Origin of the sequence: Parabacteroides chongii (assembly GCF_029581355.1) — a bacterium.
Classification (GTDB): domain Bacteria; phylum Bacteroidota; class Bacteroidia; order Bacteroidales; family Tannerellaceae; genus Parabacteroides; species Parabacteroides chongii.
The window spans coordinates 5,681,623-5,796,965 of record NZ_CP120849.1 but is presented as its reverse complement, the minus strand read 5'-3'; the positions used below and the strand labels follow the sequence as shown (position 1 = coordinate 5,796,965).

Sequence of the window (115,343 nt, the reverse complement as noted above, 5' to 3'; positions counted from 1 at the left end):
CCAAAACGGCGAAAAGGGATAGAAAGATTGACCTGATGTTCATATTCTTATTGTTTTAGCGATTAATAAGTGCATATTTCTATTTGTCGATAAAGAACAAGCCGGACGTAAGGAATGTTTTCCGTAAAACCGAACACACTGTCCGATATTGAACACCCGTTCATCCTTCCTTTTTGCACATAATCAGCTGTTTAGCTTTTTGGCACGGAGTTTGCCCCTAGGAGGACAGAAAATAAAAACAATACTAAATATGGACAGAGAGATATCGAAAGAGGTTCGGAGAAAAGAACAACGCAAACAGATCATCAAGATCGGGGCAGGGGTAGGGAGCATTGTTCTCGTCGTTGCCGTTGTCATCTCTTTTCTGCAAACCAGCCTGAATCGTAAAGACATTACTATTTCGAAAGTGGATAAAGGGGTGATCGAAGTATCGGTCAGCGCATCCGGGAAAGTGATTCCCGCCTTTGAAGAAATAATCAACTCACCGATCAATTCCCGCATCGTCGAGATCTATAAAAAAGGCGGTGATTCCGTGGATGTCGGTACCCCCATTCTGAAACTGGACCTGCAAAGCGCAGAAACCGAATACAACAAACTGCTGGACGAAGAACAGATGAAACGCCTGGAACTGGAAAAGCTGAAAGTCACCAACCAAAGCAAGCTGTCTGAAATGGAAATGAAACTGAAAGTGTCCCGCATGGAACTCGACCGGAAAGCCGTGGAACTCCGTAACGAGCGCTATCTCGACAGCCTCGGTGCCGGAACGACCGACAAAGTGCGCCAGGTAGAACTCGACTTCAACGTCAGCCAGCTCAAACTGAAGGAAGACGAACAGAAATACATCAACGAACAAGCTCTTTCCGAGGCTGATCTGAAGGTAAAAGAACTCGAACTCAACATCTTCCGCAAAGGCCTGGCCGAGACCAAGCGTACGCTCGACGATGCCCAGATCCGTTCGCCGCGTAAGGCTATCCTGACGTATGTGAACAACGAGATCGGTGCCCAGGTGCCACAGGGAACGAAAGTCGCCATCGTCTCCGACCTGTCCCACTTCAAGATCGAAGGAGAGATAGCCGACACGTATGGCGACCGTATCGCCGCAGGCAGTAAGGCGGTCGTTAAGATCGGCAGTGACAAGCTGGAAGGTACCGTCAGCGACGTCACCCCGCTTTCAAAGAACGGCGTGATCTCCTTTACCGTGCAGTTGGAGGAAGACAACCACCGCCGTCTCCGCTCCGGCCTGAAGACGGACGTCTACGTCATGAACGCCGTAAAAGACGACGTCATGCGCATTGCCAACGCTTCCTATTATGTAGGTAAAGGTGAATACGAACTGTTTGTCATCAACGGCGACCAACTGCTGAAGCGCAAAGTCCAGCTCGGTGACAGCAATTACGAATACGTGGAAGTGGTCAGCGGCCTGCAGCCCGGCGACGAAGTCATCGTCTCCGACATGAGCAGCTACAAGGATAAGAACAAACTCAAAATCAATTAATATCAAACATCATGATCAAGTTAACAAACCTCGAAAAGATCTACCGCACGAAGGAGATTGAAACAGTTGCCCTGGAAAATGTAAATTTGGATATCCAAAAAGGTGAATTCCTGAGCATCATGGGACCGTCCGGTTGTGGAAAATCGACCTTATTGAACATTATCGGCCTGCTGGACGCTCCGACAGGCGGTATGGTGGAAATTGCCGGTACGAATACCAGCAATATGAACGACAAGCAGCTGGCTGCTTTCCGTAATAAGACGCTGGGCTTTGTCTTCCAGTCGTTCCATCTGATCAATTCACTGAATGTCCTGGATAATGTGGAGTTACCGTTACTCTACCGCAACGTCTCTTCCTCCGAACGCCGCAAGGCAGCCGAAGCCGTTCTCGAAAAGGTCGGTCTGAGTCACCGTATGCGTCACTTCCCGACCCAGTTGTCCGGTGGTCAGTGCCAGCGTGTAGCCATTGCCCGTGCGATTGTCGGTAACCCCGAGATCATCCTGGCGGATGAGCCGACCGGTAACTTGGACTCGAAGATGGGTATCGAGGTCATGGAGATACTTCATAAACTGAACAAGGAAGACGGACGCACCATCGTGATGGTAACCCACAACGAAGCGCAGGCACAGCAGACCAGCCGTACGGTGAGGTTCTTCGACGGACGACAGGTACAGTAAGGATGAGCCCTCATGCATTGTCCGTATCGGGAAGGGCGGGCAGATGGCTTTTACTGACGCGTAGCAATACTCGGGCCGGTGTGATGCCTGATAATTGCGATTTGGGTAGTTCCTTATCCATGACTAGTGTGATTTTAAAGTTTGAATAACAAAGATAGACATTATGTATAAACAATACCTCAAACAGGCCTGGCAATTGATGAAGCAGAACCGCTTCTTCAGTTTCGTTTACATCCTGGGGACGGGGCTTGCCATCTCGATGGTGATGATCATGGCCACGGTCTATTACATCCGCACGGCAGACATTGCTCCGGAGGATTGCCGGAGCAGGCTGTTGCAGCTTAACCGTGTATCGGTGAAGTCGAAGGATGAGAATGGCGGAACGCACAACTGGTCGCTTTCGCTGCATGCTGCCCGGCAGATATTGGGTGAATTGTCGGAGGTGGAGAAAGTTGCCTTCGCGATCAATCCGCAAGCGGTGGATATATTGATGGGAACCGTCTATTCGCAGTTGCCCGGAAGTCCCGACCGCTATAAGACGATGGTTGAGGCTGTCGACGGTGCGTTCTGGCAGATTTTCCGGTTTCGTTTCCTCAGCGGTAAACCCTTTACCGGTGAAGAATTTGAAAGTGGCGTGAAGCGTGCCGTGTTGAGTGAATCGTATGCCCGCCGCCTGTTCGGAACGATAGAGGCGGAAGGCAAAGCCGTTCTACTCAACGGGCTGGAATACCGCGTCAGTGGGGTGGTGAGGGATGTTTCATCGGTTATGTCGATGACTTGTGCCGATATCTGGATACCGATCACCTCGGTTCCTGTCCTGGCGGAAACGGCCAATGCCGAGAGGTCTGCCGGCCCTGTTGTCGCCTACCTGCTTGTCTCCGGTCCCGCCCGTTTCGAAGCCGTCCGCGATGAGGTGAACCGCCGCCGGCTCCAATACAACGCTACTTTGCAGGAGAGGTATGTGGATACATTGTGGCTATCCACCCCGAAGCAGACGGAGCTTCAGAAACTCGACTACGGTTCTTCGCTGCCGGACATCATCCGCCGTTACTTGCTTATCGCGTTGGTCTTCATGCTGGTTCCCGCCATCAACCTGACGGGGCTTATCTCTTCGCGGATGCAGGAACGCACCGAAGAGATGGGGCTGAGGAAAGCTTTTGGGGCCGGTGCGCGTACGTTGGTGTCGCAGGTACTGACCGAAAACCTGATGTTGACCTGTATCGGCGGGCTGGCCGGTTTGCTGGTGTCGTGGGTACTGGTTGTCGTGTTGCGTAACTTCCTGCTCGGCAGCGTCGGATACATGGCTGCGACGGGTGATGTACAACTCACATTCGGCATGTTGTTCAACTTCCCGCTTTTCTTTTCGGCTTTCGGGCTTTGCGTGTTCCTTAATCTGCTCTCGTCGCTGCTGCCCGTATGGAAAGCCGTGCGCCGGCCGATAGCAGACTCGATCAACGATAAATAATGATATATTATGATAAGACATCTATTTAAATTAATATGGACACAACGCCGTTTCAACTTGTGGATCGTGCTCGAATTGTTTGTCGTCTCCGCCCTGATGTGGTATATCGTCGATTTCCTGTCCGTCCTGACCATTACCGCCTCTACCCCGACAGGCTTTCATATAGATAACACCTATAAGCTGACCCTTGCCGTCCGTCAGAAGAACGAAAACGGGTATATTACTTACGAAGAAGATAGTCCCGAGCCCTGGCTGAATATGCAACGTATTGCCGAACGTCTTCGCCAGCACCCGGATATAGAAGGTGTGAGTGTCGGTTCCTGGCATTTCCCTTATTGCCGCAGCAATATGAGTAACCAGTTTTGGCACGATACGTTGAGGGTGAATGCCGATATTCTGACCGTTACGCCCGACTACTTCCGTGTGTTCCGTGTTGCCGGCTCCGATGGCAATCCCGAAACGTTGGCGCAGGCTATGACTGAGGGCTATGTGATTTCTTCCGCCGTGGAAGAACGGCTCTTTCCCGGTTCTTCGGCTATCGGGCAGACCATCCTCGATAAAGGCGATAGCCTGGAGATGCGTGTGACGGGCGTTACCGGGCTGATGAAACGGACGGAGTTCGACCGTCCGGCATGTTTCCTTTTTGTCCCGTTGAACGAGTCTTTGTTGTCCGTTGAGAGTGAGAACGATCTCTGGAGCTCTGTCGACATTTGTTTCCGTGTGAAAAAAGGGGTGGCGAAGAACGACTTTGCCGAACGTTTCGGGCGGGAGATGCGACAACAGTTGCAAGCCGGCAATTTCTATCTGTCGGAGGTCACGCCTCTGAGTAATTACCGCGACGTGCAGCTCCAAAAGGCTTATAATATCTTGAATTACCGGATTGGCTTTGCCGTCTTTTTCCTGCTTAACATATTCCTGGGAGTGATCGGAACATTCTGGTTGCGTATCAATAAACGTAATTCGGAGATAGGCTTACGTATGGCGGTCGGCTCTTCCCGGCATACCATCCTGTGGCAGATGGTGGGAGAAGGGATGATTCTGTTGTTTATCGCTTTCCTTCCGGCACTGGTCGTCTGCCTGAATCTGATACATCTCGACCTGCTTCCGAAGCAGTATATGGACGTAACGCCTTTACGTTGCGGATTGACTACGGTGATCACGCTGGTTTTGCTGGTGTTCGTGGTCGTGCTCGGTACCTGGTATCCGGCCCGCCGCTCTTCCCGTATCGAACCGGCGGAAGCATTACATTATGAATAAAAGACAGCGAGGGATATGTTCAAACAGTTAAACCAACTAAACCTGCAGTGTTCGATACCGTGACCACTGTTCGTTATTGAACACTACGGTATTTGCTCTTGGGGCTTACTATCAGTTAGTTATGTTTGTGGCACGGCATTTGCCTTTGCAGAATCAAAACAAATAATATTGCACCATGTATAAACAATACTTCAAACAAGCCTGGAACCTGATGAAGCAAAACCGCTTCTACAGCGCGGTCTATATCATCGGTACCGGATTGGCTATCTCGATGGTGATGGTCATGGCGATCGTGTACCATATCCGTACCGCCGACATTGCCCCCGAAGTGCATCGCGGCAAATACCTGTACATCGACCAGATGAAATATGAGCGGGGCAAAAGCAACACTACTTTCTTCTGGGGCATCCGTTCTGCTAAAGAATGCCTGATGCCGTTGAAGTCGGCGAAGGAGGTGGCACTGATGACCAACACGGCCATTACAAGCATGCTTCATGGCGATACTTATGTACAGATTCCAGGGGGAGACGACCCGCAGAAGGTACAGGTGATGGGGACGAACAATAGCTTTTGGCGCCTCTTTTCTTTTTCATTTATCGAAGGGAAGCCGTTTAGTGAGGAGGAGTTCCAGTCGGGTTTCCCCCGTGTGGTCGTTTCCGAATCGCTGGCACGCCGTATTTTTTCGACGACGACCGGTGTGACGGGAAAAAGCATTCTGCTCGATGATACCGAATATTCTGTCAGTGGTGTGGTAAAGGATATCTCTGCCGTTACACCGTCCGTTTATGCCGATATGTGGATGCCTTATACTTCCATACCGCTGATTATGGGGGCCTCCAATGAACGCGATGTGTCGGTCGGCTTGCTGACGGTCTGTATTCTGCCTGTCGACGGGATGGGAGCCGATGAGGTGAGCCTTGAACTGGAAGAAATGATCGACCGTTATAATACGACCCTGGCCGACGGAAAGCTCAGTATGATGAACGGGGTGGAGACGCATCTGACGCATGTGGTCCGCCAGTTTGTGATGGGCGGCTCCGTGACAGCGGTTTATCTGATACTCCTGTTCCTGATCTTGCTTTTCATGCTGATCCCGGCTCTGAACCTGTCCGGTCTGAACGCTTCACGGATGCAGGACCGTATTTCCGAACTGGGTGTGCGGAAGGCTTTCGGGGCACGTAAGAACCGGCTGTTGACACAGGTACTGATAGAAAACTTGTTGTTGATGCTGCCGGGCGGATTGGTTGGACTACTGGTCTCTTATGGGATGGTTGCGCTTTTCCAGCAGTTGCTGCTTACTCCGGGTATCATCGCTATGGTACAGGGCAGTGTGCAGACGGAACTGACATTCGGAATGCTGTTGAGTCCGGCCGTGTTCGGCTATGCCTTCCTGGTTTGCTTCGTATTGAACCTGATGTCGTCGATGATCCCTGCTTGGCGTGCGATCCGTGTGAATATAACTGAGTCATTAAATCACAATTAAAGAGATAGATATGCTGTTACATATACTGAAACTGATCAAAACACAACGCCGCAGCAATACCTGGGTGTTTGTCGAACTACTTGTCGTCTTCGTACTGCTTTGGTACGCCGTCGACCGGATGATGATGAACCGGATAACACAGGTGCAACCGATGGAATATTCGTTTGAAAATGTCTATAAGGTGACGCTGGCAGTACGTCCTTCAAGCAGCGCTTCCTATATTGCCTACGAAAAGGGAAGCCAGGAGGCGGGAGAGGATTTCATGCGTATCATCCGCCAGTTGGAGGCACATCCCGACGTGCAGGTGGTAGGTATGGCGAACGGGGCTTCGATGCCTTATACATATATGTCCAATTCGGAGACTTACTTTCAGGAGAAAGATTCTCTTTTCCGGAATGCCTTTGACTTCAACGTTACGCCCGGTTATTTTCGTGTGTTCGATATACATACAGCCGATGGCGATTCGTCGGACGAGCTGGCTGCAGCTATTCAGGAGGGTATCCTTATCAGTGAGCCGATGGCAATGGAATGTTTCGGTTCGACGAAGGTGGACGGCGAGGAGTTGCTTATCCTTCAGGATGATACCTTTCGTTTCCGTGTAAAGGGAGTAACGAGGGCCGTGAAACGCGAAGAGTTCAGTCAACCGCCTTCGATTGTCTTTAAAGAGATGAAGGAACGGAGTATCCTCAGGATGGGTGAACAGGAGCTGGGGAAGATGCAGATCTGTTTCCGGGTTCGTCCGAATGTCGCGGTGGAAAGTGCTTCCGAATATGCCGTCCGTTTTAAGAAAGAGATGAAACACCGGCTAGCGGCGGGAAACTTCTGGCTGGCGAATGTTCAATATTATCCCGATGTACGTACGAACTATCTGGCGACCTCGATGAATACGGGTGGGCAGAAGCTGGATGTTGCCATTAACCTCTTCCTGCTGATCAATGTCTTTTTGGCTGTGATCGGGACATTTTGGTTCCGTGTGAACCGTCGCCGTAACGAGCTGGGGATTCGCATGGCGGTCGGTTCTACCCGTCTCCGCCTGCAGCAGTTGCTGATCGGCGAGGGATTGATGATACTGACTATTACTGCCGTACCTGCCTTGCTGATCTGTGTGAATGTAGCCTTCGCCGGCCTGCTTAGTACGGAAGTGATGGAGGTTACTTTCGGCCGTCTGCTGACCGTCAGCCTCCTTACCTGGGGAATCCTGGCCGGTATCATCACCCTTGCCGTCTGGTACCCGTCGCATAAAGCGGCACACCTGGAGCCGGCAGAAGCCTTGCACTATGAATGACTCCCGTAAGGGCGGTTCGCGAACCGCCCCTACACAACACAAAAAACTATGTATAAACAATATTTCAAACAAACCTTTCACATGTTGAAGGAGAGCCCCTGGCTCAGCTTCATCTCGATCTTCGGTACGGCATTGGCCATATCGCTTATCATGACGATTATCATCGCTCACCAGGCGATGTACAAGAACATGCCTCCCGAGACGGCCCGCGAACGGACGCTTTATGTCAAGTGGGTCGGTGTGCAAGATAAACTGACCGAAAGCACCCAGGCCAACGGTTACCTGTCGCTAAAGACGATCCGCGAATGTTTTCAGTCGTTGGAGATACCGGAGGCGGTTTGTATCACCTCCCCGGCACAGTCGCACCTGGCAACCATACCCGGTGATCCGGGCGAACGCTGCTTCGTTCTCTTCACCGATGATGTGTTCTGGAAGATATGCTCCTTCAATGTATTGAGGGGAAACCTATACACCAAAGCCGAGTTCGACGCCGGTATCCGGAAAGTGGTGATCAGCGAAAAGCTGGCACGCCGCATGTTCGGCTCGATCGACGAGGCGGTGGGGAAGAGCATGCAGCTCAGCTTCGTCCCCTATACGGTCTGCGCTGTGGTGGCCGATGTCACTCCCCGTACTACATTCTCCTATGCCCATGCTTGGGTACCTTTCACTTCGGCCAATATCCCCGAGATAAAAGGAGCGGAAAATATTATGGGACATTACAAATGTATGATCGTGGCCCGCTCTTCGTCCGATTTCGACGAGATACGCGAGGAGATCGACCGACGGACGGAACAATATAATAAGACGCTGGTCGATCATAAGGTCTATTACTATCGACAGCCGGATACCAAATATGTGGAAGAGATGCGTTTCGGTCCCGGTATGCCGGATATGCGAATGGTCTATCTCAATGCTATTATCCCGATCTTGATCGCTTTATTGGTGCCTGCCATCAACCTCTCGGGCCTGACTTTATCGCGGATGAAAGAACGGGTGAGCGAACTGGGAGTGCGTAAGGCGTTCGGATGTACCCGGGCCGGGTTGCTCGGACAGATCGTTTACGAGAATATCGTGTTGTCGGTAGTCAGCGGGTTACTGGGGTTGCTGTTCTCCTATTGGTTCCTTTACCTGTTGAAGGATTGGGTGTTCACCTCTTCCACCTACTTCGGTATGGATGTGACGGCGGAGGTGCCGTTATCGATCCTGTTCCGTCCGGAGGTGTTCCTGATCGCTTTCCTGTTCTGTTCGCTGCTGAACTTATTGAGTGCCTGTGTCCCGGCGTGGCGTGTATCGTCGATACCTATTGTTGAATCATTAAAAGGGGAATAAGGAGGAACGTATGATGATAAAGCACCTGTTTAAAATAATATGGAACCAGCGTAAGAGTAACGTCTGGATACTGACGGAATTGATGTTGGTCTCTGTCTGCCTGTGGTACATTATCGATTATATGAGCGTACTGTCTACGATCGTCCGTACTCCGTTGGGATTCGACATAACCGATACTTATCGTGTCGATATCAACGAACGTACTCCCGATAGCGACAACTACCTCGACCCCGCTACCAAAGAAACGACTACCGGCCAGGATCTGTTGACCATCATGGAGCGTATCCGGCAATACCCGGCTGTGGAGGAAGTATCGTTGTCGATAGGCTCTCAGCCGTATGCCGCAACACATTATACCAACCAGATCTATTATAACCGCCTGTTCTATAAAGATACGGTAGGGGTGACTATGCAACGCTACAAAGTAACGCCTTCCTTCTTCCGTGTCTTCCGTATAGAACGCGAAGGAGGGAACGGGCCGACCCTGGCCGATGCGCTCGATGTACGTTCGATCGTTTTGTCGGCCAATGGCGCCGCGGAACTGCTGCCGGGCGAGAATGCGGTAGGTAAAAGTCTACAGATCGGTAAAGACGGCTACTTTAAGGAGGTAAAAGCCCTTTGTACCCCTATCCGCTGGACGGAGTATGAAAAGAGCAGGCCTTGTTTTTATACCTTGCTGCCGGAAGGTGAAATAGCCGGTGAAATGAGTTCGAACGACCTGGCGAATATGGAGCTCTGCGTCCGTATCCGTCCGGATGCCGCTCTCCGTTTCAGTGACGAGTTTCGCCGGGATATGGCGACGCAGTTGTCGGTAGGTAATCTATATATGATAGATGTCCGTCCCTCTTCATTGATAAAGAGGGCAGTCGTAAGCCCGGTACTGAGCGATATAAGGATGCGCCTGTTCCTTCTGTTTTTTCTGGTTGTGAATATCTTCCTGGGTATCTCCGGAACGTTCTGGTTTCGTACGCAGCACCGCCGGGGGGAGATGGGACTGCGTGTCGCCCTGGGCTCTACTTCACAAGGTTTGCGGACTTTGTTGATAAGCGAAGGATTGGTGATGCTGTTCCTGGCCATGCTGCCTGCCGTCATCATCTGCTTTAACCTGGGAGTAGCCGAACTGGTCAACATCTATTGGGCGGACTTTACCCTCCCTCGTTTCCTGATAGGAACAGTGTTGACTTGCCTGCTTATGTCGCTGATGATCATATCCGGCATTTTATATCCGGCCTGGCGTGCCATGAAGATGGAACCGGCAGAAGCCCTGCATTACGAATAACAGATCCCGTACGGGCGGTTCGCGAACCGCCCCTGCATAAACAACAATAACGATTATGTATAAACTCTATTTCAAACAAGCCCTGGCCATGCTGAAGGAGAATAAACTCCTCAGCCTGATCTCTATTCTGGGAACAGCTTTGGCCATCTGCATGATCATGGTGATGGTGATCACTTACGAGGTAAGGGTAAATAACTATTCACCGGAGGATAACCGCGACCGGACGATGTATGTTCGGTGGGGCGGCCGTGACTTTAAAGGTTCAAACTATGGCAACGGTTACCTCTCCCTGAAAACGATCCGGGAGTGTATCCAAACGATGGAAACACCCGAAGCAGTCGCTATCGTTTCCCCCTGGCGCAGCCAGTTGGCATCCATTCCGGGAGGACAGGAAAAGAAAGATTGCCTGATGCTGTTTACCGACGATGTGTTCTGGAAGATATTCAATTTCGACTTTGTGTCCGGTAGCCCGTATACGAAAGAAGAGGTGCAGTCGGGTATCAAAAAGGTCGTTATTGCGGAGTCGCTTGCCCGCCGGCTCTACGGAACTTCCGATGCGGCAGGCAAGACGATCATGATCAGCTATAAACCCTATACCGTCAGCGGCGTAGTAAAAGATGTGTCTACGATTGCCAAAGCATCGTATTCCGAAGTATGGGTGTCTTATTCGGCGCAGCCTTTCCCCGACGATACCTGGGCGGAGAGTATAACCGGCTGGTATCAGGCCATTATCCTGGCACATTCCCCTGCCGATTTCGATGCTATCCGGCAGGAGATGGACAGGCAACTGGTTCGTTACAACAGTTCGCTGACCGATTATAAACTCACGTTGTACGACCAACCCGATACCCATCTGGATTGGGAGATCAAAGGCCTGGGGGCAATGGGGCCTGACAAGACAAAGACCATCCTGCAATATCTGCTGGTGATCGTTATCTTGCTGCTCGTTCCGGCTATCAACCTGTCGGGTATGACCTTGTCGCAGATGCGGAAACGTATGTCGGAAATAGGTATCCGTAAGGCTTTCGGGGCAACCCGGGGAACATTGTTGGTGCAGATCCTTTCGGAGAGTATGGTCTTAACCCTGCTGGGGGGCGTTATCGGGTTGTTTATCTCTTATATCGCGATCTGGCTGATGCGTACCTGGTTATTGAGCAACAGTTTTGCTTCTATCTCCTCTGTCTTTGGAGGCACGCCGGCGTTGTCGGTGACGGAACTGCTTAACCCGGTGATATTCCTCTATGCCTTTGTGTTCTGCCTGATACTGAACCTGCTGTCGGCGGGAATACCGGCTTACCGGATGGCCCGGAAGAATGTAATGGAAGCGTTGAACGAATACTAAACCCATACGAAGATGATCAATCATATATTAAAACAAATATGGAACCAGCGGAAGAGTAACGGCTGGTTGTTCGGTGAACTGTTGCTTGTTGCCGTTTGCCTGTGGTACATAGTCGACTTTTTGCTGGTGACGCTGTATGCTTTCAATGCTCCTATGGGGTTTGATATCGACCATACCTATAAGTTCCAGTTCAGCGCACGCGAAGAAGGTGCTGAGGGATATCTGTCGTCCGAAGAACATCCGGCAGCCGTAGGTGAGGACTTGTGGGATGCGATGAACAGGCTCAGGCTGCATGCGGGGGTGGAAGCGGTTACTTTGTCGAGATTCGGTGTACCGTACAACGATATAATCAATTATATGCCCTTGGGACGTGATACGGTGGTGGAGAAGACGGCTTGTCGCATCTATTACGTAACACCGGAATATTTCGATGTCTACCGTATCCCTGCGGCACCGGGAAGTAACCGGCAGCCGGGAGAGGGTGTGACTGCCAATAGTATTGTCCTGACAAAAGATGCAGCCGATAAGATATTCGAAGGGCAGGATGCTCTCGGAAAGATGGTCTATTCCGGCGATAATACCTGGACAACCAAAGTAGGGGCCATTTGTGGAGTAGTTCGTAGTTCTGAGTTTAAGCGTCCCGGACCGAATGTGTATCTCTGTATGGGAGAAGGGGATATTAAGACGATAGATGCCGGTTTTCTTCCCTGGGCCGAAGTCTCGGTAAGGGTAAAACCGGAAGCGGACAGGGATTTTGCCGAAACCTTTATGAAAGAGAACAGTAATCAGGTAGAGATAGGGAACCTTTACTTGCAAAGCATCACTCCTGTATCTACTATACGGGAGGACGGCATACGTGAAGGCAAAGGGGAGATGAATACCCGTTTGTCGATCCTGCTCTTCCTGTTGATCAATATCTTCCTGGGAATAGTCGGTACATTCTGGTTCCGTACCCGCCAGCGGCAGGGGGAGATGGGGCTTCGCATGGCATTGGGTGCTACCCGTAACCAACTGCGGAGTACTGTCCTGGGGGAAGGTGTCTTGCTGTTGACTCTTGCTTTTGTTCCGGCAGTAGTGATCTGTGGCAATATCATGTTTGCAGATCTGACAAATACAGTACTGATGGATAACACTGTCTTGCGTTTTGTCGTAGGTATGCTGATCACTTACCTGTTGATCGTAGGTATGATCATTGCCGGAATCTGGTATCCGGCCAACGAAGCAGCACGCCTGAAACCGGCAGAGGCTTTACATTATGAGTGATTTATACATGGCACGCAGATGACGCAGATTGAACAGATTTGCACAGATCTTTTTTCTTTTAAATATATAATCTGTGGTTATCTGCTCGATCTGTGTCATCTGTGTGCCATCTAGAGACGTATAGACAAACATATTGTCAGAAGTTCATCGAGGCATAAATACCGAAATGCTTGTCACCGGCAAGCGGACTGAGTGTCAGGTTATGCTTTTGGGCGAACGGACGGGTAAAGATATAGGCACTGCCGATACCCATAGCGGCTCCGGCTGCCACGTCCCACCAGTCATGTTTCTTGGCATACGTACGGCTCCAACCTACATAGGTAGCTACGGCATATGCCGGGATACCCCATTTCCAACCATATCTGCGTTGGATAAAGGCTGCTCCGGTAAAAGATACCGAGGTGTGCATGGAAGGGAAGGAGTGATTGTCGCTGCCGTCCGGACGTTCTTTCTTGATCAGATACTTCAGGGCATACGTCATTCCGACGGTACTTACACCAGCCAGTGCTCCTTGCTTCAATCCTTGCCAGTCCTGTAAGATCAATACCGTCGCCAGGCTGGCTGCCGGAGTCAGGCAGGCAAGTACGTCGCCCGAGGTGCGGACGGCTTTCCGGCTGCCGCTTAACTTGACTTCTTGTGCATGTCCGTTGAAACAGGCGATAAAGGCCAGGAGGAAGATAAAGAGATAGGTTGTACGTTTCATATATTTATTGTTAGTGCAAATATAGAAACGGAAGTTACCAAAACTTATTGTTTTCAGCACTGTATTCAAAGCCGGCAATAGCCAGTTTATGTACAAGCATATCCTTGTCTACATCCATCTTACTGCATAATTCATCGAGTGATGCATATCGGTCGCGTAGCTTCATGTTGATTACGCTAAAGAGCATCGTCGGGTCTTCGGGAAGTTTCATTGTTTTCATCATTTAAATTAAATAACTGTGATATATACTATTTTGTTCAAAACGGGCGGTTTTAATATAAAGCGATCAGTTTAGGGAAAAAGATGATTCCGCCTACGATTGCGGCGGCAATAGCTATGATCAATACGGCTCCCGCCGCCAGGTCTTTGGTTCGTTTAATGGCTTCACTGTATTCCGGTGAAACGAAGTCCGCTATCGCTTCCAGTGCCGAGTTGACTGCCTCGGCAGCCAGTACCGCACCGATTACGATCACAACAGCGATCCACTCCATCTCTGACAGTCCCAGCAAAATACCAGCGACAACCACACAAACAGCAGCAAAACAATGTATCCAGGCATTATGTTCCCGGGTAATCAATAAACGTATCCCATTGAAAGCATACCGGAAACTCCGTAACCGTTTGCGGAAAGTAAAACCGTCGTTTTTCATCTGTTTATCCTGTTCTCTTTTTCTTTATCAATAATGGCTTCAATCTGAGGAATAAGAACCGGTATAATATTTTTAGCAACATCCCAAACAATGAGATAATTAACGCCCATATAATCATGAATTAACTTATCTCTCATACCTGCCATTTGTTTCCATGAAATGTCATTCCATTCATATTTTACATCAGCCGGAATTTTCTTAGTCGCTTCACCTATGATTTCCAGGCTACGGGTAACAGCTCTTTTTAATGTTTCATCCGATAAGAACTGGTACATAGGCAAACTATCCGTTACAACAGATGTGACGTAGCAACATTCTTGAAGTATATGCTGTAAATAAACGATATGTGATTTAGACATATTCTACTTCATTGAGGATTTGTTTGCCAATGAAAGGGCTGAGACCTTTTAATGTGACTATATCCAGTTTATGTTTATGAAAGAAATTTTCCAGGATATCACATACTGAAATATAGTTTTGATAGGTTTCTTTTCCTTCCTGGAAATCTATCAAAATATCAATATCGCTATTCTTTTTGTTCTCACCGCGTATAGTGGAACCAAAAAGGCCGATCTTGCTTACCCCGTATTGGGACGAGAGCGTCTCTTTTAAGAATGCGAGCTTTTTTAGTACTATATCCCTTTTCATACGAACATGTTTACTGATACAAAGGAAATAATAATTCTTTATCTCTGCAAATTAGTATGATCTAAAATTAAGCCTCTATATTATCCTCATCCTCCGTCAACGGTCCCAATTCAGGAATGATCGCACGAGCTTCGCGGTCGCTCAGTGTATCGACATCTTTCAGCTTTCGCTGGATAGCGCGGGTACGGGTACCGAGTACTTCTTCTATCTGGCCGCTGGCCGTTTGCAGGTTCTTTTGTGCTTTTTCCAGCATGCCGCCCACCTTTTCGAACTCCTTTTTTACGGCACCGAGAATGGTCCATACTTCTCCCGAATGTTTTTGGATAGCCAGTGTGCGGAAACCCATTTGCAAACTGTTCAGGATGGCGGCAAGCGTAGTAGGCCCCGTTACAACCACTTTGTAAGTACGCTGTAACTCTTCCATTAAAGCAGAACGGCGTACCACTTCGGCATAAATACCTTCGAACGGCAGGAACATGATACCGAAATCAGTCGTCGCAGGCGGAGCCAGGTATTTGTCGGAAATATCTTTAGCCATCTTCTTGATCGTCGTTTCCAGTAACTTCCCGGCAGCCTCGATCGCTTGCGGATCGGCATTGTCGTAGGCATCCAGCAACTGTTCGTAGATATCTTTCGGGAATTTGGCATCTATCGGAAGATAAACGTATTCGCGTATATCATCCCGTCCCGGCAGCTTGACGGCAAATTCGACGACAGTATCCGAACCTTTACGGGTATGAACATTGGCCTCATATTGTTCCGGAGCCAGTATCTGTTCCAGCAACATACTCAGTTGTATCTCTCCGATATTCCCCCGTGTCTTGACATTGCTCAATACCCGTTTCAGGCCGCCTACATCCTGTGCCAGTGTCTGCATTTCCCCGAGTCCTTTCTGTACACTCTCCAGTTGTTCGGTGACCAGGCGGAACGACTGACCGATCCGGTCGTTTAATGTTTTTTGTAATTTCTCGTCTACCGTAACACGGATCTCCTCCAAACGTTTTTCGGTGTTCGTAACCAACATGCGCTGCTGTTCGTCCAGGTTGGCGAACTTTTCCCGTTGCAGGTTGTTAAAGGAAGCGATCCCCCGGTCGAAAGCTTCCCGAAATTCGTTCATGGAACGGGTCAGCTCTTCCCGGTTATCGCGGGCAACGATGCGGCCTTCTTCGCGGTTCAGGCGGAAGTCCTCCCGGAAGTTTTTTTCAATGCGTTCGAAAGAACGCTGCATTTCATCCAGCAGGCGTTTCAATTCGTTTTGTGTATCGGTATTGTCCTTTTTAGGACGGAATAAGATCTGTAAAACAATGATGATAAGTAATGTACAAATAATCAACCAATCCATGTCATTCAATTTTGCGTCAAAGATAGAAAAACTGTTCTCTGAACAAGTGATTAAAAAGAGTTAAAATGAAAAACATTATTCTTTAACTTTTGTTTTAGTCATACAAAGCCGCTTATATTTGTGAGCCGCTTTTAACGTAAAACATAAAATACTACAAAGATGGCAAAAATAACATTTAAAGGTAACTTGGAAGTAAATACCAACGGTACATTACCGGCAGTTGGAGCAGAGGCTCCGGATTTCAAAGGAGTAAAAAGTGATCTATCGGAATTATCCCTCAAAGAATTGAAAGGTAAGAATGTTGTAATTAACGTATTTCCCAGTTTGGACACTGCTGTGTGCGCCGCTTCGGTGAGACGTTTCAACAAAGAAGCCGCTTCTTTACCCAACACTGTGGTACTTGCCGTATCAAAAGATTTACCTTTTGCACATGGACGCTTCTGTACGACGGAAGGCATCGATAAAGTGATCACACTTTCTGCATTCCGGTGTTCATGTTTTGAAGATAAGTACGGGATGCTGATGGTTGACGGTCCGCTGAAAGGTCTATTGGCCCGTGGCGTGATAGTTGTCAACGAAGCAGGTAAAGTGGTTTATGAGGAACTCGTTTCCGAAATTACCAACGAACCGAATTACGAAGCCGCAATCGCTTCGCTAAAAAACTAATTAAGTAGATTATTGTTTTTCATTGGTTAAAGTTAAGGGTTAGTGTAGAAGGCTGTCGGATGTGAATCCCGCAGCCTTCGTTTTTTAAAGAGTTTGATAATTCGGATTTTATTCGTATACTTGCAGCAAATTAATCATCTTTTATGTGTTCAATAACTTCTAAATTTGGTTTCGTTTACTTTGTGTAACGGCAGATAAGAGCCTTCTTATCTTTTGAACCTTCATTTTTTACTTCCGGAGAGGCTTCGGGAAGTACATTTCTATACATATTTTATTTTAATTAAAAGAAGTTATGAATAACTGGAAAAAAGTATTCGCTATTATATGGACCGGGCAGTTCTTCTCTATCCTGACCAGTTCGATCGTCAATTTTGCAATCATCTTATGGCTTAGTTTCGAAACTAAATCGGCTGAAGTACTCGCTTTTGCAGCCATTGCCGCCATGCTTCCGCAGTCGGTACTCGGATTGTTTACCGGTATATTTATCGACCGCTGGAAGAGGAAGCGGGTCATGATCATGGCGGATAGCTTCATTGCTTTCTGTACGCTGATCCTTGCCTTCCTGTTCTATCTGGATGTGGCGAAGCTCGGACATGTGTATATCCTACTGGCTTTGCGTTCGGTTGGATCGGCATTTCATATGCCGGCGATGCAGGCTTCCGTACCTTTACTGGCTCCTAAATCGGAACTGATCCGTATAGCCGGGATCAATCAGATCATTCAGTCGGCCTGTAATATTGCCGGACCTGCTCTGGCAGCACTTTTTATTTCCTTTATGGAGATGACGAATATATTGCTGTTGGATGTGATCGGGGCGGCATTGGCTTGTACTTCGCTTCTGTTTGTAAAGATTCCCGATCCGGAGAATGAAGTGAGAAGTCAAAAGGTACAATTATTGAAGGAAGCCAAAGAAGCCTATACGGAGGTGCGTGCGCAAAATGGATTGTCGTGGTTGTTTGTCCTGTCTATCCTGGCTACTTTCTTTATTATGCCGGTCGGTGTGTTGTTCCCTTTGATGACACTGAATCACTATTCGGGGAATGCTTATCAGATCAGTCTGGTAGAAGCGGCCTGGGGAATCGGCGCCTTGTTAGGCGGTGCTTTTCTGGGGATCAAGAAGTTTAGGTTGAATGAGATATCACTGATCAACTGGATGTATATTTTGTTAGGGATCACATTCCTGTTATCCGGAGTATTACCTGTTTCGGGTTATCCTTTGTTTGTCGGGTTGACGGCGGTCGGTGGGATATCCGGTTCTCTTTATATGGCATCTTTCACTACAGTGATGCAGACACGCATCAATCCGGTAGTAATGGGGCGGGTGTTCTCATTTTATATGAGTGTCAGTTTGCTTCCTTCAATGATAGGATTGCTGAGTACCGGTTTCCTGGCGGATAATATCGGGATCGGGAATACATTTATAATAGGGGGAGTGTTGGTTGGAATGATTGGACTGGTTTCATTCTTTGTACCATCGATAAGAGAGTTGCGTGAGAGCTTTTGTAAATAAACTTCCCACAAACTATTGTGTATCTCCTTATATTTTATACCTTTAGTCCTTACTTAGTAATATCATCCTGTACACCCTGGCTGACTATCCTGTACACCTTGCCAAGCCACCCTGTACACCCTATTCAATTATCCTGTACAGGGTAGTATTACTAACTAGTGACTAAAGAGATAAAAGGTAGTAACCTTTGATATAACTAGTAGTAATATTAAATCTAAAAGAAAGGGAACCGCATGGCTGTAAGGTACAAACTCACGAAAATCAATGACAATATCACCGACAAAGAGCAGGTGAAGTACTCAGTAACCACCGTAAGTTACGGTAATGTAAATCTCGATGCCCTGGCCAATCAGATGGCCGATATGAGCACCTTCAACTACGGGGAGGTGAAAGGGATGATCGAAAACCTGACCCGTATGATCGCATTTCATCTGAAAGATGGCTACACCGTTACAATAGACGGTTTGGGCACGTTCAGTATCACCGCCCAACCGAACCGGGAGGTGGAAGTTCCTTCCAAGGTACGTGCCGAGTCCATCAAATTGAAAAGTATCAGCTTTAAACCCAGTCCGAAACTAAAAGAAAAGCTGAGCGATATAGAGTTTACGAAGCTGAAATAATCGTTTATACATAAAGTTTTGGGAATTTATCTGTCATCTGCCACTATCGGTGGTAGATGGTTGAAGGATAATTTGTTAGGTGTGGCAGATGATGAGGTGTTATCTGCAACGACATCTGTCATCTGTCACACGCCACAAATATAATAAATGGTATTTATGAAAGTAACACAGATGAAAGGTGATGGTAAGTCGCTGAAAAATATAGAGTTGGATGCAGTAATGGCAACGATGGCCAATGAAGAGTACAACAGAGAAATAGTATTGTTGAGAGAGTCGCTGAAAAGTATAATGCCTGGGTGCAAAAATGTGCATGCCGATAAGATTCCTGTCCTACTGTTTGCTGCTAAATTTAGAAAAAAAGATAATGAGCTGTATTTCAGTTTGTATAATGGTGTCGTGTTGGTGCAGGTCAATAACCTGGCAGATCGTAGGGAAGTGGAAAAAATAAAGAATTTAGCTTCGGAAGCTCCGCAGACACTGGCGGCTTTTGCCGGATCGAGTGGCAAAAGTGTGAAAATACTGGTTCCGTTTACCCTGCCGGATGGTTCTTTGCCACAAACGAAAGAGTTGGCAGAATTGTTTCATGCGGCAGCCTGCCGGCGTGCGGTGAATTATTACCGTGGCCAGTTGCAATGTGATATCCTGTTTGAAAATCCGTCTTTGGAGCAAGGGTGCAGGTTCTCGTATGATCCGGAACTTTATTATAATCCTTCGGCTATCCCATTGACATTGGAGCAACCGATGCAATTGTCTTCTGAAATTACTTACAGGGAGTCGGTTGAGAAAAATGAAGACCCGTTACTGCGATTGATGCCCGGTTATGAGCGTAGCCATATTATTTCCCGTTTGTATAATGCCTGTGTACAGGATGCGTTGGACAAGACCGGAGGGCTGGACGAAGGGAGGGAGGTAAGGCCTTTTCTGATCCGGTTGGCTGAAAACTGTTTCCATTCGGGTATTCCGGAAGAAGATGCTGTCCGCTGGACGATGATATACCAGGATCTGAAGTTTTTTGAGGAGGAAATAAGGGAAACGATACATACGGCTTATCAATTATCCAGGAATTTCGGGAAGAAGTTTACTGTACCCCAGGAGCAATTGATGGCTGTTAAAACGGATGAGTTTATGAAGCGGCGTTATGAATTCCGGCGTAATATGCTGACCGGGGAGGTCGAGTTTCGTGCCCGCGGATCTTATTATATTCAGTTTGCTCCGATAACAGATACCGTATTGAATAGTATCGGGCTGAATGCACAGGCCGAAGGGTTGGCATTGTGGGACAGGGATGTGAAACGATATGTTTATTCGGATCGCGCACCGGTCTTTCACCCATTGGATGACTTTCTGGATCATTTGCCTGTCTGGGACGGAAAGGATCATATTCGTGCTTTGGCAGATACATTGCCGACTGCTAATCCGGATTGGCGCGATCTGTTTTATATTTGGTTTCTGAGTATGGTTATGCATTGGCGCAGGCGCGAGCATCTGCATGCGAACAGTTCGTTGCCATTGCTGGTAGGACCGCAGGGATGCGGCAAGTCTACTTGGTGCCGGAATTTGTTGCCTCCTTCCCTGCGTCTATATTATACCGATAGTATTGATTTCGGGAACAAGCGAAATGCGGAGTTGATGTTAAGTCGTTTTGCCCTGATTAATATCGACGAGTTCGACTCGGTCAGTTCCGCTTATCAAAGTTTTTTGAAGCATGTCCTTCAAAAGCCGGTAGTCAATGCCCGTCAGCCTTATAAGCGGAGTGTCGATGCGCTGCATCGCTATGCTTCTTTCATTGCGACCTGCAATAATTACGATTTATTGTCCGACCCGACCGGAAGCCGCCGTTTTATTTGTATTGAAATAACAGGTACGATCGATCATTCGTTTACGGTAAATTACGAGCAATTGTATGCACAGGCATCAGCCGCTTTGGCTTCCGGCGAGCGTTACTGGTTTACTTCCGAAGAAGAGTTTTCGACGACAAAGAATAATGAGGCTTTTCAGCAAATGCCTGTTGAAGAACAATTGCTTTTGCAATATTTCCGTCCCGCTTTGCCGGATGAAGATTATGAATGTTTATCTCCGATTGAAATAGTCCTTTATCTGCAAAAGATGAGCGGTGTGAAGTTGGGAAATAAACGGTTGTCTTATTTCGGTCGCTTGTTGCAGAAAAACAAGTATCCTTCCCGGCGTACCCGACGCGGTACTTGCTATTCTGTCGTAAAAATAAAGTAAAGGGGTGACAGGTGGCAGATGCGGTTGCAGATAAATCGTTGAGTCTGCAACCGTAAATTCGCTGTTCAATAGTGTGTTATGTGTATTTGTTGCAGATGGCAGATGAAATAAGTGAAACATTTGTATGAAAGCTGTTCGGCATTGTTGTTGCAGATGATACAAATCTGATAAAATGCAAACAAATCTGTATCTTTGCATGTCGATATAAGGATGTAATATGAATAAAAAGATACTTCAACTGGCAATTCCCTCTATTGTCTCAAATATAACCGTTCCTCTATTGGGACTGATCGATGTCGCCATTGTGGGACACTTGGGATCGGCTTCCTATATCGGAGCGATCGCAGTGGGAGGGATGCTGTTTAATATAATCTATTGGTTGTTTGGTTTCCTACGGATGGGGACGAGTGGGATGACTTCGCAGGCTTTTGGTAAACGTGATCTGAACGAGGTGACCCGTGTTTTGTTGAGGGCGGTGGGAGTAGGGCTTTTTATAGCTTTATGCCTGTTACTGCTTCAGTATCCGATTCGGAAAGTCGCTTTTCTTTTGATAGATGCTACTGCTGAGGTTCGCGAGTTGGCTACGGTTTATTTTAGTATCTGTGTATGGGGAGCACCCGCTGTACTAGGGTTGTATGGTTTTGCCGGGTGGTTTATCGGCATGCAGAATTCCCGTTTCCCGATGTTTATAGCGATTACACAAAATATAGTGAATATCGTGGCGAGTCTGGCTTTTGTCTATCTGTTGGATATGAAGATCGAGGGCGTGGCATTGGGTACGCTGATTGCCCAATATGCCGGACTATTTATGGCTTTACTGCTTTGGCTACGTTATTACGGAAGATTGAAAATTCCTTTTCACTGGCGGGAGATCCTGGGTTGGACAGCTATGCATCGTTTCTTTCAGGTAAATAGCGATATCTTTTTCCGTACGTTGTGCCTGGTGGCTGTCACAACCTTTTTCACATCGACAGGGGCGCGGCAGGGGGATGTCGTATTGGCTGTCAATACCTTATTAATGCAGTTATTCACCTTGTTTTCTTATATCATGGATGGCTTTGCCTATGCCGGAGAAGCGATGACAGGGCGTTATGTCGGTGCACAGAACCGGAATGGATTACAAAGGATGATCCGGCTATTATTCCGTTGGGGCTGGGGGTTATCATTATCCTTTACAATTCTGTATATGATAGGCGGTCAAGGCTTTCTGGGCTTATTGACCAACGACACGACAGTCATAGAGGCTGCCGGAACTTATTATTACTGGGTGCTGGCTATCCCATTGGCTGGTTTTGCCGCTTTCCTTTGGGATGGCATCCTGATCGGGGCTACGGCTACCCGCCTGATGCTTTATTCGATGCTGGTCGCTTCAGGTACATTCTTCGTTGTCTATTATCTGTTTTACGGAATAATGGGAAACCATGCATTATGGATGGCATTTCTGATTTATTTATCGTTACGAGGAATTATGCAATGGATATTGTGGCATCGCCGCTCTTTTGCCTCTATCTGAATATGCTATAAGGCAGGCCTATTTGAATAAGGCAGGCTTATTTGAATAGGGCAGGCCCTGTACGGGCGGTTCGCGAACCGCCCCTACCGTCGCCCCATCCCCCCTTTCATCTCCTATATTTATCCCTATCCCACCTCTCCGGATTCTCCAATATATAATTATATATATTCTGATATGAGTAATCATTGCGGATAATATGTTCATAATAATTGCGATGCCATAATCGTTGGCCTGGTGTGTTATTGATAAGATTAATGTTTTTGGTTGTGATTGTTTTGAATGCGCCGATGATGCGGCCGAGGGGTTTGGTGGGGCGGGAAAGGGCGGTTCGCGAACCGCCCGTACAGGGGGAGGTGATTTTGATGATGGCGTGGAAGTGGTTGGGCATGATGCAATAGATGTTGAAGCGGATGTAGGGGGATTGTTGTTCGATTTGTTGGCAGGCGGATTCGATGATTTGGCCAAATTGGTTTAATATCATTTGGCCGTTGGTGATGTTGCCAAATAGGCATTGCATATTATGCGTGCATACCGTTACGAAATACAGGCCTTCTTGGGAGTAATCGTATCCTTGTAGCCGGATACTATGACGGTGGTGTAATAAAGGATTGTAATTGTTCATAGCTAATACTGTTTGGTTGTTGGGACAAATGTAGAAATAAAAAATCCGGATATCAAACGATACCCGGATTTTCTTTTTTATGGAGATGGTTGTATTACGCTTGTCTGTAATACGCCAGATCTTCGCGGTTGAAGTTGTTGATGAAAGATTCGATCTTGTCAACTTCTGCCTGGCCGTAGTTGATATATACTTCGGCTGAACGGCGGTAACTGTCGTCTTTGTTGGCATCCTGAAGTAACAGGTAACCGAAGACACAATGAGCGGCAGCTTCTACCATACGGCGTGCCTGGAAGTCGATGTATTCGTTGTCTTTGGTTTCTGTAACCGCGGCAACTACTTTTTCGTACTTGTCAGTCATTGCTTTCAGCTTGTTCTTCAGACCTTCCAGTTCCGGTTTGTATTCGATGGCTTCGTATTCACGGATCTGAGCCAGGTAAGTACCTGTGGTGACGTGGCGGATCGCTGCAACCACCTGCAACTGGGTAGTACCTTCGTAGATGTTTGTGATACGGGCATCACGGTAGATACGTTCGCAGGCATAGTCTTTCATGAAACCTGAACCGCCATGGATCTGGATTGCGTCATACGCATTCTGGTTGGCATATTCGGTGGTCATACCTTTACCCATCGGTGTATATGCATCAGCCAGTTTGCTGTATTTCTTCATTTCCTGACGTTCTTCCGGAGTCAGCTTACGTTCTTTGGAGATATCGTCCAACGCCTTGTAAACGTCTACGAAACGAGCTGTTTCGTAAAGCATGGAACGGGAAGCATCCGCTTTGGCACGCATCAGGGCTACCATTTCATATACAGCCGGGAATTCGATGATCGCTTTGCCGAACTGTTTACGTTCCGTTGCATAGGTGTAACCTTCGCGGTAAGCCGCTTCGCTCAAACCTACTGCCTGTGCCATGATACCCAGGCGGGCACCGTTCATCAATGCCATTACATATTTGATCAAACCAAGTTTGCGGTCACCGCAAAGTTCGGCTTTAGCATTCTTGAATACCAATTCGCAAGTAGGAGATCCTTTGATACCCATCTTGTTCTCGATACGGCGAACATTCACACCACCGTTACGTTTGTCGTAGATGAACATGGATAAACCACGACCGTCGCGTGTGCCTTCTTCGGAACGTGCCAGTACCAGGTGAATATCGGCATCACCGTTGGTAATGAAACGTTTTACGCCGTTCAGATACCAGCAATCGTCCTTTTCGCAGTAAGTAGCTTTCAGCATAACAGACTGGAGGTCGGAACCGGCATCCGGTTCGGTCAAGTCCATCGACATCGTTTCTCCGGCACAAACACGCGGGATATAACGCTGACGCTGGTCGTCGTTACCGAATTCATATAGTGTTTCCGCACAGTCCTGCAATCCCCAAAGGTTTTCAAAACCTGCATCGGCACGCGATACCATATCGGCAGCCATGATGTAAGGAACGATCGGGAAGTTCAGGCCGTCGTAACGGCGGGGCATTGCGATACCCATCAGGCCGGCTTTGCGTACGGCATCCAGGTTTTCCTGCGTACCTTTGGCATACGTCACACGTCCGTTGGCAACAGACGGGCCTTCATGGTCTACGCCCTCTGCATTGGGAGCGATGATCTCACCACAGATTTCACCTACAATTTCCAGCACCTTTTCGTAGCTGTCCATTGCATCTTCGAAATCCTGAGGAGCATAGTCAAATTTATCCTTGTCGGCATAGCCGCGTTCTTTCAGCTCGACGATCCGCTGCATCAACGGGTGATGCAGGTGATGTTTCATGCTGGGATTATCTAAATAAAAGTTAGCCATATCTTATTTACTGTTCTGTTTGTAATACTTGATCATCTTCGGGATCACTTCTTCAACCGAACCGTTGATCACATAGTCAGCGATGGTGTTGATCGGAGCGTTCTCGTCGTTGTTGATAGAGATGATAATACCTGCGTCCTGCATACCGGCAATATGCTGGATCTGTCCGGAAATACCGCAGGCGATATAGAGTTTCGGGCGAACGGTCAGACCGGTCTGTCCGATCTGGCGGTCGTGGTCACAGAAACCGGCGTCAACAGCAGCACGGCTGGCACCTACTTCTGCATGAAGTTCTTTAGCTAATTCGAACAGCAGGTTGAAGTTTTCTTTCGACCCTACGCCATAACCTCCGGCAACTACGATAGGAGCACCTTTCAGGTTGTGTTTCGCTTTTTCTACGTGACGGTCGATTACTTTTACTACATAATCAGCATCGGATACATATTTTGCTACGTCGTGTTTTACCACTTCGCCTTTATAATTGGCATCCAGGATCTCTTTCTTCATCACACCTTCGCGAACGGTAGCCATCTGAGGACGGTGTTCCGGGTTGATGATGGTTGCCACGATGTTACCACCGAAAGCTGGACGGATCTGATACAACAAGTTTTCATACGTGATACCTGCCCGTTTATCTTCGTGAGGACCGATCTCCAATGAAGTACAGTCTGCAGTCAGGCCGCTGGTCAGTGCAGAAGATACACGAGGACCCAGGTCACGACCGATAACGGTAGCACCCATCAGGCAGATCTGAGGTTTTTCTTCCTTGAACAGGTTGATCAGGACAGAAGAGTGGGGCAGTGAAGTGTAAGGGAACAGGCCTGGAGCATCGAACACGTGTACTTTGTCGACACCGTAAGGCAGTACCTGGCTTTCTACACCTTCGAGGCCGCTACCGGCAACAACTGCTTCCAGCTGGCAACCTAACTGATTCGCTAACTTACGACCTTTGGTCAGAAGTTCGAGACTTACATCGGCAATGGTTGTGCCTTCAATCTCACAATATACAAATACGTTATTCATAATCTTATCCGATGGTATGGTTAGCTAACAGTTCAACAATCATCTCTTCTATATCCTTATCCGCGCTGGTCAGCGTTTTGCTTTCCTTTGCCTGGAACACGATATTCTGTATAGTCTTTACCTTTGTAGGTGAACCGGACAGACCGCACTGTGTCAGATCTCCGTTTACGTCGTTCACGCTCCATTCCTGGATATTCAGGTACGGACGTTTCTCGTAAAGGTCTGCATACGGCAGTTCGCTCGGAACATCAGGATGGCAGGCAGTCGGTTGAGCTGCTTTTTCCTGTGCACCCATGGCACGTTTGTATTTCTGTACCAGTCGGGCGTTGCGCGGACGGCAGGGAGCTGCCGAGCCGTTTACTGTGATGACGATAGGCAGCGGACCTTCTACGGTTTCCACACCTCCGTCGATATGACGTTTAACGGTGATACGGCGTGCTGCTTCATCCACATTCAGGATTTCTTCAGCGTAAGTGATCTGTGTCAATCCCAGCTTTTCTGCTACCTGGGGACCAACCTGTGCTGTATCTCCGTCGATAGCCTGACGGCCACCGATGATGATGTCATAATCATTAATTTTTTTGATAGCCGTAGCCAAAGCGTATGAAGTAGCCAATGTATCGGCTCCGGCAAAGGCGCGGTCGGTTAACAAAAAGCCGCCGTCTGCTCCGCGGTATAAACCTTCACGGATAATTTCGGCGGCACGTCCCGGGCCCATAGTCAGCAATGTAACAGTTGATCCGGGGTAGGCATCTTTCAGGCGTAGGGCCTGTTCCAATGCGTTCAGGTCTTCCGGGTTAAAGATGGCGGGAAGTGCGGCACGGTTTACCGTTCCGTCTTCTTTCATCGCATCCTTTCCCACGTTGCGTGTGTCCGGAACCTGCTTCGCTAAAACAATAATTCTTAAACTCATATTAAATAGGAATATTAGATTTCTATTGTCTGAAAATTATTCGGTAATTAGTAAAAAATACCGAACTGCAAAAGTAGTCAAACATTCTTTATATCAAACAACTTTAACCTGAAATGTGCACACTTTAGGGTTTTTTGAGCACTCTGACAGGTGCTTTTCCCCATGTTTAATTGCCTTTTGCTGCATCCAGTCGTTTTACCACCTGACCATAAATAATCAGGGCAAATGCCGATACTAAAGCGATTGCTCCAAAGTAGTACCAGATATAATGGGCATTGGCACTGGCTGCCACCCATTCTTCATGCGTAGCGAACAGGTTCGGCTCCGGACAATATTTGCTTAGTAAGAAACCGGATAATCCGAATCCGAGAATGGACGACAGGAATGAGTGGAGATGACTGAAGCCTAGGTATAACCCTTCTTCTCCTTTGGGGGCCTGCAATGAGAAATATTCGAGGAAACGGGGAGATATAAATGTCTCAGCCAATCCCTGGAAAACGATACCGACTACCATCATAAAGGCAACCGGATGCATACCCAGAATCGTTGTATTTCCATCGAGCATATTTCCCGAAGCCATACAAAGTGCGGATATCGGCATAATGAACATGCCGAATGTCATAGAGGTCAGCGCTGTTTTTTTACGCATTAACTGGGTGACCAGATTAACGGTCAGCACAACCACCAACGGGTTTACGTTGGCATACCAGGAGGGAGAAGCCCCTTCTCCTGCCAAACGTAAAACATACTTAGGCATGGTTGCATACAACTGGTGCTGAACCATCCAGAATCCGGAGATGATAAAGATCAGTATAATCAGGCGACCGTTCGTACATACTTTGATCAATGCTTTCCATATCTGTCCGAATGTCTTTCCTTCTCCTGAATGCTGGCTGCTTTTATAGAAGAACCAGATCGCGAGTAAGGCGAGAAAAGTCATCGAAGCGGAGAAATAGTTGAGGGTGATCAATCCTTCGTTCCCTAATGCTTCGCGCAATGGTTTTACAATCGTTTTGCCGGAGAAAGCTCCGATATTTACCATTGCATAGAATATGGAGAAACCTTTGGCACGGGTTTCGGGAGTCGTTTCTTTGGCTACCGTTCCGGAGATCACACTCTTGATGAATGAGCCGCCGATAACGATCAGTATCATGATCGGGATAATCCCATAACGAAGATTACTTTCAAGCAATCCGGTAAATGTAGTCGTAGTCCCGTATTCGACCAGTCCGGCAGACTGAAGCCAGGTAGGATAAAGTCCTAGACCGGCATAACCGATAGTCAGTAAAGAAAAAGCCAGCAGCATGGAATTGCGGAATCCGATTTTATCGGCCAATGCACCGGCAAAAGTTGGAAGGAAATAGAGAAATGCAGAGAATGTTCCGGCGATAGTTGCCGCCTGTATGTCGTTGAACCCGAGGATGCGGCTGAGATAAAGGGTTATTACGATAAATACGCCGTAGTAAGCAGCACGCTCAAATAGTTCGACGGTATTGGCTACCCAAAACGCTTTACTGAATTTGATTTTCTCTTTCTTTGTCGTTGTGTTCATGTGATAGTTATTTGTTTTTAGAATATAGAATATAAAACGTAAAACGCAGGTATAGGCAGATGAGAAAATTAGAGCTGCGTATACCTGCGTGTATTTACATTTCGTGTAAGTCTTTTTTTATTTCTTTACAGTGTAAGTTTGATGAATAGCCTTGTCGAAAGCTTTCCAGTGTTCGTCAGTCATGTTACCTGGTGTGAACAGAGCCACACCGGCTGCACCGGCTTCCATTGATCCGCGAACGGCTTCTTCAATCTCCGACGGGATCAATCCGTGTCCTTCCGGATCTTTGATGTTGGCTTTGTTTTGCCAGTCGCGACAGATGAACAGACCGCTGTAAACAGGTTTTTCTCCCTTGACAGAGTTCACTTCTTCTTTGGTCACTTTGCCTACCCAGGCAGCATCTTCCAGGTAGAAATCGTTGTAGTTCATTGGGAAGAATGCATCGATATTCCATTTGTTCCATTCCTGGCGAACCATCCATTTGGCATGAGAGTCAGGACCGGGGAATACGGCAGCACTTACCTTCTTACCTTTTGCGTGAACAGTATCGGCAATGCGGTCGACCAGCTTTGTGATCAGGTCGCAGCGGAATTGTGCCCATTCTTTGCATTTGGAAGGATCTTCAACCGATTTGATGTCGATGCCGGTAGTAGCTTTGAAGTCGGCTACACATTTATCGCAATAGCAATAGTCGGCAGTCGGATATTCTTCATCCATCACTAAGCCGTATTTTTCCCAAAGACCTTTTGCCAGGATCACGTCTACATAGCGGATGTAGTCCAGGTGGACATAATCCACTTCCGGGATATCAGCCACTTTGCCATACAGGTCAGTAAGGAATTCTGCCGTACCTTCATGGTTCGGACAAAGACATTTGTAATAAGGAACATATGCCTGTACTTCGTAAGCAGGTTCACCTTTACGGTTTACGGCATAAAGGGTTGAATCCATACCTCCTTGCAGCATGGCAGGGATCCAGGCATGATATTCCATACCGTTTGCATGAGCGACTTTCGCTGCACGCTGAATTTTCTGTAAGTCGTGTCCGGCATTATAGCACATACCGTCCAGGCCATGAGACTTCCATTTACTAAAATCGGCTTGTAAGGTCTCTTCGGTCGTGTTACCTCCTTCGCCTTGCCAGCCGTACACTTTGATTTTTGATTCCGGTGCTTTCGTGCAAGCCGTTGCCAGAAGGGCAACGGCTGCTAAAGCGATAAATACTTTTTTCATTCAGATTTGTTTGTTATTAAATTTCACAAGCACAGAGAGTCGGAATCAGGTTACGGTCACCGTATGCATTGTCTACGCGTGCCACATTGATCCAGAATTTACTGTCATGCAACCATTCCAGTGGGAAGGCTGCTTTACTACGAGGGTATTCATGCTTCCATTCATCGGCTGTTACTTCGTATTCAGGATGCGGAGCATTTTTGAGCACATTATCTTCTTTGGATGCCTTACCTTCTTCTACTTCTTTGATCTCTTTCCAGATGCAGTCCATTACTTCGGCGAAGCGGTCGAGTTCGGCTTTGCTTTCGCTTTCGGTCGGTTCGACCATCAGGGTACCGTGTACCGGGAATGAGAGCGTAGGAGCATGGTAACCGAAGTCCATCAGACGTTTGGCGATATCGCCTTCGTCGATACCGGATGCTTCTTTTACACCGCGGCATTCGAGGATCAACTCATGGCCGACACGTCCTGTGGCACCTGTATAAACGATACCGTACGTATCTTTGAATTTAGAAGCCAGATAGTTCGCATTCAGGATGGCTGTTTTTGTAACGGTTTCCAATCCTTCTGTGCCCAGCATGCGGATATAAGCGTATGTGATCGGCAGGATACCGGCACTTCCGTAAGGAGCGGCAGAAACCGTATTCAGATCGCTGCCCCAGGCTACCGGATGAGAAGGTAGGAACGGAACCAGATGTTCGGCTACGCAGATCGGACCGACACCCGGGCCGCCACCACCGTGAGGTGATGCAAATGTCTTGTGCAGGTTCAGGTGGCAAACGTCTGCGCCGATGGTTCCCGGATTTGTCAATCCTACCTGGGCGTTCATGTTGGCACCGTCCATATATAACTGACCGCCGCAAGCGTGAACGATGTCGCACATTTCTTTAATGTCGGCTTCAAAAATACCGTGTGTAGACGGATAAGTGATCATGCTGGCAGCCAGGTTCTCCTTGTTGGCTTCCGCTTTGGCACGGAAATCTTCCAGGTCGATATTGCCGTTCTCGTCACATTTAACGGTAACAGTCGTATAACCGCACTGGATGGCACTCGCCGGGTTTGTACCGTGAGCCGAAGCAGGCAGCAATACGATATTGCGATGTCCCTGTCCGATGCTTTCCAGGTAAGCGCGGATAACGCGGAGACCTGTATATTCGCCGGCAGCACCTGAGTTCGGTTGTAAGGTAACACCTTTGAATCCGGTGATCTCAGCCAGGTAGCAGCATAGGTTCTCGATCAGCTCTTTGTAACCTTCTACCTGTTCTTCCGGGGCATACGGGTGAATATTCATAAACTCAGCCCGGCTTAACGGAAGCATTTCAGAAGCAGCATTCAGCTTCATCGTACATGATCCCAAAGAGATCATTGACTGAGCCAGCGATACGTCTTTGCGTCCCAGGCGGGTGATGTAACGCATCAACTCGGTTTCCGTACGATATTTCTTGAATACATCTTCTTGCAGGAAGTCCAAAGTACGGGCGAATTTCGGATCGAAATAAGTCTTTTCCGGGATCGCTTCTTCCAGCATATAATCTTTTCCGGCAGCACCGGCGAAGATATACAACAATACGCCTATATCCGTAGGCTGTGTTGTTTCGTCGATACTGATGCCTACTTGACCGCCTTCGAAGTAGCGAAGGTTCACCTTGCATTCCAATGCGATCTCGCGGAGCGCGTTGACGGATACGTTGGCAGGTAGTTCGATCTTCAAGGTATCGAAATAATCTTTATTCAGCTGTTTGTAGCCTAACTTTTCCAATTCGGCAGCCAGGAATCCGGCAGAAGCATGGATACGTCCGGCGATGTTGCGCAACCCATCTGCTCCGTGATATACAGCGTAGAATCCGGCCATTGTTGCCAGTAAAGCCTGTGCGGTACAGATGTTGGAGGTCGCCTTTTCGCGTTTGATATGCTGTTCGCGTGTTTGTAAAGCCAGACGGTAAGCCGGGTGTCCGTAAGCATCTTTCGAGATACCGATGATACGTCCCGGGATAGCACGTTTGTATTCATCTTTCGTAGCGAAGAATGCAGCAGAAGGACCGCCGTAGAACATCGGTATACCGAAACGCTGGCTGCTACCGAATACGACATCGGCACCCCATTCTCCCGGAGGAGTCAGCAATACCAGGCTCATCAGGTCGGCAGCTACGGCAACACGGGTTTCGTTCGCATTGGCTTTCGCGATGAATTCTTTGTAATCTTCAACCGAACCGTCTGCATTCGGGAACTGTACGATCGCACCGAATACTTCAGGGGTGAATGTAAATGTCTTGTAATTGCCGACCACAACATTGATTCCCTGCGGAACCATACGTGTTCGGATCACGGCCAATGTAGATTCAAAAACATTTTCATCTACAAATAAAGTGTTAGCTCCTGCCTTTGCCTGTGCGCGGCTGCGAGTTCCGTAAAACATCGTGGCAGCCTCTGCTGCTGCGGTAGCTTCGTCCAGCAGAGAACAGTTGGTCAGGGGCAGAGCTGTCAGTTCGCTGATGACAGTCTGGAAGTTCAGCAACGCTTCGAGGCGTCCCTGAGAAACTTCTGCCTGATACGGGGTATATGAAGTGTACCATACCGGATTTTCAAAAACATTACGCTGGATAGGAGCAGGACAAACTGTGTCATACCATCCCATTCCGATGTAAGAAGTGAAGACTTCGTTTTTGGAGGCAAGTTCTGCGATATGTTCTGCAAACTCCCTTTCAGTCATTGGCTCCGGAAGGTTCAGAGGTTCTTTCAGACGAATATTGGCCGGGATTGTCTGGTCAATCAGTTCGTCAACCGATTTAACACCGATAGCTTCAAGCATAGCCGGAATATCTTCCTTTGCAATGCCGACGTGGCGGTTTACAAATTTATTTGTGTCCATAGTATTTAATGTGTTTATAAATAAGGATTGTTTAATTTTTCGTCGATAACTCTCGTTTCCGGGCCATGTCCGGGGTAAATGACCGTTTCGTCCGGCAGTGACAACAACTTATCGTTGATGGCAGCGATCAATACATCCTGATTGCCGCCCCACAAGTCCGTACGTCCGATGCTTCCGGCAAATAAGGCATCTCCCACGATGGCGAAACCGTTCTTCTTATTATAGAAGGCAACGCTTCCGGGAGAATGACCGGGAACAGTCAGTACCTGCAACTCCGAATGGCCGAACTTGACCACTTCATTGCCGACCAACAATTTCTGAACCGGAATATGCTGATAATGTCCCGGCAATCCGAATGCCTGCGCCTGCTTGTCTGGTGGCGGAAGCTGTTCCACATCGAGCCTGTGCGCTTGCGGTGACAGCCCGTATGTTTTGAATACGAACGGATTACCAAAGATATGATCTAGATGCAAGTGAGTACATAACAGATGCTTTACCGTCAGTTTGTTCTCTGCAATGAAATCACTTAATTCTTTTTCTTCCGATGGACGAAGGCATCCGCAATCGATAATAACCGCCTCTTTGGTATCATCATACAACACGAATGTGTTTTCCTGGAAGTAATTGAACTCAAACGCTTTTATTGTGATCATAATGGTACGTAAACTACTTTTTTAGTACTAAAAAATTCTTCTTTGAAATGGTCGCCTAACTCGACAACAATCGCTTGTTTCCGAAAAGCCTGTATTTCGTGTTCCAACTCACCGCCTTTCAGGCATATTAAACCATTCGGCAGTGCGTTCTGTTGTTCCTTCCGTATGTTTTTACGGGAAATCTTAACCAGGTCGCCCAGCGGCATAACAGCCCGGCTGACAACAAAGTCGAACAGTTGCTTTTCTTCTTCAGCGCGGCAATGACGGAAAGTGACATTCTTCAAACCGATCGCTTCGGCAACGGCTTGCCCGACCTTGATCTTTTTCCCGATACTGTCTACCAGATGGAATTGTACTTCAGGAAAGAAGATAGCCAGCGGAATACCCGGAAATCCGCCTCCCGTACCGATATCCATTACAGTAGAACCATTTTTGAATTTCATCATCTTGGTTAACCCCAGCGAATGGAGCACATGATGCGGATAAAGATTCTCGATATCCTTGCGCGATATGACGTTAATCTTTGCATTCCAGTCTGTATATAAGTCGTACAGAGCTTCGTATTGTGCAAGTTGCGTTTCGTTTAGCTCCGGAAAATAAGTTTTTATCAGTTCCATAGATTGTATTTAAAATGCCAGATGTGCGATCGGACTCTCTTTTTTGAGCAGGTATTGTATCTCTTCATAGGGGAGATGTACACTCGTTGCTCCGACCACATAGGCTGCTATCTCATATTCATTAAATGTATAGGTAATCCCATTTTCGTCGATCAGGAAGTTGTTGTTCGGGAAAATCTCGTCGATGCTGAAGAAACCGATGTTTTCCAGATCCTTGGCATTCTCCACGCTGTTCTGTTTGGCGATCCGGTCTACAAGGATCTGCGCCAGGTCGTCCTGGAAATCTTCGATGAAAATATCGGATTCCGTGATTGGGGCACCGGTTTTCATGTTGATGACATGGTTGGCGGTCGCATGCGAGCCATGCGCCCCTCCGGTATAGTTTTCTACGTAGATTGAGTAACTGAGGATATCGTTCTGGTTATAGACAATATCGTTGGTAGACATTTCGTAATAAGAGAACCAAGCTCCGACCGGCGTTTCATCGGCTTTTGCCACTTCTTCCTTATATTCGCCCTCCAGGTCCTTATAATTATTCAGATAATCCTCCGTGTACTTGGCTACCGCTTCTTCCGGAGATAACTTTTCGTAACTGTCCCCGAAGTATGCAGACACAAATTGCTGCTGTATCTTTTTCAGGATCTCTTTGTCGTCATATTTAGCTGGATAAGTGAAATTTATCTGAAGGTTACAATTCGGATTCTCCGGGTTTTCCAGAAGATGATAGGTCTTGTCCACATTGATTGAATCGAATGTAATATCATTATCCGCCGTTTTTTTTGTCCCGGTGTTACAACCGCTGACAATTATACTTATGAGAAAAAGAGCTACAAGCTTTTGGCATAATTGCGTCTTCATTGTGATACAGATTTAATTGAATACTTTAAAATGCAAATGTACATGTTTATCTCCGAATTACCGAATAGATAAACGAAATTAGTTCGTGCTAAATTAGTTTTCAGTATCCTTAAAAACAGAAATGAATCAAACAGTCGGTGTTTATATAAAAGCTCACCTGAAAAGTGTTTCACCCTAGTGGAACAGTTGTTTCTACTAGGTGAAACACTTGTTTCATCCTAATGAAACACTTTAAGCAATGTAGTTTAATGATTTTAGTTGACTACTATCTGTCTAATATATAAGATCGGTTGACTCGGCTTATACCTAAGTTATAAAAAAAGTTGTCCTTTTTGTAGAGTCTGGGAATTGGAGGAAGGAATAGAAGATATGTATATATTTTTTAGCGAAAAATTGATTATTTGAATCTTCTGTGTATCTTTGTTCCGCACATGAAATGCAAGGTGTTGCAACATGGGCAATTTGTTAGTTAGACATAAGCGTTTTTAAATATTATTTGACATTGAAATCTCGACAATTTCATCCCAACAAATAATAGTACTGTAAATGCAAATGTTCTTTTCTATTTATACACACCGAGAGAATTGTAGAAATTGATTCGTGTATATGGATAAGAGCGTGGTACTGTTATATATATTGTTGGGGGGCCTGTCGAGAGCCTCAATGTCTATATATCAACAGTTTCCACGCTTCTTTTGTTTAGCAGGCAACCGATAGGTTTCCTGAATATGATTGGTTATCATCTTTCGTCAGGTACGATCTTCTTCATGTAATTTCATTCAAAAATAAGATAATTCTTTATTTCTTGAAACTAAGCCTATCGGATGCCTCCATTTGTATGAACTTTCTGATATAAATGAACATATTCAAGGCTTACTTGTTATATAGACGAAAGGGTAAAATTTGGTCTACCATTAAGGTATTAAAATTAGCAGATAAATTTACGATTAAAAAGTCATTTCGGATTCACTGCGTGCGTCCGGAAGAGGAATTTTGCTTGTCCGGCCAGTCTGAGCCGGAGCACGCCCCCTTGTTTCATAAACCTAAGTAATAATCAATATATGGCAAAAATAGAAATAAAAAACTTATCCATCCTTTTCGGTCCCGAAAAGAGCCGGGCGAAAAAGATGATCCTGAAAGGGAAAAGCAAACAGGAAATACTAAAAGAAACAGGCTGTACCGTTGCCGTGCGTAACGCGAACCTGGAAATAGAAGAAGGCGAGATGTTTGTCATTATGGGGCTTTCCGGCAGCGGTAAATCGACCTTATTACGCTGTATCAACCGGCTGAACGAGCCGACAATGGGAGAGATTCGGGTGAACGGGATAGATATAACCCGTTCGTCGGACAAGGAACTGTTGCAGATACGGCGAAAAGAGTTGGCGATGGTTTTCCAGCACTTCGGCCTGCTACCTCACCGCACCGTCCTGAATAACGTATCCTTCGGCCTCGAATTGCAAGGCGTCCCTAAGCAGGAACGCGAAAAGAAAGCCCTGGAGAGCATCCTTCAGGTCGGTCTGAAAGGGTACGAAAACCAGCGGGTCGATGAACTGTCAGGCGGAATGCAGCAGCGCGTCGGACTGGCACGTGCCCTGGCAAACAATCCCGAGGTCCTTTTGATGGATGAAGCCTTCTCTGCACTCGACCCGCTGATCCGTGAACAGATGCAGGACGAGTTGCTGCTCTTGCAGGAGAAGATGAAAAGGACGATCGTCTTTATCACCCACGACCTGGACGAGGCGATCAAGCTGGGCGACCGTATCGCCATTATGAAAGACGGTGTCATCGTGCAGGTGGGAACACCGGAAGAGATACTGACCGACCCTGCCAACGATTACGTCACCCGTTTTACGGAAAGCGTGGACCGCGGCCGAATCGTAACAGCCTCGTCAATCATGCTCAGGCAACCCATTGTTGTCAGGATCAAAAGGGACGGTCCGGAAACCATCCTCCGGAAGATGCGCGAAAGACGCCTCTACGCACTGCCCGTCATCGGCAATGATGACCAATTCATCGGAGAGATACACTATAAAGATGTACTGAACCTGCGGAAAGAAGGCGGGAAGGATATCGGCTCCATTATCAAAAAAGAAGTCCCGTCCGTTCTCGAAAATACCATTGTGGAAGATATGCTCCCTCTGCTGTCCAAAGTACGGCAGGCATTGCCGGTAGTCGATGAGAACAACCGTTTGCTGGGCGTTATCCCTCCGTCCGCCATCATCATTGAAATGACAGGAAAAGACGAAAAAGAAATAGAAGAAATAATTCAAAACGCAATAGATTTATGATCAATATCGGAAAATATATAGAAATCGTCATCAACTGGATGACGGAACACTGGGCGCATTTTTTTGATGTCGTCAATAACCTGATCGGAGGCTTTATCGATGCCTTCCAGAACGGCCTGCTATGGATACCTTTTTTTATAATGATTGCAGCCCTGACCGTATTGGCTTGGTATAAAGCCGGAAAAGGGACTGCCGCTTTGACACTACTGGGGTTGCTTCTGATCTACGGAATGGGCTTTTGGGAACAGACTATGCAGACCGTCGCATTAGTTCTGTCCTCTACCGTGATTGCCCTGGTCCTCGGTGTACCGCTGGGAATATGGACGGCGCGTAACCGGGTTGCTGCCAAGATAATCCGCCCCGTCATGGACCTGATGCAGACCATGCCCGCCTTCGTTTACCTGATCCCCGCGGTTTTGTTCTTCGGATTGGGACCCGTACCAGGTGCATTCGCGACCGTTATTTTCGCCATGCCGCCCGTAGTTCGTCTGACGGACCTCGGTATCCGGCAGGTTCCGGAAGATATCGTCGAGGCGACCCGTTCTTTTGGTGCCACCTCCGGACAGTTGCTATTCAAAGTACAGCTTCCTTTGGCATTGCCGACGATTATGACCGGCGTCAATCAGACAATCATGATGGCGCTCTCGATGGTGGTCATCGCCGCAATGATCTCGGCAGGCGGTTTGGGTGAGATAGTCCTCAAAGGAATCACCCAGATGAAGATCGGCCTCGGTTTTGAAGGCGGCATTGCCGTCGTGATCCTCGCGATCATCCTCGACCGTATTACCCAGGGATTTGTCCGCAAGAAATAAGCGGCCCTTAGTTATTCACTCCATAAAAGAATTTATATGAAAAGATTATTTATACTTATCAACCTGATCCTGCTGCTGGCTGTCCTGATGTTCCTGGTCAGCTGCAACCGTGCCAAAGACCCGAAAGAAATTTCCATCGGCTACGTGAACTGGTCGGAAGGCATCGCCATGAGTTATCTTGCCAAGGCGATGCTGGAGGAGCAGGGCTACAAGGTGATATTGAAGAATGCCGACATCGCCCCGATCTTCACCTCGGTAGCAGCCGGAAAAGTCGACCTCTTTCTGGATGCCTGGCTTCCGAATACCCATGTCGACTACATGAAGAAATACGGCGACCGCCTGGAAACGATCGGCATCCCTTTTGAGAACGCCCGTTTAGGTCTGGCCGTCCCGTCCTACGTGACGATCAATACGATCGAAGAACTGAATGCCAATAAGGAACGCTTCAAAGGCGAAATTATCGGTATCGATATTGGTGCCAGCCTGATGAACCTGACGGAAGACGCCGTAAACGATTACGGCCTGCAACTCAAATTAATGCCTTCCAGCGGCCCGACCATGACCGCCTTCCTCCAGAAGTCCGTGGAGCATAACGACTGGATCGTCGTCACAGGCTGGACCCCCCACTGGATGTTCGCCCGTTATGACCTCAAGTTCCTCGACGACGACAAAGGTGTTTATGGCGATACCGAGCATATTGCAGCCGTTGCCACCAAAGGCTTCTCCGAGACGCACCCATTTGTGGCGGCCTTCTTCAAAAACTTTAGATTCACCAACGAGCAGTTGAGCGAACTGATGAACATCATGGAAGACTATCCGTTACGCGAACTGGAAGGCGCAAAAGTTTGGTTGAAAAAGCACCCCGAAATAGTTGATTTATTTTTATCTTCGCAGACAAATAATCTAACTCAACTGAACAGATATGAAACAGATCGCGAAAATAGCCTGCCTGCTGCTGGGACTGGCAATCAGTAACCCTTTTATGAAGGCGGAAAATAAAAAGAGTATGAATATCATATTTATAGGAAACAGCATTACTGCCGGAGCTTTGATCGCAGACCCTGCGCACGATGCCCCTCCGGTGAAAGCAGCCTTGTACCTGACCAAACAACACTCCGTCACATCGGTCAAATACTCCAATCAGGGAGTAAGCGGCTGCACGACCACGGATTATCTTCCGGCTACGGAAACCTTGTTCCCGAAAGCGAGAGCCGCCGCCGACAAGTTTGCCGATGAAACCTGGGCGACCCTGATCTTCTCCATTATGCTGGGGACGAATGACAGCGCTATCACCGGTCCGAACGGTGCACCCGCTTCGCCGGAGAAATACGAGGAAAACATGAAAGCCATCATCAACCAGTTGCTCGCCTTGTACCCGACTTGCAAGATCGTCCTGAACCGTCCGGTATGGTACAGTCCGAACACGTACAACGGGGCAATGTATCTGAAGGAGGGGCTGAACCGTTTGCAAAGTTACTATCCGGTACTGCAATCGCTCGTGGAAGAATATGCCAAACGTTTCCCCGGACAAGTGTTCATGGGCGACACGGAGGCATTCGATTATTTCAAGGAAAACTACCTGACAGACCTTTTCCCTGAAGACGGGAATGCCGGAACCTTCTATCTCCATCCCAACGAGAAAGGCGCGGCGGTGCTGGGTGAGTTTTGGGGGAAAGCCATTTTGAAGGCTGTCGAATAAACCGGATGCCGCTTAATGGCAGAAAAGCCGCATCCGGTGCTTTCATATAAAAGTCTATAGTAAGTAATAGGATGTTGTGTCTCTATCTTTTGGCGAGATGATGATCCATGATCGCCACATGATGTTCGCCGTACAGCTTCAGCTTTTCGACGATGTTCTTGGCTGTAGCTTCTTCTTCCACCTGCTCACGAACGAATCCCCAAAGGAAATCCTGCGTAGCCTTGTCATTTTCAGCGTGGGCGATGTCTACCAGCTTGTCGATCAGCTCCGATACATGTACTTCGTGCGAATAAACATGCTCGAATACTTCCAGCGGTGTACCGAAAGCGGTCGGAACCACATTGACCTGATCCAGTTTCACCTGTCCGCCACGCTGAATGGAGTAATCGATCATTTTATACGCATGTTCCAGTTCTTCCTGTGATTGCTTTTTCATCCAATGTGCACAGCCGTCCAGACCGATCTGGCTAAAATGGATATACATGGATAAATAAAGATTGGAAGACCACATCTCTGCCAATATCTGCTCATTGAGAGCATCGGATAATTTTCTACTTAAAATCATAGTTGTATGTTTTATATTATGTTTATTGATTTTATAATAAAACAAACAGCTATCGGATTTGTTCCAAAAATAAGAAGTTCTTATCTTCGTTTTATATCTATAAACATCAGATCGTATGAAAAAGAAAATAGAAGCCATCATGATCCGCCTGCGTTCGGCAGTCAGACAACATCCGGTAGAAGTCTTCATGTCAGTCGTTTTCAGCCTGGCAGGATGTGTTCATTTCGAGAGCGGGTATGAATACGACTTCCTCGTGGGACCGCTGTCCTATTTTCCGATCCTGTTTTTGGCGACCTATACGCTGAACGGCCTGACAAAGCCGGGTAGTCCGGCTGCAGCTATCCGGTTGCGTCCCATATATTATCTTTCCGCGTTCTTCTTTATACCGTTCCTTTGGATGACGGATACAGCCATTTGGACACCGACCTATCTGGTCTCGCTGGTCGTGATACAGCTCGTCTACCTCATAAGCGGCTGGAAACGCGACAATGACGATTTTGTCCGTATTGCCCTGCGCTATCTCAAAGCGATGCTGTCAGCCGGACTGCTTGCCGGAGTCGCCTATCTGCTGGCGATATCCATCAATGCTTCCATACGATATATCTTTGAAATATGGGAAGACAGTTACAGATGGTTCTACACCGAGGCTGCGTATCTGATATTTATGTGCGGGATGCCTTTGCTGTTTTTAATGTTCAACCAGGAGAAAGAGGAGAGGGACGAGAGCCGCAACCGGCTGTTTGAAGTCTTGCTGAACTATGTCCTTTCACCCGTGCTGCTGATCTATGCGGTGATATTGTACCTCTATTTTATTAAGGTAGCCGTGCTATGGTCATTGCCGAAAGGAGCGGTAGCTTATATCGTAGTCAGTTTTATTTCGGCTACATTTATATTGAAAGGATGTCAGGTGTTCCTTTCCAAAAGGTATTACGACTGGTTTTATAAATACGCCAGCTGGGTGGTATTGCCCGCGCTGGTGATGTACTGGATCGGGACTTATTACCGTATCAACCAGTACGGCTTTACGGAACCCCGTGTTTATTTGGTCGCAGTGGGAGGGATACTGACCGGACTGGTCGTGCTGTTCCTGACGAAACGGTGGGGCAGGTATTTGTATGCCGCATGTCTGTCGGTCGTCCTGCTGTCGGCGGTTACTTATATTCCGGGCATCACGGCAAAGGATATCGAAAGGATTTCGCAAGAGGGAAGGGAGAACGAGCCGGGGAATGAGAGACGTTACGACCGGTATTCCTATATGGAGATAGACAACAAGTATCCGATCGATCTTTCCGGTTACCAGTTGCTGATCCCTGTGACAGGCTATCAGAACGATAATTGCATGTACACCATCAACAACAACGATACATTACGTTTATTTAACAAAGACAAGGCTGTTGTGTACAGCGAAGCCCTGTCTTCTTTTTGGGAGGGACAACTAAAGAAAGCCGGAGTAAATCCGACGGATACGATACCGGAAGCCGCTTTCCCCAATCTGCTTGTTTTAGATATGGATTCGGCAAAGCTGATTTTTCAGAGTATTCATTTGTATCGTCCTTCCGTCGATTCGGCGTATACAATATCTTATATGACACCTTCGTTTTATCTGAAGAAGAAAGACTGAAAACGGCATGCACATACAGTCATGCTGTTTTTCAACATCTTCGTTTATTCAATGAAAACCGTATCTTTGCAGTCCTTAAAAATGAAGTTATGAAAAGATATTGTCAAAAATAATCAGATGGAAAAGAAAAACAAACAAAGCTTATTCGCCGCCCCGAACGGCAAATCCTACCTTATCCCGTTTATCCTGATCACGAGCCTGTTCCTTTTGTGGGGATTTGCACACGGATTGCTGGACGTTCTGAATAAACATTTCCAGGGAGCTTTCACCATGACGAAAGCCGAAAGCGGCCTGGTGCAATTCTCTACCTACATCGCTTATTTCCTGATGGCGCTGCCTGCGGGTATGTTTATGAAACGTTACGGTTATAAGCAAGGCATTATCCTCGGGTTGCTGCTTTTTGCTGCGGGTGCTTTTGCTTTTATACCTGCCGCTTTCCTGCATTCGGCAACCCCTTTTTTGGTGGCGTTGTTTGTTATCGCCTGCGGATTATGTATTTTGGAGACGGCTGCAAATCCGTATTCAACCATACTCGGTCCGGCAGAATCGGGTGCACAACGATTGAATCTCTCGCAGTCGTTCAACGGATTGGGATGGATATTAGGCCCGCTGGTTGGCGGAGCATTGATCTTCGGTGGGGCGCAGGATGATCCTTTCACGTTGACAAAGCCCTATATATTGGTAGGCTGCGTCGTGTTGCTGGTAGCTGTCCTGTTCTTCTTCACACGTCTGCCGGAAGTGAAGACGGAGGAACTGGAGGAGGCTGCCGACGATGCGGAACTTCCGGCTACTTCCATGTGGCGGCACGGACAGTTTGTGCGGGCGGTATTGGCACAGTTCTGTTATTGTGCGGCACAGACAGGTATTTTCAGCTTCTTTATTAATTATGTAACGGAGGCGAACCCGGAAATGACGAATGTCGAGGCTTCACGGATACTTGCATTCGGTGGGATGGCATTGTTTATGATCGGCCGTCTGTCCGGCAGTTTCACGATGAAATGGATGTCGCCCGGAAAGCTGCTGACCTGGTTTGCGCTGGCGGATGCGGTTTGCATGGCATTGGTGATTGTTTCTGCAGGAACGATTTCATTGTATGCATTATATATTTCTTTCTTCTTTATGTCGATCATGTTTCCGACGATCTTCGCACTAGGACTGGAGGGGATGGGTACTTACACCAAAAAGGCTTCTTCTTATATTGTGATGGGCGTTGCCGGAGGTGCTTTCAGCCCGATGCTGATGGGATACATCGGCGAAAACAATATGGCGATCGGATTTTTCGTCCCACTGGTCGCATTCCTATACATATTATATTTCGCAATCAAATGCCGGAAATAAAAAGATTTCATTCTACAGCTGTCATGTATTTCATAAGATAAGGTGTCTAGTTCTTTGCGGTAATTGTATTTTGTGATCACGAACTTGTAGATATTATTCATAATCAGTAGTTTTAAGTATAAATATATTAAGATCACGCCTTAATTATTAATGTATGCCAATGAAGTGAGATCGTATCATAAAGTTTCTTATATTTGTATTGTATTTGTTACTGATTTATAGCAACAAATAATTTTTACAAACATAAAATTGAATAAGTATGAATGCCTTCCATTTCCAACAAAAACTAGTGAGCTTACAAGAAAACATGATGAATTTCGCTCTCATGCTCACTGCCGACCGCAATGATGCCGAGGATTTGTTGCAAGACACGACACTGAAGGTGTTAAGCAACCAGGAAAAGTTTGTTGACAATGTCAACTTCAAAGGATGGGTTTTGACAGTGATGCGTAATATTTTCATAAATAACTATCATAAAGTAGTACGTACACAGACGGTTATCGATTCGGGTGCCGATCTGTATAACTTGGATGTCACGAACGACTCCGGGTTTGAATCTCCTGATAAGGCCTATCAGATGCAGGAAATATCAAAAGCCATCGAACAATTGAACGATGACTTGAGAGTACCTTTCTCCATGTATCTGAGCGGTTATAAATATCATGAAATTGCAGAGAAGCTGGATCTTCCGTTGGGAACTATCAAAAGTCGTATCTTTTTTGCCCGTCAGGAATTACAGAAAGCTTTGAAAGATTTTCGTTATGCATAAACCGGTATTTTCCCGATACAAAAAATGGAGCATCTGTAAAGATGCTCCATTTTTTATGGCGGATGAAATACCTATCTTTGCAGGCAATCAATTAAACTTAGTATAGAATGGATAAGCAAGCGACTTTTCCCAGAAGGCAGATCATTGATATCGAATCGTGGGAACGGAAAGATAACTTTAATTTCTTCAGAAACTTCCTGAATCCCTGTATCACCATCACTTCCGAAGTAGAATGCAGTGTCGCGCGCGAAAAGGCGAAAGCGAACGGAGAGTCCTTCTTCCTGCATTACTTATATGCAATCCTGCGGGCAGCAAACGAGATCAAAGAGCTTCGGTTCCGCGTGGATAACAAGGGACAGATCCTCTATTTCGAGACAGTCGATGTGTTGTGCCCTGTCCGGATGCATGCGAATGGGAAGTTTTATACGGTCAGGATTCCCTGGAAAGAGGATTTCGGGGACTTCCACCGCGAAGCACGGCATATCATCGACTCCATTCCGGAAGACGGTGATCCGTACGCAACCGAAAACGGCTCTTCGGAGGACCAGCGATACAGCGTCATTCTGGTAAGTGCTACGCCCGACCTTTATTTTACTTCAATGACTCATACGCAGGAGCGGCCGAGCGGTAGCAGTTATCCGTTACTGAATGTCGGCAAGGCGGTTGTAAGGGATAGCAGGCTGGTGATGCCTGTCGCCATCAACGTGCATCATGGTTTTGTCGACGGTGCGCACCTGGCAACCTTTTTTCAGAAGGTAGAAGCATATTTACAATAACCGGACGCCCCTCATAACTCTTTCCCCATCTAGCGACAGGAGTATCTTCCTGCCCTTTGGAGAGGGGGCAGGGGGTGTGTCAAATCCGATCACAACCCATATTCCTCAATCTTCCTGTAAAGCGTTGTCAACCCGATCCCCAATAGCCGCGAAGTCTCCGTCTTGTTCCCTTTCGTATATTTCAGCACCTTCTGAATATGCATCTTCTCAACGCCGCTCAGATCGAATCCGGCATAAGCCTCTGTCTCTACCGCATCTGCCCGTTGTATATTCAACGGCAGCGAATCCGTATCCAGCGTATCGCCGTCGGCAATGATCAGACTGCGCTCCACCACATTGCGAAGCTCACGCACATTCCCTTTCCATTGATTTTTTTTCAGCAGATCAATGTAATCCGGCGAGATTGTCTTGATCTCTTTTCCCATCCTGGCAGACAAGGCGGAGACGAAAGCCTTCACATGCAGCGGAATATCCTCCGCACGTTCCCGTAACGCCGGCAGATGGATCTGGAAAACCGACAGGCGGTAAAATAAATCCTCCCGGAAATGTCCCTCGGCAATCTCTTTCGACAAGTCACGGTTGGTTGCCGCTATGACGCGCACATTGACCTTGACAGGACGTGTATCGCCGATCTTGATGAACTCGCCGGTTTCAAGGATACGGAGCAGCTTGGCTTGCAGGTCGAAAGCCATTTCCCCGATCTCGTCGAGGAAGATCGTGCCGTTGTCCGCCTCTTCGAAAAGACCTTTTGTCTCTTTCAATGCACCTGTAAAGGCTCCGGCCTTGTGTCCGAACATCTCACTCTCCAACAGGTCACGGCTGAAAGAAGAGCAGTTGATGGCAACGAAGGCTTTTCCGCTCCGGGTACTGTGCTGGTGGATGGATTGGGCGAAGACTTCCTTTCCCGTCCCGGTCTCACCTGTCAGGAGAACAGGCACATCGGTCTGGGCAACCTTGCGGGCGAGGGCAATCGCTTCCTGGATGGCTGGCGATTTGCCAATGATGGTGTCGAACGAGTATTGCTTGCCGACCGGCGAGGCGGACAGCTTGCTTTGCTGATAAGCGGCGGAGGCTTTTTTCATCGCCTTGGCGATCAAGGGGAGTATTTTGTTATTATCATCGCCTTTGGTGATATAATCGAAAGCACCGTTCTTGATGGCTTGTACGCCGTCGGGGATATTACCGTGCGCCGTCAGTAAAATGACTTCGGAGAGGGGGCGCAGCTTCTTTAGTTCGCTGACAAGTTCGACGCCGCTGCCGTCGGGCAGGCAGACATCGCACAGGATTACTTCGGGCGTATGCTGCTCCAGTTGTTTCAGACCCGCCTTGCAGGTGGCCGCCTGGAGAACATCGTATCCTTCCAGTCCGATGATCCGTGATAATAAACCTAAAATCTGCTTTTCGTCGTCAATAATCAATACTTTTCCCATCTTGTCCGCTTTCTGATAACCATCGCAAATGTACGATGATTATTTTTTTCCGCAAGGGGATGCAAAAGAATAATATGAAAGGCTACAGCAGGTTTATCAGGGCTTGCTTGTTTAGGATCTTCACCTTTCCTCTGCCCAGGCTGATGAATCCGCTCTCTACGAGCTTGCCGATTTCCTTGGAAAGGGCAGGGCGGGTGACTCCGAAGTATTCGGCGAGCTGCACCTGGTTGTGTTCCATCTCAACGATATCTTCACCTTCCTTCAGATGGTCGAGCAAATAATAGATATAACGGCTGCGGATACCACGGAAAGATAAAACACGCAGGCGGGTCATTGTGCATTTGTTGCAACTCGTACTGACACAAAGGAAGTTATGGAGTAAAAGAGGCGTGGTATGCATGACCTTAAAGAAAGATTCTTTGGGTATCTTCATCAGAACGACATCTTCCTCGACAGAGAAGGTGGCAGGGAACTGATTCTTCTCAGCGAACACATGCGGAGTGGCAAAAGTTCTGGGTGCCTTAATGACCTCAACCCGTACTTCACCTCCTGAAACATCGACTACATCTACGTTCAGCTTACCTTTCAGCAATACATGTATGGCATGACAGGGAGAGCCCTGGTGGATAATGGTTTTTCCTTTCGAATGCTCTTCAATAGTATATTCAATATTTTCCAGAAACTCGTCCTGCATCTTCTGCGTAAAATTCCGGAACAGTGGTATTTTAAAGATATCGGTTATATTCATTCGGCATTGATTTAGTATTGGAAATGTTCCATACAAAGATAAGAACATTTCCGATACTGCAAACTACCATTTGGCAGTAAATATTCTTGGATTAATGTTGATCGACAACCATCCCCAGTCCTGCCAGCTGTCTTTGCTGCCACCTTTGACGGCTTCCATCGTCGATGTTCCGAACATGGTGGAGTAACCGGCGGAGAGCTTCACGTCTTTCATGATCTGCCAGTCGACCTGCAGGTCGAGTTCGGAACCCAGACCGCGATCGAGCTCCTTGCTGTTTATGGTAAGATCACTGGTGGTCGAGAAGTAATGATACGTCAGGGCAAGGTTTACCTTTGAGGAAGCGTTGTAAGCTACTTTTACCAGGTTATCCCACAAGCCCGGATTTAAGTTCTCCTTAAACGGTGTGGCATAATAATAATCCATAGCACCGTAGAACTTATGATGCGTTCCGTATAACGGATCGAAAGCCTTGTATTTGGCATCGGGACCGTCCGCAGTGCCTGCACCGCTCAGGTAATCGCTGCCGATACCCAGGCTCCACTGTGAATTGAATTTATAAGCGGCATTCAACGCCCAGAGGAAAGCGGAAACGTCGCGTTTGCCGGCATTCTTTCCGGACTGATAATAGAACGTACCGCCGAAAGTCCAGGCTCCCGGCTGGTAATAGAGGTTGGTACCCATCGTTTGCATAAACTGGGTATCGGATTTCTTTGTTTCAGTGTCGCCGCCTTCCAGACCCAGATTCATGAACAGGAAAGAGGCTTTGAATTCTTTGCTGGCAATATGCTGGTACCATAACGTCTGCATGTTCTTATAAGGCTGTGCACCCGGAGCATAATACGTACCATCGATTTCCGTTTCTTTATTTTGATTAAAGGCGAGGATCAGGTGGAGTTTATTCTTTTTGTTTTCGTAACCGAGTTTGAGAGCGTCGTGATAACGACCGGCAATATTCCAGTCCAGTCCGCCGAGGATACGTTCGTCGTCGTAGATCAGAGACTGGCGGCCGAGCTTGGCAAACAGGCCGTAGCCGAAATCCAGTTGGGCCCACGCCTCGTTCAGGATGAAGCGACCGTTCTTATCTATCTGCGGGTCCTGTCCCCAGACACCGACATGCTGTGCGGAAAGGCCCAGCGAGAGGTTCTGTCGCTCGTAATTCATAGAAAGACGGGCACGGTTGTTGATAAAGCCTGCCGGTCCCTGTCCTTCGCTACGGGGATTTAATACTCCGTTGCGGTATTCCGCCCTGGGGCGTATCTGCGCACTCATCGAGAAGGTATTCTCTTTCTCTTTGGATGTTTCATTTTCATCTGCTTTCATCCACACCGAGCCTAGTAACAGAAGCCCGGAAAAAACAATCACCCGTTTCTTCATATCGTTTCTATTTAAAGTTGATATTTTTATTTGCTTGTTATTCCATGTTATATACGTGCACGCTGTTTCCCTGCGCCGAAGGGAGATAGTTCACACCGAACCAGCAAACCTGCAGCAGGACAAAAGCGAACACCAATAATCCGAGAGCAATCTTATATTGTTTGTACCTGTGAAGCCTGAAATGAATATACAGCAGATTGCCCAGCCAGGTCGCTGCCGCCCAGGTCTCTTTCGGGTCCCAGCTCCAGTAATGCCCCCAGGCTTCTTTCGCCCAAAGTGCACCGAACAACATGCCGATCGTCAGAAAGGCGGTCCCTACATAGACCAGGTTGTCGCAGAGGCTCATCACCTTCCGGTCTATCGTTCTTTTTCGTGAGCGGACCAACAGATAGACCGCCACGATTGCCGCCGCTCCCAGCATCGCATAGGCAAACATATACACGATCACATGCGGTGCAAACCACGGACTCTGCAGGGCAGGCATCAGCGTCTTATTATGTATCTCCGGCTTGAACAGATTGATGCAGATAAAGACGAACGACAGCACCGTACTGAACGACAATATCCATTTATACCGCCAGCGGATATAAGTAATGATCCCTGCAACTGGCAGGAAGAACGAGTACCACAAGCGCGTCTCGCCCATCGTCCGGAGTGGCGGACGTTCCAACGACATCCACATGCCCACAATGAAAGCCATGAATATCGCCAGTCCGGCAACCGTCCACCCGATGACCCGTCCCGGCTTGTCCGTCCGGTACGCCATTGCCGCACCTATCGCCCAGCAGATGACGGACGGCAAAGCGAAATATATAAAATGACTCCAATCCATATTATTCATTTATTGTATCGTTAACCGCCTCTTCCTTTTCCTTGTTTCCCGGAGCCTGTATGAACAGGCAGACAGAGCCGAGCAACAGCATCAGAATGCCGGCGTATACTACCGGAAGCCACGGATCGCGAACCAGTTCAAAGACGCTGACAGTGCTCCACTTCCCTTTCGTCTCGTCATAGCTCAGCTGGTAAATCTTCCATCCGGCTATGCTGAAAGGCTTGTTGACTTCGATAAGCGCATCTGCCTGCTCCTTGTCCTGCGTATAGACGGAAACTTCAGACGCAAAGCGTTTCGGCTCCCGCCCCGGCATCACCAGGCTGATCTCGTCGTTCAGCTGTAAGGAGACGTACGGGAACATGAAACTGCCGCAACTCACCCAACCGCTCTTCTCCGCACCATCCTTCTTATTACGAACCTTGACAAAGACGGCGGAAGTCGCCCCTTCAGAATGGAACTCGACAAAGTTTACCGTATCTTTCCCATGAACACAGGCTGCCATCGGAAGCGACCGGATCACTTCCACCTCCCAATCCAGTAAGGAACCCGATAAAGGAGTCTCTTCCACCAATAAGTTTTCAGGATTATTTTCCGGCAACGCATTTCCGGTCGTGTTGTCGATAGCCAGCAACTTCGGAGGGTATTCATCGATCGTAAACGATTTCAGCTCGATCGCCAAAGGTAATTCCTGCATTTCACCGGTTTCATCCGTCGCCCGCCATTCGGGTTGCTCCAGAGGAACCGTCATACGCATGCGCTGCAAATCGCCGTTTCCCAGGATAGCCGCCAGCAGCGTGATGAACAATCCCGCATGATTCAGGATAAAAGGAATGTCTTTCTTTCTGAAATGAGCTATTTTACGAATAGTCACCAACCCCAATACCGAAAGAAAGTAAAGAAACAGCAACATAAAAGGCCACGAGAGCGTCATCTGCATGAAACCCAACCCAGACAGTAGTCCTCCGTGAGTAACCGTTACGGAGGGAGCCGCCTGCCGGGTCAGTCCCATGATGATAACCAAAACCATCCATGCCGTTAAAGACGTAATACTCGCCGTGAGGCTGTAAAACCACTGCAAAGCAGCAGCTTTACGGCTCGCGACATATACCATTATCAAGAAAAACAGGAACAAACCTCCCGTTATAGCGTTCAGGGGATACCGGAAAAGCGTCGGATCAACCTTTCCGGCCGTCAGTTGCAGAACTGCTCCGGTAATGAACAGGCCGATACAGATCGCCCATCCTTCCTTATATCCCCAGGGTTGTCTCCACATATCATTAAATCTTATCAGCCAGACGTTTGTTTGCTTTCGCCTCTTTGATCCATTCCGGAACGACCGTGTTCATGAACTTTTCCTTAGCCTGACGTTCGGCAGCCATATCCAGACCGATATATTGTTGTGCTTTGTCCTTTGTAGAGATGTCCGGCATCGGCACATCATCCGTATAGCCTAACTTCGACAACACTTTCGATACCGCCAGACGAGCCTGCATGGTCTTATCCAAGCCGTTGCCCAAAATACGCTGTATCTCCTGGGGAGCATGGAACGCACCGCCATGAGAAGCAACCCCGAAGTCCCAACGCCATTGTGCCTGGCGGAGCAGTTTCAATACCGGAGCCATCTGATCTTCCGTAGCGCCCTTATCCCAGGCAAATTTAGCTTCGATATGGGCCTTTGCCAGTTCCGTTTCGAGGCGGTTACGCATTTCGTTCGCCTTGTTCTGGCGTTCGTAAACGTTGTTGCGGAGTGTCTCTTCGCTTTCGCGGTGGCAAACCTGACAGGTACGGTCGATCATGGCAAGCGGACTCATAATATGGTGGTCGCTATACTTCACGCCGCCTTCACTCTTATAAGGCATATGGCAGTCGGCACACGAAACGCCGCGCTGTGCATGGATACCCATCATGGATAATTCGTAGTCCGGATGCTGCGCTTTCAATATCGGCGTACGGCTCAATTTATGCGTATAATCTGCAAAACCTTCCTCATCGTAGTAAGCTTCCATATCTTCAACCGTAAAACCTTTGTCCCAGGGGAAAGTCAGATATTTTCCGTCTCCTTTGAAATAGTATTCCACATGGCACTGCGCGCATACCAGCGAGCGCATTTCCTGTTGGGTCGCTTTATTGATGTCGCGTCCCTGACGTTGGAAGGCTTCGATCAAAGCCGGGCGGCTGATATGAAGATTCATGTTCTCCGGCTCATGGCAATCGGCACAACCGATCGGATTCACGATCTCCGTACCCATCGAAGCCCATTTTCCTTTATAAAAATTATCGACGCCGATAGCCTGCATCATACGCGGAACGTCCGGACTTTTACAAGTCCAGCAGGTTGCCGGCTGCGGACCTTCGTCCGGTGTCATCGGAGAACCGACGCGCAAGGTATGGCGCATATCCTCGATCGCATGCATATGACCGCGCGGAGTGGAGTAGTCCTTCGAGAAAGCATATCCCGCCCAGAGGATCACCATTTCGGGACGCGCTTCCAGCACATCGACCATCTGGTTGCCGTTAAACTGGCTCCGGAAACTGGTATCGGCAGTCTGCGTCCATGTTTCATATTCGCGCGGATAGTTCGGAGCGAACTTTTCGTTCACCGCTTCGATCCCTTTGATCTCCACCTTCTTGTTATTCATAACGCTGGCAATTTCAGCCCGTCTCTCGTTGATAGAAGCGGCGAGTACACCCAGTACAAAAACGACGATCATTGTTCCCCCGAACAATAACCAGCCTTGCCATGATTTAAGTTTCTTTTCCATATTCGTTGATTTTTATTTTATTCGTTCTATTTAAGCATCTCTTTCAGCCAGTCCGGCGTGTTGGATTTCGGATAAGGGACGATTGCCGACGGAGTCGACGAAAGACTGTTCGATCCTCCGTGCGGGACCTCCCGGTGACAGTCCCAGCAGGCTTTTCCATCGCCTGCCATTGCCATTTCATGGTCGATGCGACCGGTATTGACAAACTCCGTATTCAGTTGCGTGTGGCAACGGATACAGTTGTTCATAATGACTTCTGCGCTCTCGTCGATGGCCTGAATCACCTGCGGTTCACCGCGCATCATGAATACAGCGGCATGACGCATACCGTCCATTCCTTTGAAGAACCATTTCTTTGCGGCGTTTTCGTGTGGCACATGGCAGTCGTTACAGGTGGCGTTCCGGCTGTGTGAGCTATGGTTCCAGGTGGCATAATAAGGCCCCATGATATGGCAGTTCACACAGGTCGACGGCTCATCGGACAAGTAACTCCAGGCCCTCGATACATAAAATGTATAAAAGCCTAAACCACAGATCGCCCCACTGGCTACAAGCGCAAATAATTTACTCCGCCGGGTAGGAAGAATCCTGTTTATGATCTCTTTTATCTTCATACAGCCTTAATTAAAGTTTAATTGATTACAAATATCTTAATTCGGATACAGGTAAAATGTAATAAATATTACATTGCACGAAAATTATAGGTGAAATGAGGAAAGTTTTATTCATAGCAGTCTCCGCACTGCTGCTTTGCACTTCATGTGTAACGAAAAAGAAATACCTGGAAGCGGAAAACGGTCGTCTCGAAGCCATCGGACGTGCCAACGCATTACAGGAACAACTGGTCGATTGCCGCGATACCGGCGACAAACTGAACGAGCGCCTTGCCGCCCTCCAGCGCGACACGGCACGCCTGGGCAGCAACATCCGTAATTACCAGACCATGCTCAGCTCGAACATGACGCAACAGGAGAAACTGAACAGCCTCCTCAGCCAGAAGATGGAAGAGCTGAACGAACGTGAACGGACGATCAACGAACTGCAGGACATGATCAACGCCCAGAACGAGAAAGTCCGCAACCTGCTGAACAGTGTGAAGGATGCCCTGCTGGGCTTCAGCAGCGACGAACTGACGGTAACCGAAAAAGACGGCAAGGTATATGTCGCCATGTCCGACAAGCTGTTGTTCGAATCGGGCAGCGCGCGCGTGGATAAACGGGGGAAAGAAGCATTGGCGAAGCTGGCGGAAGTCCTCAACAAGCAATCGGATATAGACGTATATATCGAAGGGCATACCGACAGCAAGCCGATCAATACGGCACAGTTCAAGGATAACTGGGATTTGAGCGTGATACGTGCGACATCGGTAGTCCGCATCCTGACCAAAGACTATGGCGTGAACCCGTTGCAGATCCAGCCCAGCGGACGCGGCGAATATATGCCGGTTGCCGACAACGAGTCTGCCGAGGGTCGCAGCAAGAACCGCCGTACGGAGATCATCATGGCTCCGAAGCTGGATAAGTTGTATCAGATGCTCCAGTAATATATAATGTAAGAGGATATCTTACCGGACACAGACGGCGCAGAATACGCAAAGGGACGCAGACTTTTTAATAATCAATATAGTCTGCGTCCCTCTGCATTATCAGTACCGTTTGCATCCGATACTTGTTCTTTTATTTATCGATCGAAAAGAAAGTCCATTCCAGCTTGAAAGGAGAGTGGGGATACCAGATATCCGCCTCTTTTCCGTTCTCATCTTTAAAGATATGGACGAGATAGGTATATAATTTCACGTATTTGTGTCCGTCCTTCGTATCTGATATTTGCATGAATCCCTTGCCTTCAAAATCTATGGTTGAATATCCCACGTCGACCTTTTCCTTGGGAAAAACTAATTTATCCATATCATCTTCCATTTCTACCGTAGCCTCATAAGTGCAATAGTAGTAAGATTTATCATATCCCGATTCCTTCGCTACATTTTCCGGCAATTTCCCTTTGACGACTTCTAACGCTTCACATCGGTCGAACCCTTTTACAGCGATGCTATCCTGATCATCCAATGTAAACCGCGTCACCTCCGGCGTAGACAAATAGATTTTTTTCTCATAAGTGAACTTTGTCTTTGAACAGGAGAGCAAAGCGAATACAACCAACAGACTATAAATAAATGATAGATTCTTCATAATTCCTTCTTATTATATTGAATATATTAATACCAGCCTTTCTTATTTTATACCTTTGAAGGCAATGCAATGCCATTCCAAATCAGCAGGGGAGCACGGATACCAGACATCCATCTTTTTGCCATTCTTTTCCTGCGAAATATAGATCAGATAGGTATTCATAATCAAATAATCACCCGCGTTGCTGCCATCTCCTATGATGCTTGAAACTCCGTGCTGATCCAGCTCTTGAGTCGTATATCCGAGTTTAGTATCCGGATCTGCGGAACTGGTTATAAAATCATCCTCTTTCATTTCCACCTTAGCGGTGACTGCACATATATAATATACGTAAGATTTATCATATCCCGAATCTTTCACGACATTATCGGGCAGCATGCCTTTATGTTCATCCCTCATAGCCCAGTTATTAAACCCTTTTACAACGATGCTATCTCTTTTTTCCAGTGAATATCGGGTTATTTCCGGTTCCGACTGATACAAATAAACCTGCCCCTTAAACCCAACTTCCATCTTCGTACACGATGCGAAAGCCAACATCAGCAACAGGCAACACACAAACATTTGATTTTTCATATAATTCTCTCTATTTAAGTATTCTGCCTATAAAAACGACAGCCCATGTTTGTTATTGCCTGAATGAATATATATAAATTATTGTGTAAGTCGATAATAAAAAATCGGTAAGCCTGTATTTTGAATGAATCCGGTTATTTTACATGACTTTTTTAATGTGTTTTTTCTTATTGTAAAAAATGATATATTGGGATAATATATTTTATGAAATAAAACCGTGTTAAATAAGCTCTTTTTAAGTAGTTTCTAGGCTATGATAAACAATTGATAAAAGTGTTAAATATTAATGACTAATTTAATCGATCCTTTTTTTTTGTCATTTGCAAAGGTATGACTTTTAGTGAATAAAAAAAATAATTTCAAACAATAAATCAATAAAAGCCTTGAATTACATATGTTTTATTTGTTGTTTTCTTTATAAATACAATATCTAAATAAACTTTAAATTATGACTAGCTAAAAGGATCGTTTTTTCTAGTCATATAATTGTTCTTGAATATAGTTAAAAAATTAACAGACTCTCTATTTGGGTCAAAACTAATATATAATATACATGAAACAACAGCTATCAGATCATCCTCCGAATGTCTATATACAACGGGATAATCAAGAAAGATAAAAATCTTAATTTAAAAATATTCCATCAGTTAGATTAAGTCTGTTTATTTGACTAAACCTGTTTATCGAAAGACAAAACAGGTAAAAAGTTCCCCCGATAAACGTATCGAAGGTCCTTGACAACATAAAAAAACGTTCGATATTAATATCGGGGGATTTTTACAGCTGAATAAATGTTTCGATAATTGTATCGAATTTATTTTATGACAGACAAAGTCATTCGATAAGCATATCGGAGTATAAAACAGAATATGGGATTAAAAAAAATACATAACTCAATTTTAAATTGCAAATTCAATTCATAAACACTTGAACCTATGGTAAAAATACAAACGTTTGGAACGAAAACCAGATTAAAAAACAACGAAAGCCTTACTTTTGGTAGGGAGATAGAAACAGCTATTGAAACTATTGGTGCCAAGAGTATCGGAATTGAAGATATATTTCCTGAATATAAGGAGAAGTTGCAGATATTCGATGACAGTATAGTCAATATCAGTAAAAGTCCCTATACCGATCAGATGAATGAAGCGAACAAACTGCGTGGAGACTACCATGTTGCCATTATCGTAGAGATGAAGAATGCTATGAGGCATTACGATAAAGATAAATTAGCAGCTGCTAAACGGATAAAGACACTTTCTGATACATTCATAGGGGCACAAAGACGCTCTTTTGATGACCAGACAAGTTTTATTAATAATTTTCTGCAGGCATTGGCTTCCGATCAATACAAGGAGGATGCCACTTTATTAGGACTCGATCCCTGGATCACTGAACTTAAAAAGGTGAACGAACTTTGTTCGAATCTAACATTGAAACGGACAAAAGAACGTTCAGAGAAATCCGTCAAAGGAAATACCGAAATGACACGTCCTGTCTTTGAGAAAGCATATGCTGCTATAGTAGAAAAACTCAATGCACTGGCAATGATAAACGGCGATGAAAAATATGCTGAACTCTTTGCATGGTGGAACTCACGTATTGATCATTATCGTGTAGTGATCTCTAATAGCTTAGGTGCAGGTATGGGAGGTAAAACGAGTATTGGAATAACATACCCGTCGAAACCGACTAAAGAGGATCCGGAAGACCGGCCTGTAATAGAATAAGAATAAAGATAAAATTAGACGGGATATCTGATATATAAGTTATGAAACATAATACTAGTAATAACCTCACTCATAAAGATTTTGTGATTTATATGCTGCTTATGCTTACTATGCTGTTATGTAATTCCGGTAAGCTGCATGCAGGAAATCTATTTCCTACAGATATCCCGTTTTTTATGGAAGGAGACTTGAATCTCCTTAAATATACGATGTCATTCATCATCTGCGGGAATATTCTGCATTATCATTGGTTTTGGATGTTGCTCTGCGCTATTCTGCTTTTCATCATATTGATTTTATCGATATTAGTGTACATACGGCGTATCAAGTCAAAGATGAAAGCACGCGAATTCAAGCTGCTTTTAAAATATCGCAATTTATTTAATAATATGCCTGTTCCTTATGTGCGAAACAAGATATTAGATAATAACGGTTCGGAAGATATAGAAGTGTTGGATGTAAATAAGGCTTTCAGTGAAAAAATAATTCCAGATGAACAGATTTTACATAAAAAACGAAAAGACATTGAAGCAACGGAAATCGGTTCGCTTGACAGATATATAGAAATATCTAGGCAGGTACTTGATACAAGGGAACCTTATGAGTATGAATATCAAATTGGCAATTATTTTTTTACTATTGTAATCATGCCCTCGGAAGAACCGGATGTTACTGATGTGTTCTTTGTCGATATTACGAAAATAAAGAAGTTTCAAAAAAATCTGGAGATATTTAATCATAAACTGTCCATTGCTATTGATGCTGCCAATATGATTTATTGGCATTATAACATTCAGAATGATATTTTTATATCAGAATCAGTCAATATGAATAATGATTCCTCTTTGGGAATGACTCATTTGGATTGGATAAAGAATAAGGTTCTTTCATTGGAGGACGGTTTACTGGCTGTGCATTCGGATTTTCGTGAATCGGTACGGGAGTTGTTTTTCCGTCTGATATCTGGTGAAGTATCTAAAGGTCATATCGAATATCAGTTAAGTAGTTTACGGCTTTCAGATGAAGAAGAGGAAGCGTGGGAAGAATTGCTTGCCGAAGCGGAGCATGGTCCGGATGGGAGAGTGATTGCGTTGGTAGGTGTTTTCTTGCCAATCACGGAACGAAAAAAGTTAGAGAAGGAGTTGCGCAGAACACGGGATAAGGCGGAAGAAGCGAATAAGTTGAAAACAGCGTTCCTTGCGAATATAAGCCATGAGATACGAACACCGCTGAATGCCATCATAGGCTTTTCTGGTTTGCTTCCTATGGCTGAATCACAGGAGGAGATGGATGAGTATGTTGGAATTATTGAAAGCAACAATTCCCTTTTATTACAACTAGTCAATGATATTCTTGACTTGGCGAATATAGAGTCGGGGACGTTTGACTTTTCAGAATCTGACTTTTCGGTCAACTCTATGCTCGATGAAATCGTACATGCGGCATATTTCAGAAATAAAAAAGAAGAGATACAGATTGTTTGTAATAAAGGCTTGCCGGAATGTATGATCCGGACTGCTAAGAACCGTCTGATGCAAGTAATAATAAACCTAATGAATAATGCGCTGAAATTTACGGAGAAAGGAACGGTTTCAGTCGGATATGAATATCTCAAAGAAGAGAAGCAATTAAGGTTTTTTGTAAAGGATACGGGGATCGGAATACCAATAGACCAGTTAGATAAGGTCTTTGAACGTTTTGTGAAATTAAATACCTTTATTCAAGGTAGCGGACTAGGGTTAAGTATTTGTGAAATAATTGTTCATATGTTAGGTGGTGAGATATGGGTAGAATCGGAGATCGGTAAAGGAACAATTTTTTTATTTACCTTACCCATACAATACCAAATAAGATAAATTTTTTAGATTTAGATAAGAGACCGTGAGGTTTCACGCACTCCCCTGTCGCGAGATACGGGAATCTTTTATTTCATAGGTGTACCAAAAGATTGTAAATCCGGAATTAATGCTTTGATTTTAAATATAACGTATTTTTAATTGATAGTTTCGGACGAGGATCTTTTTGGTACACCTTTTTTCTTTTTATCAAATATTTCTGCTTCTCTGGAGGGATTTTCATCTTTCCGTTTTAATATGTTTTTCCGTTTTGGTAGGCTGACCCTTTCAAAATGGTAGGGTTATATTTCTATCTCCTAACCCTCGTTTTTAAGATAAGTATCTCTGTATTAAATATTCACGTGATAATCTTCCTTTTTTGGCACGCCTTTGGCATATAGTAGGGCGAAACGATTAGTATTAACGATTAAATAACAAAGGTATGTTAGAAAATGAGATTGTATCATTGATTTTTGTATGCGGAGTAGGGAGTCTCTGCTATTGGTTCTTTTTCAAGTGTGTAGATTGGTTCGAAAAGATTTAAAGAAAGGAGAGAAGATATGTTTATCGCATTGTTTATACTCTGTCTCGTGATCTTCGGGTATCTGATGTATGTATTGGTGAAACCCGAAAAGTTTTAAACAAATAATGAGAATGAAAAGATGAATACGGAATTAGTAGGTAGCATCACGCAAATAGTATTGATGATCGTCCTGGCGTATCCGCTGGGAATGTACATCGCAAAAGTATATAAAGGAGAGAAGACCTGGCTGGACTTCATGGCTCCGGTGGAACGTTTTATTTTCAGACTGTGCGGCATCGACCCGAATGTGGAGATGAGTTGGAAAAGTTTCCTGAAAGCACTTCTGACAATCAATCTCTTTTGGTTTTTTTGGGGAGTCCTGCTCTTATATTTCCAGCAGTATCTGCCGCTGAACCCCGACGGTAACGCAGGACAGTCGTCGCATCTGTCGTTCAACACCTGCATCAGCTTTATGGTGAACTGTAACTTGCAGCATTACAGCGGCGAGAGCGGGTTGACCTATTTTACACAATTGTTCGTGATCATGCTGTTCCAGTTTATTACAGCGGCAACCGGTATGGCGGCGCTGGCGGGTGTCTTCAAGGCAATGGCATCGAAAACGACACAGACGATCGGTAACTTCTGGAATCTGTTGATGAAAAGCTGTACCCGTATCCTGTTACCGCTTGCCCTGATCGTTGGCTGTATCCTGATCGTGGAAGGTACGCCGATGGGATTTGACGGAAAGATGAAGTTGACGACACTGGAAGGTACCGAACAAATGGTTTCGCAGGGTCCGGCTGCCGCTATCATACCGATCAAACAGTTGGGGACGAACGGAGGCGGTTACTTCGGAGTCAATTCATCGCATCCGCTGGAAAATCCGACATACCTGACCAATATGGTCGAATGCTGGGCAATCCTTGTCTTGCCGATGGCGATGGTCTTTGCATTGGGATTCTACCTGAAACGGAAGAAACTGGCTTATTCGATCTTCGGAGTGATGCTGTTTGCCTATTTGGCGAGCGTCGCGATCAATACGCACTATGAGATGAAGGGAAACCCGATGATCTCGGAGATGGGAATCGACCAGCATGCGGGAGCGATGGAAGGAAAAGAGACGCGGCTCGGAGCGGCAGCCACTGCACTGTGGAGTTGTACGACGACGGTGACCTCCAACGGGTCGGTGAACGGTATGCACGACAGCACGATGCCTTTGTCGGGAATGATGGAGATGCTGAACATGCAGATCAATACCTGGTTTGGCGGCGTGGGTGTAGGATTCATGAATTATTACGCATTCCTGATCATTGCCGTCTTCATCAGCGGTTTGATGGTAGGGCGTACGCCGGAGTTCCTGGGTAAAAAAGTGGAGGCGCGCGAGATGAAGATAGCAACGATCGTGGCGTTGGCGCATCCGTTCGTGATATTAATCGGTACGGCGGTGGCTTGCTACTATTGGGTATATAACCCGGATTTTGTGGAGGCGGAAGGCGGTTGGCTGAACAATCCGGGGTTCCACGGTTTCAGTGAGATGCTTTACGAATATACATCGTCTTCAGCGAATAACGGTTCCGGTTTTGAAGGACTGGGCGATAATACTTACTTCTGGAACTTTACGACCGGTCTGGCTCTGATCATCAGCCGTTATCTTCCGATCGTGGGGCAGGTTGCCATTGCAGGACTGCTGGCTCAGAAGAAATATATACCGGAAAGTGCAGGGACATTAAAGACGGATACGGCGACATTTGCCGTGATGACATTCAGTGTGATCTTTATCGTAGCCGCTTTGTCTTTCTTCCCTGCACTGACGCTGGGACCGATTGCGGAGTATTTCTCGATTTACAGATAACAATTGATAGGTGTAATATTCATATCGATATACGAAAAGAATAAATAATATGAAAGATAAAAAAGCTGCTTCCTTATTTCCTAAGGAGCTTGTTATAGAAAGTTTTAAACAATCGTTCGTGAAGCTCGACCCGCGTACGATGTTCCGGAATCCGATCATGTTCATCGTAGAGATCGTGACGTTCGTAATGCTTCTTGTTACCCTTTGGGCCGCCGTGACAGGCGATCATACACAAGGTTCGTTCGGATATAACATATTGGTATTCATTGTGTTGTTTGTCACCTTGCTCTTTGCCAACTTCGCCGAAGCCATCGCCGAAGCCCGTGGCAAAGCGCAGGCAGACAGTTTACGGAAAACCCGTGAGGAAACACCTGCCAAGCTGGTCGGAGCCAATGAAAGCATTACGACGGTAAGCAGTTCGCAGCTGAAGAAAGGCGATATCTTTATCTGCGAGGCAGGCGATACGATCCCGTCCGACGGCGAGATCATCGAAGGGCTGGCATCTATCGACGAGAGTGCCATTACAGGTGAGTCCGCTCCGGTGATCCGGGAAGCGGGCGGCGATAAAAGTTCGGTGACGGGGGGTACGAAAGTTTTGTCCGACCAGATACGGGTGAGAGTGACGACGCAGCCGGGAGAGAGCTTCCTGGATAAGATGATTGCCCTTGTCGAGGGTGCGTCCCGCAAGAAAACACCGAATGAGATTGCGTTGACGATCTTATTGGCAGGTTTTACACTGGTGTTTGTGGTAGTTTGCGGTACCTTGAAACCGATGGCGGATTATTCGAATACGCAGATCACGATCGCAGCCTTCATCTCTTTATTCGTTTGTCTGATACCGACTACGATCGGGGGACTGCTTTCAGCGATCGGTATCGCTGGTATGGACCGGGCGTTGCGTGCAAATGTAATCACCAAGTCGGGTAAGGCTGTGGAGACGGCAGGCGATATCGATACCCTGCTGCTCGACAAGACGGGAACGATCACGATTGGTAACCGGAAGGCTACGCAGTTTTATCCGGTGACATGGATCGACGAACATTCATTTGTGCAGGCTTGCCTGCTGGCGTCCTTGTCCGACGAAACTCCGGAAGGTAAATCGATTGTAGAGTTGGGACGCGAAAAGGGTGTCCGCATCCGCGACCTGAGTACTTCGGGTTCACGCATGATCAAATTTACAGCGGAGACAAAATGTTCGGGTGTCGACCTGAAAGACGGTACGCGTATCCGTAAAGGTGCTTTCGATGCCATCCGTAAGATGAGCGAGGCGGCAGGAAACAAGTATCCGCAGGAAGTAGCCGAACTGGTGGAGAAAATATCGGGTAACGGAGGTACGCCGCTGGTCGTTTCGCAGGATGATTTCATTATCGGTGTGATCGAATTGCAGGATATCATCAAGCCGGGTATCCAGGAACGTTTTGAACGCCTACGCAAGATGGGGGTAAAAACGGTTATGGTAACGGGAGATAACCCTTTGACAGCTAAATATATTGCAGAAAAGGCAGGCGTGGACGATTATATTGCCGAAGCAAAGCCGGAAGATAAGATGAACTACATCAAGAAGGAGCAGGAAGCCGGAAAATTGGTCGCCATGATGGGTGACGGTACGAATGACGCTCCCGCACTGGCACAGGCGAATGTCGGCGTTGCGATGAACAGTGGTACGCAGGCAGCGAAGGAGGCTGGCAACATGGTGGATCTTGATAATGACCCGACAAAGCTGATCGAGATCGTGGAAATCGGTAAGCAGTTGCTGATGACACGCGGTACGTTGACTACATTCAGTATCGCAAACGATGTCGCCAAGTATTTTGCGATCGTACCGGCTTTGTTCATGGTGGCAATCCCGCAGTTGGCTGCACTGAACATTATGCATCTGCATAGTCCGGAGAGTGCCATCCTGAGCGCGGTTATTTTCAACGCGATCATCATCCCTATCCTGATACCGCTGGCTTTACGCGGGGTCGCTTACAAGCCGATCGGTGCTTCTGCTTTGCTTCGTCGCAACCTGTTGATATATGGGGTGGGTGGTGTAGTCGCTCCCTTTGTCGGCATCAAGCTGATCGATATAGTAGTTAGTCTTTTTATGTAACGCAGTAATAATTTTAAAATAACGAATAATATGATATCGACTCTTTTTAAATCATTTAAACTGACCGTAGCATTCTGTATTTTATTCAGTGTGTGCTACATCTTCATCCTGTGGATTTTTGCACAGGTCGCTGGACCGAACAAAGGAAATGCAGATGTTGTCGAATTGAACGGCAAGATCGTGGGTGCCGCAAACATCGGCCAGACCTTCACGCAGGACATTTACTTTTGGGGGCGTCCCTCCTGTGCGGGCGACGGCTATGATGCTTCCTCTTCCGGCGGCAGTAACAAAGGCCCTTCCAACGAAGAATACCTTGCCGAAGTAGAATCCCGCATCGACACCTTCCTGGTGCACCATCCTTATCTGAAACGTGGGGAAGTCCCTGCCGAGATGGTCACCGCCAGCGGTTCCGGACTCGATCCCGATATTTCTCCGAAAGCCGCATACGTGCAGGTACAACGGGTAGCGGCAGCACGCGGCCTTTCTCCTGAAAAAGTGATGGCTTTGGTGAATGCCAATACGGAAGGACCCCTGTTAGGTTTATTCGGTCCTGAAAAGGTCAATGTCCTGAAACTGAATGTCGCTTTGGAGAAAGCGGCAATGAATAAATAACCGGAATAAAACAGATGACAATAACAACTTGAATATATAAGAATATGAAATCTATCGTTAAAAATATCACATTAGCCTCTCTGATCTTCTCTTTATCTTCCTTTACTGCCTTGAAAGCGGAGGAAAACGAAAGCCCCGTAAACTTCACTGTCCAGGGTGACCTCGTGAGTTCTTATATTTGGAGAGGCTTCTACCAAACGGGAGCAAGTTTTCAACCGACACTGGCATTCAGTGCCGGAGGCTTCTCCCTGACAGCATGGGGATCGACCGATTTCGACGGTTACAAATCCTCGGAAGGTGCCGCCAACAAAGAGATCGACCTCACCGCCGCCTATACCTTTGGAAACTCCGGTCTGACCCTCTCCATCGCCGACCTTTGGTGGGCAGGTCAAGGTGCGAACAAGTACTTCAACTTCAAAAGCCATGAAACGGCACATCATTTTGAAGCGGGCGTAGCCTATACGCTTCCGGTTGAGAAACTTCCTCTCTCGATCGCCTGGTACACTATGTTCGCCGGACAGGATAAGGATGCCGACGGCAATCAAAATTATTCATCTTATGTCGAATTGAACTATCCTTTCTCTGTAAAAATGGTCGATTTGAATCTGACCTGCGGTTTCCTTCCCTATACCTCTTACGGCGTATATACCGGCACGAAGACCAACGATGGATTTGCTGTTACCAACGTCGCGCTCAAAGGAAGTACGGCAATAAAGTTCAGCGATTCATTCTCTTTGCCTATATTTGCGCAGGCTATTTGGAATCCTCGTATGGAAGACGCTCATTTAGTGTTTGGAATATCGTTAAGACCGTGGTAATCTGAAACAGGAACTCATGGACAGAGAACAAAGCGTACAACACTTTTTAGATTTGCTGAAAAAGTCCCGTCGCGGCAATTTCAAGATCTACATCGGTATGATCGCCGGTGTAGGCAAGACATACCGCATGCTGCAGGAGGCGCACGAATTGCTTCGTAGCGGAATAGACGTGCAGGTCGGCTATGTGGAAACCCACGGCAGGACTGAAACGGAGGCGTTGGTAGAAGGTTTACCTTTGATACCGCGCCGCCGGTCGTTTTACAAGGGGAAGGAAGTGGAGGAGATGGATTTGCAGGCAATCCTGAATATCCATCCGGAGGTCGTGATCGTGGACGAACTGGCACATACCAATATCGATGGAAGCAAGAACGAAAAGCGTTGGCAGGATGTGACGGATATTTTAGAAGCAGGTATCAGCGTGATTACGGCAGTAAATATCCAGCATCTGGAAGGTCTGAACGAAGATGTGCAGGATATCACCGGCATCGAGATCAAAGAACGCATCCCCGATAGTGTCCTGGAGCAGGCGGATGAGGTCGTGAATATCGACCTGACAGCCGATGAACTGGTGAAACGCTTGAAAGCGGGCAAGATATACAAGCCGGAAAAGATTTCGACGGCACTGAACAACTTCTTTAAATCCGAAAACATCCTCCAGTTACGCGAACTGGCCTTGAAGGAGGTTGCCCTCCGTGTCGAGAAGAAGGTGGAGAGCGCTGTCCCGGTCAATACCGGTGTCCGCCACGAGAAGTTCCTGGCCTGCATCAGCAGTAATGAAAAGACGCCGAGGAAAGTGATTCGCAAGGCGGCGCGGCTGGCTACCCGCTACAACACGAAGTTCTTTGTCCTTTACGTGCAAACGCCGCGCGAAAGTATCGAGCGCATTCCGCTGGCAAACCAGCGTTATCTGTCCAACCATTTCAAACTGGCGGCAGAGTTGGGAGGCGAGGTGATGCAGGTCCAGTCGAAAAGTATCCCCGACAGCATTATCGAGGTATGCCGCGAAAAGCAGATCACGACCGTCTGTATCGGAAAGCCTGTTTTTACGCTCACTTCCGTCCTTCGCGCTTGTTTCCAGTACCGGAAATTGCTGAATAGCTTGTCACAAATGAATATTGACCTGATAATATTGGCATAACATGTTACAGTCTATTAGTTTAAAGATTAAAACGAAGCTCACCTACGGAATAGGTCTGCTGTTTGCAATGATCGTCCTGTTGGGCGGTCTGTCGGTAAAGAATATCTACCGTATGTCGGCAGATACGCAGAATATCCTTGCGGATAATTACAACACATTGCTGTATTCCCGCCGTATGTTGGATGCACTCGAACGCATCAAGACCGACCCGGTGGCACGGAATGAATTTGAAAAGAACCTGGGCCTGCAAAAGGAGAACATAACAGAGGTGGACGAGAATACAGCGACCACTCATCTGGTCACGCAATATGAATCGATGAAAAAAGACATGAACGATGCTTCCATCCAACGTGTCCGCATCGCCCTGAACGAGGTGATGAGCCTGAACATGGCTTCTATCTACCGAAAAAGTCAGGTGGCGGAACATACCGCGCATGAAGCGTTGTTATGGATCTGCATCATCGGTATCACCTGTATTCTGATTGCCTTCGCTTTCCTGATACGTCTCCCGCGATCCATCAATACTCCGATTCGTAAGCTGACAGACGGTATCATGGAAATTGCCAACCATAATTATGAGAAGCGTCTCGACCTGGGAAAATACGAGGAATTTACCGAAGTTGCCCAATCGTTCAACCGGATGGCGGAGCGTCTGACCGAATACCGTAAAAGTACGCTTTCCGATATTATTCAGGGTAAGAAATACATCGAAGCCATCGTAAACAGCATTACCGAACCGATCATCGGCCTGGATGGTAACCGTATCATTCTTTTTGCCAACGACGTGGCGTTAACTATCCTCAATCTGAAACGTGAAAATGTGATTGGCAAATCCGCCGCCGAACTCGCTTTAAAGAACGATCTGTTGCGCCGCCTCGTCCGTGAATTGGTTCAGCCGAACGAAAAGGAAGAACCGCTCAAGATTTATGCCGATAATAAAGAAAGTTATTTCAAAGTCCAGTATATCCCTATTCATGTAACGGACGACCAGAAAAACGGCAGCCAGTATGTCGGCGACGTAATTCTTTTGAAGAATATCACAGAGTTTAAAGAGCTCGATTCAGCAAAGACAACCTTCATCTCGACCATCTCCCATGAGCTGAAAACACCTATCTCTGCCATTATGATGAGCCTCAAGCTCCTGGGAGATAACCGTGTCGGCAATATGAACGACGAGCAAAAGGCGTTGGCTGAAAGTATCAAGGAAAGCAGCGACCGCCTTCTGGAAATAACCGGCGAACTGCTTAAAATGACGCAGGTGGAAACCGGTAAACTACAGTTGAACCCGAAGATCACCAAGCCGATCGAACTGATCGACTACGCGATTAAGGCAAACCGTGTGCAGGCGGAGCGGTTCGGCTGCCACATCGAAGTCGAGTATCCGGAGAAGATCTCCAAGCTGTTTGTCGATAGCGAAAAGATTGCCTGGGTATTGACCAACCTCTTGTCGAACGCCATCCATTACACACCGGAGAACGGTCGTATCATCATTGGAGCCCGTCAGGAGGGCAAATCCCTGGAGATATTCGTCCGCGATTTCGGTAAAGGCATCGATCCCCGTTACCATCAAAGCATCTTCGACCGTTACTTCCGTGTCCCCGGAACCAAAGTGCAGGGTAGCGGCCTCGGACTGGCGATCAGCAAAGACTTTGTCGAAGCGCATGGCGGTACGATCCGTGTGGAAAGCGAAGTCGGTAAAGGGAGTACGTTCATTATAAAATTTGAAGTCTGATAGTAATTTAGATAACACAGTAAACAATCATGAAAGTATTGAAATTTGGCGGTACATCTGTTGGCTCAGCCCAACGGATGAAGAACGTCGTATCTATAATCCGTAATGGAGAACCTAAAATTGTCGTCTTATCAGCTATGTCCGGAACGACCAATTCGCTGGTCGATATCACCCGCTGTTTCTACCATAAGGAGGCTGATGAAGCAAATAAGATCATCACCCGTCTGGAACAGACCTATGCCGGACATATCGAGGATTTATATTCTTCTGTCACCTATAAGGAAAAGGCGCTGGAACTGGTCATGGAGCGCTTCAACGTAATCTGGGCGTTCGCCGATACACCTTTTACCATATTTGATGAGAAAGTGGTCCTGGCACAGGGTGAATTGATCTCGACCGGAATGATGCACTTATACTTGCAGGAGCAGGGAATAAAATCCGCTTTGCTTCCGGCTCTCGATTTTATGCGGATCAATGCTGATGGAGAACCGGATATGGCATATATCTCAGAGCATCTCAATAACCAGCTTTCCCGCTTCCCCGGTACCGGAATCTTCATCACACAGGGTTTCATTTGCCGGAATGCATACGGAGAGACGGACAATCTGCAACGTGGCGGAAGTGACTATTCCGCTTCCCTGATCGGAGCTGCCATCCATGCTGAAGAAATACAGATATGGACGGATATTGACGGTATGCATAACAACGATCCCCGCGTAGTGGATCACACGGCACCTGTCCGCCAATTGAATTTTGAAGAGGCAGCGAAGCTCGCATATTTCGGCGCGAAAATACTCCACCCTTTCTGTATCCGCCCGGCAAAGGATAACAATATCCCCGTCCGCCTGCTAAGCTCTTTGCAGCCGGAGGTTCCCGGAACACTGATCTCCAATACGGCAGAGAAGGGAAGGATCAAGGCGGTAGCAGCGAAAGATAATATCGTGTTCATCAAGATGAAGTCGTTGAATATTTTACCACCTCATAAGTTCCTGAATGTGGTTTTTGAAACGTTTGCTCTTTATAAAACGGCTGTCGACATGGTGACGACATCGGATATCGGTGTCTCTGTGACCATAGATAATCCTGAACATTTGCAGGAAATAGTTACAAACCTGGAAAAGTATGCAACGATCTATGTGGAAAGGGATATGGTGATCGTATGTGTTGTCGGAGATCTTGAATGGCAGAATGTCGGCTTTGAAGCCCGTATCATAGATGCGTTAAAAGATATCCCTGTGCGGATGATCTCTTACGGAGGAAGTAGCAGTAACGTCTCGCTGGTTATGAAGTCTGCCGATAAAGCCCGGGCGCTGCAAGCATTAAGCTCTCGCCTGTTCCCGAAACCGGATGTACCGGAACCTGTCGGTGCATAGAAAATAAAAGCGTGTCAAAAGAGGCAGACCTCTGTTTTGACACGCTTCCCTATCTTTGTGGAAACCTTATTCGTAAGGCTTTTGCTTATTTCTTTTCTTTCAGTAAGTCACGTATTTCAGTCAGCAACTGAACATCAGCCGGTGGAGCGGGAGGGGCGGCCGGAACTTCCTCTGCCTTCTTCTTGTTGAGGGCATTCATCCCTTTTATCATCAGAAAGATTGCAAACGCAATGATGATAAAGTCCAATGTCACTTGTAAAAAGTTCCCGTAGTTGATGGATACGGCAGGAGTGATTACTTTGTCACCTTCCATTACCGCGTGCTTCAATACGATTTTCAAATCCGTAAAGTTCACACCACCCACCAGTAACCCTACTGCTGGCATAATAATATCTCCAACGACAGAAGATACGATTTTTCCGAAGGCACCACCGATGATGATACCGACAGCCATGTCAACGACGTTGCCGCGCATGGCGAACTGCTTAAATTCTTGTAAAAACTTCCCCATATATATTCGCCTTTTTTATGATATAACCATTCTTATCCGGATTTGGTTGCGAATATACAAAGTTTCGTTAAAATATCAGGCAAGAATCAGTTTTTCAATATCCTCGTCTACAGTGCTGATCGTCCCGATACCGAAGTTCTCAACCAGTACCTTTGCCACGTTGGGAGAAAGGAAAGCCGGAAGCGTCGGACCCAGGTGAATATTTTTGACTCCAAGACTCAGCAGGGCGAGCAGGACGATCACCGCCTTTTGTTCGTACCAGGCGATATTATAGACGATCGGCAGTTGGTTGATATCTTCCAGTCCGAAAGCCTCCTGCAGCTTCATGGCTATAACGGCAAGTGAATAACTGTCGTTACATTGTCCGGCATCCAATACGCGGGGAATACCGCCTATATCTCCCAATGGTAATTTGTTGTAACGGTATTTGGCACAACCGGCAGTCAGGATCACGCAGTCGGAGGGTAATTCGCTGGCGAATTCCGTATAATAGTTACGGCTCTTCATACGTCCGTCGCATCCGGCCATCACCACGAACTTACGGATTGCACCGCTTTTAACGGCATCGATCACTTTATCAGCCAAAGCCATTACCTGGTTATGGGCAAAACCTCCGGTGATCTGTCCATGTTCGATCTCTTTCGGTGCTGCACAACGTTTGGCATGTGCTATGATCTCTGAAAAGTCTTTTGTTTTACCATCTTCTCTGGAAGGTATATGTTTCCATCCCGGGAAACCGGTCGAGTTGGTTGTATAGACACGGTCTTTGTAGGAAGCTCCTTCCAGCGGCGGTACGATACAGTTTGTTGTGAACAGGATCGGTCCGTTAAAGCTCTCGAACTCTTCCCGTTGCTGCCACCAGGCATTTCCGTAGTTGCCGACAAAATGTTTGTACTTCTTGAAAGCCGGATAATAATTGGCCGGTAACATTTCACTATGTGTATAAACATCGACTCCGGTTCCTTCTGTCTGTGCAAGCAGTTCTTCCATATCCTTCAGATCATGACCGCTGATAAGGATTGCCGGATTATTGCGGACACCGATGTTCACCTGTGTGATTTCCGGGTTACCGTAACTGCTGGTGTTTGCCTTGTCTAATAAAGCCATGGCCTTCACACCATAACTTCCGGTTTCCAGAACCAATGCTGTTAATTGCTCTGCGGAAAGGTCTTTTCTTAAAGTTTCCGCCAGGGCATATTGGATAAATCGGTGCAGGTCTTTATCCTCGAATCCCAGGTTTCCGGCATGTTCCACATAAGCTGCCATGCCTTTCAATCCGTAGATGGTTAGTTCTTTCAACGAACGGATGTCCGGGTTAGCTTCGCGTAAAACACCGACGGTCAGTGCTTTCCCTTCAAAACTGCTTTCATCGCCTATCCATACAAGTTCGTCGATGATCGGAAGTTCGATTGCCTGTTTGCGGGCTTCTTCCTTTAACCGGTCTCTTAAAGTGATACCTTCGACAATTCGTTTAGTAATACTTTCTATGTCAAAGTTCGCATTCGTGATTGTAGAGAAAAGGGCATCGACAACGAAGTGGTCGATATGTGAGGGAATTTCAACTCCGGCGTTCCGTAATAGAGTAGCTACAACGGAAACACCTTTAGTGACAAATAAAAGCAGGTCCATCCGGTTGGCTGTTTCATCATCTTTTCCACAGACACCTTTGATTGTACAACCTGTACCTTTTGCGGCTTCCTGACACTGAAAACAAAACATTTTTGCATCCATACTATTCTATAATTTATTGGTTTATATTATTCTGGAAACAAAAGTAAGGTGGTAAGGTTTCTTATATTGTACCAAATGTTACAAACGTGGATATTTTTAATTTCCTCCATATCTTTTGTTATATTTGCCTGCATATACAATTGAATATGATAGCTATTCTTTCTAAATCCATCCTATTTCGGGATATCCCGGAATCTGAGATTTCCGCTTTGCTGGAAACGACGGCTTATCGGGTTGTTGCTTACCGGTCAAAAGATGTCGTTGCTCTACAAGGAACGCCCTGTAATCATCTGATGATCGTTTTGAATGGACTTTTACAAGGGCAAATGGTGAATGATGCAGGTAAACTCGTTGTTATTGAAGAGTTGGAAGCCGCTCAATTATTAGCCCCTGCATTTTTATATGCTCCGAAAAATAATCTGCCGGTAAACATTATTGCTATGGAATCGTCGGAGATCTTATTTATTCATCGGGATGATTTTACCGTTTGGATGCAACAGAACAGGCAACTTCTTCAGAACTTCCTGATGTTGATATCCGGAAGAAGCCATTTCCTGAGCGATAAGATCATGTTCTTGTCCCTGAAGAACATAAAGAATAAGATTGCGGATTATTTGTTGCGTAAGTTACCGGATACATTGTCGACTGTGATTCATTTAACAGAAACACAGCAGGAGATAGCCGATTCGTTCGGTGTTACCCGGCCGTCATTGGCACGGGCGCTGGCAGAGATGGAGCAGGAGGGAATCATCTCTATAGACAGGAAAGTGGTAAAAGTATGTAATATGCCTGCATTGAAGCAGATGGCACAATAAAAAATAAACCCACAGCTTTCTATTGAAAGGAGCGGGTTTATTTTTCAGTAATTTATACCGGACCAGCTATTACTTTAAGAAAGAACTTTTCATTCTGGCAATGTCTGTCAAGTAGTCTTGCAAATCCTGTTCATGATCTTCTTCCATACCCAGGATATGTTTGGCTATTTCGCAGGTTGTAAAGTCCTTACCGTCTGTGAATTCGGCGATTTGCTGATATCTGACGATAGCGCAACGTTCAGAAGCGATGTTTTGGTTCAGCAGGCTGACAACGTCAAAATCATTTGGTACGTCATATTTACATCTCGCCAGTTCAAACCATTGTTTCGGATCGAGAACAGGAACGCCTTCCAGTTCGATGATACGGTCAGCCAACAGTTTTGCGTGACCAAATTCTGAGATGGCGTGTTTTTCAAATTCAGCCTGTACGTTTGCACGCATAGCACCTTCTGCAACCAAAGCGCCTACCCAATATTGATAGTATGCTAACCATTCTTCTGATAATGCAGCGTTAAGCTGTGATAATAAACTTTCTACATCTAGTTTCTGCTGTAGAATCTTAACACTTTCTTTTGCCATAACTGTAAAATTTAGTTTAGTATAATGCTCGTTTGTCTTGTTCAAACAATGCTGCCGTGTGTTTGTTCATATTAAACTAAATTGAAGCGGTAATTTATTATTTTTTCTATTCTGTTAGATGTAAGTTGTATAGTATAACACTGGAATATCTAACAGGAATAGTCGGCCTAGTCATCCAGTTTACCGAACTTACCGGCTCCCAGGTCGATGTAAGCTTGTTTCAATTCTGCCACATTGTTCATGACGAATGGGCCATAAGCAGCGATAGGTTCTTTGATTGGTTCTCCACTCAATACAAGGATAGTCGCTTTGTTTACGGCCTGAATACTGATACTTTCTCCTTTATTTTCGAACAAAGCGAAATAATCGGTTGGAACCAGTTCATTATTATTGATCTTTACGGAGCCTTCAATGACCAGAATGGCAGTGTTATAATTTGCCGGAAATGAAAAATCAGCACTCCCTCCTTTATTTAGCTTGACATTTAGTAAATGCATGGGCGTGAAAGTGGAAGCTATTCCGTTTGTATCCTGATAATGTCCGGCAATGACTTCAACCAGTCCGGCATTATCGGGTAGTTCAACCTTGGGTATCTGGCTGTTGATAATAGATTGATATTTCGGATCTGTCTTTTTATCTTTGGCAGGAAGATTGATCCACAGCTGTACGACATGGAATTCTCCTCCTTTCTGGCTGAATTGTTCTTCATGATATTCTTTGTGAAGAACACCGGAGGCAGCTGTCATCCATTGGATATCACCCGGACCGATCACGCCGCTGTTTCCCCTGCTATCGTGGTGAGCGACCTTCCCTTTATATACAATTGTTACGGTTTCAAACCCGCGGTGCGGATGAACTCCGACTCCTCTTGGCTCTTTTCGTGGTGCGAACTCCATTTTTGCATTATAGTCAAGCAAGATAAAAGGATTCATGCGCTCTCTGCTTAATTCTTCCAGATGAGGTATGAAGTTGTGTACTCTGAATCCATCTCCAACCATATGTGGTGCAGGAGGTGCTATGATGTTTTCTACTTTTTTTATTGTCATAAATAATCTCCTTGTTTTTTAGTAAAACAAACAAGAAGATGGCTTTGTTGTACCTGATGATTTTTCCCATATTATAATGTATAGGAAAACCGGTCTTTGGAAGAGCGAATAGGGCATAAGTGATGATTTTTAACGATAGTTGTGTGTAGGGAGTGCGATGATTTTTTTTACTTTGTAATCGTCAATGACTCAATGTTATAGTTGAATAGTAGCGATTTTATGTAAAAAATAAAGCGTGAAAAGTTTGGAGTGTATGTTGTAAAGCACTACTTTTGCATCCGCATTCGAGAGAGAACGGCACTGCAAAACATGATGAAAAAAACTTTTAGAAAAAACTTCCTAAAACATTTGGAAGTATAAAATAAAAGTCCTTATCTTTGCATCCACGTTCGCTAAAAAACTAGCGAGTGTAACAAAATAGTTCTTTGAAAGATTTACATATCAACAAGTAGTACAAGTATTAAAAATTAATACCGTCAAAACTTGAAATAATAACGGATTCTGAGCAAGACAAAACAATTTATACAACGAAGAGTTTGATCCTGGCTCAGGATGAACGCTAGCGACAGGCTTAACACATGCAAGTCGAGGGGTAACATGAGGTAGCAATACTGAGATGACGACCGGCGCACGGGTGAGTAACGCGTATGCAACCTACCTATCAGAGGGGAATAACCCGGCGAAAGTCGGACTAATACCGCATAAAACAGGGGTCCCGCATGGGAATATTTGTTAAAGATTAATTGCTGATAGATGGGCATGCGTTCCATTAGATAGTTGGTGAGGTAACGGCTCACCAAGTCTGCGATGGATAGGGGTTCTGAGAGGAAGGTCCCCCACACTGGTACTGAGACACGGACCAGACTCCTACGGGAGGCAGCAGTGAGGAATATTGGTCAATGGGCGAGAGCCTGAACCAGCCAAGTCGCGTGAAGGATGAAGGATCTATGGTTCGTAAACTTCTTTTATATGGGAATAAAGTGCGGGACGTGTCCCGTTTTGTATGTACCGTATGAATAAGGATCGGCTAACTCCGTGCCAGCAGCCGCGGTAATACGGAGGATCCGAGCGTTATCCGGATTTATTGGGTTTAAAGGGTGCGTAGGTGGTTTTTTAAGTCAGCGGTGAAAGTTTGTGGCTCAACCATAAAATTGCCGTTGAAACTGGAGGACTTGAGTATGTTTGAGGTAGGCGGAATGCGTGGTGTAGCGGTGAAATGCATAGATATCACGCAGAACTCCGATTGCGAAGGCAGCTTACTAAACCATAACTGACACTGAAGCACGAAAGCGTGGGGATCAAACAGGATTAGATACCCTGGTAGTCCACGCAGTAAACGATGATTACTAGGAGTTTGCGATACACAGTAAGCTCTACAGCGAAAGCGTTAAGTAATCCACCTGGGGAGTACGCCGGCAACGGTGAAACTCAAAGGAATTGACGGGGGCCCGCACAAGCGGAGGAACATGTGGTTTAATTCGATGATACGCGAGGAACCTTACCCGGGTTTGAACGTAGTTTGACAGTTTGGGAAACCAAATCTCTAGCAATAGCAAATTACGAGGTGCTGCATGGTTGTCGTCAGCTCGTGCCGTGAGGTGTCGGCTTAAGTGCCATAACGAGCGCAACCCTTATCTTTAGTTACTAACAGGTGGTGCTGAGGACTCTAAAGAGACTGCCAGCGTAAGCTGTGAGGAAGGTGGGGATGACGTCAAATCAGCACGGCCCTTACATCCGGGGCGACACACGTGTTACAATGGCATGGACAAAGGGCAGCTACCTGGCGACAGGATGCTAATCTCCAAACCATGTCTCAGTTCGGATCGAAGTCTGCAACCCGACTTCGTGAAGCTGGATTCGCTAGTAATCGCGCATCAGCCATGGCGCGGTGAATACGTTCCCGGGCCTTGTACACACCGCCCGTCAAGCCATGGGAGTTGGGGGTACCTAAAGTCCGTAACCGCAAGGATCGGCCTAGGGTAAAACCGATGACTGGGGCTAAGTCGTAACAAGGTAGCCGTACCGGAAGGTGCGGCTGGAACACCTCCTTTCTGGAGCGAAGAGTTCGTTATCAAGTTAACAAGGTATTAGTTAACTTGTACTACGGTTGAATATGTATAAAATATAGATCTGCCTACGATTAAAGTAGGCAAGAGAGAAAAATGATGCTGAGGGCAACCAAGGCAAAGTTGACAGTCCTATAGCTCAGTTGGTTAGAGCGCTACACTGATAATGTAGAGGTCGGCAGTTCAACTCTGCCTGGGACTACAGAATCTCTTAAAAGGGAAAAACTGGGGGATTAGCTCAGCTGGCTAGAGCATCTGCCTTGCACGCAGAGGGTCAACGGTTCGAATCCGTTATTCTCCACACAAAGATTATTGACACATAAGAACCGTAAGTAATCTAAAAAGATCTTTGACATGATGGACAACGTAAAATAAAGTAACGAATAAGAGCAAGCTGAAGATATATCAATCCGATTCACTGTAAAGTGACCGGACAAAAGAAAGTAAGCAAGGGCAGACGGTGGATGCCTTGGCTCTCGGAGGCGATGAAGGACGTGATAAGCTGCGATAAGCCGGGGGGAGATGCAAATAATCCTTGATCCTCGGATTTCCGAATGGGGCAACCCGGCAGGTTGAAGGCCTGTCACCTCGTAAGAGGAGCGAACGTGGGGAACTGAAACATCTAAGTACCCATAGGAGGAGAAAATAAAAATGATTCCGCAAGTAGTGGCGAGCGAACGCGGAAGAGCCCAAACCGGTATTGTTTAGGCAATACCGGGGTTGTAGGACCACGTTGTGGCAAGAAATCAGGAAAGTGGAACGCTTTGGAAAAAGCGATCAAAGAGGGTGAAAATCCCGTACACGACTTTCTGACGAAGCCTAGTGGTATCCTGAGTAGCGCGGAGCACGAGGAATTCTGTGTGAATTAGCGGGGCCCATCCCGTAAGGCTAAATACTCCCGAGAGACCGATAGCGAACCAGTACCGTGAGGGAAAGGTGAAAAGAACCTCGAACAGAGGAGTGAAATAGACCCTGAACCCGTCTGCCTACAAGCGGTCGGAGCAGCCTTAAGGTTGTGACGGCGTGCCTTTTGCATAATGAACCTACGAGTTACTTTCTCCGGCAAGGTTAAGTGATTCAGTCACGGAGCCGAAGCGAAAGCGAGTCTGAACAGGGCGGTATAGTCGGAGGGAGTAGACGCGAAACCAAGTGATCTACCCATGGTCAGGTTGAAGGTTAGGTAACACTAACTGGAGGACCGAACCGGTAAGCGTTGAAAAGCTTTCGGATGAACTGTGGGTAGGGGTGAAAGGCTAATCAAACTTGGAGATAGCTCGTACTCCCCGAAATGCATTTAGGTGCAGCCTAGGGTTAGTATAATATGAGGTAGAGCGACTGATTGGATGCGAGGGCTTCACCGCCTATCAAGTCCAGATAAACTCCGAATGCGTATTATATATTGCCCTGGAGTGAGGGCGCGGGTGCTAAGGTCCGCGTCCGAGAGGAGAAGAATCCAGACCATCAGCTAAGGTCCCCAAATAACAGTTAAGTTGAACTAACGAAGTCAGACTGCAGAGACAGCTAGGATGTTGGCTTGGAAGCAGCCATTCATTTAAAGAGTGCGTAACAGCTCACTAGTCGAGGAGTTTGGCGTGGATAATACTCGGGCATAAACTGTTTACCGAAGCTATGGATGTCGTAAGACATGGTAGGGGAGCATTCCAGCGGCGTAGAAGGTAAGGGATAACCCTTGCTGGAGCTTTTGGAAAAGCAAATGTAGGTATAAGTAACGATAAAGGAAGTGAGAAACTTCCTCGCCGAAAGACTAAGGTTTCCTGATCAACGTTAATCGGATCAGGGTAAGTCGGGACCTAAGGATAAGCCGAACGGCGATTCCGATGGAAGAATGGTTTAATATTCCCATACTACTTTATGGAGCGATGTGGAGACGGAGAAGTGACAGTCCTGCCATCTGACGGAATAGATGGTTAAAGGGTGTAGACGTCGATCGTGGTAGGCAAATCCGCCATGAGAGTCGAACCTGACAGTATGCCGCGTACTTGTACAAGGCAATATGGACGTAAACAGGCTCCCTAGAAAATCCGCTAAGCATATTCATAAAGTACCCGTACCGTAAACGGACACACGTAGTTGGGTTGAGAATACTGAGGCGCTCGAGTGATTCACGGTTAAGGAACTAGGCAAATTGACCCTGTAACTTCGGGATAAAGGGTCCCTACTGGAAGGTAGGGCGCAGAGAATAGGTCCAGGCAACTGTTTAACAAAACACATGGCTGCTGTGCGAAATAGAAATATGAAGTATACAGCCTGACACCTGCCCGGTGCTGGAAGGTTAAGAGGAGAAGTCATCGCAAGAGAAGCTTTGAATTGAAGCCCCAGTAAACGGCGGCCGTAACTATAACGGTCCTAAGGTAGCGAAATTCCTTGTCAGGTAAGTTCCGACCTGCACGAATGGTGTAATGATCTGGACACTGTCTCAACCGTGAGCTCGGTGAAATTGTAGTATCGGTGAAGATGCCGATTACCCGCGATGGGACGAAAAGACCCCGTGAACCTTTACTATAGCTTTACATTGAATTTGGGCAACTAATGTGTAGGATAGGCCGGAGGCTTTGAAGCAGGTACGCCAGTATTTGTGGAGCCGTCGTTGAAATACGGCCCTTTGGTTGTTTGAGTTCTAACTCGCGAGAAGCGAGGACACTGTATGGTGGGTAGTTTGACTGGGGTGGTCGCCTCCAAAAGAGTAACGGAGGCTTCTAAAGGTACCCTCAGACCGATTGGTAACCGGTCGTAGAGTGTAATGGCATAAGGGTGCTTGACTGGGAGAGATACAACTCGATCAGGTAGGAAACTAGAGCATAGTGATCCGGTGGTTCCGCATGGAAGGGCCATCGCTCAAAGGATAAAAGGTACTCCGGGGATAACAGGCTGATCGCTCCCAAGAGCTCATATCGACGGAGCGGTTTGGCACCTCGATGTCGGCTCGTCACATCCTGGGGCTGGAGAAGGTCCCAAGGGTTGGGCTGTTCGCCCATTAAAGTGGCACGCGAGCTGGGTTCAGAACGTCGTGAGACAGTTCGGTCTCTATCTATCGTGGGCGTAGGATATTTGAGAGGCTCTGACACTAGTACGAGAGGACCGTGTTGGACAGACCCTGGTTTACCGGTTGTACCGCCAGGTGCACCGCCGGGTAGCTAAGTCTGGATTGGATAAGTGCTGAAAGCATCTAAGTACGAAGCCAGCCTCAAGATGAGATATCCCTCAAGGGTCGTCGTAGACTACGACGTTGATAGGCTACAGGTGTAAGGGCAGTAATGTCGAAGCCGAGTAGTACTAATAGCCCGAGACTTTCTTTTTCCGGAGAAAGGGTTGATATATCTGAAGAATTGAAAATTGACAATTGAGAATTGACAATTATTGATTCGCTCTATGGTTACGTTAAAGTAACGTTGTCCAAAGTCAAACATCTTAAAAAGAAATTAAGGTGGTTATAGCGTTGGGGATCCACCTCTTCCCATTCCGAACAGAGAAGTTAAGCCCAACCACGTCGATGGTACTGCGTAAAAGTGGGAGAGTAGATAGCCGCCGTTTTATTCAGGCGAGAGCTGAAAGACAGAAGGAGTTCATTCGAAAGAGTGAACTCCTTTTTTTGTTTTATGACTATCCATAAATACATTATTTGTTTTTGATTTATATTAATTTTGTGGACTAAGTAACATTCGTTTGTGGAATAATTCCACGAAAGTAGATTTTACTAGAAAACTCGCTCTATCTGGTAATAGTTTTATATGGTTAATATTTAAGAGTATAGCGTTTTTTAACAGATTGTATTGAACAATGGTACGATTATTTCATTCTTACAATAGAGAGATAGAACAATAGAATATTTAAGTGTCATTTATAGATATTAGTAATGGTAGGAGAAAGATTAGTAAAAGGAAGTATCGTATTAGTCGCCCTTTTAATGCTGGCAACAGGTTGTCGTAAAAAAGAAGAACCGTTGCGTCCCCTTGTCATTGTAGACAAGCCTCAGAAAGAAGATGTGCAAATATTTGGTGAATACGTAGGACGTATCCGTGCTGCGAGTTATGTAGAGATACATGCCCGTGTAGAAGGTTACCTCGAAAAGATGCTGTTTGTAGAAGGTAAACAGGTGAAACAGAACGAACCTCTGTTTATTATCAATTCAGCTCTTTATAAAGCCCGTGTAGAAAAAGCAAGAGCACAGTTGAAGAAGAATGAAGCGCAGGCGGCAAAAGCCAAAAGAGATGTGGAACGTTTGCAACCCTTGTATGAACAACATGCAGCGAGCCAGTTGGATCTTGATAACGCATTGGCTTCCCTGGATGATTCGGAGGCTAATATAGCTATGAGTAAAGCAGACCTCGATCAGGCACAGCTGGAACTTGGCTATACAACTGTCACTTCCCCGATTGCCGGATATATCAGTGAACGTTTTGTCGATGTTGGAGCTTTGGTTGGTCCCGGAGTTAATTCAAAACTGGCCGCTGTTGTAAAAAGCGATACGGTATTGGTGGATTTTAAAATGACGGCACTGGATTATCTGCGCGCTGAACGTCGCAATATCAAGTTTGGTGAACAGGACACAACCCGATCCTGGCAACCGACCGTAACTGTAACCCTTGCCGATAATTCAGAATATCCGGTAAAAGGAATTGTTGATTTTGCTGATCCGATCGTAGATCCACAAACTGGAACTTTCGGTGTGCGTGCAGAATTAGCGAATCCGAATCAGAAACTACTTCCCGGACAGTTTACCCGCGTGAAATTATTATTAGATGTACGTGAACGATCTATTGTTGTTCCGCGAAAGGCTATATCTATTGAACAAGGCGGTGTCTTCATTTATATTATCCGTCGTGATAATGTTGCAGAGAAACGTTTTGTACAGACAGGACCGGAAATAGGAAACAATATTGTTATCGAGCGTGGTCTTGGTGAGAATGAATCTGTGGTAGTAGAAGGTTATCATAAGTTAGTTCCCGGTATGTTGGTTCGTCCGGTTCAGGCTGGTGACGATAAAGCTGTCGCAGCATATAGAGAGGAGGCAGGAGAATGAAGCCGGGATTCTTTATAGACCGTCCCGTATTCTCGACTGTACTTTCTTTATTAATTGTTATTGTCGGGATTATCGGATTGATGTTGTTGCCGGTGGATCAGTATCCGCAGATCACGCCGCCAGTTGTGAAGATTAGTGCCTCTTATCCGGGTGCCAGTGCGTTGACGGTGTCGCAGGCTGTAGCTACACCGATCGAACAGGAGTTGAACGGAACTCCGGGGATGATCTATATGCAGAGTAGTAGTAGCAATTCAGGAGGTTTGACCATTACGGTCACTTTCGATGTTTCGGCAGATCCTGATTTGGCTGCTGTAGAAATTCAGAATCGTGTGAAGCTGGCAGAGTCGCGTCTTCCGTCTGATGTCGTACAGAACGGTATCACGGTAGAGAAACAATCCGCCAGCCAGTTGATGACATTAAGTTTGAGCTCGGATGATCCGCGCTTTGATGAAATTTACCTGAGTAACTTTGCAACGATCAATGTGCTCGATGTCCTTCGCCGTATTCCGGGGGTAGGACGTGTATCGAACATCGGTAGCCGTTATTATGGTATGCAGATATGGGTCTATCCTGACCGTCTTGCTAATATGGGATTGACGGTGAAAGATATCCAAAATGCCCTGAAAGAGCAGAACAGCGAATCTGCAGCCGGTGAGTTGGGAAAACAACCTGTTATCGATGTGGATGTTACTATACCAATTACTGCTCGTGGCCGTCTTTCGACTGTAAAGGAATTTGAAGATATAGTTGTTCGTGCTAACCAGGACGGTTCTATCGTCCGTTTGCGTGATGTCGCTCGTATTTCACTGGAAGCCTCTTCCTATTCTACTGAAAGTGGAATAAATGGAGAGAATGCTGCTATCCTCGGTATTTATATGTTGCCGGGAGCTAATGCGCTGGAAGTCGCTACGGATGTGAAGGAGGCGATGAAAGAGATCAGCCAGAACTTTCCGGAAGGACTGGAATACGGATTTCCGTTTGATATGACGGAATATATCTCTCAATCTATCCATGAAGTGTATAAGACCTTGTTTGAGGCCTTGTTCCTGGTCGTTTTGGTGGTGTACTTGTCTTTGCAGAACTGGCGCGCAGCCTTGATTCCGACTATTGCCGTACCTATTTCTTTGGTCGGAACATTCGGATTCATGTTGATCATGGGATTTTCACTGAATATGCTGACCTTGTTGGGATTGATCCTGGCTATCGGTATTGTAGTGGATGATGCCATTGTGGTTGTGGAAAATGTAGAACGTATTATGCATGAGGAAAAGCTCACACCCCGGGAAGCCACTCATAAAGCTATGCATGAATTATCCGGCGCGTTGATCGCGACTTCGATGGTATTGGCTGCCGTATTCGTTCCGGTAAGTTTCCTGAGTGGAATTACAGGTGCGCTATATCGTCAGTTCTCTATAACGATCGTTGTTTCAGTCTTACTTTCAACGGTAGTGGCATTGACTCTGAGTCCTGCTATGTGTGCCTTGATCTTACGTCCGACAACCGGAAAGAAGAACTTCGTGTTCCGCAAAATCAATATCTGGTTACATAAAGGAAATAATAAATATATTCATTTACTGTCAAAGGCTATAGGAAATCCTAAACGTATTTTGGCTGGTTTTGGTATGGTACTTGTTTTCATTTTTGTACTGAACCGTTTTATTCCGACCAGTTTTATACCCGAGGAAGACCAGGGTTTTTTTACTGTTGAGTTGGTAATGCCTGAAGGAGCAACCCTTGAACGTACCCGTAAGGTAACCGACCGTGCCATCGAGTTTTTGGAGAAACAACCGGCTGTGGCCTATGTGCAAAACGTAACCGGTAGCAGTACTCGTGTGGGAACATCGCAAAGCCGTTCTACCCTTACCGTTATCCTGAAACCCTGGGAGGAACGTAAATCTTCCGGCATGGGAGTTGAAGATGTTATGGAAGTTGCCCGTAAGGAGTTTGAATATTATCCGGAAATATTAGCCTATCTGAACCGTCCGCCTGTTATTCCTGGACTGGGAGAAAGCGGAGGCTTGGAAATGCAGCTGGAAGCTCGTGGAGAAGCCAGTTGGGAAAATCTGGTAAGTGCAACCGATACTTTTATGCTGTATGCATCGAAGGCACCGGAACTGACCGGTGTGTCTTCTGCTCTGCAACCGCAGATCCCCCAATTATATTTTGATGTGGATCGTGACCGAGCTAAATTCCTGGGTATTCCGCTGACCGATATCTTCTCGACGATGAAGGCTTATCTAGGATCAGTCTATGTGAATGACTTCAATATGTTCAACCGTATATATAAGGTATACATTCAAGCAGAAGCCCCTTATCGTGCCACTCCGGAAAGCCTGGGATTGTTCTTCGTGAAAGCACAGAATGGCTCGATGGTACCTTTGACTGCATTAGGAACGACAAGTTATACGACCGGACCGGGTACGATCAAGAAGTTCAATATGTTCTCTACGGCTGCTATAAGTGCGGTTGCCGCTCCCGGATACAGTTCCGGCGAAGCGATGGCGGCTATGCAACAGATCGCCCGGGAACATCTGCCGGATAACATCGGTGTGGAATGGAGCGGATTGTCTTATCAGGAAAAGAAAGCTGGAGGACAGACCGGTATGGTGCTGGCACTTGTATTCCTGTTTGTATTCCTTTTCCTGGCAGCTCAGTATGAGAGTTGGATTGTTCCGATCGCTGTACTGTTGTCGTTGCCGGTTGCTGCTTTAGGTGCTTATCTAGGAATTTGGGCTACCGGATTGCATAACGATATTTATTTCCAGATCGGACTTGTAACCTTGATCGGTTTGGCTGCAAAGAATGCCATTCTGATCGTAGAGTTTGCCAAGGTACAGGTCGATGCAGGCGTAGATGTGGTAAAAGCAGCCATTCATGCTGCTCAGATGCGTTTCCGTCCTATTTTGATGACCTCTCTGGCTTTTGTGCTGGGTATGCTTCCAATGGTATTGGCTAGCGGACCGGGTTCAGCCTCCCGTCACAGTTTGGGAACCGGGGTGTTCTTTGGCATGTTGGTGGTTATCACGGTAGGTATTGTGCTGGTTCCGTTCTTCTTTGTCTTTATCTATAAAGTGAAGAAGGTATTGAAATTAGAACGGGTTAGCCGGATCATTCCGAAAGAGAAAATTCTCCGAAAGAAGAAATTCTTCCTCTTTATTGCAGTTGTCACAGTTGCTTTGGTATCGCTTTCTTCCTGTAAGTTAGGAGAGAAGTATGCCCGCCCGGACTTGAATCTTCCGGCTCAGTTTGAAGGAGAATCGGATACGCTTTCCGTAGAGAATATACCCTGGGAAAGTTTGTATGCCGATACGACTTTGCAACGGTTGATAACGACCGCTCTGGAAAATAACAAGGATATGAAGATAGCGGCTGCCAAGATCAAGGAAATGATGGCAGCCAAACGTATCACTTTTGCTGAACAGTTCCCTGAAATCGGGGCACGTATTTACGGACAGAAGGAACGTTTGAACTACGGTGGTGATAATCCGAAGCCCGATCCTGAATATGGAGCCAAACTGACGCTTTCGTGGGAACTCGATTTGTGGGGAAACCTGCGTTGGGCGAATGAAGCCGGAGTAGCCGCCTACCTGCAATCGGTAGAAGCCCAGCGTGGTCTTCAGTTGACTTTAGTCGCGGAAGTGGCTGCCGCTTATTATGAATTATGTGCCCTCGACCGGCAGTTGAATATTGTCCGGCAGACGTTGGAAGCTCGCCGTGAAGGTGTGCGTTTAGCTAAACTTCGTTTTGAAGGCGGTTTGACCTCTGAAACATCTTACAACCAGGCATTGGTAGAATTGGCCCGTACGGAAACACTTGTCCCGTCGTTGGAGCGTCAGGTCAGGATAAAGGAAAATGATATATCCCTGCTTTTGGGAGAATATCCCGGCTATATTCCGCGGGGATTGCCGCTGGGCGAACAACGTTTACCCGATGCATTGCCGGTGGGACTGCCTTCTGCTTTGCTGGAACGTCGTCCGGATATGCGGCAGGCTGAATTGAAACTTCGTGAAGCCAATGCCAAAGTAGGAGTAGCTTATACCGACTTGTTCCCGAAGATCAGCCTGACAGGTAACTTCGGTATTGAAAGTGAAGAATTGGGCGATCTGTTGAAGAGCCCGGCGTGGTTCTTGGCAGGCGACCTGCTTCAACCTCTTTTTGCGATGGGAAAGAATAAGGCGAAGCTGAAAGCATCGAAAGCCCGTTACGAGCAGGAAGTGTATAATTATCAAAAAAGCGTAATCGGAGCCTTTAAAGAAGTGAACGATGCCATTATCACGATCCGTAAAGCGAAAGAAATCCGTTTCTCACAGGAAAGACTGGAATCTGCCTCTGCTAAATACCTGAAGCTGGCAGAACTGCAATATATCAATGGAGTGACTAATTATATCGATGTATTGGATGCCCAGCGTGGATATCTGGATGCGCAGATCAGTTTGAATAATGCCGTACAGAATGAATTACTGGCTGTCGTTTATCTGTATAAGGCATTAGGGGGCGGATATACTTTATCCCCGGAGAAATAGAATCCTTTTGAAAGAAAATACCGCGAGTAAATAATATGTACCTATAGACGACCTTCTGCGGATTGTCTATAGGTACTTTTTTTATCGGGAAAAACGTTAACTGCTAACTTATTCCTATCTTTGTATTCCTAAAAACAATAAAGAGAGGAATTACTATGCCATTAAATTTACAAAAGAATTTACCCGCTATTGAACTCCTTAAAAAGGAGCACATCTTTGTGATGGATTCCCTTCGGGCATCGGAACAGGATATTCGTCCGCTACGCGTAGTGGTGCTGAACCTGATGCCATTAAAAATAACAACGGAGACCGATCTGATCCGTCTGTTGAGTAATACGCCTTTACAGGTGGAGCTTGACTTTATGAAAATAAAAGGGCATACTCCGAAGAATACGCCGATCGAACATATGCAGGAGTTTTATAAAGACTTCGACGATATAGAGAAAGATTATTATGACGGAATGATTATCACCGGTGCACCGGTAGAGCAGATGCCGTTTGAAGATGTGAGTTACTGGGAAGAAGTGACGACGATTTTCGATTGGGCACGTACGCATGTTACCTCTACATTGTATATCTGTTGGGCGGCACAGGCAGGATTGTATCATTTCTATGGTGTGCCTAAGTATGATTTGCCGGCAAAAATGTTCGGCGTGTTCCGTCATACGCTACGGGAGCCTTCTTTACAGATATTCCGAGGATTCGATGACGAGTTTTATGTGCCTCACAGCCGTCATACGGAGATTCGCCGCGAAGATATCCGGAAGGTACCGGAGCTGACGTTGCTTTCCGAAAGCGAAGAATCAGGTGTTTATATGGCGATGTCACGCGGAGGACGTGAGTTTTATATTACCGGTCATTCGGAATATTCGCCTTATACATTGAGTGATGAATATATCCGCGATTTGAATAAGGGGCTTCCTATTTCGGTCCCTCATAACTATTATCGTAATAACGATCCTGCCCAGGGTCCGGTTGTCCGTTGGCGCGGCCATGCCAACCTGCTCTTTACGAACTGGCTGAATTATTACGTATATCAGGAAACGCCGTTCAATATCGAAGATATCAAGAATTTGGGCAGCCTGTAGGGGGCGGTTCTCGAACCGCCCCTACGGTCGCACCAATCAAATAACAACCAATAACAATATATGTCAATAAAACCTCGTCGTATCGAACTCCTGGCTCCGGCAAAGGATTTGACCTGTGGCATTGAAGCTATTAATCATGGTGCTGATGCCGTTTATATCGGTGCACCCAAATTCGGTGCGCGTGCTGCTGCCGGAAATTCGCTGGACGATATTCGTGCCCTTTGTGATTATGCACATCTGTATAATGCCAGTATCTATGTGGCATTAAACACTATACTCCGTGAAGACGAATTATCGGAAGCAGAACAGTTGATCCGGCAACTTTACCAGGCCGGAGCCGATGCTCTGATCATACAGGATATGGGGATTACCCACCTGAACCTGCCGCCTATTCCTTTGCATGCCAGTACCCAGACGGATAACCGCACGCCGGAGAAGGTCAAGTTCCTGGAGGCTGTCGGATTTACACAGGTCGTTTTGGCACGTGAATTGTCACTGAATGAGATTCGTCAGATATCCGAACAGACAACTGTTCCATTAGAAGTGTTCGTGCATGGTGCTTTATGTGTCAGTTATAGCGGTCAGTGTTATTTGAGCGCTGCACTTAGCGGTCGAAGTGCCAATAGGGGGGAATGTGCTCAATATTGCCGCTTACCCTACTCAATGGTAGATGCGAATGGAACGGAGATCGTGCATGATAAGCATTTGTTGTCTCTTAAAGATATGAACCGTTCCGATCAGCTGGAAGCATTGCTCGATGCGGGTGTTTCGTCGTTGAAGATAGAAGGGCGGTTGAAAGATGTCACCTATGTAAAGAATATAACAGCTTATTACCGGAAGAAGCTGGATGTGATTTTGGCGCGTCGTCCGGAATATTGTCGTGCATCGGCAGGAACGAGTAAGTATACCTTTGAGCCGGTGGCGGAGAAGAGTTTTAACAGGGGATTCACTCCGTTTTTCCTGCATGAACGAAGCAAAGATATTACAGCATTCAATACGCCTAAGTCGCTGGGGGAACCGGTTGGAACAGTAAAAGAACTGAAAGGAAACTCGTTTACAGTGGCTGGTCTGAAGCAGTTGAATAATGGCGATGGTCTGGTCTTTTTTAATGGTCGGGATGAGCTGGAGGGTTTCCGTGTGAACAGGGTAGAGGCCAATCGTGTTTTTCCGTTGGATATGCCGGCGATAAAGCCGAAGACACCTCTTTATCGTAATTTCGATCAGGTATTTGAAAAGCAGTTGGCAAAACCGTCTGCTGAGCGTAAGCTTTCCGTAAAGATAGAGTTTTTGGATAACTCTTTCGGCTTTACCTTAGTGATGGAAAATGAAACAGGTGCACGGGTAATGCTTACTGAACCATTTACTAAAGAATTAGCTCGCCGTGACCAAGCAGACAATATCCGTACCCAGCTTTCCAAATTAGGTAATACACCGTTCGAAGCCTCGGAGATTGTCGTACAGATGAGTGAGAACTGGTTTGTCCCTTCCTCTTTGCTGGCGGATATGCGTCGTAAAGCAGTGGAGAAGTTGCAGGTTGACCGTGCTATCCGCTACCAGCGGGAACTGGCACGTAAGGTGGAGCCGGCAAAAGAAATTCCATTCCCTGAAAAACAATTAACTTATCTGGGAAATGTGTCGAACAGCCGGGCAACTGCTTTTTACAAGGCACATGGAGTAGATAGTGTTGCCGATGCATTCGAATTGAAGCCAGAAAAGGATGTTCCATTAATGTTTACCAAACATTGCCTGCGATATAGTATGGGATGGTGTCCGACTTATCAAAAACAGAAATCTCCGTATAGGGAGCCGTACTATCTGTTATATAAAGACACCCGACTCCGCCTGCAGTTCGATTGCAAGCGGTGCCAGATGTTGGTATATTCAGAAGAGAAGTAGTAATTTTATTACTTTACAATGCTATTTTGAATATTTTGTTATCGATATAAATCAAATAATTTCCGGAAGGTATCCCTGAGAAACTATGTTCTCCCGATACAGTTTGCGTTTTATAGAGTTGTCCTCCAAATGTATAAATAAAGACTTTTGTCCGCTGGGGGGTAAGAATATGTAATGTCTTCTTATTACCCCAGACTTTTATGATTTCCTCTTTTGTCACGATATTACTTGTCGGGATATTCAATGCAATACCTGTGATCACAATAGAGACATCTTCTGTTACAGTCTGTATTTTATAATTTCCATTTTTAGTAGGAATGATCTCCTGGTTTCCGACTGTTATAATGGGGTGGGATTCATTATATGCCTCTTCCAATGTTAGATTGAATGTAAAAAAGTCTCCAGCCTCAATTGAATAAGTACCTGCAGATGGAACTGTTTTTACGCCTGCTACAGAGGGTAAAGTGACTTTATAAAAAATGGGAGTTGGTTCAGGATCAGGATTTCCGCTTGTTGAAGTTACTCTCACTTCTACTTTTATCGTTAAAGTAGTACTAACATCAGCCTTACTGTTGGTTATTAAACAGCGATACTGATACGTATTAGCCGTATTTAATGTAACCGGTAAAGTATTTGTCAGTTTGATAGTGGAAGAGGTGCTAAGTTCCGACTTAGTACGGACTAAAGGTTGCTGCGATGTTTCGGTGGTCGTTTGTATATCAGCCCAACTTGTTCCGTTCCATCTTTGCCATAAGAATATAACATTATAAATATCACTGACTTGTGCTTCAGCAGTCAATGCTGTTGAAGAGCCTTCTTTAACTTCTTTGTCAGTTTCTTCGTTAACACTCAATTGCAGATCACCGTTTTCGTCCTGTACCATTTTAATTAAGCCGGTTTCATCAATAAGGACACCTTTATTCACCACATCTGTCACTGATAGATTAGGAGTTTTAGCCTGATTCTCTGCAAATTTCAATATAGTATTTCCTTTGTTAATCAGTTTGCCTAAACTGTTATTGCCAGAGAGTTGGAGAATGACATGAGAATCTTTGTTGATAGTCGTAGTTGCCTCCTTATTTGGATCTTCGTCTGACTTTACTGTTACATTACCTAATTCAATGACTGCTGGCTTATCTTCTGTGCCTGCATCGGATATACTGATTTGCTTAACTTCTGTAATTTCTTCAGTATTTCCTATCACTGTTGTATCATTTTCTACATACAAAGTATCAGTACGAAAATAGGCTTTTAATGTGTCTGTTGCTACTACATTGTAGGTAAAGGGTTCACCTTCTTTAATATTATCCAATGCAATTTCGTTAGTATTTCTTATCTGAACAATTTTATTCAGACTGGCTCCTTTGCCGGGAGTAGCTGTCAGATTAAAAGATTTTCCATTAATTACGGTAATTGTAGTATCTGCCACAAAGGTTCGTTCTTCCGTTGCTGATTCCGATTCTGCCGATTCTTTAGATACATAATATCTACCTTTGAATTCACCATTACCTTGAACTAATAAAGTGAATTTAGCTTTGATATAAGAAGGATTATCCGTATCCTCTTTATATTCATGAACTGGGAATTTATTATTAATACCTTCGGTGATAACCCAATTGCTCCAGCTTATTCCTCCGGTTTCTACTGCTGTATTATGTGTCTCCACATTTTGGTTTAGATTTTCTAAAGAAGGAGTTGTCGTACAATCTATTTGGGACGCATCTGTTTTTTTTACAGCAATGTCATCTTTTGTTACATTCAGGTTTGCTGTTGTACTTGGAGATATATTAACTATTCCGTCTGTATGATAGCTATTTAAAACACTATTCCAATTTTCCCCGACAATTCCTCCGATGATATGGTTTTTATACCTATTATCTGGAGACAATATATTGTTTATAGGTGTAGAATTGCAAGTTACATTTCCTGTCATATAGCAATTTTGGATGGAGCCATGGTTTATGGCAACCAAACCTCCGATCCAAGCATCCAGGTTATCAGTAGTTGTACAAGATACCGTACTTTGTTGCACACCGCAATTAATAATGGTACCTGTGTTATATCTTACTAGCCCGGCTGCATATTGTGCTGTATTGGTGTAGAGAGTAGAAATACTATTAAACTGACCGCTAACTACCAGGTTTGCCAAAGTATCCGAATTATAAGACATAAAAGCTGCTTCACTTTGGTTTACTTTCAATCCACTGACACGATGCCCTTGTCCGTCAAATTTTCTACAGCTGAACTGAAATGGAATCCAGTTGTAAGCGGACATATCGAGATCGGCAGTAAGACGTATCGTATTTATTCTTTTGTATTCTTTCCCATTGCTTATACCATATTCTTCATGGTGAACTTTTGTGGCTAACCATGCCAATCCTTGGTCCGTATTTATCTCCAGGTCATACGTTGAGAAAGAGGTCGAGGCTTCATCAATTTTTATAGCTTTTACATCTGTACCTGTTACTCCGACATCGGCAGTCTTTGCTGCTTCCAGGAAATCATTGGAGGAAGGAGTCGCATCCTTGCGTTTTACCTGTCCAAAAGTTAGGAAAGAAACACCATTATTGGAATTTGTCATTTTAGGATCGATTATTTCTACATCCGGTTGGATATCTTGGTTCCAGGTGTAAAAACCACAGCCATCGACTAATAGACTTTCGGGAGTAATAGAAAGGCTAGGGGCTATATATACAGTTTGATAGCTGTAATATCCACCGCTTAGAGATACTTTTGCTTGACTACCTAAGATATGTAGATTTGCATCAATATTATTCCAGGTTGTATTCACTACAGGAAAATGAGCTTTTGATATATTTAATGTTCCTCCTTCAATACAGACCGGTGTGTAATATAAACCACCTGAAATATCTACTCTCCCTTTTTCCTGATAAATAACGGAGTAATTATTATTACCATTATTATTGTTTGTGTAGAATTTTCCATCTTTAATTTCTACATGAGCCGCATCTCCTATTATACGAAGTAAGCCTAACTCACCGCTTTTCATATAAAGTCCTCCGTCTATAATTAACGATCCGGCATTTACTTCAATGAAATAATCTGCATTGTATTCTTCGTTTACTATGTTGTTCAGGTAACAGTCTTTTAACAGAATATTTCCACCTTTCTGTTGTATGGCTGCTGTAATTTTAGTGAAATCAGAAGAATGCATGTTGAAGTTTTGTGCACATACCACTTGTTCGAATGTAACGTTACCTTCTTTTACAATTAAAGGGTAGTTAGGACTCAATCTGAGTTGCTTCATTGTCACAATACCTCCTTTGATGGTGGTTTTTTCTGCTAAAAAATCACCTTTTCTGTATGAGGATTCATTTTTAATAATACAATCTCCGATGATTGTGACATCCCCTTCAATGTACAATTCTTTAAAAGAATAGTCTTTCCTCTTATTATTAGTAATTGTTATATTCCCTCTATTGGCGGTTAGATTATTGATTGTTGCTCCGTCTTTCAGAGAAAGGGAACCGTTTTTCATTATTAGTGATGAAAGAGTTGCATTTTCTCCTACTAATGTCAATGAGCCTGAATTCAATTCTATATTTGGTAAAAAATAGCCGGTACGTTCTTCTACCTTAAAAGTAAGGTTACCCCCATTCAAACTTATATCAAAATTAGATATACGACTATTAGCATTCATCTGATGGATTATAAAAGGTCCACTTGAGGGTGTTAAATTGAGTTTCCAGGGATTTACGGAACTACCTGAACCTGGTCCTGTTACAATTTGATTTACTTCTAGTGTATTTATATCATTAGGCGATTGTATAGTGGAGTTGGGAACATAATAATTGAATATACTTTTTAGATCATCGAGATTTTCAATGTCAGAGAAGGTGTATTCTGCTTTGAAATTTACTTCTGTGCCATTATTGGTATAAGAATTATAATTTGAAGAATCTATTACTTTTTTATAAGTGATATAATCACCGTTTTTCATTCCTGATTCTATTGTACCCAAAAGTGTGTTATTTAGGTATAATTGTTTAATTTGAAATCCTCGCCGTATGGTAAAAGTAAGATATGTTTGAAGAGGAACTTCTGTGGTTTGAGTTACCTCTACCGTTGCTATCTTTTTTTCATCACTTTCATGATAATAATCATGAATATAATAAGTTGAACCAATTTCTCCTTTTGCCAGTGATGATACAAATAGGAAAAAGATAGCGAACCGACATATTGTTGTCCATTTTTGTAATAAATGTCCTTTCATAAGTTTTATATTTTTAGATTAATATTTCTCATATTCCTGCCTCAAAGCTTTATTTTAAAGCGTGATGATATCATAATTTCACTTGACCTCTCGGACAATTATTTTCATTTACTCTGTTGCCTGCCCACGCAAAAGGTCTTTGCCTTACCGCGCAAAGGGGCTTTGCGTGATAAGGCAAAGAGGACTTGCCTACTCGATGACGGGGCGGTCGTCTTCACCGCCACCGGGATTTCCTACCACGATTGTGGTGCTCACGCTACGGGGCTCTTTTAATAACTGTGCGCTTTGGCTGTATTGCGTGCAGACCGTCAAGGTATATGTATCGTCTTTTAGGTCGACCGGCAACAACAAAGTGAGTTCGGAAGGTTTGTTGATACTTACTTCGTCGTCGACCAGCTTCGTCACGTTTCCTGCGCTGTCGGTCAGGGTAACGCCGACGGCGGGATCGGAGCCGACTACTTTCAGATGCGATCCGCGTACGAAGAAATTACGTCCCGGAGTGGCTGTGCCGTCTTTCAGGCCGGTCTTGCGGTCTTCTACTTCAAGGATATACATTACATTTGCTTTGGTGCCGAGTATTTCCACCTTTGTTTTTGCAATCGATTCACGTAGCTGTTTTTCCTGGTTGAACGATACATAGATGGAGTTTTCCTCCGGGTTCCATACCCCTTTTTTAACTGTTCCGACGAATTGTACTACGGCGCGGAACAGTCCGGTGTTTACGCTGTAACCGTTCAGGACGAAGCGCATCACAATGCGCAGGAAGAGCGTAACGACGTGTACGATAGTTTCCATTTTGAGCCCGGTATCTTCCTCTTTCATCTCCTTATAGATTTGTTCGAGGCCGATGTTTCCGGCTGATTCCAGCAAAAGAATTTTGTCTGTTTTGTCGTCGGTAGTCACGGTATTGTCGGCCAACCAACCTTTCAATGTGTTTTGCATACGATTAATGTGTTGATTAATAAATGAATAATGATTCGATATCGGTAGAAATGGAGTAGAATTCAATCCTTGTTTTCTCTCTTAAGGAGGATAGGATTGGAAACGCTTTCAATCTCTGCAATTTGATAATAAACTCTTTAATAGTCATTGCTTCTTTTGTTGTAGTCTTAGTAGAACTACGGATGAATTAGGGGACGCAGATGACGCAGAAGACGCAGATTTACGCAGAAAATTAATTTAAATCTGCGTCCCCTAATCTTTTTTATAATTTATTGAATATAAAGACTTGGCTGTAATAAATTATTCATATATTTGCCAGTAATAATTAACGTAGTTCTACTAAGACTAAATCCTTTTTCTTATAAAGAATCAAGATTCTGATAATTAAAACCCTATAGATAGTTATGTTTCCTGCTACATAAATAACTATCTTTGTTTTGTCGTTATTTATTAAATTCTAATCGAAAATGAAACAACAACTATGTACCTTTTTACTCATCTTATTTACCTTAGCATCCTGTGCAGATAAACCGCTCGATCCCTCTAAACCCGTCTATGTGACAGTAAAGACAACGATGGGAGATGTAACCGTTATGTTGTATGACGATACGCCGCTGCATCGGGATAACTTTATCAAACTGTGCCAGTCCGGCGAATATGAAGGAATGTTGTTCCATCGCATTATCAAAGACTTTGTTGTGCAGGGCGGCGATCCTACAAGTAAAGCCCACGAACCCGGTATATTATATGGCGATGGCGACGGAGGTTATACCGTTCCTGCCGAGATACTCCCGAACCATTTCAATAAACGCGGTGCCTTGATCGATGCAAAGGAAAGCGATGATGTAAACCCCGAACGTGCATCTGCCGGTACTCAGTTCTGTTTTGTACAGGGTAAAGTGCTGAGTGATGTCGAGTTGGATGAGAAAGAAGCCCGAATCAATCAGATACGCCGTAACTGGTTATATTATAAATATCTCGATCAGTTAAAGAAAGACGATCCGGTATTGGCTGTCGATTCGATGGAGACTGAGTTGACGAACCGTGCCCTGATCATGGTGGAAGATACCCTGGCTGAACTCGGTCCGTATGTTATTCCGGCAGAACACCGCGAAGTATATAAGACTGTAGGGGGTATTCCCCATTTGGACAGTTCGGTTACTATCTTTGGTGAAGTGGTCGACGGTTTTGATGTCGTGGAGAAAATGTCGTTGGTAAGAACTGATAAAAACGACCGTCCCGTACGTGATGTCATGATCAAATCGACTAAAGTGTTTCAGAAATAGAAAGGGCTTTTCCTAAACAAGATACCTACCCGGTGTTGTTCTATAAACAAGTAATCAATCATACATATAGTCATGAAGAAAATTGTTATTATAGGCGCAACCGGTTACGTCGGTTCTGCTATTTTGAAAGAGGCGTTAGGAAGAGGGCATCAGGTAAAAGCCATTGTTAGAAATCCATCCAAATTGACATTGATTCATCCGAATCTGAAAGTGGTAGGAGGGAATGTGACCGATACTGATTTTCTGTCGCGTGAACTGGCTAAGTCGGATGCTGTGATCAGTGCATTCAATCCGGGATGGGAGAATCCGAAGATATACGATGAAACATTGGAGGGGTACGGTTCTATTATTTGTGCTGTACGCAATGCCGGTGTGCATCGTTATTTAATGGTCGGTGGAGCAGGTAGTCTGCTGGTGGCTCCGGGGCGTTTGTTAATGAATGAACCTGATGTGCCGGAGAAACTGCTTCCTGGTATCCGGAGCCTGGCGAAAGTTTATACTGATTTGTTGCTGCCGGAAAAATCGTTCGACTGGGTGTTTCTGAGTCCGGCTGCCAATATGTTTCCCGGTCAGCGTACAGGGAAATTCCGTTTGGGAAAAGACGAATTGGTGGTAGATGAGAAAGGCGACAGTAATATTTCCGTAGAAGATTTTGCTGTCGCTATGATCGACGAGTTGGAACAGGAAAAGCACCATCAGGAACGTTTTACGTTAGGATATTAAGAGAACATCATATAAAAGAAGAACGTTATGACAAATATTAGAAACATTGTATTTGATTTGGGAGGTGTTTTGATAGAACTGGACCATGAGTGTGCAGTGCGCCGCTTTGAAGAGATCGGTGTGGAGGATGCCAGGCAATTGCTCGATCCCTATGAACAGAAAGGATTCTTTTTGGAAGTGGAAAACGGAACGATCACTGCCGACGGGTTTTGCCGGAAACTATGTGAATATACCGGAAAAGATCTTTCATACGAAGCTATCAGACATGCCTGGCTTGGATTCATCGTCGATACTCCCCAATATAAACTGGACTATCTGCTGAATCTCCGCGAAAAATACAATGTGTATCTTTTGAGTAACACCAATCCGATTATCCAGGAAGGTTGGGCAAGAACTAGCGAGTTTACTCCTGTCGGTCGCCCGATCGGTGTCTATTTCGACAAGATGTACACCTCTTATGAGGTGGGTGTCACTAAACCGGATGCGAAGATTTTCGAATATATGATCCGCGACAGCGGTCTGAATCCGGCAGAAACACTTTTTGTGGATGACGGAAAGAGTAATATTGAGATCGCTCGCCAACTGGGTTTCGTTACTTATCAGCCGAAGAATGGCGAAGATTGGCGGGAAGTAATAAACAAATTCCTGTCTGAATAATTTATATGGTTTAACTGATATTAGGAATCTATCAGTTAAACCATTTTGTGATAATCTTGTAGAGGGTAGTGATCTCTATCGGCTTTGCGATATGTTCGTTCACGCCTGCTTTCAGGCTTAACTGTACATCTTCAGCAAAAGCATTGGCGGACATGGCTACGATCGGTAATATTTTTATATCTTCCCGGTCAAGCAGACGGATCGCCCTCGTTGCTTCGAGTCCGTTCATTACCGGCATCTGGATATCCATTATGATTAGATCGTAGTATCCTTCTGTAGAGCTGGATACGCAATTTACCGCTTCTTTTCCGTTGCAGGCTGTTTCAACTTCTGCGCCGGTTTCCCGTAGCAGTTCGTAGGCGATTTCCCGGTTTAGGTCATTGTCTTCCACTACCAATATGCGTTTACCGACGAAGGTGGTGAGGGCTTTTGGGGCAACGCTGTTCAATTTGTCTTCCTTCTTGTCAGTAGCAAATCTTTTCATCAGGTGGAATAGTTTGGATTTCATGATAGGTTTACTGATGAAACCATTGGCTCCGGCTTTCAGGGCTTCACTTTCATAACCTGAATAGTCGTAAGCCGAAATGATTATGATAGGGATATCCGGACCCGCATATTCCCGTATTTTGTGTGTTGTCTCGATACCGTTCATGTTGGGCATCATCAGGTCTATGATAATAGCAAAATACTTGTTCCCGTCAAATATCTTCTGTACAGCTTCCTGTCCGGAAAGAACCCATTCCGGTTTCATTCCTAGTCCCTGTAAGTTTTCACAGGCTATTTCGCAGGAGATATCATCGTCATCTACAACCAATACCGGTAAATTTGCCAGTATATCCTTATCATATTCATCCATATCTCCCAATTTGACATGGAATGTCATAGAGAATCTGGAACCTTTGCCGTGTTCGCTTTCCACCAGGATGTCGCCGTTCATCATCTGGGCAATATGACGACTGATGGCCATGCCGAGGCCGGTACCCTGGATATTCCGGATAGCAGCATCGTCCGAGCGTTCGAATGGTTCGAACACCTTGGATAAAAACTCGGGCTTCATACCGATTCCATTATCTGCAACTGTTATTTCAAACAGGCCATAACCGTTATAAACAGAGGCTTTTTCTCTGATGGTTACGTCTATCCGCCCTTTTTCAGGTGTATATTTCACAGCATTAGTCAGTATATTCATTAATGCCTGCTGTATGCGTTGTACGTCTCCGATCAGATATTCGTGTTTTACCTGGATAACGCGTATGTGTAAATCCTGCTTTTTCATTTCGACGGATGATTGTACCATCGCAAATAAACTTTCCAGAAGTTCTTCGAGCTTAAATGCCTCTTCCGTCAGCATGATATGTCCGCTTTCCAGTTTTGACATATCCAGTACTTCGTTGATGAGGTTCAGCAGGAGCTTGGAAGAAATAGTTATCTTCTTCAGGCAATCGGCTATACGTATCTGATCATCTATATGCAGACTGGCTATTGCTGTCATGCCTACAATAGCATTTAAAGGGGTACGAACGTCATGGCTCATTCGTGACAGGAAATCGGATTTGGCACGGTTGGCAACTGTCGCACTTTGCAGGGCTTCCTGCAGTAGTTGTTTCTGTCTTCTTTCTTCCCTGATTTCCGTTATATCAGTTCGGGTCAGTAACCAGATGTTCTTTTCTTTGTCGAAATAACTGAATCGTATTTTCTTATCCCGGTTCACACCATTTTCTATCATAGTGTTGTATAGAATATATTCCCCGTGTTGTTCCAGTATCGGACCGACATGGGCAATCATCATATTCTTCGTCATTTCTTCACATAATTCCGGTGACATATATTGCCGGTTGTATTCGGTGACCACTGCCTCATAATCGCTGCTGGCGATTGGAGGGGGACTATCGCTTTCCGAACCGGAGGCGTACATAACATAGCTGTTTTTTGAAGCTTCTATATAAATCACATAGTCGTATTCTGATTGTACGGCTTTTTCTATGATTTGAGATTTTCTAAAATTGTTGACGTTACGACTGGATAAAATGATCTTGTCAGGTATGCCATTCTCATTGACGATTATGTCGATGAAGGCTTCATGCCATTCAAAACCGAAATGTGTATTGAAGAAACGTATATCGAATTTCTTGTGCATGCATCCTTCCGCTATCATGCTATGAAATGTATCGAACGAGATTACTTCGTCCCATAGACTATAATCCGGTGGATAGACATCTTTTTTGCGGGTATCGCAGAGGTTTTTGTAGTCGTGTTTCGTATTATCCAGTTCCGGGTTTATGCTGTCCTTAAAGACTTCGACACTTTCGTTTTGGGGATAAATAGTCCAAACGATATCCATAAGATACTGGTAGTTGGCTAACGATTCATTTGATTTAAGTTTCTTTTCCATATAACTATATCTATCCGCTTTTATATCAGGCTTTATGTTCAGCAATCAATTGACAGATTTGATTGTATTCTGTCTTTAATTGGTTGAATAATTCCTGCATACCTTCCGTATTCCCGGTTCTGAGTTGTTCTGTCATCGGGGTCAAAATGTTTAGTAGGGTGGTCAGATCAAGTGTTCCGGCTAATCCTTTTAACGTATGGGCATGGCAGAATGCCTGGTTGATATTATTCTCTACAAGACATTTCTCCATTTGGAGGAAATTTTCATCCATCGGAAATTTAGAAAGTATCCTTTCATATAACTGTTCATTATCCATGAATCGGTTTAATGCACTGCTCAGGTTAACTCCGTTTGCTTGTAATTTTTCTTTGTATTCGCTTGTCATGTCTTTGTAGTCGGTTTTATGTCACGAACTAATTATCAGTGACTAAAGAATATTACACAAAAGTAAATAAAATAATATACAAAAACAGAAAAGTCGTTATAATTCAATAGGATTCAGTGCTTTTTTTGTCGAAAAAAAACCGGAAGAATTTTGTAAAGATTCTTCCGGCATACTTATTTAATGAATGACTTTTTATTGGATACCGCGTTCGCGCAGTCTTTCCTGCCATTTCCAGGCAGAAGCCAATGTATCAGCCAATGTTTCTTTTGCTGTCCAACCCAATACTTTGTTAGCACGTTCCGGATTAGCCCAAACCTTTTCGATATCACCTTCGCGACGGCCTACTATCTTGTGAGGAACTTTTACGCCGGTAGCTTTTTCGAATGTGTTGATCAGTTCCAGTACGGTTACACCGTTTCCGGTTCCCAGGTTGAAATATTCAACATTTGCATCTGTCTTACCGCCCAACATACGGTCCATAGCAATCACATGAGCTTTCGCCAGGTCGACTACATTGATATAATCGCGGATACAAGAACCGTCAGGTGTATCGTAATCGTCACCGAATACGCTCAGTTCCTTACGGATACCGATAGCAGTCTGTGTCAGATACGGGATCAGATTCTGGGGAACACCGTTAGGCAACTCACCGATTTCTGCACTCGGGTGAGCTCCGATCGGGTTGAAATAACGCAGGATGATGCTCTTGAACGGAGCATTTGCGTGGATTGTATCGCGGATGATCTCTTCGTTGATCTGTTTGGTATTACCGTAAGGAGAAGTTGCCGGTTTGATCGGTGCATCTTCTGTTACAGGCAAGTTTTCAGGATCCGGCTGTCCGTAAACGGTACAGGAAGAAGAGAACACAATACCTTCGATATTGAATTCAGGCATCAGTTCCAACAGGTTGACCAGCGTAACGACATTGTTACGATAATACTTCAGCGGTTGTTGAACCGATTCACCGACAGCCTTGCTGGCAGCGAACAGGATGATACCGTTGATACCCGGATGGGCCTTCAATGCTTCACGAGTTCCTTCTTTATCTTTTAAATCCAGCTTGATAAATTCAGGACGGATACCTGTGATCTTTTCGATACCATCCAATACCTCGATATTGGAGTTCGACAGGTCGTCGATGATTACTACATCATAACCTGCATTCTGCAACTCAACTGTAGTGTGAGAGCCAATGTATCCGGTTCCACCTGCTACTAAGATTTTCTTTTTCATGCTAGTCTCTATTTAGATTAAATTATACGATTCCGGAGAATCCCATAAACGCCATAGCCAGTAAACCGGCAGTTATCAGCGCAATAGGGGTACCTTTCATACCTTCGGGAACACGTGTCAAAGCCAACTGTTCTCTAATCCCTGCAAAGATAACTAAAGCTAGCGCAAATCCAATAGCTGTTGATATTGCATATACAACAGATTCCAATAAATTATACTCTTTTTGTATTACGAGGATGGCGACACCCAGGATACAGCAGTTGGTGGTAATCAATGGAAGGAATACCCCAAGTGCCTGGTAAAGAGCCGGAGACACTTTTTTCAGGATGATCTCGACCATTTGAACCAATGCGGCAATGATCAGGATAAAACTGATTGTCTGCATAAAACCTAATCCGAATTTATCCAGGACATATTTCTGTACCAGGAAAGTGACAATGGTTGCGATGGTAAGCACGAATGTAACGGCTGCCCCCATACCTGCCGCAGTTTCCACTTTCTTCGATACACCGAGGAACGGGCATATACCCAGGAACTGTGCCAACACGACATTGTTGACAAATACGGCTGCGATAAATATTAGTATATATTCCATATCTTTCGTTTTTTAATATCAGGCTTTACGCAATTTGTTTACAATAGCAATCAGGTAACCCAGTGCGATGAAAGCACCCGGAGCCAGTACGAAGATCAGCGAACCGAATTGTTCAGGCATAAGAGTCAGGCCGAATAATTTTCCTGTACCCAATAATTCACGTATGCCACCTAGCAGTGTAAGGGCCAGGGTGAAACCGAGTCCGATACCCAGTCCGTCGAATGCGGAAGAAACGACACCATTTTTAGCGGCGAAAGCTTCTGCACGTCCTAATACGATACAGTTTACTACAATCAACGGAATGAATAGTCCCAGGCTGGCATACAATGCGGGAACGAAAGCTTCCATACACATTTGTACTACCGTAACGAATGTCGCGATAATAACGATATATCCGGGGATACGTACCATATCCGGAATAAGATTCTTCATTGCGGAGATCGCCATGTTGGAACAGATCAATACAAACATGGTTGCAAGTCCCATACTCATACCGTTCAGTGCTGAAGAGGTTGTACCAAGAGTTGGACACATACCCAGCAGTAAAACAAATGTCGGGTTCTCTTTGATGATACCGTTCATCAATATTTTCAGATTACTCATTGTCGTTTCCTCCCTCTTTAGTGTTAGCGGTTGCACCGGTTACTCCGTCAGTACCAGAGAATGCGCTGTAAGCGCGGTTCACTGCATCCAGGAATGCGCGGCTGGTGATGGTTGCAGCTGTGATAGCGTCCACGTCTCCACCGTCTTTAGTTACTTTTAGCGGTCCGCTTGTCAAGTCGCGTCCCAGCACACTTTGTTTGTTCTTATCTGCACTAAACCATTCCTGCATCTTGGCACCGAGACCCGGAGTTTCCGCATGTTGCAATACTGAATAGTTTAACAGTTTTCCAGTTTTATCAAATCCGACGATTACTTTAATTTCGCCGCTGAATCCTTTCTTGGTGTTACTTTCAACGGCAGCACCTACGAATTCACCGCCTTTGGTAGCCGGGTAGATCTTTAGTGAGTCGCCTTCGGCTGTAACGGCCATATAGGCATCTTCCGATGGTTTATTGTCAAACTCAGGGGTAACAGCTTTGATCGCTGCTTCCAGCGCAGCCGCTTTGGAGGCGGCAATCGGACCGGTGGTGTACATGTTCACTCCAGCTAATATCGCTCCGGCCGCCACACAAATGATGGTAAGCGACAAAAGCATATTGGGTAATGTTGATTTTAGTTTTGCCATGCTTATTTCCCTCCAAAATGTTTAGGTTTTATATAACTGTTGATCAGCGGGGTAAATGCATTCATAATAAGAATAGCAAACGACATACCTTCCGGATAAGAACCGAATAAACGGATCACTGTGGTCAGGATACCGATACCGATACCGTACACCAACATTCCGTTCTTGCTCATCGGGGAAGTCACATAATCAGTTGCCATAAAGATAGCTCCCAACATCAGACCTCCGGATAGCAGGTGAACGAACGGGCTTGCGTATTGAACCGGATTGACCAGATGCATAATACCAGTAAATACAAATACCGTAACCAGGATGGAAACAGGAATCTGCCAGGTAATGATCTTTTTCCATAACATATAGCATAGTCCCAGAAGTAATGCCAACGCACTTACTTCACCGAGGCTACCGCCCATCTTACCGCATAACATATCGACCAATGTCGGTAATTTGTCGAGTGCCCCTTCGTTCATCAGGGAAAGAACGGTAGCACCCGTTGTTGCGTCAGTGTAAGCTGTCAGTTGTCCTACTTCCGGCCAGGTTGTCATCTGTGCCGGGAAAGAGATCAACAGGAATACACGTCCGACAAGTGCAGGGTTGAAAATGTTGTTACCCAGTCCGCCGAACGACATTTTCCCGATACCGATAGCTGCCAGCGCGCCGATCAGGATGATCCATACAGGCAGGTTCGACGGCAGGTTGAATGCCAGCAGGACACCGGTCAGGATGGCTGAACCATCGCATATAGTCGGTTCCTTTTTCATCAGGAACTTTTGGATCAGATATTCAAAGAGGACGCAGGATACGACCGATGTTGCAGTAACGATCAATGCACCCAGTCCGAAAAAGTAGAGGGATACCAGGAAAGCCGGAACAAGGGCAATCAGTACACCATACATATTCTTGCTTATGCTGTCACCACCGTGGATATGGGGCGACGGAGATACTATTAAATTATTTTCCATATTGCTCTGTTTTTATGACTTTCGTGCCCGCATGATTCCCATTACTTTTCCTTTACCTGAACGGATATAATCCAGCAACGGACGGTTGGCCGGGCAGGTATAACTACAAGAACCGCATTCGATGCAGTCGGTGATATGATTCTTTTCTGCCAGATCCCATTCTGTAAACTCTGTAGCATTCATCAGCAGGGTCGGGTTGAGGCCCATCGGACAAACATTGACACATTTGGCACAACGGATACAATCGCGCATCGGTTTACGTTCAGATTCTTTTTTTGTCATCAGCAATACGCCGGAGCTACCTTTGGTAACCGGCACTTCCGGACTGATCAGGGCTTTACCCATCATCGGACCTCCGCCGATTATTTTACCGGTATCTTCAGGAATACCGCCTGCAGCTTCAATCAATGCACTGATCGGCGTACCCATGCGAACCAGGAAGTTAGACGGATTGGCAACTGCTTTACCCGTTACGGTAACGACACGTTCGAACAACGGTTTGTTTTTCATCACCGCTTCATATACTGCATAAGCCGTACCTACATTCTGTACAACGGCTCCGGCAGAGATTGGCAGTGCACCGCTCTTTACCTGGCGACGAATCACAGCGTCGATCAGCTGTTTTTCACCTCCTTGAGGATATTGTACTTTCAGAGGCATGATGTCGATTCCTTTATATCCGGCAGCCAGTTTCTGCATAAGTGCGATGGCATCCGGTTTGTTGTTTTCAATACCGATCACTGCTTTTGTTACGTTGACGGCTTTCATCAACAGAGTAACGCCGACCAGAATCTGTTCTGTCTTTTCCATCATCAACGAATGGTCGGAAGTCAGATACGGCTCACATTCTACGGCATTGATAATAATGATCTCCGCTTTGCTTCCGGGAGGAGGCATCAGTTTTACCTGGGTAGGGAAAGTTGCGCCGCCCAGACCTACGATACCGGCAGCCGCGATCTTATCTACGATTTCCTTGGAAGGAAGCGGGCATTCTTTTACGAGTGTCTCGCTGCGATCGATGGATTCTTCCCATTCGTCGCCTTCCACATCAATATAGATAGCGGGACGTTTGTATCCGCTTGCGTCGAGGGCGTTATCTATCTTGTTTACTTTACCGGATACCGACGAATGGATATTCGCCGATACAAAACCTCCGGCTTTGGCGAGAAGTGTACCGACTTTAACCGGATCGCCCTTCTTGACCACAGCCTGGGCAGGAGCACCGATATGCTGGCTTAGCGGTATAATGACCTGCTTGGGTATAGCCAGTCCGGTGATTTTCTTCCCGGCAGACAATTTATTTTCGGGTGGATGTATACCTCCGATTCGAAATGTCCTTAGCATACTATTAGATTTTTATTTTTGAATTGTTTCTTCTGTTGTTTTTGTTTCAGGCGCTGTGGCTGCTTTTGCAGTCGGTTCAGCTTTAGTTGTAGCTTCTGCTTTCGGTGTTGTTTCGGCAGTTTTCGGAGCCGGTGTTGCTTTCGGGGCAACAGGCTTTACTTTGTCGGCGTCCACGGCAGGGGCAGCTTCTTTACGGGGCGGGAAATTCAGTTCATGAATCGCTCCGGTCGGACATACGGCTACACATTTGCGACACAAGCGGCATTTGCGGTAGTCGATATAAGCCACATTGTTTTCAAGCGTGATGGCTTCGAACGGACATTCCTTCACACATTTACCGCAACCGATACAAGCATTGGAACAAGCCTTGCGGGCTGCTGCTCCCTTGTCTTTATTCACACAGCTAACGAAGATACGACGTGATTTCGGTCCCTTCTTACGTAGTTCGATAATGTTTTTCGGACAGGCTTTTACGCAGGCACCGCATGATGTACATTTGTCATCGTCTACCTCGGGCAGTCCTGTTTCCGGATTGATGTGGATGGCATCGAAAGTACAGGCGTTTACGCAATCGCCATAACCGAGACAACCGAATGTACAGTTCGTTTCTCCTCCATATAAAGAGGAAGCTATGGCACAACTCTGTACACCATCGTAACGGTTTGTACGCGGACGGGCCTGGCAAGTTCCGTTGCAACGCACTACTGCTACCATCGGCTCTGCGCTGGCAGCTTCCATACCGAGGATTGAAGCAACTTTACCCATCGTTTCGGCTCCGCCTACAGGACAAAGCAGTCCTTCCAGTGAATCGGCTTTTACACAGGCTGCTGCAAAACCACCGCATCCGGGGTATCCGCAACCTCCGCAATTGGCTCCGGGCAATGCTTCCTGAACCTCTGCGATGCGGGGATCTTCGTATACTTCAAACTTCTTGGAGGCGGCGTAGAGAAATACTGCACCGATGGCTCCAATGGCTCCTAATGAAATAACGGCAATTAAAATCATGATATTTGATCAATTAAGTTTTTTCAGGGTAAATATGAATTTTCTTTTTAGTTTTTCGCGTAAAAAGTATAGTATGCAGTAGTAGGGAACTAATAGTAATAGACCGGTTAACCCGCTGGTTGTTTCGTCCCATTGCAAATAATTTCCTGCTACAATGGCCGCGACTACAATGATCAACGGAAGAACAAAGGCCAGTAACACAGCCTGTAGTCCGAGCGAACTCTGACCGCATAGCGTAACTTCTTCGTTTATGTGGAATCTGCCGGAGTTGGGATCATTCACTTCAATGATCTTCTCTTTCTGATCGGATGCGCTGCACATACCCTTTGCGTGGCAACCGGAACAGGCCGATTGTTGAATGATCCTGACAAAGATCGTATCGCCTTCGATCTTTTCGATTCTACCGTTGTGATTGATACTTTCGCTCATGTTTGTAATCTCGACATTGCAAAACCAGGGCAAAAGTAAGGATTATTTAGATAATATGTCACGATTAACAAAGTTTATTACAGAAATAATTGAGCTTTACTTACCATTTGTAATTAAAACCAAAACTCAAGAGTTCGTTGATCTGCAGATAACTGTCGAAGTCTTCATTCTTGGCAATACCGTCGTCATATCTCAGGTTCAGTGAGATGATGGTTGAGAAGAATCTGCTGATAGCCATATTCAACCGGTTTTCGAACTCACCCTGGATACGATGATAATTGGTATTGTAATTCAGACGGGAATACCAGCTGATATTCCGGCTGATGTCGAATGTCATGGTCGCATTAACAGTCGAACCGAACAGGCTCTGTTTGTACGGATAATTTTCTTCGGTATCTTTTTTCTGGAAATGGCGTGCCAGGTCGATGTCTTTATCTATCGTTCGGATATAAGTATAAGATAACGGTGCGATATTGGCAGATAATACCAGTTTTTTGTGTTTAGAAGATGCAAACGTCTTGTTCAGGTCATATTTCATACCGAGACCGAAGTTGATGCTGAATGGTGAAAGCAGACCGGCCAGTTTGACATTCTGGTTTTCTGCGTAACTGCTGAATAACTGTGTCTTGAATTCCATATCCAGCGTATAGTACCATTTGTTGAATGCCTTGTAACCGAAGTTACTGTAAATACGGAACACGTCATCACCGACTTTATAGTTACGCAAGGTATCTTTCGGTGCTGTATATAAGTTATTCTTCAATTCCAGTGAATTGGTGAACATGACCTTGTCCTTATTATAGTTGTAGGTGAACAGTTCGCGATTTGTCAGGTTCAGCGTACTAACACCACCTTTATGCCAGTTCGGAGAGATATAATTCTGTGCAAACTGGAGTGAACTTTCAAAGTGTGACGTCCAATACCGTCTTTCCGGAATGAATTTTACCGGAGCATCCACATCACTGAAATCAGCATCACTTTCCACTTTGATCATATCCGGCTGGTAAGTCGGTTTTGTGATCACTTTGGCGATCACTTTATCCTGTGGCAAATCCCTCATGGAATAACGGATGTAGTTCGGATAGTTTGCCTCTATATATTTATATGCTTTATTTTCAATCTCACGTCTTAACTCCTGTTCCTTAAATAAAGTATCCGGGGTAAAGGGTAGAGGTATATCGATTTTATTCTTCCAGGCATCTTTGTCATAGTACGAAAGATTGTCCGGCAGAAGTTTTCCTTTGAATATGATTGGCAGAAACAAAGGGTTCACTATAATCGTATCCCGGAAAGTTACGTTGCTGTCAAATATAGTGGAGGCATCACGAACTAAACGTGCCCAGTACATTGCTTCATCAGACAGTTCGACTTCGTCTTTTTTTAGAAAACGGAGCAGATTTTCATTGGGGGTAACCGGTGCGGAATACGACCGGTTCTGTTTCTCGAATTGTGCCCGCAGGCTAATGATATTATCCAGGTCCGGATCTTCTATTTCAATCACAGGGATAGTATCTGTCGCATTACCTTGCTCGGTCTGTGTGAGATTGCTCCCGGTAATGAGAGTCCCTTCCTGCGCTTTAGCCAAGCTTGCCAATGATGAAAGTATAAAAAACAGAATGAAGTATCTTTTGATAACCATAATACTTTTTTATTTGCAATCTTTAGTATCTACGATGCGAAATTAGATAAAAAGTATGAGATGTGCTAATCTTTTACATGATATAACAAACTTAACGGTCCGGGCTGTGAAAACTTATTGGTGGAGCCTTGAAAAAAGGCGAAAAACTCAGGTGTTAACAAAAAAAGCTCTTCGTATTGATTCATAGTTTATTACAGTTTCCTCGTAATTCCCTTCTTTGGAAACTCCAGTTTCCTGCCCGGGAAACTGTAATTCCCTCCGCAGGGAAACGGAAAAGGTATAGTACTGTGATTTCGGATGTCTCCTTGAAAAAATATCCGAGTCCCTTGCTGTCTGAATGAAAATGACTAACTTTGCGGTTTCGAAATGCAAGTGAGCAATTAAAAGACAATTAAAATATTACTATCGTGGCAGATACAAAGTACATCTTCGTTACGGGCGGCGTAGTCTCTTCTTTAGGTAAGGGAATTATTGCTGCATCATTGGGTAAACTCCTTCAGGCGAGAGGCTACAAGGTTACTATCCAAAAGTTTGATCCCTACATTAATATCGATCCGGGTACATTGAACCCTTATGAGCACGGTGAATGTTATGTAACCGTAGACGGACATGAAGCGGACCTGGACCTGGGACATTATGAACGTTTCCTGAATGTTCCTACCACACGGTCTAACAATATTACGACAGGCCGTATTTATCAGAGTGTAATAAATAAAGAACGTAAAGGCGATTACCTGGGTAAGACAGTCCAGGTGGTTCCTCATATCACAGACGAAATCAAACGGAATGTGAAGCTGTTGGGATCAAAGTACAAATTTGACTTTGTGATCACGGAGATCGGTGGTACCGTAGGCGATATCGAATCGTTGCCGTTCATTGAAAGTGTACGTCAGTTGAAGTGGGAACTGGGTAAGAATTGTATGTGCGTGCATCTTACTTATGTACCTTACATTGCGGCTGCCAAAGAATTTAAAACAAAACCGACACAGCATTCTGTTAAGCAATTACAGGAACTGGGTATCCAGCCGGATGTATTGGTTTTGAGAACTGAACATCTGCTGAGCAACGATATTACCCGCAAGGTTGCCTTGTTCTGTAATGTGGATGCGGATGCTGTTGTACAGTCTGTCGATGTTCCGACTATTTATGAAGTTCCGTTGGTATTGCAGCGTCAGAATATGGATGTTACCATCCTGAAGAAGATGGGACTGGAAGTAGGACCTACTCCGGAAATGAAACCCTGGAAAGAGTTCCTGAAGAAAAAGACAGATGCCACTGAAACTGTTAAGATCGGTTTGGTCGGTAAATATGTCGAATTGCAGGATGCTTATAAATCGATTGACGAATCATTGCTGCAGGCTGCTATCTATAACGATCGCAAACTGGATCTGCATCTGTTCCATTCTGAAAAACTGACTGAAGCCAATGCTGCCGAACAATTGAAAGATATGGATGGTATCCTGATCGCTCCGGGATTCGGGCAGCGGGGTATCGAAGGTAAGTTTGCCGCTTTGAAATATGCCCGTGAAAACGATGTTCCTTGCCTGGGTATCTGCCTGGGTATGCAGTGTATGGTAATCGAATATGCCCGCGATGTTTTGGGCCTGACCGAAGCTAACTCGACAGAAATGGAACCGAATACACCATACAAGGTGATCGACTTGATGGAAGAACAGAAAAATGTGACCAATATGGGTGGTTCTATGCGCTTGGGAGCTTATGACTGTGTTCTGACAAAAGGCTCGAAAGCGTATGAAGCTTACGGGAAAGAACATATCCAGGAACGTCATCGTCACCGTTTCGAATTTAACAACCAGTATCGCGAACAGTTTGAAGCAGCCGGTATGAAATGTACTGGTGAAAACCCGGAAACAGGTTTGGTGGAAGTGGTTGAGATTCCGGCACTGAAATGGTTCGTAGGTGTTCAGTTCCATCCGGAATACAACAGTACGGTAGTTAATCCGAACCCACTTTTCGTGAGCTTTGTGAAAGCCGCTATTGATAATAAATAACAATGTTATAGATGGATAAAAACACATTAATTGGTTTTCTGCTTATCGGTATTGTTTTATTTGCGTTCAGCTGGTTTAACAGGCCGACGCCTGAGCAGTTGGAAGCTCAGCGCCGTTATCAGGACTCGATCGCCAGGATCGAACTGGCTAAACAGGCTGAGATGCAGCTTGAAGACAGCAAAAGCACTGCCGATAATTCTTTTGACAGTCTGCCGGATTCTGCGCGAGCAGCCCGGCTGGAAAGCAATTTCGGGGTATTCGCCGCAGCTATGACAGGTACAGACGATGTAACTGTTTTGGAGAATGACCTGATTGAATTGCATATCAGTAATAAAGGAGGACGTATTTCATATGCCCGTCTGAAAGATTATACCACGTATGATAATAAGCCTGTTATCCTGTTTGAAGGAAAAGAGGCTTCTCTCGATTTCACACTGGTAACCGCAACAAACCGTGTATTGAATACTGCCGAACTGTTTTTTACTCCGGTAAAAACACAGGATCCGAACCAGTTGATCATGCGTGTAAATGCAGGCGAAGGAGGTTCGCTGGACTTTATCTATACAATTAAGCCGGACAATTATATGGTTCAGTTTGATATAAAAGGTACAGGTCTGAACGGTGTTCTGGCTCCAAGTACAACGGCTTTGGATATGGTTTGGAAACAAAAAATCCGCCAGCAGGAGCAGGGTATTAAATATGAAAACAGATATACTGCCTTGTATTATAAATTCCTGGCCGACGGTGTAGAACAGCTGAGCGAAAGTAAAAGTGAAGATAAGAAAGTGTCAGGCCGTCTGAAATGGATCGCTTATAAGGATAAATTCTTTTCGACGATAATGATTGCCGACGAAGGTTTTGAAAGTGCAACATTCGATTCGAAGATGGTTGAAGCTGATGGTATTGTGAAAGAGTTTAAGACAACAACGGCAGTTCCTTTCGACCTGAGAGGAAATGAGGTGACAACTTTCCGTTATTTCTTCGGACCGAACAGTTATCCCTTGCTGAAATCATATGACAAGGGTATCGCTTCCGACCAGCAGCTGGATCTGGAACGCCTGGTTCCGCTGGGAGCAAGTGTTTTCCGTTGGGTGAACCAGTATTTCGTTATTCCGCTGTTTGACTTCCTGGGTAAATATATCAAGAGTTATGGTCTGATCATCTTCCTGATGACAGTGATAGTGAAACTGATTTTATTCCCATTGACGTATAAGTCTTATATGTCATCAGCGAAGATGCGCGTACTTCGTCCGCAGGTGGAAGAGTTGAATGCTAAATATCCGGGACAGGATAAGGCGGTGGAGCGTCAGCGGGCTACGATGGAGCTGTATAGCCGTGCCGGGGCGAGTCCGATGGCAGGCTGTATACCGATGTTGTTGCAGATGCCGGTATTGATTGCCCTGTTCATGTTCTTCCCGTCGGCTATCGAGTTGCGTCATCAGAGTTTCCTTTGGGCACATGACTTGTCGACTTATGATGCGATTTTCAGCTGGAATAAATACATTCCTATTATTACTCCGTACTTCGGTAACCACATCAGTTTATTCTGTTTGCTGATGACGATCACCAACGTTATTTATACCAAGTATAATATGGAAATGACCAATACCGGACAACAGCAGATGCCGGGGATGAAGGCCATGATGTATATGATGCCGCTGATGTTCCTGGTGTTCTTTAACCAGTATGCGTCAGGTTTGACTTATTACTACTTCATTTCTACATTGATCACGATCGTTCAGACATTAGTATTCCGCTATACGATCAATGAAGATAAGTTGCTCGCCAAGCTGGAAGCAAACAAAAAGAAACCGCAGAAGAAATCCGGTTTCATGAAACGTTTGGAAGAAGCACAGCGTATGCAGCAGGAGCAGTTGAAAAAACAGCAGGAACAGAAAAAGAGAAGATAACATTCCCTGTACATGATAAAAAAGAAGGGCATGCCGGTCTGAAAGACGCGGGCATGCCTTTTTTTATGACCTATTATCTAAATAAGTTGTATATTCTGATCAATCGCTTGAATATGAATAAACATGGGGTTTGTTGTATTAAAATATTTATATATTTGCATCATTGTAATATAAGTCAACCTATTGTGGATTGTCGTTATGTTGACGACTTATTTATCGGATGGCAAGTTCCGATTGGATGGTTTGGAGTTATTAGTCTAAAATGATTCACTGATGAATAAGAAAGAAAGACTTTTGCAAGGAAGTGTAGCTGGGCTCTTTGCAGTGGTATGCGTTCTCTTTTTCCAGTTTTTGGTTTCTGATCATTTGTTCGCGAAGGAACAGATGGTAAGTATGGCGGGGTTGCCTGAGGTGCTGTCCGGATATTGGGGAAAGCCGGCATGGCTTGCCTGCTCCTTAGCAAAAATACTTACCTCCGTATTGGTTCCTGTCGGGGGCGGTGCTATTCTGATTACTTTGGTGCTGTTGTCCGAATGGTGGGCTTCTTGTTTCATCTTGAAGAAGTTTCATGTGGGTGAAATGGCCCCTTTATTTGCTTTGTTTCCGGTGATATTGGAGTGGGGTACTTACGCGAGTCCTTACTATCATCTGAATTCTATCTTGTCTCTGATAATAACACTCTATATATTCTGTGGCTATACGTTGATAAAGAAGAAATGGCTTTCAGGTATAATGGGATTCGTTTTGTTGTTTGTCGTTTATTCCTTGGTTGGTAGCCGGTTATTTATATTTATTATTTTGGTGTTGCTGTATGAGGCGGAGATAGAGGAAAAACGGTGGATGTATTGGACTTTGTTGTTGATTACAGGGACTTTGTTGCCTGAATTTCTGAAAAGTTTATATTCGCTTTCAGAAGAAGAAGCCTATCAGTATCCGCATGCATGGCTGCCGGCTTTTTTTCCGGCTATCATGTTAGCCAGTCTGCTGGTGGCAATGCAGTTTGAAAAAGTCCGGTATATGAAAGTCAGTACATGGTCTGTCTCTGTTACTTCCGGACTTTTACTGTTATTGCTGGCGGTTACTATAGTGAGCCATGTTGCTCGTTGAGAAAAGCGAGTGCTTTCTCCATGTCTTCCGGCGTGTCGATACCGATCGTCTCCTGTTGGGTTATGCCGACTTTTATCTTGTAACCGTTTTCGAGCCATCTGAGCTGTTCCAGGCTCTCGGCCAGTTCCAAAGATGATTGGGGCAGGTTGGTGATTTCCTTCAGCGTATCGGCCCGGTAAGCGTATAAACCGATATGTTTATAATACGTATGGTTGGGTAACCATTCCTGATAGTTCTTACCACGCATATAGGGAATAATGGAGCGGCTGAAATACATTGCTTCATTGTTCTTGTTGAGGACGACTTTCGGGGAGTTCGCATTGAAGAGTGCCGTTTCGAAATCATCATCCGGGCGGAAAGGTTTAACCAGTGTGGCAATCTGCGTTCCGGCATCCGTAAAGCACGCTTTCAATGTTTCAATCTGTTCCGGATGGATAAAAGGTTCATCGCCCTGAATGTTGATCACTACGTTGTAACCTTCTCCGACTTTGGTATAAGCTTCATAAACACGGTCCGTTCCGCTTCGATGCTGGTCGGAAGTCATAACGACATTCCCGCCAAAAGCTTTTACGGCAGCTTCAATCCGGCTATCGTCTGTGGCGACACATACGGCATCCAGTACATCTTTCACCTGTTCGTATACACGTTGGATCATCGGTTTTCCTGCCATGTCGGCCAACGGTTTTCCCGGAAAACGGGTAGAGGCATATCTTGCCGGTATTATTCCTATAAATTTCATATCCGGTTGTTTTATTCGTTAATTGATTATCTTACTGTTTTACCTTCGCTGAGGCGCAGCACTTTCTCATGCTCGCCGACAATCCATACAATATCTCCCTGTTCGAAAACGGTGGTGGGAGGCGGATTCTTGATCGAGTGAGAGTCCCGTTCGATTCCGATGACAAGGCATCCGGAGTTATCGCGTATACCCGATTCCAGGATCGTCCGGCCGATCAGACCGGAGCCTTCGCTGATAAAGAACTGTTCCATGTTGACCTCTTTCTTTTCCTGTAGGTTGTTCATCGATTCTTTATAGCGCTCTTCTATGTATTGCCGGAAATGAGTTAGGTCGTCGTCTGCACCGACTACGACCAGTTTGTCGAACGGATAGAGCCGTTCGTTTCCTCCCGGTATATTGATGCGTTTGCTCCCACGGATGATTGTGACGATATTTACGTTACATTTCTGTCGGAAGTTGAGTTCTTTCAAAGTTTTGCCCATACTGGGGGAATTTTGTTTCACTTCGAAATCGGCCAGGTGAAGGTCTCGCTCCAGTAAGTGGCTGGCAAAACGCTGGTTGATAGGTGCGTTCCGCTCGCTTTCCATTTCACGGGCAGTCAGGTTCGTAAAGAAATGGCGCTCCATCAGGATCGACTGCTTTTTCAGCCGTTTCGAGAAGATAACCAGTGCTATGACTGTTGCAGCGATGGCAAGGCCAATTCCGACGGCTGTATTCAATAATCGTGCGATCGGCAGCATGACGAGTCCTATACATAATATAATACGCAGTACGATCAGGGAAACAAGCGGACCACGGTTATATTTGCTGTCATGCCATAATTGCTCGTATTCAGCCGAATGATTTTTCTTCATCATGATAGCGCGCAGCATCGGCGAGATAAGAAGAAGGATCAGAACCAGAGATATGCTTTGTCCCTGTATGCCGGGAAGTTGTTTGATGATGAACGGAGCAATAAACTGTAGCCATATAAAGATCAGTACCAGGGTAACGGCTGTATAAGTACCGACAATACGTACCAATGCTTTCAATAATTTATCCCACGCACTTTTTTGCCGGATTGTGTTGGAACCGGAGGAGTAACGTTCAAGAAAACTCATCCAACTGGCGGGGATAAGTCGTTCGGCAACCTTACAGGCAGGTTCCGCCATACGTATCATATAAGGTGTAAAAAAGGTCGTTATGACGGAAACGGCTACAACGATCGGGTAGAGGAAATTGTCCGTCACTTTGAGCGTTAGTCCTAAAGAGGCTATGATAAAGGCGAACTCGCCGATCTGTGCCAGGGAAAAGCCCGATTGGATGGCGACTTTGACGGTCTGTCCTGATAAGAGGACACCGAAGCTGGCAAAAAGAATTTGTCCGACCATAACGACAAGCGTCAGGATCAGGATCGGTATCTTATATTCCCAAAGCAGTACCGGATCGATCAGCATACCGACGGAAACGAAGAAGATGGCACCGAACAGGTCCTTTACCGGTTTTACGATGTGTTCGATATGTTCGGCATCGATCGTTTCGGCAAGGATCGATCCCATAACGAATGCACCTAGTGCTGAAGAAAAACCGGCCTTGGTTGCGATCATGACCATTCCCAGGCATAAACCGAGACTGACGATCAGCAAGGTTTCGTCGTTGAGGAATGTCCGTGCTTTCTTCAGGAAAGAAGGGATAAGATAAATGCCGACAACAAAGCAGAAAAGTAGGAAGACGCCCAGCTTTACCACACTGTCCAGTAACTCCATACCTTCGACATGCTTACTTACCGCAAGTGTGGAAAGTAGCACCATCAGTAAGACGGCAAACAAATCTTCTACGACCAAAATACCGAATACGACCCCGGCAAACCGCTGGTTGCGCAGTCCCATATCGTCAAAAGCCTTGAATATAATCGTGGTGGACGACATCGAGAGCATTCCGCCCAGAAAAAGACTATTCATATGTCCCCAACCGAGCGATAGTCCGGTGATATATCCGAATGTCATCATCCCGATAACGACTGTGACCGCTCCGATCACTGCCGTTCCGCCGACTTTCATCAGTTTTTTGAAACTGAAGTCCAGTCCAAGTGCAAAAAGCAGGAACACGACACCTATATCCGCCCAAATACGGATACTTTCTACGTCAGATACAGTGGGAATCTCTTTTATCGCTGGTCCTGCCAGAATTCCGGCAACAATATAGCCCAGTACGACCGGTTGCTTTAATTTCTTGAAAAGCAAAGTAACAAGCCCTGCAGAAATCAGTATTACTGCCAGGTCTGAAATTAATGAGGGGATCTGTGACATGCTTTCACTCTTTTTCGGTTGGCAAAGTTAGACATTTATTTTAATTTTGCCGGTCAAATAATGAGCCAAAATGAAGAAGAAACATCCGATAGAAGCATTGATTGAACAGGGCGAGCATCAACAACTCGATTTCAAGTTCGAGGTAAGCGACAGTAAAAAGATTGCCCGCACCTTGTCTGCTTTTGCCAATACCGATGGCGGTCGGTTGCTGATAGGGGTAAAAGACAACGGGAATATTTCCGGTGTACGCAGTGAGGAAGAGTATTATATGATTGAGGCTGCCTCAAAGATGTATACCCGGCCGGAAGTTCCTTTTGAGGCTACACGTTGGGAGATAAATGGGAAAACGGTATTGGAAATCTATATAGCGCCCAGTCCGGAGAAACCTCATCTGGCACCGGATAAAGAGAATAAATACAAAGCTTATATCCGTGTGGCCGATGAGAATATTCTGGCGAACGAGATTCTGATGCTTGCCTGGGAGAAGAAGCATATGAAAGACGGAACACTGGTGAAGATCAGTAAGCCGGTAGAGCGTTTGTTTGCCTATCTGGAC

The 115,343-nt window shown here is 45.7% G+C and carries 92 protein-coding genes, 2 tRNA genes and 3 rRNA genes (2 of these 97 only partly in view); 51 read left to right on the top strand and 46 right to left on the bottom strand.

All coding sequences use genetic code 11. The features are described from left to right. On the bottom strand, positions 1-43 hold the start of the coding sequence (locus P3L47_RS22370) for a PepSY-like domain-containing protein (RefSeq protein ID WP_277782179.1). 797 nt of this gene lie to the left of the window's left edge; the window shows 43 of its 840 coding nt (coding positions 1-43); the start codon lies at positions 41-43; the stop codon falls past the left edge of the window. Between the two features lie 207 nt (positions 44-250). On the opposite strand from P3L47_RS22370, the gene P3L47_RS22365 reads away from it, so the two are divergent. The 10 genes from P3L47_RS22365 (at position 251) to P3L47_RS22320 (ending at position 12,875) form a co-directional block, all read left to right on the top strand. After that, positions 251-1,495 (top strand): efflux RND transporter periplasmic adaptor subunit, encoded by a 1,245-nt coding sequence (locus tag P3L47_RS22365; RefSeq protein WP_122363342.1) that lies wholly within the window; start codon positions 251-253, stop codon positions 1,493-1,495. Positions 1,496-1,506: 11 nt separating this feature from the next. Further along, positions 1,507-2,172: an ABC transporter ATP-binding protein gene (locus P3L47_RS22360; protein WP_122363341.1), complete on the top strand. Its 666-nt coding sequence runs from the start codon at positions 1,507-1,509 to the stop codon at positions 2,170-2,172. A gap of 163 nt (positions 2,173-2,335) precedes the next feature. Further along, on the top strand, positions 2,336-3,637 hold the full coding sequence (locus P3L47_RS22355; protein WP_345799059.1) for an ABC transporter permease: 1,302 nt from the start codon (positions 2,336-2,338) through the stop codon (positions 3,635-3,637). Positions 3,638-3,646: 9 nt separating this feature from the next. Continuing rightward, positions 3,647-4,894: an ABC transporter permease gene (locus tag P3L47_RS22350; RefSeq protein WP_277782178.1), complete on the top strand. Its 1,248-nt coding sequence runs from the start codon at positions 3,647-3,649 to the stop codon at positions 4,892-4,894. Between the two features lie 175 nt (positions 4,895-5,069). Continuing rightward, entirely contained in the window at positions 5,070-6,377 is a 1,308-nt protein-coding gene (locus P3L47_RS22345; protein WP_277782177.1) for an ABC transporter permease, read from the top strand. 10 nt (positions 6,378-6,387) lie between these two features. Next, positions 6,388-7,662 carry an ABC transporter permease gene (locus P3L47_RS22340; RefSeq protein WP_277782176.1) on the top strand — a complete coding sequence of 425 codons (1,275 nt, stop codon included), beginning with the start codon at positions 6,388-6,390 and terminating at the stop codon, positions 7,660-7,662. Positions 7,663-7,743: 81 nt separating this feature from the next. Next, positions 7,744-8,991: an ABC transporter permease gene (locus P3L47_RS22335; RefSeq protein WP_277782175.1), complete on the top strand. Its 1,248-nt coding sequence runs from the start codon at positions 7,744-7,746 to the stop codon at positions 8,989-8,991. Positions 8,992-9,001: 10 nt separating this feature from the next. Next, positions 9,002-10,270 (top strand): ABC transporter permease, encoded by a 1,269-nt coding sequence (locus P3L47_RS22330; protein ID WP_277782174.1) that lies wholly within the window; start codon positions 9,002-9,004, stop codon positions 10,268-10,270. 55 nt (positions 10,271-10,325) lie between these two features. Next, complete coding sequence (locus P3L47_RS22325) at positions 10,326-11,612, top strand: ABC transporter permease (RefSeq protein WP_129732436.1); 1,287 nt, start codon at positions 10,326-10,328, stop codon at positions 11,610-11,612. A 12-nt stretch (positions 11,613-11,624) separates the two neighbouring features. Beyond that, on the top strand, positions 11,625-12,875 hold the full coding sequence (locus tag P3L47_RS22320; RefSeq protein WP_277782173.1) for an ABC transporter permease: 1,251 nt from the start codon (positions 11,625-11,627) through the stop codon (positions 12,873-12,875). A 136-nt stretch (positions 12,876-13,011) separates the two neighbouring features. Here P3L47_RS22320 and P3L47_RS22315 read toward each other — a convergent pair whose 3' ends face one another. The 6 genes from P3L47_RS22315 to P3L47_RS22290 all read right to left on the bottom strand — a co-directional run bounded on the left by P3L47_RS22315 (position 13,012) and on the right by P3L47_RS22290 (position 16,218). Next, positions 13,012-13,578 (bottom strand): phosphatase PAP2 family protein, encoded by a 567-nt coding sequence (locus P3L47_RS22315; RefSeq protein WP_277782172.1) that lies wholly within the window; start codon positions 13,576-13,578, stop codon positions 13,012-13,014. A gap of 34 nt (positions 13,579-13,612) precedes the next feature. Then, a complete protein-coding gene (locus tag P3L47_RS22310; protein WP_122363436.1) occupies positions 13,613-13,789 on the bottom strand; it encodes a DUF4250 domain-containing protein in 177 nt (58 codons plus the stop codon). A gap of 61 nt (positions 13,790-13,850) precedes the next feature. After that, the gene (locus tag P3L47_RS22305) at positions 13,851-14,228 is read right to left on the bottom strand and encodes a diacylglycerol kinase (RefSeq protein WP_277782171.1); all 378 of its coding nucleotides are present in this window, start codon (positions 14,226-14,228) and stop codon (positions 13,851-13,853) included. Then, the gene (locus P3L47_RS22300) at positions 14,225-14,587 is read right to left on the bottom strand and encodes a HepT-like ribonuclease domain-containing protein (protein ID WP_122363331.1); all 363 of its coding nucleotides are present in this window, start codon (positions 14,585-14,587) and stop codon (positions 14,225-14,227) included. The genes P3L47_RS22305 and P3L47_RS22300 overlap by 4 nt, the downstream gene beginning before the upstream one ends. After that, a complete protein-coding gene (locus tag P3L47_RS22295; RefSeq protein ID WP_122352319.1) occupies positions 14,580-14,876 on the bottom strand; it encodes a nucleotidyltransferase family protein in 297 nt (98 codons plus the stop codon). The genes P3L47_RS22300 and P3L47_RS22295 overlap by 8 nt, the downstream gene beginning before the upstream one ends. Before the next feature lie 67 nt (positions 14,877-14,943). Continuing rightward, positions 14,944-16,218 carry a DNA recombination protein RmuC gene (locus tag P3L47_RS22290; protein WP_277782170.1) on the bottom strand — a complete coding sequence of 425 codons (1,275 nt, stop codon included), beginning with the start codon at positions 16,216-16,218 and terminating at the stop codon, positions 14,944-14,946. Positions 16,219-16,377: 159 nt separating this feature from the next. On the opposite strand from P3L47_RS22290, the gene tpx reads away from it, so the two are divergent. The 5 genes from tpx (at position 16,378) to P3L47_RS22265 (ending at position 22,756) form a co-directional block, all read left to right on the top strand. Continuing rightward, the gene (gene tpx / locus P3L47_RS22285) at positions 16,378-16,884 is read left to right on the top strand and encodes a thiol peroxidase (protein WP_277782169.1); all 507 of its coding nucleotides are present in this window, start codon (positions 16,378-16,380) and stop codon (positions 16,882-16,884) included. A 292-nt stretch (positions 16,885-17,176) separates the two neighbouring features. Continuing rightward, positions 17,177-18,394 (top strand): MFS transporter, encoded by a 1,218-nt coding sequence (locus P3L47_RS22280; RefSeq protein WP_277782168.1) that lies wholly within the window; start codon positions 17,177-17,179, stop codon positions 18,392-18,394. Between the two features lie 233 nt (positions 18,395-18,627). Beyond that, positions 18,628-19,014, top strand: coding sequence for an HU family DNA-binding protein (locus P3L47_RS22275; protein ID WP_075558492.1), 387 nt, complete (start codon positions 18,628-18,630; stop codon positions 19,012-19,014). Between the two features lie 156 nt (positions 19,015-19,170). After that, positions 19,171-21,243: a BT4734/BF3469 family protein gene (locus P3L47_RS22270; RefSeq protein WP_277782167.1), complete on the top strand. Its 2,073-nt coding sequence runs from the start codon at positions 19,171-19,173 to the stop codon at positions 21,241-21,243. Positions 21,244-21,460: 217 nt separating this feature from the next. Further along, entirely contained in the window at positions 21,461-22,756 is a 1,296-nt protein-coding gene (locus P3L47_RS22265; protein WP_277782166.1) for an MATE family efflux transporter, read from the top strand. A 106-nt stretch (positions 22,757-22,862) separates the two neighbouring features. Here the strand turns inward: P3L47_RS22265 and P3L47_RS22260 are convergent, their stop codons facing one another. From P3L47_RS22260 to P3L47_RS22215, 10 genes are all read right to left on the bottom strand, one after another. After that, complete coding sequence (locus tag P3L47_RS22260) at positions 22,863-23,378, bottom strand: transposase (protein WP_277782165.1); 516 nt, start codon at positions 23,376-23,378, stop codon at positions 22,863-22,865. Between the two features lie 94 nt (positions 23,379-23,472). After that, the gene (locus P3L47_RS22255) at positions 23,473-25,179 is read right to left on the bottom strand and encodes an acyl-CoA dehydrogenase family protein (RefSeq protein WP_183672269.1); all 1,707 of its coding nucleotides are present in this window, start codon (positions 25,177-25,179) and stop codon (positions 23,473-23,475) included. A 3-nt stretch (positions 25,180-25,182) separates the two neighbouring features. After that, on the bottom strand, positions 25,183-26,202 hold the full coding sequence (locus P3L47_RS22250) for an electron transfer flavoprotein subunit alpha/FixB family protein (protein ID WP_122363315.1): 1,020 nt from the start codon (positions 26,200-26,202) through the stop codon (positions 25,183-25,185). A 4-nt stretch (positions 26,203-26,206) separates the two neighbouring features. Then, entirely contained in the window at positions 26,207-27,115 is a 909-nt protein-coding gene (locus P3L47_RS22245) for an electron transfer flavoprotein subunit beta/FixA family protein (RefSeq protein WP_075558487.1), read from the bottom strand. 166 nt (positions 27,116-27,281) lie between these two features. Further along, a complete protein-coding gene (locus tag P3L47_RS22240; RefSeq protein WP_345799058.1) occupies positions 27,282-28,667 on the bottom strand; it encodes an MFS transporter in 1,386 nt (461 codons plus the stop codon). A gap of 117 nt (positions 28,668-28,784) precedes the next feature. Continuing rightward, positions 28,785-29,900, bottom strand: coding sequence for a glycoside hydrolase family protein (locus tag P3L47_RS22235; RefSeq protein ID WP_277782164.1), 1,116 nt, complete (start codon positions 29,898-29,900; stop codon positions 28,785-28,787). A gap of 16 nt (positions 29,901-29,916) precedes the next feature. Then, the gene (gene gcvP, locus P3L47_RS22230) at positions 29,917-32,769 is read right to left on the bottom strand and encodes an aminomethyl-transferring glycine dehydrogenase (RefSeq protein WP_277782163.1); all 2,853 of its coding nucleotides are present in this window, start codon (positions 32,767-32,769) and stop codon (positions 29,917-29,919) included. Between the two features lie 14 nt (positions 32,770-32,783). Beyond that, positions 32,784-33,422: an MBL fold metallo-hydrolase gene (locus tag P3L47_RS22225; RefSeq protein WP_277782162.1), complete on the bottom strand. Its 639-nt coding sequence runs from the start codon at positions 33,420-33,422 to the stop codon at positions 32,784-32,786. Continuing rightward, positions 33,419-34,039 (bottom strand): 16S rRNA (guanine(527)-N(7))-methyltransferase RsmG, encoded by a 621-nt coding sequence (rsmG, locus tag P3L47_RS22220; RefSeq protein WP_122363309.1) that lies wholly within the window; start codon positions 34,037-34,039, stop codon positions 33,419-33,421. Before rsmG ends, P3L47_RS22225 begins: the two co-directional genes overlap by 4 nt. Before the next feature lie 9 nt (positions 34,040-34,048). Beyond that, entirely contained in the window at positions 34,049-34,897 is an 849-nt protein-coding gene (locus P3L47_RS22215; RefSeq protein WP_122363308.1) for a DUF3298 and DUF4163 domain-containing protein, read from the bottom strand. A gap of 1,061 nt (positions 34,898-35,958) precedes the next feature. Here P3L47_RS22215 and P3L47_RS22210 point away from each other — a divergent pair. The 4 genes from P3L47_RS22210 to P3L47_RS22195 are packed head-to-tail and all read left to right on the top strand — an operon-like array spanning position 35,959 to position 39,696. After that, complete coding sequence (locus P3L47_RS22210; RefSeq protein WP_122363307.1) at positions 35,959-37,185, top strand: quaternary amine ABC transporter ATP-binding protein; 1,227 nt, start codon at positions 35,959-35,961, stop codon at positions 37,183-37,185. Next, on the top strand, positions 37,182-37,997 hold the full coding sequence (locus P3L47_RS22205) for an ABC transporter permease (protein WP_277782161.1): 816 nt from the start codon (positions 37,182-37,184) through the stop codon (positions 37,995-37,997). The genes P3L47_RS22210 and P3L47_RS22205 overlap by 4 nt, the downstream gene beginning before the upstream one ends. 36 nt (positions 37,998-38,033) lie before the next feature. Further along, positions 38,034-38,972, top strand: coding sequence for a glycine betaine ABC transporter substrate-binding protein (locus P3L47_RS22200; RefSeq protein WP_277782160.1), 939 nt, complete (start codon positions 38,034-38,036; stop codon positions 38,970-38,972). After that, complete coding sequence (locus P3L47_RS22195) at positions 38,920-39,696, top strand: SGNH/GDSL hydrolase family protein (RefSeq protein ID WP_277782159.1); 777 nt, start codon at positions 38,920-38,922, stop codon at positions 39,694-39,696. Before P3L47_RS22200 ends, P3L47_RS22195 begins: the two co-directional genes overlap by 53 nt. Positions 39,697-39,778: 82 nt before the next feature. Here P3L47_RS22195 and P3L47_RS22190 read toward each other — a convergent pair whose 3' ends face one another. Further along, positions 39,779-40,258 (bottom strand): ferritin, encoded by a 480-nt coding sequence (locus tag P3L47_RS22190; protein ID WP_199715791.1) that lies wholly within the window; start codon positions 40,256-40,258, stop codon positions 39,779-39,781. A 118-nt stretch (positions 40,259-40,376) separates the two neighbouring features. Between P3L47_RS22190 and P3L47_RS22185 the strand changes: the two genes are divergently transcribed. The 4 genes from P3L47_RS22185 (at position 40,377) to P3L47_RS22170 (ending at position 44,765) form a co-directional block, all read left to right on the top strand. Continuing rightward, the gene (locus P3L47_RS22185) at positions 40,377-41,882 is read left to right on the top strand and encodes a DUF4153 domain-containing protein (RefSeq protein WP_277782158.1); all 1,506 of its coding nucleotides are present in this window, start codon (positions 40,377-40,379) and stop codon (positions 41,880-41,882) included. A 117-nt stretch (positions 41,883-41,999) separates the two neighbouring features. Further along, positions 42,000-43,220, top strand: a complete 1,221-nt coding sequence (locus P3L47_RS22180; protein ID WP_277782157.1) for a sugar MFS transporter — start codon at positions 42,000-42,002, stop codon at positions 43,218-43,220. A 259-nt stretch (positions 43,221-43,479) separates the two neighbouring features. Continuing rightward, a complete protein-coding gene (locus tag P3L47_RS22175; protein ID WP_122363302.1) occupies positions 43,480-43,989 on the top strand; it encodes an RNA polymerase sigma factor in 510 nt (169 codons plus the stop codon). A 107-nt stretch (positions 43,990-44,096) separates the two neighbouring features. Further along, positions 44,097-44,765, top strand: coding sequence for a chloramphenicol acetyltransferase (locus P3L47_RS22170; RefSeq protein WP_277782156.1), 669 nt, complete (start codon positions 44,097-44,099; stop codon positions 44,763-44,765). An 89-nt stretch (positions 44,766-44,854) separates the two neighbouring features. Here the strand turns inward: P3L47_RS22170 and P3L47_RS22165 are convergent, their stop codons facing one another. The 7 genes from P3L47_RS22165 to nrfH form a co-directional block, all read right to left on the bottom strand. Beyond that, on the bottom strand, positions 44,855-46,195 hold the full coding sequence (locus P3L47_RS22165; protein WP_277782155.1) for a sigma-54-dependent transcriptional regulator: 1,341 nt from the start codon (positions 46,193-46,195) through the stop codon (positions 44,855-44,857). An 82-nt stretch (positions 46,196-46,277) separates the two neighbouring features. Further along, positions 46,278-46,943, bottom strand: coding sequence for a Crp/Fnr family transcriptional regulator (locus tag P3L47_RS22160; RefSeq protein ID WP_277782154.1), 666 nt, complete (start codon positions 46,941-46,943; stop codon positions 46,278-46,280). 63 nt (positions 46,944-47,006) lie between these two features. Further along, positions 47,007-48,317, bottom strand: a complete 1,311-nt coding sequence (locus tag P3L47_RS22155; protein WP_277782153.1) for an alginate export family protein — start codon at positions 48,315-48,317, stop codon at positions 47,007-47,009. A gap of 37 nt (positions 48,318-48,354) precedes the next feature. Beyond that, positions 48,355-49,149: a cytochrome c biogenesis protein CcsA gene (gene ccsA / locus P3L47_RS22150; RefSeq protein WP_277783731.1), complete on the bottom strand. Its 795-nt coding sequence runs from the start codon at positions 49,147-49,149 to the stop codon at positions 48,355-48,357. A gap of 1 nt (position 49,150) precedes the next feature. Continuing rightward, a complete protein-coding gene (locus tag P3L47_RS22145; protein ID WP_277782152.1) occupies positions 49,151-50,422 on the bottom strand; it encodes a cytochrome c biogenesis ResB family protein in 1,272 nt (423 codons plus the stop codon). 4 nt (positions 50,423-50,426) lie between these two features. After that, the gene (gene nrfA / locus P3L47_RS22140) at positions 50,427-51,911 is read right to left on the bottom strand and encodes an ammonia-forming cytochrome c nitrite reductase (protein ID WP_277782151.1); all 1,485 of its coding nucleotides are present in this window, start codon (positions 51,909-51,911) and stop codon (positions 50,427-50,429) included. A 26-nt stretch (positions 51,912-51,937) separates the two neighbouring features. Next, entirely contained in the window at positions 51,938-52,525 is a 588-nt protein-coding gene (gene nrfH / locus P3L47_RS22135) for a cytochrome c nitrite reductase small subunit (protein WP_277782150.1), read from the bottom strand. A 95-nt stretch (positions 52,526-52,620) separates the two neighbouring features. Between nrfH and P3L47_RS22130 the strand changes: the two genes are divergently transcribed. Continuing rightward, a complete protein-coding gene (locus P3L47_RS22130) occupies positions 52,621-53,454 on the top strand; it encodes an OmpA/MotB family protein (protein ID WP_122363294.1) in 834 nt (277 codons plus the stop codon). A 133-nt stretch (positions 53,455-53,587) separates the two neighbouring features. Here P3L47_RS22130 and P3L47_RS22125 read toward each other — a convergent pair whose 3' ends face one another. Both P3L47_RS22125 and P3L47_RS22120 read right to left on the bottom strand, forming a co-directional pair. After that, entirely contained in the window at positions 53,588-54,100 is a 513-nt protein-coding gene (locus P3L47_RS22125; protein WP_277782149.1) for a hypothetical protein, read from the bottom strand. A 42-nt stretch (positions 54,101-54,142) separates the two neighbouring features. After that, a complete protein-coding gene (locus P3L47_RS22120; protein ID WP_277782148.1) occupies positions 54,143-54,676 on the bottom strand; it encodes a hypothetical protein in 534 nt (177 codons plus the stop codon). A 935-nt stretch (positions 54,677-55,611) separates the two neighbouring features. On the opposite strand from P3L47_RS22120, the gene P3L47_RS22115 reads away from it, so the two are divergent. From P3L47_RS22115 to P3L47_RS22075, 10 genes are all read left to right on the top strand, one after another. Next, on the top strand, positions 55,612-56,406 hold the full coding sequence (locus P3L47_RS22115; RefSeq protein ID WP_277782147.1) for a DUF6261 family protein: 795 nt from the start codon (positions 55,612-55,614) through the stop codon (positions 56,404-56,406). Positions 56,407-56,741: 335 nt separating this feature from the next. Further along, the gene (locus tag P3L47_RS22110) at positions 56,742-58,262 is read left to right on the top strand and encodes a PAS domain-containing sensor histidine kinase (RefSeq protein WP_277782146.1); all 1,521 of its coding nucleotides are present in this window, start codon (positions 56,742-56,744) and stop codon (positions 58,260-58,262) included. A 539-nt stretch (positions 58,263-58,801) separates the two neighbouring features. Next, a complete protein-coding gene (locus P3L47_RS23810; RefSeq protein ID WP_122357294.1) occupies positions 58,802-58,882 on the top strand; it encodes a potassium-transporting ATPase subunit F in 81 nt (26 codons plus the stop codon). Positions 58,883-58,903: 21 nt separating this feature from the next. Continuing rightward, a complete protein-coding gene (kdpA, locus tag P3L47_RS22105; RefSeq protein WP_277782145.1) occupies positions 58,904-60,616 on the top strand; it encodes a potassium-transporting ATPase subunit KdpA in 1,713 nt (570 codons plus the stop codon). A 49-nt stretch (positions 60,617-60,665) separates the two neighbouring features. Continuing rightward, positions 60,666-62,708, top strand: coding sequence for a potassium-transporting ATPase subunit KdpB (gene kdpB, locus P3L47_RS22100; protein WP_277782144.1), 2,043 nt, complete (start codon positions 60,666-60,668; stop codon positions 62,706-62,708). Between the two features lie 30 nt (positions 62,709-62,738). Continuing rightward, entirely contained in the window at positions 62,739-63,320 is a 582-nt protein-coding gene (locus P3L47_RS22095; RefSeq protein ID WP_277782143.1) for a K(+)-transporting ATPase subunit C, read from the top strand. A 44-nt stretch (positions 63,321-63,364) separates the two neighbouring features. Then, positions 63,365-64,138 carry a TorF family putative porin gene (locus P3L47_RS22090; RefSeq protein ID WP_122357298.1) on the top strand — a complete coding sequence of 258 codons (774 nt, stop codon included), beginning with the start codon at positions 63,365-63,367 and terminating at the stop codon, positions 64,136-64,138. Between the two features lie 16 nt (positions 64,139-64,154). Beyond that, on the top strand, positions 64,155-65,276 hold the full coding sequence (locus P3L47_RS22085) for a sensor protein KdpD (protein ID WP_277782142.1): 1,122 nt from the start codon (positions 64,155-64,157) through the stop codon (positions 65,274-65,276). Positions 65,277-65,289: 13 nt separating this feature from the next. Next, positions 65,290-67,008, top strand: coding sequence for an ATP-binding protein (locus P3L47_RS22080; RefSeq protein ID WP_427910577.1), 1,719 nt, complete (start codon positions 65,290-65,292; stop codon positions 67,006-67,008). A gap of 29 nt (positions 67,009-67,037) precedes the next feature. After that, positions 67,038-68,381, top strand: coding sequence for an aspartate kinase (locus tag P3L47_RS22075; protein ID WP_277782140.1), 1,344 nt, complete (start codon positions 67,038-67,040; stop codon positions 68,379-68,381). 85 nt (positions 68,382-68,466) lie between these two features. Here the strand turns inward: P3L47_RS22075 and mscL are convergent, their stop codons facing one another. Next, entirely contained in the window at positions 68,467-68,892 is a 426-nt protein-coding gene (mscL, locus tag P3L47_RS22070) for a large-conductance mechanosensitive channel protein MscL (RefSeq protein ID WP_122363282.1), read from the bottom strand. Between the two features lie 75 nt (positions 68,893-68,967). Continuing rightward, on the bottom strand, positions 68,968-70,623 hold the full coding sequence (gene hcp / locus P3L47_RS22065) for a hydroxylamine reductase (protein ID WP_122357303.1): 1,656 nt from the start codon (positions 70,621-70,623) through the stop codon (positions 68,968-68,970). A 146-nt stretch (positions 70,624-70,769) separates the two neighbouring features. Here hcp and P3L47_RS22060 point away from each other — a divergent pair, with 146 nt between their 5' ends. Continuing rightward, complete coding sequence (locus P3L47_RS22060; RefSeq protein WP_277782139.1) at positions 70,770-71,438, top strand: Crp/Fnr family transcriptional regulator; 669 nt, start codon at positions 70,770-70,772, stop codon at positions 71,436-71,438. Positions 71,439-71,507: 69 nt separating this feature from the next. On the opposite strand, the gene P3L47_RS22055 is transcribed toward P3L47_RS22060, so the two are convergent. Then, entirely contained in the window at positions 71,508-72,017 is a 510-nt protein-coding gene (locus P3L47_RS22055) for a ferritin-like domain-containing protein (RefSeq protein ID WP_122376327.1), read from the bottom strand. 167 nt (positions 72,018-72,184) lie between these two features. After that, positions 72,185-73,063 (bottom strand): pirin family protein, encoded by an 879-nt coding sequence (locus P3L47_RS22050; RefSeq protein ID WP_277782138.1) that lies wholly within the window; start codon positions 73,061-73,063, stop codon positions 72,185-72,187. A gap of 524 nt (positions 73,064-73,587) precedes the next feature. On the opposite strand from P3L47_RS22050, the gene P3L47_RS22045 reads away from it, so the two are divergent. The 9 genes from P3L47_RS22045 to P3L47_RS22005 all read left to right on the top strand — a co-directional run bounded on the left by P3L47_RS22045 (position 73,588) and on the right by P3L47_RS22005 (position 87,677). Then, a 16S ribosomal RNA gene (locus P3L47_RS22045) occupies positions 73,588-75,114 on the top strand. Positions 75,115-75,257: 143 nt separating this feature from the next. Next, positions 75,258-75,331, top strand: a tRNA-Ile gene (locus P3L47_RS22040). A 25-nt stretch (positions 75,332-75,356) separates the two neighbouring features. Next, positions 75,357-75,430, top strand: a tRNA-Ala gene (locus P3L47_RS22035). Between the two features lie 136 nt (positions 75,431-75,566). After that, positions 75,567-78,446: ribosomal RNA gene (locus tag P3L47_RS22030) — 23S ribosomal RNA — on the top strand. Positions 78,447-78,570: 124 nt separating this feature from the next. After that, a 5S ribosomal RNA gene (rrf, locus tag P3L47_RS22025) occupies positions 78,571-78,681 on the top strand. The 16S, 23S and 5S rRNA genes sit together here with 2 tRNA genes alongside, the layout of an rRNA operon. Before the next feature lie 322 nt (positions 78,682-79,003). Beyond that, entirely contained in the window at positions 79,004-80,170 is a 1,167-nt protein-coding gene (locus P3L47_RS22020; RefSeq protein ID WP_122363574.1) for an efflux RND transporter periplasmic adaptor subunit, read from the top strand. Next, a complete protein-coding gene (locus P3L47_RS22015) occupies positions 80,167-84,693 on the top strand; it encodes a multidrug efflux RND transporter permease subunit (RefSeq protein ID WP_277782137.1) in 4,527 nt (1,508 codons plus the stop codon). The genes P3L47_RS22020 and P3L47_RS22015 overlap by 4 nt, the downstream gene beginning before the upstream one ends. 155 nt (positions 84,694-84,848) lie before the next feature. Beyond that, positions 84,849-85,781, top strand: a complete 933-nt coding sequence (gene metA / locus P3L47_RS22010) for a homoserine O-acetyltransferase MetA (protein WP_122363572.1) — start codon at positions 84,849-84,851, stop codon at positions 85,779-85,781. A gap of 60 nt (positions 85,782-85,841) precedes the next feature. Then, on the top strand, positions 85,842-87,677 hold the full coding sequence (locus P3L47_RS22005; protein WP_277782136.1) for a peptidase U32 family protein: 1,836 nt from the start codon (positions 85,842-85,844) through the stop codon (positions 87,675-87,677). A gap of 13 nt (positions 87,678-87,690) precedes the next feature. Here the strand turns inward: P3L47_RS22005 and P3L47_RS22000 are convergent, their stop codons facing one another. Both P3L47_RS22000 and P3L47_RS21995 read right to left on the bottom strand, forming a co-directional pair. Beyond that, entirely contained in the window at positions 87,691-91,911 is a 4,221-nt protein-coding gene (locus tag P3L47_RS22000; RefSeq protein ID WP_277782135.1) for a hypothetical protein, read from the bottom strand. Between the two features lie 189 nt (positions 91,912-92,100). After that, positions 92,101-92,853 carry a DNA-binding domain-containing protein gene (locus P3L47_RS21995; RefSeq protein ID WP_277782134.1) on the bottom strand — a complete coding sequence of 251 codons (753 nt, stop codon included), beginning with the start codon at positions 92,851-92,853 and terminating at the stop codon, positions 92,101-92,103. A 467-nt stretch (positions 92,854-93,320) separates the two neighbouring features. Here P3L47_RS21995 and P3L47_RS21990 point away from each other — a divergent pair, with 467 nt between their 5' ends. The 3 genes from P3L47_RS21990 to P3L47_RS21980 all read left to right on the top strand — a co-directional run bounded on the left by P3L47_RS21990 (position 93,321) and on the right by P3L47_RS21980 (position 95,519). Beyond that, positions 93,321-94,139, top strand: a complete 819-nt coding sequence (locus P3L47_RS21990) for a peptidylprolyl isomerase (RefSeq protein WP_277782133.1) — start codon at positions 93,321-93,323, stop codon at positions 94,137-94,139. A gap of 72 nt (positions 94,140-94,211) precedes the next feature. After that, on the top strand, positions 94,212-94,862 hold the full coding sequence (locus P3L47_RS21985) for an NAD(P)-dependent oxidoreductase (RefSeq protein ID WP_277782132.1): 651 nt from the start codon (positions 94,212-94,214) through the stop codon (positions 94,860-94,862). A gap of 27 nt (positions 94,863-94,889) precedes the next feature. Next, complete coding sequence (locus P3L47_RS21980) at positions 94,890-95,519, top strand: HAD family hydrolase (RefSeq protein WP_277782131.1); 630 nt, start codon at positions 94,890-94,892, stop codon at positions 95,517-95,519. Between the two features lie 31 nt (positions 95,520-95,550). On the opposite strand, the gene P3L47_RS21975 is transcribed toward P3L47_RS21980, so the two are convergent. The 11 genes from P3L47_RS21975 to P3L47_RS21925 form a co-directional block, all read right to left on the bottom strand. Next, on the bottom strand, positions 95,551-97,911 hold the full coding sequence (locus tag P3L47_RS21975) for a hybrid sensor histidine kinase/response regulator (RefSeq protein WP_277782130.1): 2,361 nt from the start codon (positions 97,909-97,911) through the stop codon (positions 95,551-95,553). Between the two features lie 25 nt (positions 97,912-97,936). Continuing rightward, positions 97,937-98,296: an Hpt domain-containing protein gene (locus P3L47_RS21970; RefSeq protein WP_122363564.1), complete on the bottom strand. Its 360-nt coding sequence runs from the start codon at positions 98,294-98,296 to the stop codon at positions 97,937-97,939. Positions 98,297-98,488: 192 nt separating this feature from the next. Then, positions 98,489-99,529, bottom strand: coding sequence for a UDP-glucose 4-epimerase GalE (gene galE, locus P3L47_RS21965; protein ID WP_122363563.1), 1,041 nt, complete (start codon positions 99,527-99,529; stop codon positions 98,489-98,491). Positions 99,530-99,551: 22 nt separating this feature from the next. Beyond that, entirely contained in the window at positions 99,552-100,124 is a 573-nt protein-coding gene (gene rsxA, locus P3L47_RS21960; RefSeq protein WP_122363562.1) for an electron transport complex subunit RsxA, read from the bottom strand. Positions 100,125-100,142: 18 nt separating this feature from the next. Further along, positions 100,143-100,727: an RnfABCDGE type electron transport complex subunit E gene (locus tag P3L47_RS21955; RefSeq protein ID WP_277782129.1), complete on the bottom strand. Its 585-nt coding sequence runs from the start codon at positions 100,725-100,727 to the stop codon at positions 100,143-100,145. Beyond that, positions 100,720-101,352 (bottom strand): RnfABCDGE type electron transport complex subunit G, encoded by a 633-nt coding sequence (locus P3L47_RS21950; RefSeq protein ID WP_122363561.1) that lies wholly within the window; start codon positions 101,350-101,352, stop codon positions 100,720-100,722. The genes P3L47_RS21955 and P3L47_RS21950 overlap by 8 nt, the downstream gene beginning before the upstream one ends. Positions 101,353-101,354: 2 nt before the next feature. Beyond that, on the bottom strand, positions 101,355-102,314 hold the full coding sequence (locus P3L47_RS21945) for an RnfABCDGE type electron transport complex subunit D (RefSeq protein ID WP_277782128.1): 960 nt from the start codon (positions 102,312-102,314) through the stop codon (positions 101,355-101,357). Between the two features lie 12 nt (positions 102,315-102,326). Then, positions 102,327-103,658 (bottom strand): electron transport complex subunit RsxC, encoded by a 1,332-nt coding sequence (gene rsxC / locus P3L47_RS21940; protein ID WP_277782127.1) that lies wholly within the window; start codon positions 103,656-103,658, stop codon positions 102,327-102,329. 12 nt (positions 103,659-103,670) lie between these two features. After that, on the bottom strand, positions 103,671-104,663 hold the full coding sequence (locus tag P3L47_RS21935) for a Fe-S cluster domain-containing protein (protein ID WP_122363558.1): 993 nt from the start codon (positions 104,661-104,663) through the stop codon (positions 103,671-103,673). Between the two features lie 9 nt (positions 104,664-104,672). Beyond that, positions 104,673-105,092 (bottom strand): SoxR reducing system RseC family protein, encoded by a 420-nt coding sequence (locus tag P3L47_RS21930; protein ID WP_277782126.1) that lies wholly within the window; start codon positions 105,090-105,092, stop codon positions 104,673-104,675. A 100-nt stretch (positions 105,093-105,192) separates the two neighbouring features. Next, positions 105,193-106,731, bottom strand: a complete 1,539-nt coding sequence (locus P3L47_RS21925) for a DUF3078 domain-containing protein (protein ID WP_277782125.1) — start codon at positions 106,729-106,731, stop codon at positions 105,193-105,195. A gap of 407 nt (positions 106,732-107,138) precedes the next feature. On the opposite strand from P3L47_RS21925, the gene pyrG reads away from it, so the two are divergent. The 3 genes from pyrG to P3L47_RS21910 all read left to right on the top strand — a co-directional run bounded on the left by pyrG (position 107,139) and on the right by P3L47_RS21910 (position 111,760). Next, positions 107,139-108,743 (top strand): CTP synthase, encoded by a 1,605-nt coding sequence (gene pyrG, locus P3L47_RS21920; RefSeq protein ID WP_277782124.1) that lies wholly within the window; start codon positions 107,139-107,141, stop codon positions 108,741-108,743. A gap of 11 nt (positions 108,744-108,754) precedes the next feature. Then, positions 108,755-110,653 (top strand): membrane protein insertase YidC, encoded by a 1,899-nt coding sequence (gene yidC, locus P3L47_RS21915; protein WP_277782123.1) that lies wholly within the window; start codon positions 108,755-108,757, stop codon positions 110,651-110,653. A 273-nt stretch (positions 110,654-110,926) separates the two neighbouring features. Continuing rightward, positions 110,927-111,760, top strand: coding sequence for a DUF6057 family protein (locus P3L47_RS21910; RefSeq protein ID WP_122363554.1), 834 nt, complete (start codon positions 110,927-110,929; stop codon positions 111,758-111,760). On the opposite strand, the gene kdsB is transcribed toward P3L47_RS21910, so the two are convergent. Both kdsB and P3L47_RS21900 read right to left on the bottom strand, forming a co-directional pair. Then, a complete protein-coding gene (kdsB, locus tag P3L47_RS21905) occupies positions 111,735-112,499 on the bottom strand; it encodes a 3-deoxy-manno-octulosonate cytidylyltransferase (protein WP_277782122.1) in 765 nt (254 codons plus the stop codon). The two genes, P3L47_RS21910 and kdsB, sit on opposite strands and share 26 nt — an antisense overlap. A gap of 26 nt (positions 112,500-112,525) precedes the next feature. Next, entirely contained in the window at positions 112,526-114,787 is a 2,262-nt protein-coding gene (locus P3L47_RS21900; protein ID WP_277782121.1) for a cation:proton antiporter domain-containing protein, read from the bottom strand. A gap of 70 nt (positions 114,788-114,857) precedes the next feature. On the opposite strand from P3L47_RS21900, the gene P3L47_RS21895 reads away from it, so the two are divergent. Continuing rightward, positions 114,858-115,343, top strand: partial view of an AlbA family DNA-binding domain-containing protein gene (locus tag P3L47_RS21895; protein WP_277782120.1) — the 5' portion only. Its footprint extends 171 nt past the window's final position; 486 of the gene's 657 nt are visible here — the first part of the coding sequence; it begins with the start codon at positions 114,858-114,860; its stop codon lies off the right edge, out of view.

Bases quoted from the DNA above. Each gene is read 5' to 3' on its own strand.
- P3L47_RS22090 (WP_122357298.1), top strand. From the start codon at position 63,365: ATGAAATCTATCGTTAAAAATATCACATTAGCCTCTCTGATCTTCTCT.
- P3L47_RS22050 (WP_277782138.1), bottom strand. From the start codon at position 73,063: ATGACAATAAAAAAAGTAGAAAACATCATAGCACCTCCTGCACCACAT.
- P3L47_RS22310 (WP_122363436.1), bottom strand. From the start codon at position 13,789: ATGAAACTTCCCGAAGACCCGACGATGCTCTTTAGCGTAATCAACATG.
- P3L47_RS22300 (WP_122363331.1), bottom strand. From the start codon at position 14,587: ATGTCTAAATCACATATCGTTTATTTACAGCATATACTTCAAGAATGT.
- P3L47_RS22160 (WP_277782154.1), bottom strand. From the start codon at position 46,943: ATGAATATAACCGATATCTTTAAAATACCACTGTTCCGGAATTTTACG.
- P3L47_RS22275 (WP_075558492.1), top strand. From the start codon at position 18,628: ATGGCTGTAAGGTACAAACTCACGAAAATCAATGACAATATCACCGAC.
- P3L47_RS22130 (WP_122363294.1), top strand. From the start codon at position 52,621: ATGAGGAAAGTTTTATTCATAGCAGTCTCCGCACTGCTGCTTTGCACT.
- P3L47_RS21925 (WP_277782125.1), bottom strand. From the start codon at position 106,731: ATGGTTATCAAAAGATACTTCATTCTGTTTTTTATACTTTCATCATTG.
- P3L47_RS22005 (WP_277782136.1), top strand. From the start codon at position 85,842: ATGTCAATAAAACCTCGTCGTATCGAACTCCTGGCTCCGGCAAAGGAT.
- P3L47_RS22290 (WP_277782170.1), bottom strand. From the start codon at position 16,218: ATGGATTGGTTGATTATTTGTACATTACTTATCATCATTGTTTTACAG.
- rsxA (WP_122363562.1), bottom strand. From the start codon at position 100,124: ATGGAATATATACTAATATTTATCGCAGCCGTATTTGTCAACAATGTC.
- P3L47_RS22320 (WP_277782173.1), top strand. From the start codon at position 11,625: ATGATCAATCATATATTAAAACAAATATGGAACCAGCGGAAGAGTAAC.
- P3L47_RS22180 (WP_277782157.1), top strand. From the start codon at position 42,000: ATGGAAAAGAAAAACAAACAAAGCTTATTCGCCGCCCCGAACGGCAAA.
- P3L47_RS21900 (WP_277782121.1), bottom strand. From the start codon at position 114,787: ATGTCACAGATCCCCTCATTAATTTCAGACCTGGCAGTAATACTGATT.
- P3L47_RS21955 (WP_277782129.1), bottom strand. From the start codon at position 100,727: ATGAGTAATCTGAAAATATTGATGAACGGTATCATCAAAGAGAACCCG.
- P3L47_RS22295 (WP_122352319.1), bottom strand. From the start codon at position 14,876: ATGAAAAGGGATATAGTACTAAAAAAGCTCGCATTCTTAAAAGAGACG.
- P3L47_RS22350 (WP_277782178.1), top strand. From the start codon at position 3,647: ATGATAAGACATCTATTTAAATTAATATGGACACAACGCCGTTTCAAC.
- P3L47_RS23810 (WP_122357294.1), top strand. From the start codon at position 58,802: ATGTTTATCGCATTGTTTATACTCTGTCTCGTGATCTTCGGGTATCTG.
- P3L47_RS22015 (WP_277782137.1), top strand. From the start codon at position 80,167: ATGAAGCCGGGATTCTTTATAGACCGTCCCGTATTCTCGACTGTACTT.
- P3L47_RS22195 (WP_277782159.1), top strand. From the start codon at position 38,920: ATGAAACAGATCGCGAAAATAGCCTGCCTGCTGCTGGGACTGGCAATC.
- P3L47_RS21975 (WP_277782130.1), bottom strand. From the start codon at position 97,911: ATGGAAAAGAAACTTAAATCAAATGAATCGTTAGCCAACTACCAGTAT.
- rsmG (WP_122363309.1), bottom strand. From the start codon at position 34,039: ATGGAACTGATAAAAACTTATTTTCCGGAGCTAAACGAAACGCAACTT.
- P3L47_RS22330 (WP_277782174.1), top strand. From the start codon at position 9,002: ATGATGATAAAGCACCTGTTTAAAATAATATGGAACCAGCGTAAGAGT.
- P3L47_RS22115 (WP_277782147.1), top strand. From the start codon at position 55,612: ATGGTAAAAATACAAACGTTTGGAACGAAAACCAGATTAAAAAACAAC.
- P3L47_RS22280 (WP_277782168.1), top strand. From the start codon at position 17,177: ATGAATAACTGGAAAAAAGTATTCGCTATTATATGGACCGGGCAGTTC.
- yidC (WP_277782123.1), top strand. From the start codon at position 108,755: ATGGATAAAAACACATTAATTGGTTTTCTGCTTATCGGTATTGTTTTA.
- P3L47_RS22360 (WP_122363341.1), top strand. From the start codon at position 1,507: ATGATCAAGTTAACAAACCTCGAAAAGATCTACCGCACGAAGGAGATT.
- P3L47_RS22235 (WP_277782164.1), bottom strand. From the start codon at position 29,900: ATGAAAAAAGTATTTATCGCTTTAGCAGCCGTTGCCCTTCTGGCAACG.
- P3L47_RS22205 (WP_277782161.1), top strand. From the start codon at position 37,182: ATGATCAATATCGGAAAATATATAGAAATCGTCATCAACTGGATGACG.
- P3L47_RS22225 (WP_277782162.1), bottom strand. From the start codon at position 33,422: ATGATCACAATAAAAGCGTTTGAGTTCAATTACTTCCAGGAAAACACA.
- hcp (WP_122357303.1), bottom strand. From the start codon at position 70,623: ATGGATGCAAAAATGTTTTGTTTTCAGTGTCAGGAAGCCGCAAAAGGT.
- metA (WP_122363572.1), top strand. From the start codon at position 84,849: ATGCCATTAAATTTACAAAAGAATTTACCCGCTATTGAACTCCTTAAA.
- P3L47_RS21985 (WP_277782132.1), top strand. From the start codon at position 94,212: ATGAAGAAAATTGTTATTATAGGCGCAACCGGTTACGTCGGTTCTGCT.
- P3L47_RS22060 (WP_277782139.1), top strand. From the start codon at position 70,770: ATGATAGCTATTCTTTCTAAATCCATCCTATTTCGGGATATCCCGGAA.
- P3L47_RS21930 (WP_277782126.1), bottom strand. From the start codon at position 105,092: ATGAGCGAAAGTATCAATCACAACGGTAGAATCGAAAAGATCGAAGGC.
- P3L47_RS21970 (WP_122363564.1), bottom strand. From the start codon at position 98,296: ATGACAAGCGAATACAAAGAAAAATTACAAGCAAACGGAGTTAACCTG.
- P3L47_RS22325 (WP_129732436.1), top strand. From the start codon at position 10,326: ATGTATAAACTCTATTTCAAACAAGCCCTGGCCATGCTGAAGGAGAAT.
- P3L47_RS22215 (WP_122363308.1), bottom strand. From the start codon at position 34,897: ATGAAGACGCAATTATGCCAAAAGCTTGTAGCTCTTTTTCTCATAAGT.
- P3L47_RS22155 (WP_277782153.1), bottom strand. From the start codon at position 48,317: ATGAAGAAACGGGTGATTGTTTTTTCCGGGCTTCTGTTACTAGGCTCG.
- P3L47_RS22355 (WP_345799059.1), top strand. From the start codon at position 2,336: ATGTATAAACAATACCTCAAACAGGCCTGGCAATTGATGAAGCAGAAC.
- P3L47_RS22265 (WP_277782166.1), top strand. From the start codon at position 21,461: ATGAATAAAAAGATACTTCAACTGGCAATTCCCTCTATTGTCTCAAAT.
- P3L47_RS22210 (WP_122363307.1), top strand. From the start codon at position 35,959: ATGGCAAAAATAGAAATAAAAAACTTATCCATCCTTTTCGGTCCCGAA.
- P3L47_RS22255 (WP_183672269.1), bottom strand. From the start codon at position 25,179: ATGGCTAACTTTTATTTAGATAATCCCAGCATGAAACATCACCTGCAT.
- P3L47_RS21910 (WP_122363554.1), top strand. From the start codon at position 110,927: ATGAATAAGAAAGAAAGACTTTTGCAAGGAAGTGTAGCTGGGCTCTTT.
- P3L47_RS22240 (WP_345799058.1), bottom strand. From the start codon at position 28,667: ATGAACACAACGACAAAGAAAGAGAAAATCAAATTCAGTAAAGCGTTT.
- P3L47_RS22340 (WP_277782176.1), top strand. From the start codon at position 6,388: ATGCTGTTACATATACTGAAACTGATCAAAACACAACGCCGCAGCAAT.
- P3L47_RS22000 (WP_277782135.1), bottom strand. From the start codon at position 91,911: ATGAAAGGACATTTATTACAAAAATGGACAACAATATGTCGGTTCGCT.
- P3L47_RS21950 (WP_122363561.1), bottom strand. From the start codon at position 101,352: ATGGCAAAACTAAAATCAACATTACCCAATATGCTTTTGTCGCTTACC.
- P3L47_RS22365 (WP_122363342.1), top strand. From the start codon at position 251: ATGGACAGAGAGATATCGAAAGAGGTTCGGAGAAAAGAACAACGCAAA.
- P3L47_RS21980 (WP_277782131.1), top strand. From the start codon at position 94,890: ATGACAAATATTAGAAACATTGTATTTGATTTGGGAGGTGTTTTGATA.
- tpx (WP_277782169.1), top strand. From the start codon at position 16,378: ATGGCAAAAATAACATTTAAAGGTAACTTGGAAGTAAATACCAACGGT.
- P3L47_RS22245 (WP_075558487.1), bottom strand. From the start codon at position 27,115: ATGAGTTTAAGAATTATTGTTTTAGCGAAGCAGGTTCCGGACACACGC.
- rsxC (WP_277782127.1), bottom strand. From the start codon at position 103,658: ATGCTAAGGACATTTCGAATCGGAGGTATACATCCACCCGAAAATAAA.
- ccsA (WP_277783731.1), bottom strand. From the start codon at position 49,149: ATGGATTGGAGTCATTTTATATATTTCGCTTTGCCGTCCGTCATCTGC.
- gcvP (WP_277782163.1), bottom strand. From the start codon at position 32,769: ATGGACACAAATAAATTTGTAAACCGCCACGTCGGCATTGCAAAGGAA.
- P3L47_RS22170 (WP_277782156.1), top strand. From the start codon at position 44,097: ATGGATAAGCAAGCGACTTTTCCCAGAAGGCAGATCATTGATATCGAA.
- kdpA (WP_277782145.1), top strand. From the start codon at position 58,904: ATGAATACGGAATTAGTAGGTAGCATCACGCAAATAGTATTGATGATC.
- P3L47_RS22315 (WP_277782172.1), bottom strand. From the start codon at position 13,578: ATGAAACGTACAACCTATCTCTTTATCTTCCTCCTGGCCTTTATCGCC.
- nrfA (WP_277782151.1), bottom strand. From the start codon at position 51,911: ATGGAAAAGAAACTTAAATCATGGCAAGGCTGGTTATTGTTCGGGGGA.
- P3L47_RS22200 (WP_277782160.1), top strand. From the start codon at position 38,034: ATGAAAAGATTATTTATACTTATCAACCTGATCCTGCTGCTGGCTGTC.
- galE (WP_122363563.1), bottom strand. From the start codon at position 99,529: ATGAAAAAGAAAATCTTAGTAGCAGGTGGAACCGGATACATTGGCTCT.
- P3L47_RS22345 (WP_277782177.1), top strand. From the start codon at position 5,070: ATGTATAAACAATACTTCAAACAAGCCTGGAACCTGATGAAGCAAAAC.
- P3L47_RS22305 (WP_277782171.1), bottom strand. From the start codon at position 14,228: ATGAAAAACGACGGTTTTACTTTCCGCAAACGGTTACGGAGTTTCCGG.
- P3L47_RS22055 (WP_122376327.1), bottom strand. From the start codon at position 72,017: ATGGCAAAAGAAAGTGTTAAGATTCTACAGCAGAAACTAGATGTAGAA.
- P3L47_RS22020 (WP_122363574.1), top strand. From the start codon at position 79,004: ATGGTAGGAGAAAGATTAGTAAAAGGAAGTATCGTATTAGTCGCCCTT.
- P3L47_RS22335 (WP_277782175.1), top strand. From the start codon at position 7,744: ATGTTGAAGGAGAGCCCCTGGCTCAGCTTCATCTCGATCTTCGGTACG.
- kdpB (WP_277782144.1), top strand. From the start codon at position 60,666: ATGAAAGATAAAAAAGCTGCTTCCTTATTTCCTAAGGAGCTTGTTATA.
- P3L47_RS22250 (WP_122363315.1), bottom strand. From the start codon at position 26,202: ATGAATAACGTATTTGTATATTGTGAGATTGAAGGCACAACCATTGCC.
- P3L47_RS22120 (WP_277782148.1), bottom strand. From the start codon at position 54,676: ATGAAAAATCAAATGTTTGTGTGTTGCCTGTTGCTGATGTTGGCTTTC.
- P3L47_RS22175 (WP_122363302.1), top strand. From the start codon at position 43,480: ATGAATGCCTTCCATTTCCAACAAAAACTAGTGAGCTTACAAGAAAAC.
- P3L47_RS22110 (WP_277782146.1), top strand. From the start codon at position 56,742: ATGAAAGCACGCGAATTCAAGCTGCTTTTAAAATATCGCAATTTATTT.
- P3L47_RS22145 (WP_277782152.1), bottom strand. From the start codon at position 50,422: ATGTGGAGACAACCCTGGGGATATAAGGAAGGATGGGCGATCTGTATC.
- P3L47_RS22270 (WP_277782167.1), top strand. From the start codon at position 19,171: ATGAAAGTAACACAGATGAAAGGTGATGGTAAGTCGCTGAAAAATATA.
- P3L47_RS22125 (WP_277782149.1), bottom strand. From the start codon at position 54,100: ATGAAGAATCTATCATTTATTTATAGTCTGTTGGTTGTATTCGCTTTG.
- P3L47_RS21990 (WP_277782133.1), top strand. From the start codon at position 93,321: ATGAAACAACAACTATGTACCTTTTTACTCATCTTATTTACCTTAGCA.
- P3L47_RS22185 (WP_277782158.1), top strand. From the start codon at position 40,377: ATGAAAAAGAAAATAGAAGCCATCATGATCCGCCTGCGTTCGGCAGTC.
- P3L47_RS22165 (WP_277782155.1), bottom strand. From the start codon at position 46,195: ATGGGAAAAGTATTGATTATTGACGACGAAAAGCAGATTTTAGGTTTA.
- P3L47_RS22095 (WP_277782143.1), top strand. From the start codon at position 62,739: ATGATATCGACTCTTTTTAAATCATTTAAACTGACCGTAGCATTCTGT.
- P3L47_RS21995 (WP_277782134.1), bottom strand. From the start codon at position 92,853: ATGCAAAACACATTGAAAGGTTGGTTGGCCGACAATACCGTGACTACC.
- P3L47_RS21945 (WP_277782128.1), bottom strand. From the start codon at position 102,314: ATGGAAAATAATTTAATAGTATCTCCGTCGCCCCATATCCACGGTGGT.
- kdsB (WP_277782122.1), bottom strand. From the start codon at position 112,499: ATGAAATTTATAGGAATAATACCGGCAAGATATGCCTCTACCCGTTTT.
- P3L47_RS21935 (WP_122363558.1), bottom strand. From the start codon at position 104,663: ATGATTTTAATTGCCGTTATTTCATTAGGAGCCATTGGAGCCATCGGT.
- nrfH (WP_277782150.1), bottom strand. From the start codon at position 52,525: ATGAAGATAAAAGAGATCATAAACAGGATTCTTCCTACCCGGCGGAGT.
- P3L47_RS22075 (WP_277782140.1), top strand. From the start codon at position 67,038: ATGAAAGTATTGAAATTTGGCGGTACATCTGTTGGCTCAGCCCAACGG.
- P3L47_RS22260 (WP_277782165.1), bottom strand. From the start codon at position 23,378: ATGAACAATTACAATCCTTTATTACACCACCGTCATAGTATCCGGCTA.
- mscL (WP_122363282.1), bottom strand. From the start codon at position 68,892: ATGGGGAAGTTTTTACAAGAATTTAAGCAGTTCGCCATGCGCGGCAAC.
- P3L47_RS22085 (WP_277782142.1), top strand. From the start codon at position 64,155: ATGGACAGAGAACAAAGCGTACAACACTTTTTAGATTTGCTGAAAAAG.